Source organism: Halomarinibacterium sedimenti (genome assembly GCF_019312585.1).
Taxonomy (GTDB): Bacteria; Bacteroidota; Bacteroidia; order Flavobacteriales; family Flavobacteriaceae; genus Halomarinibacterium; species Halomarinibacterium sedimenti.
In genome coordinates, this window is sequence record NZ_JAHWDP010000005.1 from 1 (window position 1) to 115,343 (window position 115,343).

Genomic DNA, 115,343 nt, shown 5'->3' on the forward strand with positions numbered 1-115,343 from the left:
ATCGTCCCATGATAGGTCACTACCAAATCAGGATCACCACCCGTTAAATCATCATCCGCCATACTCAAATCAAACTCCATAAACCCATCATTGTCGTCGTCGCATAAAATTAAAGGAGCGGGGTTGGGGTTTGGCAAAGGCACTTCATGTACTATAATATCAACGGTAGTTGTATTGTAGCACGTATAAGCAGGACTATAACGTATATTTTCTAAACGTATATAAATAGTTTGACCTGGAACAGGAACAAAGTAAGGAGTTGGCAAGGGATTTATATCCGCATCCGCATCAGCTTGACTTGTGTGGTAAGTAATATCATAAAATGTCGCTGTTTCACCATTTAAAACAAAGTTGTCAAATTCAAAAGATAGATCTATAGGTTCATCTCCTGTTTGGTCTTGATCACAAACTTCAAAAGTAGGAACGCTCCCAGGCATAGCCATTGGGAAACGCAATTCGAATTGAGTAAGATCATAACAAATTCCTAACTGCCCTTCAATTCTAGCATAAATAGTTTGGGGTGCAGGAGGAATCATGACATAATTTGCAGGGTTGGCAATAGGATTTGCTCCAGTATCACTATCTAAAAAAGTTTCATGATACGTGATGCTAAATATTGTAGGGTCCTGTGCTCCCATAATATTTGGATCGTTCAACGTCAAGTCGAAAATTCCTGGATTGGTGCCATCATTACATTGGTAAAGATGTTCAGGTTCATTGGCAACAGGTTGAGGGTTAAAATTTACATTAACGTCATCTACAATGTGACAAATTCCTTCCACGCCATCTACACTATAATTGGCGCTAGTAGTAACCGATAATGTTGGTCCATTTTGACCTGGAATTAAAATTCCATTTCGATACCACGTCCAAGTAAAATCGGGGTTTGCAATTCCTGTATCAAGTACAACAACCATCCCCACACAACTTTCTATATCAGGACCAAATAAATCTACGGCTTCGGAAAGGTCTATTTGCACTGAAAATTCATTATTGCTTTCATTTGTCTCGGCTACTATACCAGTTCCATTACCAATATCATCAACTACTGCTGTTAGGGTAAATACAGCAGGTGTTCCTACAGGTATACTAATAATAAGGGAGCCACTTTCAGAACCATCAATAGGAATATCATTTACCGTTTGTGTTTGTCCCGCCAACACCCCGTTGGCATAAAAGGCGATAGGTGTATTTGCAGGAAGAATATCGGTACTATTAACATTATATACCGTATAGTCAACATTCATGTTATTCAGATTTTCACACAACACGCCTGTACCGTCAATCCCAATGGTTGCATCGGGCAATTCAGAATTAACACTAGTAATGACATTATTAATCATTACAAAATCTTGTTGAGATGTAATATCTATATTAATTGTTGTAGATCCAGGGGACACAATTCCAACCAACGAATAATAATCCAAATCCATATTGTAAAGTGTATTCGAATTTGTATAGGTATTCGTTCCATTAAATGCGTTATTACCAGGGTTTAAAGGAGGATTGTCAATTAATATCCCCTCAATTATTAAAGATTCACCATTGGCAATTGAAGCATCTCCCTCCCAAGCTAAAAATCCAATTTTTGAAAAAATATCCGAACTTACATCAATATCGGTTAGTTGAATATTAAGGGTTGTATTATTTGCTGAAATATATTCAAGACCATCGAACAAGCTAATTTGATTTTGTAGCAATGCAGGGTCTTCATAAATTATATACATGGCCCATCCTGCGAAATCAGTTCCATTACCACAAGCTCCTGTAGCTGCTAAATTGATGTCTAAATCGCTAAAAGTGTAAGTACCATTCCCATTAGCTGCCACAATACTCGTTACATCTGCGTAAGCAGCAAAATAATTAATACCCGTCCCTGCTGTTAAATGAAAATCCCTCGAAGCGGTTACGGCTGAACCATTCAGCGTAACATTATAATCACCCCCTAGAGCATTTTCCCAAGGCCCAGACCAGTATAAATGTGCAGATAAAAATGTTTGAGTAGGACCTAAATTTAAATCTTCAGAACTACTTGGCTGTAGTAAACACGGGTTAGGTGAAGCGTTTAAAGTATTCCCAACTGCCGTAAAGTCGTAGTGACCATTAAATTGTTGAAATAACTGTACATTTTGTGAAAATAAAGAAAATGGTAATATAAAAACCAGCGCAAGTAATGCTTTTTTCATAGTAAGTTGGTTATAAGTCTCTAAAAGTATTAAAAAATATGAAAAACAAGAACATATTTACCTAAAATGACCGTGGTTTTTTTCTTAGGTATGGTCTTATGCGTATCTTTGCATTTCATACTTTTTAAGTAGCCAATAAAATAATCTATGGATTTAGAAAAGCAATTAAAAGAAATAGAAGCTTTAGGAAATGATCATGTTGGAAGTTCGTCAGACACTCCATTACGAGCCGATGCATTTGAAATGAGTGATATAGAAAAAATCGCAGCCATAAAAAAGGATGTGGAGCATATTTTAGAAACATTAGGAATGGATCTAAAGGATGACAGTTTGAGAGGGACACCAACCCGCGTTGCAAAGATGTTTGTTCAGGAAATTTTTGGAGGATTACATCCAGACAAAAAACCAAAGGCTTCAACATTTTTAAATAAATACAAGTATGGTGAAATGCTTGTTGAAAAAAACATCACACTATACTCTACTTGCGAACACCATTTACTACCTATTGTAGGAAAAGCCCATATAGCGTACATCTCTAACGGTACCGTGGTAGGACTTTCAAAAATGAATCGCGTGGTAGATTATTATGCCAAACGCCCACAAGTTCAAGAACGTTTAACTATGCAAATTGTGAAAGAATTGCAAGATATTCTAGGCACCCAAGATGTTGCCTGTGTCATAGACGCGAAGCATTTATGTGTAAATTCTAGAGGAATTCGAGATATTGATAGTAGCACTGTTACAAGTGAATTTGGCGGTAAATTTAAAGACCCCCAAGTACGTCGTGAATTTCTTGATTATATTAAGTTTGAAACCGAATTTTAACCTTCATCTTAACCCTTTCTAATGCATCTATACAAACATCAAGAACTTACTGTTTATAATTCTCTGTCTAAACAAAAAGAAAAATTTGAACCCATTATCGAAGGCGCTGTTGGCATGTATGTTTGTGGACCTACAGTTTATAGCAATGTTCATTTAGGGAATTGTCGTACGTTTTTGTCATTCGATTTGGTGTTTCGATATCTTAAGCATTTAGGATATAAAGTTCGCTATGTACGCAATATTACCGATGTTGGTCATCTTGAAAATGATGGAGAAAGCGGCGAAGATCCTATATTGAAAAAAGCACGAATTGACCAAATAGAACCTATGGAAGTGGTACAACTTTATTCGGTAGATTTTCATCAAGTTATGAATGCCTTTAATGCATTACCTCCCAGTATCGAGCCAACCGCTACAGGACATATTATTGAGCAAATTCAACTCATTGAAAAAATCATCAATGAAGGCTATGGGTACGAAATAAACGGCTCGGTATATTTTGACGTTGTAAAATTTAATAAAGATCATGAATACGGTAAATTAAGCGGAAGAAATCTTGAAGATATGATTTCTAATACGCGCGAATTAGCCGCACAAAGTGAAAAGAAAAATCCGCAGGATTTTGCCCTTTGGAAAAAGGCAGAACCGCAACACATCATGCGTTGGCCTTCTCCTTGGAGTGACGGTTTTCCTGGCTGGCATCTTGAATGTACGGCCATGAGCACCAAATATCTTGGAAACAATTTTGATATTCATGGAGGCGGTATGGATTTAAAATTTCCACATCACGAGTGTGAAATTGCCCAAGCCGAAGCTTGTAATCATGAGAGTCCTGTAAATTATTGGTTACATACCAATATGCTTACCCTTAACGGTAAAAAAATGGCAAAATCTACGGGTAATAACATTTTACCAAACGAACTATTTAGTGGAGAAAATAACATCCTAAGCAAGCCTTTTGCCCCTACAGTAGCAAAGTTTTTTATGTTCCAAGCGCATTATCGAAGTATTTTAGACTTTTCGAATGATGCCTTGGAAGCTTCCGAAAAAGGCTTTTTTAGATTGATGGATGCCTACCGTAGTATTTCGGAAATTACACCTTCAAACAAAAGTGATTTCGATATTCCAAACTGGCGTCAATCCTGCTATGATGCTATGAACGATGACTTTAATAGTCCCATTCTTATTGCTCAATTATTTGAAGCAACAAAATTTATAAATTCTTTGAAAGAAGGAAAAGCCGAAATTACCGCTTCAGATCTAGAACTACTTCAAAAAACAATGCATGATTTTCTTTTTGAAGTGATGGGATTGGTAGATATTTCTGAAACTAGCTCGAATGATGGCAATAAACTTTCAGAAGCGGTAGAACTGTTAATTGAACTGAGAAATCAAGCCAGAGCAAACAAAGATTTTGCTACCAGCGACCAGATTAGAGACCAATTGCAAGAAGTGGGAATTCAGCTAAAAGACGGAAAAGAAGGAACCACTTTTTCATTAAATTAAAAATCACGTGAAAAAAGTATTGATATACCCTTTTTTGTTTTTGATTAAGGTGTATCAAAAAGTTATTTCGCCTATTTTCCCATCGACTTGTCGGTATTCACCAACATGCTCTCATTACGCAAAAGAAGCGCTAGAAGTTCACGGGTTTTTTAAAGGAAGTTGGTTGGCGATAAAAAGGATAAGCAGTTGTCACCCGTGGGGCGGTAGCGGTTACGACCCTGTCCCAAAAAAAGAAAAGGAATAAGTATCAATTAATTTTTAGGGTTTTCTATCTTTACCCTTCATTCTAGAATACTATGCACTACTTAAGTTTTACTTGGAATCCTTCAGAAGGGTTAGACCTTGGATTTTACACGCTTCATTATTACAGCCTTATGTTTGTAATATCCTTTGTTTTGGGTTGGTTTATTATGAAAGTCATTTACAAACGTGAAGGAATTCCTTTAGAAAAATTAGATAGTTTATTTATCTATATGGTACTTGCTATACTAATTGGTGCACGACTGGGTCATGTTATTTTTTATCAATCAGAACTATTTTTAGAAGACCCACTTTCGGTTTTTCTACCATTTGAAACCGTTCCAGAATTTAAGTTTACTGGCTTTAGAGGCTTAGCAAGCCACGGAGCCGCCATTGGTGTTATTATTGCCATGTTAATGTACAATAAAAAAGTACTTAAAAAGCCTATTCTATGGATTTTTGATCGCATAATCATCCCTGTAGCAGCCGGTGCTATTTTTGTTCGATTTGGGAACTTTTTAAATTCTGAAATTATTGGTCATCCCACTGGTACCGATTATGGTGTTGTGTTTGAAAAACTGGGAGAAGACTTCCCTCGTCACCCGGCACAATTGTATGAAGCATTTGGATATATTATTGTATTCATTATTCTTTGGTATGTGTATTGGAAAACTGAAAAAAGAAAGCAATTAGGCTATATATTTGGATTGTTTTTAATTTTACTTTGGACGGTCCGATTCATTGCAGAATTCTTTAAAACAAGTCAAGGTGGTTTTGAAGATTCTCTTGGAAATATACTTTCCACTGGGCAATGGTTAAGTATTCCTTTTATTATTGCTGGAGTATATTTAATGATGACCTCATCAAAAAAAATGACCGCTTAATATGAAAAGAAGAATTATAAGTATACTCGTTTTAGCTTCATTATTACAAGCCTATAGTTGTAAGGATACTTCAGAAAATAAAGTACTCACTAAAGAAATTACGTTTAAAAAGGAAGGTGAATTAATTCTGAAAAAGGCAGAAAATGATTCCGTTTTAGCGACTCTTGAAATTGAAATTTCTGAAACCGAATACGAAACTCAAACAGGTTTAATGTACCGTAAAAGCATGGAACAAAACAGAGGAATGCTTTTCATTTTTGAAAGAGAAGCGCGAAAATCTTTTTACATGAAAAATACTGAGTTTCCATTGGATATCATTTACGTAAATTCAGATTTGAAAGTGGTTAGCATTCAAAAAAACACCAAACCTTTTGACGAATCCTCAATTCCTTCACAAGTACCCGCAAAATATGCTCTTGAAGTGAATGCTGGACTAAGTGACCAATGGGGATTGGAGGTTGGAGACATTATCTCATTTAATAGAGATTAAACACAATATCTATTCATAAAAAAACCCGCTAAAAAGCGGGTTTTTATTTTTATAATTAAGCTGGTTTACTTTTCAGTTTCAGCCTCCTCCTTTTTATCACTTAAATCAATTCCTCTTTTTCTTACTGTATCATAGAAAATGGGTGTTGCAATAAACAATGATGAATAGGTACCAACAATAATACCCACCATAATGGCAAATAACAATCCTCTAATAGATTCAGCACCAAAAATAAACATACACAATAACACCAATAGTGTAGTTAATGAGGTATTTAAAGTACGGCTTAAAGTACTATTTAATGCCCCATTAATTAATTTAGGCATTTTCCATGTTGTGTGTTCGTTAAAAAATTCTCTAATACGGTCAAATACAACCACGGTATCGTTAAGTGAGTAACCAATTACCGTCAATATCGCAGCGATAAAGGATTGGTCAATTTCCATACTAAAAGGCATAAACTTATAGGTAAGCGAGAATACCCCCAATACAATAAGCACATCGTGGAACACCGCCGCAACAGCACCTAAACTAAACTGCCATCTTCTAAAACGCAATAGGATATAAAGGAATACGACAACTAGAGATCCCAATACAGCCCAGAAAGATGACTTTTTAATATCATCTGCAATGGTTGGGCTTACTTTATAATATTCCATTCGACCAGCTGTTTTTGCATCATCGTCTGCTATAAATGCTTCATAAGTCATTCCTGCAGGAAGGTTTGGTTGTAATGCCTCGTGAAGCATTTTTTCAACTTCAACATCTACATCACTTCCTGTTTGGTCAACTTTATACTTCGTAGAAATCTTTAATTGGTTATTTCCTCCGTAGGTTTTTGCTTCAGCACTACCAAAGGCAGCGATTAAATCGTTTTGAATTTCAAGAGCATTTACGTCTTTATCGAAACGCACTGTGTACGTTCTTCCTCCAACAAAATCAATCCCTTGATTTAAACCATTTGTAAATAATGAACCTAAACTTATTGCAATTAAAATACCCGAAATGATAAACGCCATTTTACGTTTTCCAAGGAAATTAATATTTACATTCTTGAATAAGTTTTTAGTTAACCCTGTTGAACAAGTTAAAGGCTTCCCATTTTTAGTATAACTATCAATAAACAATCTTGTAATAAAGATGGCTGTAAATAATGAAGTACATATACCGATTAATAATGTTGTAGCAAATCCTTGAATAGGTCCTGTTCCAAAAATAAGCAGGATTAAACCGGTAAGACCCGTAGTAATGTTAGCATCTAAAATAGAAGAAAGTGCATTGCTGAAACCATCATTAATAGAATCACGCTGAGACTTTCCTTTATCTAACTCTTCTCGTATCCTTTCAAAAATAAGTACGTTCGCATCTACAGACATACCAATAGTTAAAACAATACCGGCAATACCAGGAAGTGTTAATACCGCACCTAATCCTGCTAATATTCCGAAGATAAAAAGAATGTTTACTGCTAAGGCAACATCGGCAAAAGCTCCTGCTTTTCCGTAATAGAAAATCATCCACAGCAATACAATTACCAAAGCAATCATAAATGAAAGAACCCCACTGTTAATAGCTTCTTGGCCTAAAGTAGGACCAACAACTTCCGCTTGAATTATATCTGCTGAAGCTGGAAGCTTACCAGCACGAAGAACGTTTGCTAAATCCTGAGCTTCGGCAATAGTATAATCACCTGTAATTTCACTTCGTCCTCCAGAGATTTTACCGCTACTTACCCCAGGTGCAGAATACACAATATTATCAAGGACTACTGCAATTTGAGTACCATTTTGGTATGCATACTCTGTCATATCCTCCCAAATCTTCGCTCCTGTTCCATTCATTTGCATGGTCACAGAAACTCGACCGGCTTGGTTATAGGATTGTTGTGCATCTACAATAACACCACCACTTAATTGTGGGGTCATTTCTTTATTTCCTTTAATAGCATATAAGCTCGTAATTTCTTCACCAAGTGCATCACTAAACTCTGGAATACTCCATAAAAATTGAGTATTTCTTAAATCATTACTGAGCATAGAACGTACTTCTGGCATACGTAAATAGCTATTGATAACGGCAGTATCTTTAATGAAAAAACTAGCTATTCCTGGGTTACTAGCTCTTACTGGGAGTACTCTAGAAAGAATAGGGTTGGTTTCTTCGGCTGTAGCAGTTTCGTCCACCTCTTCACCTCCTAGTAATTCTTCAATATCATCTCCATCTTGGGTTTTCGTAGAATCAGCAACTACAGAAGTAGTGTCTTTTTTACCTGCTAAAAGTTCCTTTAATTTGGTATCTGCTTCCACAATAAAAGAGCTAATCTCTTCTTCTTTTACTACTTCCCAGAATTCTAATTGAGCGGTACTTTGTAATAACTTCTTAACACGTTCTACATCCTTTGCCCCTGGTAACTCTACCAAAATTCTTCCAGAACTACCTAAACGTTGAAGGTTAGGTTGTGTTACTCCAAATTTATCAATACGCTTACGTAGTACTTCAAAAGCAGAAGCAATAGACTCATCAATTTTTCTTGCAATAACCGGTTTTACTTGGTCATTGGTCATATTGCTTTCAATCTGCCCTTCCAGACTTTTGTTGAAGAAAATATCTGCCGAAGCCAATCTGTTTTCACCCGGTAAAGCTTCAAATGCCTCAAAGAATGACTCCAAATAGGTACTTTGTGAATTTTTCTGAAGTTCAGTGGCATCTGCCAATGCTTGGTTAAAAGCAGGGTCTTTGGTATTATTCGCTAATCCAGCCAAGATATCTTTTACAGAAACTTGAAGAATTACGTTAATACCTCCTTTTAGGTCAAGACCTTTGTTTAGCTCTTTCTCCTTAGCTGTTTTATAATCAATTCCTAAAAATTGAGTTTGTGTCGCTACAGAATCTAAATATTGCGCTTCTGCTGCAGCACGTTCTGCTGGTTGCGAAGCATCAAATTTACTTGTAGCAAATTCTTTTGCTCTGTCTTCTACTTTATTTGCAATAAATGTGAAGGATAATTGGTATAAACTCACCAATCCGAAAAGAATCGCAAATACGGTAACTAGTCCTTTATTTTGCATGTGTATATTTTTTTTGGTCAAATTTTTAAAACGGGCAAATATATTACTTACCGTTATATCTGACAATTATTATGAATGAATAAAATTAATTTGAAAAGGCTTCTAAATTTGAATTTAAAAGGCTTATTTGAAAGAGAGTAGTACTCCTGTAATACACTCACTTTTAAACTATGGTAATTTGGAAAGATATTCCTAGGATAGCGGCCCTGCCCTTACCTCTGGAATTTTATAAGAAGTATTTTCTTTAATAATTGTACCATCAAAGTACAAATTCTTATTTAATACTTCACTGTATTTTTTTAAAGTGAAATCTTTTTCAGAAGTACCGAAATACGCAATTGGATTTTCAAATTGGTCGCGCACAAATTTAACTTCAACAAGAACTCCGCTAAACCCTATATCACGATTAGAATTATCTGGAATTTCGTTTACGTTTAAATGAATATAATTATCATTTTCTGAAGAAGGGAAACTAGATGAAGAATCCGACTTCTCCTGTCCACCCGCATAAGCTAAGTAAAGATTTTCTTGATTCTTGAAAAGTACTTCAACAAACGAAACATCTATTGCACTATAGTATGTAATCTTAATAGAACCATCTTGAATTGTAACAACCTGAATCTCATTAACTCCAATTGACTGTAATTGCTTTTTTACAGTTTCAACGGCTGCTTCTGTTTCAGAAGTGCTTACAAAATCCTCATTAAACTGAACTAGAATTTCCTGGTTAGGTGCTTGTTTTTGCTCCAAGCTTTTTCCAAAAAAAGCAAGGGCAATGACCAATATACTCAAGTACCATTTCGAGTTCATGCGTCAAATATAAAAAATAAAGACTGTATTACTACAGTCTTTACGATTAATATAAGTAATTAACGTTTAGAATTCTAGTTCAAAGTATAGGCTACTTTCTAGATTATCTTCGGTGACATCTTCCCCTTTTAAAACTTCATTAGCCGCATTTAACAGTTTTAAATTTACTTTCCAGTACCCTGTCATGGTTAAAGACAGCTTTCCTTCGTACATTCCATTTTTAGCATTATAGGTTAAATCCTCATTATTAGGTGAAGAATGATTTCCCATTCCAGGCATTCTTGGATCTACTGTCACTTTATAGTTTTCTACATTGGTAAAGGTCATCATGTCTTCCATTTTGTATAATACCGCGGTAAAGTCATTTATTGCCACTTCTGGAGTAGTAGGAGCAACATAAGCCAAAATATAACGCGTATCATCACTTCCCATAAAAGAACTTACTTTGCTTAAAACATCTGCTGGACTTTGCACTTCAATTTGTTCCGTTTTCGAAATTTGCGCTCCCTTAAAGGTATAATTAAAAGTAATATCCCAATACTCGGTGGTATTTCCAGGCATTTGAAATACAATAAATCCATTGTAAATTGAAGGAGTTTCGGTAGCCGTAAGAACCGACTTTGGAGCTGAATGCATCATGGTTTCCATATGCATCATCGGCATCCAAGATAGGTTTACATTTTCAACAAACGTGTTGGTTGATATATCTTTTATTCTAACAAAAAATGAATTGTACCCTGTCGTTATAAGCGTTTTTTCAGAATATAACTCTACCGTATGATCGGTATAAACAAATTCTTTAAGTAAGTTATAGGCTTCCATGGGGTCTGTCTCTACAATAGTATCATCATAGTCATCTTTTGAACAAGAAGCTAAGGTAAATACTGCGATAAATAGTAGGGATAAATATTTTATTGTTTTCATGTGTTTTATTTTTTATGTTAAATTAATTTATTGAATATGAAACAGTTAAATAAATGTTTCTCCCCATACGCGGAATGTTATTCCAATCGGTATAGGTTGAATAGTTTGTGTCAAAAATGTTTTCAATACCTGCTTTTACAAAAAGATCGTTTTCTTTTAAAAAGAATCGCTTCCCAAAACTTGAAGAAATTGTCGCATAAGCTGCTGTCTTAGTTTCTCCATAAGCTGGATTATAATTTGTTTGCGCTCCAGCCCCAGATAAGGACAGGGAAGCAGAATATTGATTTTTATAAAAATTAAGTGCACTTCTATACGAAAGCGGACTAATAAGTGGCAAATTTTCATTTCTATGATCAACTCCTCGATGGTAAGAAATCTGTCCAGTCCATTTAAAGGCGTTTGAGATAGCATACTTTCCTGAAAGCGTAGTATTAAAAAGCCGCGCATAGTCCAGATTTGTATAAATTTTTACCCCTTCGGTACCAATGGTCATGGTGCTAAGAGTATTATCCACCTCTCCAATGATATAATTTGAGACATGAAAATAATTTGCACTTGCAGTAATTTCAAAAATTGGCTTTTTATAGGTTACAGAAAAACTCGTTTCTACAGAACTTTCGGTATTTAAATCTGGGTATCCTATATAATCGTGGTTATCAAAACTATTAAAGAGATAAAAGCCATATCCTTCCGAAACCGATGGCGCTCGCTCTCCGTAAGAAATACTTCCATTAATATGAAAATCATTCAGCATTTTATGATAAAGGACTGAAAGGCTTTTCAAAAAACGGGTATTAGATTCGTCCATCTCTGGATAGAAAATTTTTAAACTGTTCAGCCCAAATTCATCTGCCACAGAGCTGGAATGATATGCCAAACGTGTTGATAATTTAAGAGAAGACTTTTTAAATGAAATGTAATCTTCTGCATAGAATCCAACATCCTTAGTACGCACATCGGGCCAGGTAAGCATAAACATTAACGGCTCATCACTATTGGTTGGATACATCGTCATTTCTGCGTAAGACTTATTGTAAAAACCATCCAACTTCAAGAAAAAATGATGCTTTTCTTTCATCAAATTTGCCTGCGAATAGAACCCTGCTGTTTCACTCCAACCCGGCATATCCATATGTATGGGAACATCTGGGCGGTTAGTATCGTCCATCACATGTTTAATCGTATTGTAATACACTTTTGATTCCCAATTACTAAAACTAGAAAACAAAGAATCTTGATTAAAACTCACCGAACTAATTAAGGCTTGAGCTAAGGAAACATCCATAGGTAAAGCGGGATATCCCACATCTCTGGCTTCATCATAAATAAGGGTTGCCGAAATAGATTGATCTTCTGCCAACTTAAAACCAGAATTGATGGAGAAATTGTATTTTTCATATTGCGAAAAAGCGACCTCTTCATTTCCTCCAGCATAGTAATTTTCTGCTTTACGATAGATTCCATCGGTATTCACATAAAATTTTTCGGTAGCATAATTCAAATCTCCTCCTAAAACATACATGACATTATTGCCTTCAAAAGCACTTTCCAAAGAACCATTCCATCCCTTTGCACTAAAGTTACTTTTATCCAGTTTTAAGTTAATTCCGCCACCAATGGTATTTCCAAATACGGCCCCTTGCTGTCCAGATCCAATTTGTGCTTCCGCTAGATTTGACACATCCACATAGGAAGTAATTGGATCCATCTTATCGGTACAAGCACCAAAAATTTGCATCCCATCTATGGTTATAGCCAATCGTTCGGAAGCCATATTATTCATTGTTGGCTCCCACGCATAAGCTCCTCGTTTTACCATGTTGATACTACGCGATGATTCCAAAAACTCATCTAATGTTGACAATGGTTTTTGCTGCTTTTGATAGTCCAATTGCTTTCCTGCAGAAATCAACACGACCTCGTTGAGCTGTACCAATTTCAGACTGTCTGCTTGGACTTCTTGAGAATACAATTTTGGTATAAAAATTCCATAGAATATGGCACACCAAAAGTATTCCATACGCATTCCCTTTAAAGGAAATGCCTTTATAGTTAATTTCATTATGTATTTGTTTTGATAAATAAAAAAAGTAAGGCTGTACTGAGTTCATCCCAGTACCTTTTGGTAAGAACCGTTACTTAAAATATCAAACTCTAGGTGGGTGAAGGATTTTTGAAGTGAAAAGTGAAGTATTCAAATTTGGAACATAATTGATTTTTGTTTTGGAGCTCATTTCTTGTTCCGAAGCAAATGTAAACTCCTCTATATTTTCTGAGATTATAAATTGAGGTATCTCAATTTTTGAAGTTTTGCCTTTAAATGGATTTCTATCCTCTTCACTGGCTTGTTTAGCAAATTGTTTTGCCAAATAGCATTTTCCATTACATTTCATTTCGGGCTTATCCCTATTCTCGCAAAGTTTTTCAATAATGTAATTATAGTTTATTACATACTCTACCACGGGCCATAAAGGCCTTGTAAGGATAAAGACAGAAGCCACTATAATAATTACATTCTTCACCTAGCAAATATATTAAATAAACCTTCTCGTAAATAATGATTTTTATCACATTTTACAAAGAAAAATATTATGCCAGCAAAAAGCTTCTCAAATACAATTGGTTTTCAAAATTTGTAAACTTTTAATTGTTAATAAAATTTTATATTGCTCATTTTTAGTATTTTATGTAACATTATTTGTAAACTTTTATTTTTTTATTTTAAAATATATAGCGACAATTTCATTATATTTACCTATCAAAATAATTCCAAAAAAACATTTCAAAATAACCTCCCAATGCAAGTAAATAAAGTTGCCGAAATTCAAAAAACCTACACCCAAGAAGAAGCTTTTAACGCTTCTGTCGATTACTTTAAAGGAGACGATCTCGCTGCCCGTGTTTGGATTAACAAATACGCTATAAAGGACTCCGAAGGAAATCTCTACGAAAAAACGCCTAACGATATGCACAGGCGTATCGCTCGAGAAATTGCCCGAATTGAACAACGATACCCTAACCCATTAAGTGAAGAAGCTGTTTTTGAAGTTATTAAAGACTTTAAATACATTGTCCCACAAGGAAGTCCTATGGCGGGTATTGGCAACCCTTATCAAATTGCTTCCCTCTCCAATTGTTTTGTGATTGGAAATGAAGGGGATTCCGACTCCTATGGGGGCATTTTAAAAATAGACCAAGAACAAGTGCAATTAATGAAACGTCGTGGCGGAGTGGGTCACGATTTATCACACATTCGACCCAAGGGGTCTCCGGTTAAAAATTCGGCACTTACCTCAACGGGAATTGTTCCTTTTATGGAGCGCTATTCAAACTCTACCCGTGAAGTTGCTCAAGATGGGCGTCGCGGAGCCTTAATGCTTTCAGTTTCTATCAACCATCCAGATTCTGAAGATTTTATAGATGCTAAAATGGAACAAGGAAAAGTGACAGGTGCCAATGTTTCGGTACGTATTGATGATGCCTTTATGCAAGCTGTAAAAGATGGCAAAACCTATACCCAAAAATATCCCGTAAATAGTGATAACCCAAAGTTTTCAAAAGATATAGAAGCCGGAAGGCTATGGAATAAAATTGTACATAATGCGTGGAAATCTGCAGAGCCCGGCATCTTATTTTGGGACACTATTGTTAAAGAGTCTGTTCCAGATTGCTATTCAGATCTTGGCTTTAAGACCGTTTCCACCAACCCCTGTGGCGAAATTCCGCTATGTCCTTATGATTCTTGTCGTTTACTAGCCATTAATTTGTTTTCCTATGTGGAAGAGCCCTTCTCAAAGGATGCATTTTTTAATTTCCCACTGTTCAAAAAACACATTGCGTTGGCACAACGCATCATGGATGACATTATCGATTTGGAGCTGGAAAAAGTAGATGCCATTATCGCAAAAATTGATGCCGACCCACAGAGTGACGAGGTAAAAGCCGTTGAAAAAAACCTATGGTTAAACATTAAAAGAAAAGCTCAAGAAGGCCGAAGAACAGGAATTGGTATAACTGCAGAAGGTGATATGCTTGCCGCTTTAGGAATTAAATATGGAAGCCAACAAGGAATTGATTTTTCAGTTGAAATACATAAGACAGTTGCATTAGAAGCCTATCGCGCATCGGTATATGCCGCAAAAGAAAGAGGAGCTTTCAAAATATTTGATTCAGAAAGAGAAAAGAACAATCCGTTTATTCTTAGACTTAAAACAGCCGATGAAAAATTGTATTTTGATATGCTTGAATACGGACGCAGAAATATTGCGCTTCTTACCATTGCTCCAACCGGAACTACAAGTTTGATGACGCAAACCACTTCAGGTATTGAACCTGTTTTCCTTCCCGTATACAAAAGAAGAAGAAAGGTAAATCCCAACGATAAAAATGTACGGGTAGATTTTGTGGATGAAGTTGGAGACAGCTGGGAGGAATATGTGGTGTTTCATCACCGATTTAGGCAATGGATGGAGGTAAATGGAATTTCTACCGACAAAAATTACAGCCAACAAGAATTAAACAAAATTGTAAAAAAATCGCCTTACTATAAGGCTACTTCTAACGATGTAGATTGGTTAAGCAAAGTGAGAATGCAGGGCGCTGTACAAAAATGGGTAGATCATTCTATTTCGGTAACCATAAATTTACCTAACGAAGCAACCGAAGAATTGGTTGGAAAACTCTATCTAGAAGCTTGGCAAGCAGGCTGTAAAGGTGTTACTGTATATCGTGATGGCTCACGCTCTGGTGTATTAATTTCAAACGAAGAAAAGAACGAAGAAGAAGCTGACACCTTAACTTCATTCCCTACAAAACGCCCAGAAACATTGGTTGCAGATGTGGTACGCTTTCAGAATAACAAAGACAAATGGATTGCATTTATTGGCTTAATTGATGAAAAACCTTATGAAATTTTTACGGGTTTTGCCGATGACGAAGATGGAATTTTAATTCCGCGTTGGGTAAATGAAGGTGTAATTATTAAAAATAGAAACGAGGACGGATCGTCGCGTTACGATTTTCAGTACAAAAACAAAAGAGGCTATAAAACCACCATCGAAGGTCTTTCGCATAAATTTAATCCAGAATATTGGAACTATGCAAAATTGATAAGTAGTACCCTACGTCACGGAATGCCTATTGATAAAGTTGTAGAACTTATTAATAGTTTACAACTGGATAGCGAGAGTATTAATACCTGGAAAAATGGGGTTGCCCGTGCCCTAAAACGTTATATTGCCGATGGCACTGAAGCACACAAACAAAAATGTGAGAATTGTAACAGTACAGCACTTATTTACCAAGAGGGCTGTTTAACTTGCAAGGATTGTGGCTCTTCGAAGTGTGGGTAATACAATAACGCAAAATAAAAAAGCTGGCAAATGCCAGCTTTTTTATTTATTACAAGTACGGTTTAATTATACTTCAAGCAATGCGTTTGTTTTACTTACACCTTCAGCACTTTCTTTCATATGTGCTTTTTCGGTATCATTCAATTCTAACTCAACAAGACTTTCAATACCGTTTTTCCCTAAAATTACAGGAACACCAATACAAATGTCTTTCATTCCATATTCACCATTGAGCATTGTAGAACAAGGGAACATTTTCTTTTGATCACAAGCAATGGCCTGCACTAAGGCTGAAACGGCTGCTCCTGGAGCATACCAGGCTGAAGTTCCGAGTAACTTCGTAAGGGTTGCACCTCCTACTTTGGTATCTTCCATTACTTGTTGTAATCTTTCTTCTGAAATAAATTTTGATACTGGTACACTATTTCTAGTAGCTAAGCGTGTTAATGGAATCATTCCTGTATCACTATGGCCACCAATTACCATTCCGTCCACATCACTTAAAGGAGCTCCTAAAGCTTCAGCTAAACGATATTTAAAACGTGCGCTGTCTAAAGCCCCTCCCATTCCTATAATTCTATTTTTTGGCAATCCAGTTACTTTATGAGCCAAATAAGTCATGGTATCCATAGGATTACTCACCACAATCAAAATGGTATCTGGAGAATGCTTTACCAAACTTGTTGCTACTGTTTTTACAATGCCAGCGTTAATTCCAATTAATTCTTCACGAGTCATACCAGGCTTTCTAGGAATTCCTGAGGTAATAACACAAATTTGACTTCCTGCTGTTTTTGAATAATCATTGGTTGAACCCGTAATTTTGGTATCAAATCCATTTAAAGGAGCCGTTTGCATAAGGTCCATTGCCTTTCCTTCGGCATAGCCTTCTTTAATGTCTAACAATACTACTTCGCTTGCAAAATCTTTAATAGCAATGTACTCGGCGCAACTTGCACCCACAGCACCTGCTCCTACAACAGTAACTTTCATTATCTCTTTAATTTTAAGTTGAATATTTCTTTTAAAATCTGAATTTTCAGACGCTGCAAAAGTATCAATTTCTAGACAGTCATCCTACTAAAAACCAGAACAAAAATGGTTTTCAAATAAAATAAACTACTCAGTTACATGACGTTAACGAACACTTATTGCAATCCCCGCTGAAATATTGTTATACTCCTGAAGCGTATAAGAAGCAAATATTTTAAAGACACTTAAATTAATTCGTGTTCCCAAGCCTAGTCTAACACTATTTACATCGGCTTTAAAATTTAAGGGGTTTGAAATGGTTTCTTGAACCGTTCCAATATTATTTCCATCACTGTCTTCTAATTGATAGGTGAGTGTGTAATCTCCATTTAAAGCCAGTTTACTGCCACCTCTCCCAAAACCTATAGAACCAAAAAAATCAACAATCTTTAAATCTACAGACGCAATAGCTTGTAACGATAAAGTATTCAATTTAAACACGGCTTCTCCATTTACAACCGTCACATCATCTAGGGCATCTTCATCGTCAATTGCATAGGTTACTTTTGTATGTCCATACGCCACTAGGGCACTTAAGCTAAAAGGAGATTCGTCCATTGTAGGAATGTATTGTGAAATATTGTGTTGCAATCCCAACCCAATAACAAAGTTCTTTACTTTATCATCAATCCCAAGATTTGGCACAAAACGAAGTTTAAAATCGGTACTCTTAGGCAATCCAAATCCAACTTGTACTATAGGTGCAGGCACCCCTTTCAACGGAAAGTCTTCACCAATACCTCCGGGCATTTCAAATTCGGCTACCTTCACAGTGCCATCACCTACTGGTATTCTCACATCAAAAACAGTACTATTGGTATCATCCCCCAATACGGTTGAGACATTTTGCTGACTTCCTGCTTGTGATGTCACAAAATTATAGTCTGAAGATCGAAAAAGAAATTCTTTATTATCGTCTGGTACCAAAGCCAAATTTGCGCCTATGGTAATATCGAACCCAAAAAGTTCATGGGTTTTTCCAGTGGTATACCAACCATCATTCATACTGTAAACAATACCCTTTAATGCTGGATTTATATAGGCTTGAGTTAAACTTTCTGCGTCATCTGCCGCTAAAAGGATACTTTCGAGTTCTTGTGAAAAAGAAATATTCTGAAATAACAATACACAAAATGCTACTTTAATAATTTTCATACTTCGAAGTTTTGGTTAGTTATTGAATAAAGATAGCAACTTCAAAACAAAAAAAATACCCCATTAAGGGGTATTTTTAAAACATTGCTTTTTAAAAAAGTAGCTACGCATCAATATTTGCATAAACTGCATTCTTTTCTATAAATTCTCTTCGAGGTGGCACTTCATCACCCATTAGCATAGAGAAAATTCTATCGGCCTCTGTACCATTATCAATTGTTACTTGGCGTAATGTTCTAAAATCTGGATTCATAGTTGTATCCCAAAGTTGTTCAGCATTCATTTCTCCTAAACCTTTGTAGCGTTGGATACTAGCACTTCCTCCAAATTGTTCATTAAGAGCATCTCGTTCTTTGTCACTCCAAGCATATTCTTTTTTCTGCCCTTTTTTCACCAAATACAATGGTGGAGTAGCAATATAAACATACCCTGCCTCCACTAATTCTCTCATATAACGGAAGAAAAACGTTAAAATTAACGTAGAAATGTGACTACCATCTACATCGGCATCACACATAATCACTACTTTATGATAGCGAAGTTTTTCAAGATTCAGCGCCTTGCTATCATCTTCTGTTCCAATAGTAACCCCAAGTGCTGTGTATATATTTCGAATTTCTTCATTTTCAAAAACCTTGTGCTGCATGGCTTTTTCTACATTCAAAATCTTTCCTCGAAGCGGTAAAATAGCTTGGAAGTTACGATCTCGACCCTGTTTTGCTGTTCCCCCTGCAGAATCTCCCTCCACTAGGAATACTTCACACTTTGAAGGATCTTGTTCAGAGCAATCGGAAAGCTTTCCTGGCAAGCCTGCACCACCCATTACCGTTTTACGCTGCACCATTTCCCGGGCTTTACGAGCTGCATGACGAGCCGTTGCGGCTAAAATTACTTTTTGAACAATAGTTCGCGCATCATTTGGGTTTTCTTCCAAATAGTTTTCAAGCATCTCAGAAACAGCCTGACTTACAGCTGAAGTAACTTCTCGGTTTCCAAGTTTAGTTTTGGTTTGTCCCTCAAATTGAGGTTCAGCAACTTTTACCGAAATAATAGCAGTTAATCCTTCACGGAAATCATCTCCAGAAATTTCAAACTTGAGTTTATCGAGCATTCCTGAAGCATCGGCATATTTCTTTAAAGTACGTGTTAATCCAGCACGAAAACCACTTAAATGGGTACCACCTTCGTGGGTATTAATATTGTTTACGTAACTATGTAAGTTTTCATTATAGGAAGTGTTGTACACCATGGCCACTTCTACTGGAATATCGTTCTTTTCACCTTCCATGGAAATAACTTCAGCAATTAAAGGCTCGCGATTTCCATCTAAGAAACGGATGAATTCCTTTAAACCTTCATCACTATGAAAAGTTTCAGAGATAAATTCTCCCTTTTCATCTGTTTCGCGTCTATCGGTAAGTGTAATTGTAATCCCTTTATTTAAAAAAGAAAGTTCACGCATTCTACTTGCAAGAGTATCGTAATTATACTCTAAGGACTGCTGGAAAATCTTTCCATCAGGTTTAAATGTAACTACAGTTCCACGCTCAGTAGTTTCACCTACCGCTTTTACTGGATACATGGTTTTACCTCGCTCATACTCTTGCTCCCAAATTTTCCCGTCACGATAAACAGTGGCTTTTAAATGTTCTGAAAGAGCATTTACTACCGAAACACCTACCCCGTGTAATCCTCCTGAAACTTTATAAGAATCCTTATCAAACTTTCCTCCAGCTCCAATTTTGGTCATAACTACTTCTAGTGCTGAAACACCTTCTTTTTTGTGCATATCCACGGGAATACCACGACCATTATCTTTTACCGAAATAGAGTTATCTTCATTGATAATTACACCAATTGTATCACAATGTCCACCCATGGCTTCATCAATAGAGTTATCCACTACCTCATAAACCAAATGATGGAGTCCACGAACACCTACATCTCCAATATACATGGAGGGGCGCATGCGCACATGCTCCATTCCTTCTAACGCCTGAATACTATCGGCTCCGTAACTACCTTTTTTTTGTTCTTCGCTCATATAAAATTAGGTTGTTTACTACATATTTTTCACAACAAACAAATATAACCATATCACTAATAAAATCAATGGTTTTCGCTATTTTAAAGTAGGTAAGTTATTAACAAATGTTGTGGAAAAAATTAAGCCTTTTCAATCTTCAAAAAAACCTTTATTTGGTTAGAAAGTCAAAGGTCTGTAAAACACGATTTTAGTTTTAATGATTTTAAAAACTTTCACACAATTTTAGAGTTTTTCAATTCTAAAAAATATAATTTTAATCAAAATTTAAAACCATGAAAAAATATTCTATTATTACTGCACTATTGCTTTTTATAGCAATGTCTTTTACAACTGAGTCTATGGCTCAAAAATTTAGCAATCTCGATGTAAGCCCTATGGATGCGGCTTCGTATCCAAGCGACTACAAAATTTCTTTAAAAGAAGTTAAAGTGGTTTATAGTAGACCTCAATTAAAAGGAAGATCATTAAGTGAACTTGCTCCTAATGGAAAGGTTTGGAGAACTGGCGCCAATGAAGCATCAGAAATTACATTCTACAAGGACATGTTCCTTGGAGAAACTCCTATTAAAGCAGGAACCTATACACTTTACACCATTCCAGGAGAAAAGGCTTGGACTATCATTATTAATAAAGATATAAACGTATGGGGATCTTATTTTTACAACGAAAAGAACGATGTAGCAAGAATTAAAGTACCAGTAACAGTTAAAAAGGATTCGCTTGAAGCCTTCTCTATTGCTTTTGAAGGCAGCAAAGGCGGAGTTGACATGCATTTAGGATGGGATAACGTTCGAGTTATAGTCCCCTTTAAAGATAGATTCGCAAAATAAATTAAAAAAACCCGAAGCAAATGCTTCGGGTTTTTTTATGGAATATTTAAATACTTATGGGTTTGTAATGACACCACCCACTTAGGATTTTGCATTACATAATCTACTATTTCTGGAATCATCTTTTCTCTTTTGCTCCATTCGGGTTGCAAGTAAAGTTTACATCTTGAATTTACTTTTGTTGCTTGCGCTTCAGCAAAACGGAAATCATCTTTATTATAAACAATTACTTTGAGCTCATCTGCCTTTTGATAAATTTCTTTGGTAGGAAGTTTTAATTTCTTGGGTGAAAGACAAATCCAATCCCAAGTTCCCGACAAAGGATATGCCCCTGAAGTTTCAATATGTGTGTTTAACCCTTTTTCTTTAAGTAAAGTTGTAAGAGGTCCCATATCCCAAGTAAGGGGCTCCCCTCCCGTCACTACAATTGTTTTGGAAAATTTTGAAGCATTATCAGCAATTTTTTCGATTTCCGTAGGTGGATGAATGGCAGGATTCCAACTTTCTTTTACATCGCACCAATGGCATCCCACATCGCACCCTCCTACTCTAATGAAATAAGCTGCAGCACCTTTATGATAGCCCTCACCTTGGATGGTGTAAAACTCTTCCATTAAGGGTAGCATGATTCCTTTTTCAACCAAATCTTGTACTTGTGCTTCCATGAGGGCAAATTTACAGTAATTTGCTCTTAGCAACTACCTGTTATTCGAATTTTTACCCGCGATTTTATTCTGAAGGATCCTATTTTACAGCAACAACCTCTATCTCAATCTTTGCTCCTTTTGCCAGTGCCTTTGCAGCAAACGTAGTTCTGGCTGGTTTTTGAGGAAAATAGGTTTCATATATTTTATTAAACACCAGGAAATCTTCCATATTTTCGAGTATTACGGTTACTTTAACGACATCAGTTAAGCGCAACTCATGAACCGATAAAACATCCTTTATGTTTTCTATTGTTTGTAGTGTTTCGGCTTCAAACCCACCTGTGACTAATTCACGAGTGTCATGATTCATGCCAATCTGTCCAGACAGATAAAATGTATTTCCTATTTGAACAGCATCACTAAATGGAACATCCTGCTTCTTGGGCTCATGAGATTTATGAAAAATAGGAACCTCAAATGAATTTGTATCCTTGCTGCTTTTTATTTCATTTTTAGATTCCGAACAGCTAAAGAGAAAAGAAAAAATACCAATACCTAAAATTACTCGAATGAATTTCATGATTATATATTAAAGTTTCAATTAAAATACTGAATATTTTTAGTAGCTACCATACAATTGCTATTTTTACCTAAAATTTTGAAGATGGCAGACAAACAAGCTTTTTTTAACCACATTACCGAAGGTTATACCACTAAAGGAGATTCGATTACATTGGGAGCAGCAATGCTGGATGGAGAAACCCTAACCAATGCTTACGTAAAAGTTCCTTTAAAAACCTTAAACCGACACGGACTTATCGCTGGCGCCACTGGAACAGGAAAAACAAAAACCCTGCAAGTCTTGGCTGAAAATCTATCCGACAAAGGAATTCCTGTCTTATTAATGGATATGAAAGGTGACTTAAGTGGTATTGCCCAACCAAGCCCAGGACACCCAAAAATTGATGAGCGTCATGCCCAAATTGGCCTTCCCTTTGAAGCCAAAGGATTTCCTGTGGAAATTTTAACGCTCTCTGAACAAAACGGAGTGCGTTTAAGAGCCACGGTAAGTGAGTTTGGCCCTGTCCTAATTTCAAGAATATTAGACCTGTCTGAAGCCCAATCGGGAGTCATGTCCATTCTGTTTAAGTATTGTGACGACAATAAACTACCCCTTTTAGACCTTAAAGATTTAAAGAAAATTCTTCAATATGCCTCAGACGAAGGAAAGGATGAAATTGAAAAAGCCTACGGAAGAATATCCCCAGCTACATCGGGAGCCATTCTTCGTAAAATTGTAGAATTAGAACAGCAAGGCGGTGATCTTTTCTTTGGTGAAAAATCTTTTGACACGGACGATTTACTTAGGATTGATAAAAACGGAAGAGGCTATATAAACATTGTTCGGTTAACTGATATCCAAGATAGGCCAAAGTTATTCTCAACCTTTATGTTGTGTTTGTTAGCCGAAATTTATGCCACCTTCCCAGAGCAAGGAGACAGTGGCAGACCCGAACTTGTTATTTTTATTGATGAGGCTCATCTTATTTTTAAAGAAGCGAGTGATGCATTACTTGACCAAATTGAAAGTATTGTAAAATTAATTCGATCTAAAGGAGTTGGACTTTATTTTGTTACTCAAAATCCAACTGACGTACCTGATGCGGTACTGAGCCAATTAGGTTTAAAAATTCAGCATGCACTACGTGCGTTTACAGCTAAAGATAGAAAAGCCATTAAACTTACGGCAGAAAATTATCCTTTATCCGATTATTACAAAACCGATGAAGTTTTAACTTCCCTAGGAATTGGAGAAGCATTAGTTTCTGCTTTAAATGAAAAAGGAATTCCTACCCCTTTGGCGGCTACTATGCTACGGGCGCCTATGAGTAGAATGGATATTTTGGAAGATGACGAATTGAAAGACCTATTAGAAGCTTCAAAATTAATAAAAGAATATAACGAAGAAATAGACCGTGATAGTGCTTATGAAATGCTAAATAAAAAAATTGAAATAGCAAATCTCAAAGAAGCAAAAGAAAAAGCAGAAAAAGAAAAAGAGGAAGCCCAACGAACCACAACAAGAAGAACTACTTCTCGTAGAAGAGGCAAAAGCACTCTCGAAAAAGTAATCACAAGCCCCACAGTAATACGAAGTGTACTGGGAATATTAAGTAAAATGTTAAAATAAATAACCCCACAAAAACTATGAAAAAGACCCTATTAATTGTTGCCATTGCTGGAATATTATGTACCCAATGTGGAAAAGGAGAAGACCCATTTGCTATTGGAGAAGGTATCGTAGGTAAAGTGACACAAGATGTCCAAATGAGACAGATAGACTCTATTTTTGCAAACGATTCTATTGTAAAATTGAATCCAATTAAAGATGCTTTGGGAACCCAAGGCGAGGTAGAAATTTATGAAAAAGGCGGAAAGAAATTACTTTTAATTTCGCCAGAAGACGAAAGTGACCCAAACTCAATCATTAGTAATATACAGGTATTTGATGCAAGGTATAAAACCGAAAAAGGATTAAATTCTGCTAGCACCTTTGCCGATGTAAAAGCTAACTATGAAATAGCAGGAATTGAAAATGCAATAAATGCTGTAGTTGTGTTTTTAAAAAACAGTGATATTTATCTTACCATAGATAAAAAACAACTTCCTGAAAACATTAGGTACGATTACAGTGCAAGAATTGAGGCTTCACAAATTCCTGATACAGCTACCTTTAAGTATTTTATGATTGGTTGGGATACTGAAAAGGAATAACATTGATTTTTCATCTACAAATAAAAACCTTCAATTATTGAAGGTTTTTTTATTTCCTTAAATGCAGTATCTTACTCATAAGTACATTAAAAGATGAAATTTTTATTTACGTTTTTACTAGTACCCCTTTTTTGTTTTGGACAATTATCTTCAAAATATGAACCTTCTGCTCTCAATCCCTACGGACTTCCAAATCCAGATGCACCCAAAGAAATACTCGATTTTGATCCATTAATTGGAACATGCGATTGTATTTCGACCACCCGAAACGTAGACCAGTCTTGGGGAGACTCTCAAAAAATGACTTGGACTTTTAAATATATTATGAATGGTACGGGCATCCAAGACGAAACATTAAAAGAAGACGGTAGCCATTCTGGAAGCATAAGACAGTTTATTGCCGATAGTAGCAAATGGTATGTGCATTGGTATTCTAATACTACTCCTAGTACGTCCCTCCCAACCTGGGAAGGAGGAAAACGGGGTGATAGTATTGTGTTATATCGGGAACAGAAAGCCCCAAATGGCATGGATGGCTCCTATAGACTTACCTTTAGTAATATTTCTGAAAAAGGGTTTCACTGGATTGGAGAATGGGTAGATACTACTGAAAAATTTGTATTTCCCACTTGGAAAATCGAATGTGTAAAAAGAGATTCTAATTGGGATAAGGAAATAATCTTAAAAAACGTAGCTGCTTTTTCTAAGGCATATATGGATGGAAATATTGAAAAGTTATCTCAATTTTATACAGAAGATGGAAAAATATTTCCCAACAACACAGATATCATTTCTGGGAGAGATGCTATTAAAAAAAGATGGACACTCCCTGAAGGTGTTTCCATTAAATATCATAAAGTAACGCCTTTAGAAATTAAAATTATTGGTGATTTTGCCTATGATTTTGGCTATTATGAGGGCAGTTCTGTTTCTCAAAAAGGGGAATCCCCCTTTAAAGGAAAGTATGTAATTGTCTGGAAAAAATTGGATGGTGATTGGAAAATGTACCTTGATATTTGGAATAATATTTAGAGCCTTATCATAAAATTCATTTTTCAACACTAAAACGGAAGAAAAAATAGAAAACCTATATTTATAGTGTTAAACAATTTATATGCTATCACCTTTAGATAAAAGTCTTCTTCGTAGTGATCTGTTTCGGCATTTGGACGGAATTGTTTGTGCGCCCGTAATATATTCACTAAAAGAAAAAGGAGTACTTGATTATTTGCTAACAAAAACGTCTTTTTCAATTTCAGAGATTTCAGAAAAATTTGAAGCCAATGAAGGATACCTAAATGTTGCCTTACGAATGTTGGGTTCGCAAGGCTGGGTAAATTATAAAGTAGATGCTCAAACAAACCAAGTTACCATCTCAATAAACGATAAAAGTGAGAAGGCATTTCAATTTTCTGAAAGGTATCGCGAAGTGGTTCAGTATTTAAAGATTTCGGAAGGTTTTCACCCACGTAATTTCGACTTGGAACAGTTTACATCACTCAACAGAATTTTTACGAAATACAAGCAAGGAGACTTTAATCCAATATCCAAAAACGAGCAAGATCGTGAAATTGAATTGCAAATCCAGAAACATATTGAAGGTGTTTTGGTGGGACCCATTACTGTATATTTGGGGATGGACGGAATGTTTCATAAATATTTTATGGAAGCCTCCTTTAGTGCCGATGAGTTTCATGAAGACCCCGTGAGTTTTAGCAAAATATTAGATTTCTTTACTTTTTTAGGTTGGTTTAATAAGAAAAATGAGCACTATCGATTTACCGATAAAGGCTTGTTTTTTGCCCGTAGATCCTCGGCTTATGGGGTAACAGTTTCCTATTTACCTACTTTTAGAAGGGTAGATGAATTGTTATTTGGAAATGCTACCATTTTTAAGAGCAACGACCCAAATGCTACCGAAATGCACGTGGATAGAGAGATGAATGTTTGGGGAAGTGGAGGAGCCCATTCTGCTTATTTTAAAAAGATTGACGAAATAGTAATCGCACTTTTCAACAAACCCATCGAAGAACAACCTAAGGGGATTCTGGATATGGGATGTGGTAATGGCGCATTTCTTATCCATCTTTTTGAAGTGATAGAACAACGAACCAAACGAGGAACCATGCTCGAAGAATATCCCCTCTTTTTAGTAGGGGTAGATTATAATCGTGCCGCATTAAAAGTTACCCGAGCCAATCTGGTGAAAGCCGATATTTGGGCCAAGGTCATTTGGGGTGATATTGCCAATCCCTCCCAATTGGAGAATGATATTCAGGAAAGTTATGATATTGAATTGAGTGATTTGCTCAACGTGCGAACCTTTCTCGACCATAACCGCCCTTGGAAATTCCCCAATAATATCGAAACCAATAGAAAGAGCGATTCTAGGGGAGCTTTTGCCTCTTGCGGTGATAGATTACCCAATGCAATCGTAGAACAAAATTTAAAGGAACATCTCGAAAATTGGTTACCCTACATTAAAAAGTTTGGTCTTTTAATGATAGAATTACACACCATAGACCCTTCCATAGCTTCGAAAAATATTGGAAAAACGGCTTGCACAGCTTATGATGCTACCCATGGTTTTAGCGATCAGTATATTTTAGAATTAGATGTTTTTCTTAAGGTAATTGATGAATTAAACTTAAAAAGTGACCCAAAACATTTTTCAAAATTTCCAAATAACGAACTTGCTACCGTAAGTATAAACTATTTAAAACTCGCCTAACAATGTCACAAAATCTACGACCTTTTCATCTAGCCATTCCCGTAAATAACATTGAAATAAATCGAACCTTTTACAGAGACGTTTTAGGATGTAAAGAAGGACGAAGCAGCGACCATTGGGTCGATTTCGATTTTTTTGGACATCAATTGGTCATTCATTTAAAGGAAGAAAAAAATGAATCTGTTTCAAACCCAGTAGACGGAAAAGAGGTCCCCATTCCGCATTTTGGGGTGGTTTTGGATATGCAAACTTTTGAAACATTTGCTGAAGATTTAAAAAAGAAAGGCATTCAATTTATTATCGAACCTTATATTCGATTTAAAGGTGAAGTAGGTGAGCAAGCCACTATGTTTTTTAAAGACCCCTCGGGTAATGCTTTGGAGTTTAAAGCCTTCAGGAATTTGGATCAGCTTTTTGCGAAATAGCTTTTTTTCTAGTGAAATGAAAAGGCAAATAAATTAGGAAGAAATACGGAAACAAGATTAATTCTGCCACCAAAATATAATACGGCCAATCCCCTAAATAGTCTAACAATGATCCGTGGGGTGGCTTTTCTGAAATAAAGAAATAATTAGAGCCTAAGATTTTATTCACCAATAGCATGGCAACAAAGTACACTTGCAATGCTAAAAAGGACTTAAATATGCTTTTTACAGTGGGGCGCATTTTGTAAATAATAGTGGCGTAAAGAATAAAAACAACCAAGCCACAATGCACTACAAAATATTTGAGATAATCGTAATGTGGAAACCCATGGGCTAAATCAGGTGTAATAATAGCTTGAGAGGTGCCTGCCAAAATCCAAAAAAGCAATACTTCATACATCCACTTTTTACGAGTTACTGCAAAGATGGGCAGCAATAAAGAAATGATATTACAGAGATGTAACGGAAGATGTTCGGTAGCGTCAAATCCCTGAATGTATATCCTAGAAATAGTCCAAATAACCAAACTTGCACAAAGAAATATAGAGAATCCAACTCCTAATTGGCGCTGTCTTTTTTTAGATAATTTCTTTGCCCAAACAATAAACGTATATCCAAACAATGCAAAAAAAAGAATGGCAATAATATGCTGAAAGCCAAACATGGTGAAGGCATTATTATCTCTAAAAAATACAGACTCGGTCACGTTTTTTCAAAAATTAAAAAGGAAAGGTAGTAAAAGATTTTAATTTGAATCTTTTCTTAAAAGCATTGAAGGTTGATTGAAAACATGTAATTTTAAACTACAATTTTAAATTCATGAAGAACATTCCACAGCCTATCATCCGTCAAATATTTATTTTACTCATTATTATTATTATTGGCGGACTTATTTTTTGGGAATTACTCCCCTATCTTTCTGGTGTTTTGGGAGCCATCACTATTTATGTGCTAATGCGGGGATGGATGGTGAAACTAGTACGAAGAGGATGGAATAGAAATCTTGCCGCTGCCACACTTTGTATTCTTTCGTTCATTACTATTTTACTTCCAGTTTCTGGAGTTTTATTATTACTGGGAAATAAAATTGGTCACGCTGTTAAAAATTCTGAAAGAGTTGCGAGTGCCTTTAAAGAACAAATTGGCGTTTGGGAAAGTAGGTTAGGTTTCGATTTGGCTTCTCAAATAGATGTAGGAGCTATCTCTAATTGGCTTTCCAAAAATTTACAAAATATAGCTGGAAGCACTTTTGATGTATTTATTGCTATTGGACTAATGTACTTTATTTTATTCTATTTATTTACCGATCGTTCTTTGGCAAAGGATTCTGTGGGAAGCTACATCCCTGTGAATAAAACTAATTTAAAAGTGATCGGAAATCAAGTAAAAGCTATGGTGCGATCTAATGCTTTAGGAATACCCCTAGTTGCTGTAGCACAAGGAATTGTCGCTTTAATTGGTTTCTTAATTTTTGGTGTTCAAGATCCTTTCTTTTGGTTTGTTATAGTCACTATAGGCTCGATGATTCCTTTTGTAGGAACTTTATTAGGAATTTTACCCGTATTTATTCTTGAATTATCTACCGGAAATACATTTACGGCTTGGGGAATTCTTATCTATGGATTGGTAGTTGTAGGCTCCACAGATAATATTATAAGGCTTTATGTGTTAAAAAAACTAGACAACGTACATCCTTTAATAACTCTAGTGGGAGTAATTGTAGGGGTACCCCTTTTTGGATTTATCGGGCTCATTTTTGGCCCTTTACTAATCAGTTTATTTCTAGTACTACTTAGTATTTACAGAAAGGAATATCCTGAAAAAGAACACTCTTAAAGGCTTTTTCTTTGCTCTCTAGCCAATAAGGTATTTTTTAATAACATGGCAATGGTCATGGGTCCTACGCCCCCAGGAACAGGTGTTATAAATGAAGCTTTTTTACTTACATTTTCAAAATCAACATCGCCTTTTATTACATAACCCTTAGGATGGTTTTTATCCTCTACACGAGTGATTCCTACATCAATAATCACCACATCGTCCTTGACCATTTCAGCTTTTAGGAAATCGGGTACGCCTAATGCCGAAATAATAATATCTGCTTGGGTAGTAATTTGTGAAATATTTTTGGTACTACTGTGTGTAAGTGTCACAGTACTATTCCCTGGCCATCCTTTTCGGCTCATTAAAATACTCATGGGACGCCCCACAATATGGCTACGTCCAATAACGACAGTATGCTTCCCTTTGGTGTCTACTTTATATCGCTCTAATAGTTCTAATATTCCGAAGGGGGTTGCAGGAATAAAAGTGCTCATATCGAGTGCCATTTTGCCAAAGTTTTCTGGATGGAAACCATCTACATCCTTACTTGGATCCACAGCCATTAATACCTTTTGCTCATCGATTTGTGGAGGCAATGGTAATTGAATGATAAACCCATCAATGTCATCATTGTTGTTTAGCTCTTCAATTTTTTTAAGTAATTCTAACTCACTTGTAGTATTGGGCATTTTTACCAACGTACTTTCAAACCCAATGCGCTCACATGCTTTTACTTTACTCCCCACATAGGTTAAACTAGCACCATCATCACCTACTAAAACCGCTGCTAAATGAGGAACTTTCTCTCCTTTTGCCTTCATCTTGGCTACTTCTGCAGCAATTTCGTCTTTAATTTCGTTGCTTACTTTTCTTCCGTCTAATAATGTCATATCCTAGAGTAGGGATTTTAATTAAAATATTAACGCATCTTATTCATTGCCTGCATCATTTTTCGGCCGCCCCCTCCTTGCATCATCTTCATCATTTTGCTCATTTGGTCGAACTGCTTCAATAATTGATTTACTTGCTGAACTTCGGTTCCACTGCCTTTGGCAATACGTTTCTTTCTACTTCCGTTTATAATGCCTGGGGTACTCCTTTCCGCAGGAGTCATCGAATGAATAATCGCTTCAATTCCTTTAAATGCATCGTCATCAATATCAACATTTTTCAAAGCCTTTCCTGCGCCTGGTATCATTCCAACCAAATCCTTCATGCTACCCATTTTCTTAACTTGCTGAATCTGTTTCAGAAAATCATCAAATCCGAATTGGTTTTTTGCAATTTTTTTCTGCAGTTTTCTAGCCTCCTCTTCATCAAACTGTTCTTGCGCTCTTTCAACAAGGGAAACTACGTCCCCCATCCCTAGAATACGATCTGCCATACGTGAGGGGTGGAACACATCAATTGCATCCATCTTCTCTCCCGTTCCAATAAACTTGATTGGTTTATCAACAACACTTTTAATTGATATAGCCGCTCCACCGCGTGTATCACCATCAAGTTTTGTAAGAATAACACCTTCAAAATTAAGCCTATCATTAAAAGCTTTTGCTGTGTTTACTGCATCTTGTCCAGTCATGGCATCCACGACAAACAATGTTTCTTGGGGATTAATGGCTTTATGAACATTGGCAATTTCGGTCATCATTTCTTCATCCACCGCAAGACGACCTGCCGTATCCACAATTACCACATTGTGTCCATTTTTCTTAGCATGAGCAATGGCGTTTTGAGCAATCTCCACGGGATTCATATTTCCCTCTTCGCTATACACCTCAACACCTACTTGGTCTCCCACCACGTGCAACTGATTAATTGCCGCAGGACGATAGACATCACAAGCTACCAATAATGGTTTTTTGGTTTTTTTAGTCTTCAGGTAATTTGCCAATTTCCCTGAAAATGTCGTTTTACCACTCCCCTGTAAACCAGACATTAAAATAACACTTGGGTTGCCACTAAGATTCATACCCGCGGTTTCTCCTCCCATCAATTGGGTTAGTTCATCCTTTACCAATTTCACCATTAATTGGCCAGGTTGTAAAGTGGTAAGTACGTTTTGCCCTAATGCCTTTTCTTTAACAGTATTGGTAAAGTCTTTGGCTATTTTAAAGTTCACATCGGCATCTAGTAACGCGCGTCGAACTTCTTTTAAAGTTTCGGCAACATTTACTTCTGTAATACTTCCATGTCCCTTTAAGACATGAAGTGCTTTATCTAGTTTATCACTTAAATTATCGAACATAATACTACTTGCATTTTAAGAATGCCAAAGATACAAATTGAAGTGTGAGTGACAAAGTTACTCACAATGAAAGATGGTCCTAATAAAAGTCTTTCAAATAAGGTGACACCTTTTTGTAAACCACTATTATTTAATTAATTATATAATCAAAAATTTTAATTCAGTTAAAGAAGTGGAAACTTAACTATAAATGTTGTGCCATTCCCTATGCTACTTTCAACAATAATAATTCCTTGATGTTTTTTAACAAAATCTTTTGCTAGTTGCAGTCCCAATCCAGTACCCATCTCACCTTTTGTTCCCAACGTACTTGTTAAATTATCGAGTTTAAAAAGGGAATCGACTTGTTTTTGAGACATTCCCACTCCATAATCTTTGATCTTTAAAACCAACTCAGTTTTCTCCTTTAATAATATTACCTCTACAATACCTCCTTCATTAGAATATTTTATAGCATTTGAAACTAAGTTTCTAACCACAGTTTGTATCATATCGCCATCACAGTAAAATATTATATTTTCAACTAAAGAATCCTTTATGATTATTTGCTTTAAATCTGCTTGAAATTTTAATATTCTAAGGGATTCATTTATTAATTGAGTTAAATTTAGATTTGTAGGATTAAAGTTAATTTCTCCTGTTTGTGACAGTGCCCATCGTAATAAATTGTTAAGTAAATCCACTGTATTTCCAGTAGCCTGATTTAGGTTAACCAATATTTCTTTTAAATCTGGATCTTGTATTTCAGAATCTTCGAGCAAATGCAACAGACCTTCAATAGCATTCAAGGGTTGCTTTATATCGTGACCAATAATAGAGAAGAATTTATCCTTTGTTTTATTGAGTTGAATTAGTTCTTTGTTTTGTTGGTTTATTTTAATTTGACGCTCTTCCAGTAAATTGTTGGTAAAAGCCAATTTGTCATTAAGTCTTTTATAACGATCTACCTGTAACGTAATTACTAAACCTAAAATGACAAAGGCGAAATAACTAGTCCAGAGGATGATGTAAAATTTATTATCTGGTTTAAAATCATCTTTATAAGCAGTCCCTAGTGTTAAACTATATCCAAAATAGGTTTTTTTTGATATTAAAAAATTATTTGAGTTGATATGGAAGTTTTTATAATACTCAGTATCTTTTGAGGTATTATATACTTTTGTACCATCATAAACTTGTTGTCTATCAAAATCTTGTCCATCCTCATTTTTAAATAGAAATACAAATTCATCGTACTCAATATCATCATATATTGGCTGAATAATTGATTTAAAGTCAATAATAGGAGCTACATACCCTAAAACTTTTCCATCCCTATAAACCCTAAAGTTAAGAGGAAGTCCTGGCCATCCTTCAACTAAATTTATGGCAGGAAAAAGATGCAGACCATCTTTGGTTAATAGCCTATTCAAGTTTTTAATTTCTTTATCATCTCTAATTGAAGCTACTTTTTTTCCAATCAAGTTAGCAGGATCCATTTGATTGGGAGTAAAACTAAATTTAAAAACATGAGCAGTATCTATAAACGAAACGACTATTGAATCTTGACGATTTATATCTCTAAATTGAATCCGAACAAATTCCTGAAACTCTTCAGCAGAAGGCAACTCTTTTGATAAATTTACAAATGAATTCATCCCTGAAACGAGTCCTGCAAAATTATCTATAGAAAAAGAAAATTGATTTAACATGTGATTATGAACAGATTCTAAACGCTCTGCCCTTGCTATCTTTTCATTTTCTTTGAATTTGGTATCCAAAAAGAAAATAAAAAAGAGGACACCAAGGATAATAACCCCAAATTTTACCCAATGGGAACGATTTTTCGATGTGATCATTCTGATTTAATTATATAAATATGAATCCAATCTATATTTATATTAGAATTCTATTTAATCAATTATTTATAGATAAACGCAAAGTAGGGAATTCTATCTTAATGAATGGTGAGCAAAATCATCTTTATTATCCATCACGATTTAAATTTGATTTTATATCTAAAAAAATATAGCCCAAACAATAGTTTGGGCCATAATAGAGACAAAAAAAGGAGCGGTTTAGTTCTTTTCAAAAGTGAGATAATCGGTACCGCCGTTACCACCACTTATGTCAATTAATTCAATTTTGGAGCTAGATACTGAGATAAAATCCCAATCATCATTTAAGTCTTCAAATTTGCTGTCTTCAGAAACAGCAAAGAAAATGTTGAAATCATCATCGTCTGTTGAGTTTCCGTCATCATCACTAGACGAATTACTACTATCGTCTGAAACAGACCAAGCACCCGTAATAGTCTCATTCCCTTTAATGGCTAACAATACACCATCTGCTTTAAAGCTAAACGAATAGCCAGTAAAATCATTTGTTTCATCCTGTCCAGAGTCTATAAAACTTGTGATTCTCCATGTTCCACTTTCTGCAACTTGTGTGGTCTGATCTGCACTCGTTTCGTTGGGAGTAGAAGAGGCATTTGAGCTATCATCCTCACTACAGCTTGTGAAAGTAAGAACCATAGAGAATACAAGGGCTAATTTTAAAAAATTCGTTTTCATATTATTTACAATCAATTTATTTTAGGTTTATAATTTTTGAAGTATTAGGGTATCGGTTCCACCATTACCGCCACTCACGTCTTCCAGGTTAATCGTAGTTTCGGTATAGGAAAGCACATCCCAGTCATCATTAAATTCATCGAATGGAATTTGAGTGCCAAAATCTAAATTTAAATCTAAGGTTGAAGTGCCTGTTACACTCCAAGTTCCATTAAAGGTATTTGTGCCATTATCAGCAACCACAGTTCCACCGCTATTGAAAGTTAGGTTATACCCGTAGTAATCGTAAGTTTCATCAACACCATCATCGAGATAGGTAGCAACATACCAAGGACCATTTAAAAGGGTGTCTATAAGACCTTGACCTCCACCACCGCAACCTGTGTGAGGGTTTCTTCCGAAGTTAAGGTAGTCTGTACCACCATTTCCACCACTCACATCCATAAGTTGGATTAATTGAGTATCATAACCCGTTACATCCCAATCGTCGTTTAAATCTTCAAACGGATCGTCTTGACCATCAATGTCAAAGTTTAATACCAAATCTAGTCCGCTACCACTGTCTGTTACCGTCCAGAAACCATTTTTAGTATTTGATGGACTTGTTGCAGTTACCGAACCGTTGATGCTGTAAACAAATTCATAGTCTACATAATCGCATGTTTCATCATTTCCATCATCATCGAGTAAGTTTACGTACCAAGAACCGTTTACTAGATTATCTATAAAATCATTCGTATTTCCACCACCTCCACTATAAGGTGTTCTTTCGTAGGTTAGGAAATCTATACTTCCGTCTCCTCCACTTATGTGTTTTAAACGGATAATATCGTTAGTTGCTTCAAGAACTTCCCAGTCTTCGTCTATTTCGTCAAGTGGGCTTGCAGTACCAAAGAATAAATCTACTTTATCAACACCACTATCTACGTAAAAATCCCAAGTTCCTGGTGTGCTTCCACTTGTATTGGTTGCTTGGGCAGAACCATCTACTGCAAAACTAAATTCATAATCAGCAAAGTCACTGGTTTCATCGTAGTCATCAAAGAAGTAAGTTACATACCATGCTCCAGTGGTTAAATAATTTTCAAAATCTGTTGGATCTGTATTTCCACCTCCATCATTACTACAATCTGCTTGAGAAATAGCATCAATTAATTCTTGATTTGAATTTACACTCATCGTTTGACCATTAACAATAACCGACATAGGATAATCTATTGCAATGTATACTCCTTCTTGTAAATAAAGGAGATAGTCTAGCCATTCGTGTGCATTATTTAATGTGATACTTCCTGTTTGTTCATTATTGTCATTATAAATAAAACAATTAATAGGGTATACAAAATCTACACACGCATAGGTATCTATAATACTGTTTGTACAGTTTGAAATGAGTGAAGCAAAATCATTTTCATTAGCTACGTCTATAATAGTGAAATCCTCAGCAACCAATTGTATTGGGAACACTATATTTAAAACATCTGTATCACTTGGAAATTGATCAAATATTTCTTGAACCAATCTCAAATCATTTATTGATTCTAATGTTAGATTTTGACCATTGGCAAATACTTCAATGGGAAATACTACCGAAAAACAATCACTCCCATCAATAATATTATCCATGGTACCATTATTTTGAGAGGCACTTCGTAATAAATTGGTAATGGTTGAATTTGCAGTAAAGGTTTCTTCGTTATTGGTTTCGTCGATAAATTCTTTATCTTCTTTTTGGCAGGAGCCTAAGATTAGTATGAATCCTAAAAGAAGTAAAATCTGTAGGTTAATTAATTTTTTCATAGAAATTTTTGTTTGTTTATTGGTAAAACAGATAAAATAAACTTTACCCTACCCATCACTAACTTTTTTTATAAATTTGATGAATACCATTCTAACTTCATATGGCAGATAACGTTTGTTCGGAGAAAGTATACAATCAAATTTACTATAATTGGGGCAAACCTATATTCCATTTTATTTTTTTTAAATGTGGGGACGAAGCCCAAGCAAACGATTTAGTTCAGGAAGCATTTATAAAACTATGGCAAAACTGTGAGAAAGTTCCAGAAGAAAAAGCAAAATCCTTTTTATATACTGTAGCCAATAACATGTTTTTAAATGAAGTAGCTCATAAAAAAGTGGTGTTAAAACATGCGCAGCTTCAGCCCAACAAAGTGAACAAACAATCTCCAGAGTATTTGATGGAGGAAAAACAATTTGAAGAAAAATTACAAAATGCTATTGCCAACTTAACCGAAGCACAGCGAACTGCGTTTCTTTTAAACAGAATTGAAGGAAAAAAATATGCCGAGATTGCCGAGATTTTAGAAATTTCGGTGAAAGCAGTAGAAAAAAGAATGAGCCAAGCACTAGCTTCACTTAGAAAAGAAATTGATGAATTTTAAAATATTGAGGTAGGGTAAAATAATCGACAACTGTTTCAGTATTGATATTGGAAATGAAGGATATGGACAAAAACTACATATTACACAAATACCTTAATGGCGAAGCCACTATAGAAGAAATTGAATTATTAAAAAATGATTCAGAATATACTTCTTATGTAAAAATTGCTGAAGCCACCAAAGGTTTTGAAACTCCAGCTTTTAAAGCGGAAGAAACTTTTACTGCTATCAAATCCAAAAATGATATAAAAGAGGGGAAAGTAAGATCGTTATTTTCTTCAAAATATATTTTAAGAATCGCGGCCGTGTTGGCATTGATTGTAACAAGTTATCTATTCTTAGAAAATAGAGATACTTCCATTACTACAGACATTGCGCAAAAAGAAAATTTCTTGTTGCCAGACGAATCTGAAGTAACCCTAAACGCTATGTCGCAGCTAGTTTATAATAAAAAAGGATGGGACAAAGAACGAAAATTATCCTTGGAAGGGGAGGCTTATTTTAAGGTAAAGAAAGGATCCACTTTTAGTGTTGAGACACCTCAAGGCACCGTAACAGTTTTAGGAACTCAGTTTAATGTTTTTTCAAGGAAAAATCAATTTAATATTACCTGTTATGAAGGACTTGTAAGTGTTGCCTTTAGTGATACGATTGTAAAAATTCCAGCAGGAAATTATATTACAATTGAAAGCAATAAAATAATAAACAATGAAACTTTAGCGCTTAATGCCCCAACTTGGGTTAATAAAGAGAGTTCTTTTGAAAACGTTTTGGTTACCGATGTTTTAGCAGAATTAAAAAGACAATATCCCGTTACTATACATACAGAATTAAATTTAAATAAAAGATTTACAGGAAGCTTTACACATACCAATTTAACAGTAGCATTACGCTCCATTTGCGATCCATTACAGCTAGATTTTACTATCGCAAATAACGAAGTGACGCTTTATGCAAAGAACAGTAACTAAACAACAATCAACTTTCCTTTGCCTCTTTTTATTCTTTTTCCAAACCATTATGGTGGCTCAAGAAATGCTTCCATTATTGGAAATCATAACGGATTTAGAACAAAAGCACGAGGTACGATTTTCTTATGTGGAAGCTGAAATTACTGGAATACAAGTAGTTTCTCCTAACTCTACTTCTTCATTAGCAGAAAGTATTGAGCATCTCAACTCAAAAACTCCGTTTCAGTTTAATAAAATTAATGATAGGTATTATTCAATAACCAAAAGAGAAGTGGTTACTTCTAATTATTGTGGAAAAATTATTGATGGAAGTACAGGCCTACCCTTAGAAAATGCTTCCGTTTTAGTAGGAGTTAATAAATACACCACGGTTTCAAACAGCCAAGGCGTGTTTTATATTCCAAACAGTTATATTTCTGAATCTATTTCCATAAGCTATATTGGGTTCGAAACATTAAATCCCTACAGCTCCTCTATTTCTCCCAATTGTCCGGAAATTGTACTATTTCCATCCATTTCAAGATTAAATGAAGTACTTATAAGCAATGTTTTGGTTCGTGGTATTAGCCGAAACGTAAATGGCTCTACTAGTTTGCGCACTCAAAACTTCGGACTACTTCCAGGCCAAACCGAAAATGATGTATTGCAAATGGTGCAGGCTCTCCCAGGGATAGAAAGCAGCAATGAGACTATTTCTACCATTAATATTCGCGGGGGTGCCAACGATGAAAATTTAATTCTATGGGAGGGAATAAGAATGTACCAAACAGGGCACTTTTTTGGCCTTATTTCTGCTTTTAATCCAAGCCTTACTAAAGAAGTATCGGTTTATAAAAACGGAACCCCTGCTACCTTTGGGGAAAGTGTTTCGGGAGTAATTGATATGACTTCCAATAATAACATTGCTAGAAAATTTAATGGAGGCATTGGAACCAACCTTATTAACGCCAATGCTTTTTTAGAAATTCCTATCTCCAATACACTAGGGTTTCAAATTTCTGGAAGATCTTCTATTAATGAAATTTTTGAAACCCCTGCGTATAATAGTTTTTCAGACAGAATATTTCAGGAAACATTAATTACAAATTTGAATAACCCAGAGTTGGTTTCCAATCTACAAACCAATGAGTTTTTTCATTTTTTTGATGTAGGAGGAAAAATCCTTTGGGACCCAACCGAAAAGGATAAAATCCGACTTAATTTCCTAGCTCTTGAAAACCATTTTGAATACACAGAACGGCTTTTTACAGATGAAGAAACTAGTACTTTAAAACAAAAAAGTGAAGCCATAGGCCTTTCTTGGGAACGAAAATGGAATAATTCTTTTATCACCGAAGCATCCACGAATGTTTCCCACTATCTCTTATTTTCAAAAAAACAGGATATTTTAACCACTCAGGAAATTAATCAAGAAAATGAAGTTTTAGAGCTTTCAGCCAAGCTTGACACTCGCTTAAAATTGTCAGATAGAATACAACTTAACTCTGGATATCATTTTTCGGAAATAGGAGTTGCCAATACACAAGATGTTAATTTGCCACGTTTTCGAGATTACGAAAAAAACGTGCTCCGCTCACACATTACTTATGGAGAACTACAATACGCTTCTTCTAATAAAAAAACAAGGATTAACGGGGGCTTACGAGGCAACTATTTTGAAAAACTTGATGAAATTATAATAGAACCCCGTTTTAATTTATATCAAGAAATTTCAAATGGATTTGCCTTTGAATTGGCTGGAGAATTTAAAAGTCAGACCGTGACCCAACGAATTGACTTACAAAGTGATTTTCTGGGAGTTGAAAAAAGAAGATGGGTGTTGGCAGATAATGATGAAGTACCTATTAAAAAAAGCAAACAAGGTTCTGTTGGATTATTATATAATTATGAGGGTTGGTTTATTAATGCCGAAGGGTATTACAAAAATGTAGAGGGTATTACAAGTAAAAGTCAGGGGTTTCAAAATCAATTTCAGTTTTCGAATGAAATTGGAAACTATTCAGTAAAGGGGATTGAAGTAATTCTCAACAAAAAGTGGAGAAACTTTAGTGGATGGGCAAGCTATGGATACAGCAAAAATGATTATGATTTTGAAAATTTATCGCCTAGTCAATTTCCCAATAATATTGATATTACGCATACCGTAACCGTGGCGAGTACTTACCAATTAAAAAATTTAAAATTGGCAGCGGGACTTAATTGGCGTACAGGAAAACCGTATACTTTACCCAGTGAAGAACCACTTATTTTTGATGATGGCATACTTAGCATTCCGTATAATAATCCCAATGAAGAGCGTTTGCCAGACTATTTAAGATTAGATCTTTCTGCCGAATACCATTGGGATATTTCTGAAAGTGTTGATGCTAAATTCAATTTGGCATTACTCAATGTAACCAGCCAAGAAAGCATACTCAACCGAAGATTCGCTTTAGAAGATGATACTGCTTTTAATTCAGAAATAAATCGAATTGAAGAACGGTCTTTAGGTTTTACCCCCAATTTTTCAGTACAATTTCTTTTTTAGCTCTCTACCAGAATTCATACATTTTTTCTTTCTACCAGTTTTAAGGGATAATCATGAGTTTTATAGTAGCTACATTAGTTGTAACTAAAAAATAAAAAATATGAAAACAACTTGCCTCTTATCATTTTTCATATGTATATCCTTCTCTTTACAAGCACAATATGATGCAGAAATACTTTCCTTGGATTTTCCAGATGAAATGAATCCCTCCGAAAATTACCAATTAGACCTTACTTTTAAAAATACTGGGGAAAGTGAACTAAATAGAAGTACTTGCACCTTAAAGGTCACTTATATTAGTGGTCCCAATTCTGAAGCTGGAGAGGACCTAACTATTGAGAAAGATCTCACTGTAAATGTATCTTCTGGAGATCAATATACCTATAGATGGACTGTTGAAGCACCCATTATACCTGGTGATTACAAAATGAATGTAGCCCTTTTAAATGGCAGTAAAACCCTAGATGAAGAAGAGGTAACAACAACCGTAGAGGAGTCCTATAATTCTACCATTAAGTTTACCTATCCTAACCCAATCCAACCAGAGGTACGATATGCACCCCTAAATGCCACCGTTCGAAATTCTGGAAAAGCCCAATGGCCTGAAGGGAAATATGAATTAATAGGAAAAATGGTTACGTCCCCATCAGATGCCAGTATAGATGATATTACGGCTTTCGAATTTGAGGAAGAAATTGATCTTTCAAATTTAGAACCTGGCAACTCAAAGTTTCACCGTTTTGAAGATTATTTTGAAGCACCTTCAACTGGGGGAACCTATCATGTAAAGGTAACATTACATTTGGATGGAAAGCCCTTTAAGGTGGATAACGGAGAATTAAATTTAAACCCTTCTGTCCTATTGGAAGATCAAAAAGCCGATATTCAAGAAAAAGTGACAAAAAAAATCTATCCCAATGAAACGTATCCAGTAAGCTTTACCATAAAAAATTCCGGAAAAGTAAATTGGGATAAAGGTAATTATTCTCTTAAATCAACGGTAACCAAAAGATCCTCTTCCTATATTGACAAAAAACCTTTCGAAACTACAGTTAAAATTAATGCGGTCGAGATGGCGCCAGGAAAATCGGTATCCGTAAAATTCCCAGATATCAAAACACCAGAAATGGCGGGTACGGTCGAGGTGAAATACGAAATTTTATTGGGAGGTAAATCTACTGAAATAGAAGGAGCCGATAAGACCATCAAATACGAAATTGTAGAAGTAACTCCAGATCCCAAACAATTTGCTCAAAACGAAAAGGCACCAACCACGAATGAGAAACCCAAAACTACTATAAAGGAGAATGTGACCACCAAAATCTACCCAGAGAAATCTTATCCTATAAGTTTTACAATTAAAAATTCTGGAAAAATTAAATGGGAAAAAGGAGATTATTCTTTAAAGGCGACTGTCACTAGGAAACCCTCTTCAGTAGATGATAATATTTTTGAACACACCGTAAAATTTAATGGCAGTGAAATGAGTCCAGGAAAAGTGGTAACCCTAAAGTTTCCAGAAATAAATACCCCAGATGCTTCTGGGGTGGTGGAAGTCTCCTACGAAATACTGAAAAACAGTAAACCTACCCAAATTGAAGATGCGACAAGAAAAATTCGGTATGAAATTGTAGAATTATTACCTGAATTAAATATTGGAAGAATTACCCTAGAAGATGCCATGGTTTCTGGAAAAACCTATAAACTCAAGCTTGACATGAAAAACTATGGAGATATTAGTGCTTCAAAGGACGATTGGGAAGTAAAATGCAAAACCAGGACCATAAAGCCCTCAAATTATAGACCTCCTCGAGGCACGTTCGATTTTAGCTTGGACGGTATAGATATGAAGGCCAAGGAAACAAAATATATTAATGGTATCATTAAAGCTCCAAAAGTGGATCAAGAAACCTCTATTCGATTAGAATTTGAAGTTTACTATAAAGGAGATAAAATGGGGGGGCCTAAAACATTCGATATAAAAATTAAATCTTAACATTATGAAAAGAATATTTCTTATTTGTCTAATAGTACCAAGTATCGTTCTTTCCCAAGAAAGAACCGTTACCGAAATTGAACTAATTCCCAATGAAACCATTAGTGTAGAGGGAAGCCTTTCAGAAGGTGAAAAAATGGAAGACCTTTCGTGGGCTTGGCAAAGCAACAATGCTTGTTTTCCTGCCACCCAATATCATAAATTTACAGGAAATCATGTGCTTTACACTGGAATTATCCCTACCTATAGTGAGTTATTTATTAAAGTAATTCCAAAGGATGAAGATGCAAACTTTAGTGTTTATGCCTACCAAGTAGGTGTCGATAATAATGCCCTACCCCCAAATTTACAATCTTGTGTTCGATGTGAAGTAGATCATAAATGGGACAGAAAGTGGAAAGGAAAAACACAAGACCATACCAGAAATGTAAAGTATATTCTAGCACTTAATAGGTCTTATAGGTTTGTAATAGGCATTACAGGAGCCAATGAATTAACCGAAGGTGACTTTACACTTGAAATCTTTACCAAATCAAATTAAATATATCCCCTATATTTACTATACAAAACTCACGAATTGTTGATATTTTATAAATTAAAAAATGTCTCATTAATACTATGTACTGCGATATGTATCAACATACCGCAGTACCTATGTTCACAAGAAATCGTTAAAAAACGTATTGATAGTGTCTTGGGTAGTATTAATAGTAAATCATATGAAGAAAAAAAAGAGGCCTATTCCCATTTAAATACCATAATAGCCAAAACCCAAAGTCAAGCGCAATCACTTTTTGAATATGCCCTTTCTAAAGATAGTACCGACTTAGGAAAAATGATCCTTTACAAACGGTATAGCCAAAAATTATCTCAACAAGGTTTAACAGATGATGCTCTAAAATATAAGCTTTTAGGCTTAGAGCTTGCCAAAAAGTTAAAAGACGAAAGAGCCATAACCGAGTATAACCTTTCTGTTGGCAATACCTATTTATACCAAAACAAAGTTGACAAAGCCTTGTATCATTTTAACGTGGCTGAAGCTCTTGCCGAAAAACCAGATTACCACGACTTCCTTTGGAATGTCTATTACCACAAAGGATTATTACAAGGTGTCTTAGGCGATCTTGAGGGACATACCGAATTTTATAGAAAAATGTGGGATGCAATTAAAGAATACGAAAACACTCCTCAAAAACGATTCGCTTTATACATAATCGTAGAGCATTTTTCACAATTAGACAAGCCTATTGAACTAGCCAAATACACCGAAATACTTTCTGAATTGTACGAAGATGCTCATCCCAACACCCCTGCGGGGCATATGCCCATTAAAAATATTTTTGAAAAACGTGAGGACCCTTCCAATATTCCACAACTTAAAGAATCTATAAGAATTAGTGATAGTTTAAACAGTATCAATTCGCAAAGTTATTCTACCATTGCGCTGGCCAATACGTACTCAAAAATGAATTCACCAGAAAAGGCCATTCCCTATTTGGAGAAAGCCTTGGCAAAGCTAGAGACAGTGAAAAAACCACAGGTAAAACTCGATGTTTTACTGAAAATGGCCACGATACAATTTGAAGCAAAAAATTACAAAGACGCATATACTTATAAAACCAAGGAAACCACTCTAAGAGACAGCGTGAATTCTGAAAGGATGCAAAGAAATATTGCAGAACTCGAAGTAAAATTTGATACCGAAAAAAAGGAACGAAAAATCTTAGAACAAAATCTCACCATTGAAAAAGAAACTCGGGAAAAGAATCAAATTTTGTATTTACTTATTGGTCTAGGTATATTGCTTCTATTATCCTTTTTCTTCTTTCAAAAAAGGTTGAAAGATCAAAAAACTATTGCCACACAAAAACAAGCATTAAAAGACCAAGAAATAAAAGAACTTCAACAAAAAAATAAACTATTAGCACTTAACAGTATGATTGAAGGACAAGAAGCGGAACGGTTGCGTATTGCAAAAGACCTTCACGATAGCCTTGGAGGATTATTGAGTACCGTTAAAGCACATTTTACAACCATTCAAAAAGAAATCGAACAAATTGAGAAACTAAATATTACCGAAAAAACCAATAATCTTATTGATGAAGCCTGCATAGAGGTGCGACGTATCTCTCATAATATGATGCCCCACGCATTAAGCATTTCTGGACTACAAGGTGCTGTGGAAGACATCACAGAAAATTTAAGAGAGGAAGGGTATGAAACAACCCTTGAGATAAAACAAGTACCCGAAAAAATTGAACCTACAAAAGAGGTGATGATTTATAGATTGGTGCAAGAAATTATATCGAATATTCGTAAACATGCCGAAGCCAAGTCTGTTTTAATTCAAATATTAGGATATAAAAAAGAACTCAATCTCATTATTGAAGATGATGGCAAAGGGTTTATTTATGATGAGGCGATGGAAAAAGGAGGACTAGGCCTTAAAAGTATTAATAGTCGGGTGCAATTTCTCGACGGAACCATATCGTGGGACAGTCAACCAAGCAAAGGAACTTCAGTAACCATTAATATCCCCATACTATGATAAAAGTACTTATTGTAGATGATCATAAAATGGTAATCGACGGGATGACACTTCTACTTGAAAACCATCCCGAAATCGAAGTTATTGGTACGGCCCTGGATGGTGAAGAGGGTATTGAAAAATTAAATATACTTAATCCAGATGTTGTTTTACTCGATATCAATATGCCAGGCATTAATGGTATTGATACTTGTAAAGAGATGATTAAAATTTCACCTGAAATTAAAATCGTAGCTATTTCTATGCATAAGGAAAGCAGTCTAATTAAATTAATGCTTAAAAACGGTGCAAAAGGTTATGTTTTAAAAAATGCTGGGCAAGATGAAATTATTGAAGCCATTCAAGACGTTTATATCGGGAAAACCTATCTTGATGAAACTGTTAACGAAATTATTGTAAATAGTGTTACTAAAAGCTCGCAACAAATTGCTCAAAGTCCTTTTCCAAGTTTATCAAGACGCGAAAAAGAAATTTTAGAACTTATTCTTGAAGAATGTACCACGCAAGAAATTGCCGAAAAACTCTTTATTAGCTTTGGTACTGTAGAAACTCACCGTAGAAATATGCTGATAAAAACAGGAGCTCGAAACACCGCAGGATTGGTACGTATTGCTTTAGAATACGAGCTTCATAAATAAATTACATTCGTTCTGGAACTCCAATTCCTAACAGCCCAAAAGCCGATTTAATCACCTCTCCCACTGCTTTGGAAAGCGCTACACGGAAATTCTTTTCAGCTTCCGTATTTGCTCCAAATATTGAGATATTTTGAAAGAACGAATTGTACAGTTTTACTAAATCATAGGTATAATTAGCAATTAACGCTGGGCTATAATTGGAAGCCGCCTCTTGCACTTTTTCTGGAAATAACTGAAGTTGTTTCAGCAACTCTTTCTCTTTATCTTCAAGCTTTAGATTAGAATCACTAAACGAAGCGGAGGTACCCGCTTTTCTTAATATCGATTGAATTCGCGCATAAGTATACTGAATAAAAGGCCCCGTATTTCCTTGAAAATCAACACTTTCTTTGGGATCGAAGAGAATTCGTTTTTTGGGATCTACTTTTAAGATATAATACTTTAACGCCCCTAACCCAATAATTTTGTACAACTCTTCTTTTTCTTCTGTTGAAAGATCATCAATCTTTCCTAATTCTTCCGAAATTGCTCTCGCGGTATCTACCATTTCATCCACCAAATCATCTGCATCTACTACCGTTCCTTCTCTACTTTTCATCTTTCCAGAAGGTAAATCGACCATCCCGTAACTTAAATGGTATAGATTTTCTGCCCAGCTATAGCCTAGTTTTTTCAGGATAAGAAACAATACTTTAAAATGATAATCCTGTTCGTTTCCAACGGTGTAAATCATTCCGTTTACATCGGGATGATCCTTTACTCGCTGTATGGCTGTACCAATATCCTGAGTCATATACACTGCGGTACCATCGCTTCGCAACACAATTTTTTCATCAAGACCGTCTGCAGTTAAATCGCACCAAACAGAGCCATCTTCTTTTCTATAAAAAACTCCTTTTTTAAGTCCCTCCTCAATATTATCTTTTCCTAACAAGTAGGTATCGCTTTCGTAATAATAACTGTCAAAATCAACTCCTATTTTTTTGTAAGTTTCTTCAAAACCTTCATATACCCAACCATTCATTTTTTTCCATAAGGCAACGGTTTCCTCATCCCCAGCCTCCCACTTACGGAGCATTTCCTGAGCTTCATTTATGAGTGGTGCTTGTGCCTTGGCTTCCTCCTCAGTGTTGCCTTTAGCCTTTAATACTTCAATTTCCTTTTTGTATTCTTTATCAAATGTTACGTAATAATTTCCAACTAACTTGTCTCCTTTTAGGCCTGTAGATTCAGGTGTTTCACCATTTCCATATTTTTTCCAAGCCAACATACTTTTACAAATATGTATCCCTCGATCGTTAATGATTTGGGTTTTATAGACTTTTTTTCCTGAAGCTTTTAAAATTTCAGCGACCGAATACCCCAACAACACATTTCGAATATGTCCTAAATGAAGCGGTTTGTTGGTGTTAGGTGAGGAATATTCCACCATCATGGCTTCGGTGCCTTGTGGAAGGATTCCAAAGGTTGAAAAGTCGGAAACAGTTTTGAAGAAATCTAAGTAATAAGCATCACTTAATACAATATTCAAAAACCCCTGTACCACATTAAATTTGGAAACTTCAGGAACATTTTCAATTAAGTAATTCCCAATAGCCTCACCAATTTGGACAGGATTTCCTTTTACAACACGAAGCATGGGGAAAATAACCACTGTGATATCCCCTTCAAAATCTTTACGTGTCGCTTGAAATTCAATAGTCTCTAAACTAGCGCTATATAAATTTTGAACAGCCGTTTTAATTTTTTCAGAAAGTGTTTCCTGTAAAGTCATATTCCCATTTTTGAAGGGGCAAAGATACAAGAATTTTCAAGGATTAGTGCTCCTTAGCACTTGTGTTACTTTCTATTTTTCAAAAAAGCACCTGCAATTAATGCCACAACACCAAGACCAATCATACCAAGTGTTTGGTTACTTAATCCTTCTTTAGCGCTAACCTCTAGGGGGCCCACATCCAAAACTTCTTGGGGGACAAATGCATTGTACAAGCCAAAGGCAATTAAAACAATACCAACAACTAGGAGAGCCGTTTTTAAGATTTTCATACTTGAATATTTTAGGTTTTCTTAAAGGTAGTTAATTATGAGTAGTATTTCATTAAAAATAATCTACAATAAAACGTTTAATTATTTTTAAGAATTTTTAAACAAATAATTCTTACATTCACTTGGTATTACAATGGAGGGTATGAATTAGTCTAGAAAAAAGCAGTAAAATGATATTAAATGTGTCCTATAATAACAGAGAGGTTATCAAAAAAATAGATACTATACTAGGAAAACCTTTTTCATTTAAAGAGCGTTTTAAAATGGGAGGCATAGGCTCACCAAAATTAATTATTAAAGAGACGAGTACTCATATCCATAACTTGCTTATCTTGGATAATAATCGAAATGTATGTAATATAGAATTACGCCCAATGGGAATACTTGTGGGTTTTCGGTCTTTATTAGAATCGTATGCATTAGTAATACCATATTATAAACTCAGTCTTTACAAAGGAAAAGCAGATGAATACTCCATTTATAGAGATAATTATTTTGTAAAAATTGAAGCCAAGGCAAAAGATAAAAGCATTCATAAGTTTATGACTCGAATATTAGAATATAAAAGTGATACTTCAACCACACGAATAGAAGATCTTTAATTTGAAAATATTACTCACAGGAGCCAATGGATATATTGGCATGCGTTTATTACCTGCTCTATTAGAGAAAGGGTTCGACGTTATTTGTTGTGTTAGAGATAAAAATAGAATTCCCTTAGATTCAGAAACCCAAAAAAGGGTCACTTTTTACGAAGTAGACTTTTTGAAAGAACCCCATATAAAAGACTTCCCTAAAGATATTGACATTGCATATTATTTAATTCATTCAATGAGTGTTTCCACGACAGATTTTGAAGCTCTTGAAGCGAAGGCTGCTTATCATTTTAACGAATATATGGAGCAAACTTCTGTCAAACAAGTGATCTATTTAAGCGGCATTATAAACGAGGATAATTTATCAAAGCATTTATCCTCAAGAAAAAAAGTAGAAGAAATTTTATACGAGGGAAATTACAACCTTACCGTTTTAAGAGCAGGAATTGTGGTTGGAAGCGGAAGTTCCTCTTTTGAAATTATTCGAGATTTATGTGAAAAGCTACCCGTAATGGTTGCTCCTAAATGGTTAAAAACAAAGATTCAGCCTATAGCTATAAGGGATGTTATTGCTTTTCTTTCAGGAGTTATTTTAAATGAAAAATGTTATAATCAATCCTTTGATGTTGGAGGACCAGACGTATTAACCTACAAGCAAATGCTTATGATTTATGCAAAAGTGAGAAAATTAAGATTGTGGATTATTTCGGTTCCCGTAATGTCACCAAGACTATCCTCCTATTGGTTATATTTTGTTACCTCAACAAGTTATAAACTTGCGGTAAATCTTGTGGATAGTATGAAAATGGAAGTGGTTGCTAAGGATAATAAATTACAAAAAATACTAGGTATTACTCCCATTTCTTATGAAGAAGCCATCAAAAAAGCTTTTATAAAAATTGAACAAAATTTAGTTATTTCCAGTTGGAAGGACTCTCTTGTTGCTGGACGATTTAGCAATTTAAAAGGGTATATCCAAATACCAAAATACGGTTGTTTAAAAGATGAAAAGAAGATCAAAGTTTCTAATCCAGATAAAGTTTTAGAAAATATTTGGTCTATTGGTGGTACAAAAGGCTGGTATTATGGGAATAGACTATGGAAAATAAGAGGATTTATGGATCAGTTGGTTGGCGGTGTGGGTTTACGCAGAGGTAGAACACATCCTAATAAAATATACGCAGGCGATGCTTTAGATTTTTGGCGAGTATTGTATGCCGATAAAGATGAAAAAAGATTACTCCTTTTTGCCGAAATGAAACTCCCAGGCGAGGCCTGGTTAGAGTTTAAAATAGACGATAAAAATGTGTTACATCAAATTGCCACCTTTAGGCCTAAAGGTTTATGGGGTAGATTATATTGGTATAGTGTACTACCCTTTCACTATTTCATTTTTGGAGGGATGATTCGGAATATAGCAAAGAGCTAATCTTCAGCTTTAGGCAAAAAAACTTCTGCCATCATACATCGTGCACTTCCTCCACCACAAGTTTCAATAGTTTCTAATTCACTACTTAAAATGGAACAATGCTTTTCAATGGCTCTCATCTGTTCTGGAGTTAAACTTTTATGGGCAGCTGTACTCATAACAAGGTAGCGCTTATCATTTGCTCCCAAAACCTGAAGCATATTTCCCGCAAATTGATACATCTGCGCTTCGGTAATTTTAATAATTTCCTTATTACTTTCTCGAAGTTGTTTCACTACTTCTTTTCGCTCCTTGGGATCATCTATGGTGTCTAAGCAAATCACACAAAAATTTTCTGCCAAACACATCATGACATTGGTATGGTAAATAGGTAATCGTTCCCCATTGACTGTTTGGTAGGCATTAAAAATAACGGGGTCGTATTCAAAATCTTCACAAAATTCTATAAATAAATCTTCATCGGCACGTGGTGATAATGCACAGTAGGCTTTTCCGTTAACTCTATCCATTAAAATACTGCCGGTTCCTTCTAAGAATAATCCTTCTTCTTCGGCAGTAGTATAATCCATAAATCCTTCAATAAGGAAACCCTCAGCTTCTAATCTATCCATAACCTCTTCTCTTCGTTCGCGTCGTCTATTTTCAGCAAACATAGGATATAATGCTACTATTCCATTTTCATGAAAACTTACCCAGTTATTCGGAAAAATAGAGTCTGGTGTGTCCATTAACAAGTCATCATTTTCAACGATCACATTTACCCCAACGGCCCTTAATTTTTCTACAAATGCGTCAAATTCTGCTTGAGCTTTTGCATTAATTTCAGCATTTTTAATGTCGATATCTTCTTGAAAATAGTTATTTACCGCTGTTTCTTCATTCATTCTGAAAGCCACAGGGCGAATCATTAAAAGGGTGTTGGTGATTTGACTCATTAAAATTTGTTTTACAGACTGTAAAAATAGCTGTTTTTGCAATTGAATTTACCAATTCTTATAGGTAACTTAGTATTTAATTCACAATAATAGTATGACCGAAAAACAAAAAATGCTAGCTGGCGAAATGTATGACCCCTTGGACAATGTACTATTTAATGAGCGTGAACAAGCTAAGCTACTTTTTCAGGAAATCAATAGCCTAAACGAAACCCAAAAAGAGAGACGCGCTAAATTGATTTATAAACTGTTTGGGAAAGCAGGTAAAAATCTTTGGGTAGAGCCTCCATTTTATTGTGATTATGGATATAATATCACTGTGGGGAATCATGTTTTTTTTAACTACAACTGTTGTATTCTTGACGTAATGCCTGTAAGTATTGGTAATAATGTAATGATTGCTCCCAATGTGCAAATCTATACAGCTACACATCCTTTAGAAGCCAAGGCAAGAAATTCAGGGAAAGAATTTGCAAAACCTATCTCAATTGGAAATGACGTTTGGATAGGAGGTGGTGCTATTATTTGTCCTGGAGTATCGATTGGAAATCGGGGGGTGATAGCTGCAGGTGCCGTGGTGACAAAAAATATTCCCGATGATGTTTTAGTGGGTGGAAATCCTGCAATAGTAATTAAGACAATTGAAAACTAATTCCTTCTATTTATCATTTCTGAAATTATAAACGAAACCTAACCCATAAGCTGGCCCTTGAAATACGTTGCGTCCTGAGAGCACATAGGATAGAGAAACATAGGCTCCAATATTATTTGAAAAAGGCTTAAAAACAGTCCCTCCAACTTTTTGGTAATCAACACCAAATGCTTTAAAATTTTGAGGACGTGGCGTCCCTAAATAATCAATCCCACCAAATGAGTGCTGAAAATCATAATAAATATCATAATACCATGTTGATGAAGCCCGACCGGCTTTTATAACAAATGGGATACTATTGGGAACTTCTTCAAGTTTAAACGAATAGCCACTTTGTAAACTTGTAAACCAACCTGAATGGCATTGATAGTGAAATACACCTCTCACTTCAAAAATTGTTGCCTGTTGTCCAATATCATTTAATCCTCCAATACTATAATCACTTATTGGAGTTGAAAGCCCTCCTGCAAGACTAATTTCAAACTTTCCTTTTTCAAATTCTTTCTGAAAAACTTTATACTTTAAGAAAATTGAAATATCCTGAAAATCACTATTGTCATCACTCACAAGATATGGAATAGATACAGAGACATCAATGGTGTTTGTAATTCCATAGGCTCCATATAAATTTCCATAAAAAAGACTTCTTGACAAGTCTATTTTTTCTCTTCGGGCAAAATAAGATTTCGTGTCTTCAAAGCCAAAACCCAAAACTGCAGAGGCATTGCCCTTCCCTTTATAAAAACCATCTATAACGCCCTGTGAGAACACTTGGAAGGTGACAAAGAATATTGAAAATGTAAATATCAACTTTCTCATAAGATGTAATTTATGAGGTAAGTCGGATGTTTTTAAAAAAATTACATCAATCTCTTATTAAGGGCATGGTTGAGCAACGAAGTAACCCCTCTTGTTTGGCAATTTCGGCATAGGGAACTTCTTCAACTGTAAACCCTTCTTTACGAAGCCACGTATTTAAACGTGTGAAGTTTTTTTCTGAAATAACCACTTCAGGAGAAATAGAGAAAATATTGCTATTCATATCGTACATTTCGTCCTTGGTGATATGAAAACAATTTTCTTTTCCGAAGAAATTCACCAACCATTCATATTCTTCCTCAATTAAAAAACCTTCTTTATGAATGATTGCCTTTCCTTTTCCAAGAGGCTGAAAACAACAATCTAGATGTAATGCATTTTCACGAGGGTCGAAATTAGATTTTTTTAAAGAAAACGACACCACTTTTTTATGCGGAAATATTTCTTGAAGGTAAACTACGGCCTCCATATTCGTTCTAGCTGTAATATATTTTCGGTAATCTTTATCTTTAAAAGTACCCACAAAAATATAGTCTCCCCAAGGCATCACATCACCTCCTTCAATATGGGCATCTTCTGGAAACTCTATAATTTTTGAATCATCTATCTGGTCAATAACGTAATCCAAAGCGTCTATTTCCTTAGATCGATCTTCCAAAATATTTCCATAAATAAATTTATCCTCAATCACAAAAGCAATGTCTCGTGCAAAGATTTGATTGTAATCTTTTATAACGTCTGGACGATACACCGTAACTCCGTATTTTTTAAAAACCGCAGCCACGGCTTCCATTTCCTTCACCATATCTGCTTCTACAGGATAGGTTCCTGCTTTTATATGCTCTGCCGATTTTGGGTCATAAGCATCTTGAAGCTTTGGGGTAGGACCATTACTTACCGCAGTTCCTAAAACAACCGCCCTAAGCCTTGATATTTCATTGTTTATATTCAATTTAATCATACCCTAAATATAAAAAAAGCATCCGTTTTTTGCGGATGCTTAATATCTTTTAGCAATTAACTATCTGTAATCAATATCTTTAAAAGCTCTTAATGTTTCTCCAATATAAATTTGTCTTGGACGACCAATAGGCTCCTTACGCAAACGCATTTCTCTCCATTGAGCAATCCATCCCGGAAGTCTTCCCAAAGCAAACATCGGTGTAAACATTTCAACAGGGATACCCATGGCTCTGTATATAATACCCGAATAAAAATCGACATTTGGATATAATTTTCTATCCACAAAATACTTGTCTTCCAAAGCTTCTTTTTCCAATCCTTTTGCAATATCTAATACAGTGTCTTCAACTCCTAAATCATCCAATAAAGAATCTGCTGCTTTTTTAATGATTTTTGCACGAGGGTCAAAATTCTTATATACTCTGTGTCCAAATCCCATTAAACGGAAAGGATCTTCTTTGTCTTTGGCTTTTGCCATATATTTTTTGGTGTCCCCATCATCTGCTTTAATAGCTTCCAGCATTTCTATAACCGCTTGGTTAGCTCCTCCATGAAGTGGCCCCCATAGTGCATTAATACCTGCTGAAAGTGAAGCAAACAATCCTGCATGCGAAGATCCAACTATTCGCACTGTGGAAGTAGAACAGTTTTGCTCGTGATCAGCGTGTAATATTAAAAGTTTATCTAAGGCGTCTACCACTATTTTATTTTGAGCATATTCTCCATGAGGTTTTTTGAACATCATTTTTAGGAAATTTTCTACATACCCCAAAGAATCATCTCCATAATCTAAGGGTAATCCTGCTCTTTTTCTATATGCCCAAGCGGTTAACACTGGAAATTTTGCCATAATTTTTACGATGGCACGGTACATATCTTCTTCACTATCCACATTTACCGAAGAAGGATTAAATGCTATTAATGCATTGGTAAGGGATGATAAAACTCCCATTGGGTGTGCAGATGATGGAAAACCGTCTAAGATTTTCTTCATATCCTCTGCAACAATAGATTGCTCCCTAATATCTTTATGAAACTTTTCAAGTTGTTCTCTCGATGGTAATTCTCCAAAAATAAGTAGGTATGCTACTTCGAGGAAATCTGCTTTTTCGGCCAGTTCTTCGATAGCATATCCTCGATATCTTAGAATCCCTTTTTCACCATCCAAAAAAGTAATGGCACTTTCGCAAGCACCCGTATTTTTATATCCAGGATCATAGGTTATAACCCCTCCCGTATTACTACGGAAACTGCTTATATCCACAGCTACTTCATTTTCTGTACCTTCTGTAATAGGGAATTCATACTTTTTCCCATCAATTTCAAGCGTTGCAATCCTTGGCATAAATATATTTTGATTTATTAGGGTTATACTAGAAATGCTAAATTACGAAATATTACACGATTTTTTAACATCTAGCGCCACTAGAAGTGGTTAAATAAAACTTAAATTAATGAGAAAGCAATTAAAATTAAAAAACCTGCGCTTATGCAGGTTTTTTAATTTTCGAAAATTTTCAAATTTTATATTTTGAAGGCTTTATTCTGGGGGTAATATGCTACCTCACATAACTCTTCTTCAATACGAAGCAATTGATTGTATTTTGCCATTCGGTCACTTCGTGAAACTGATCCAGTTTTAATTTGTCCTGTATTTAATCCTACTGCAAGATCCGCAATAGTATTATCCTCAGTCTCTCCACTTCTATGCGACATCACACAGGTATAACCAGCATTATGTGCCATATTTACTGCTGCAATGGTTTCACTTAGGGTTCCTATTTGATTTACCTTAATCAAAATGGAATTGGCTATGCCTTCGTTTATTCCTTTGGATAATCTTTCAACATTCGTTACAAACAAATCATCTCCCACCAATTGCACCTTATCTCCTACTTTTTCAGTTAAATATTTCCAACCTTCCCAGTCGTTTTCATCCATTCCATCTTCAATAGAAATAATCGGATATTTTTGGGTTAATTCAGCCAAATAATCTGCTTGTTCTTTTGAGGAGCGTACTTTTCCTTTATCACCTTCAAATTTGGTATAATCATATTTCCCATTTACATAAAACTCAGCCGAAGCACAATCCAAAGCTATCATCACTTCATCTCCTAATTTGTACCCAGCATTTTTTGATGCAAGAGCGATGGTTTCTAAAGCATCTTCTGTCCCACCAAGTGTAGGAGCAAAACCACCTTCGTCACCTACAGCCGTACTTAGGTGTCTATCGTGAAGTACCTTTTTTAAGTTGTGAAAAATTTCAGATCCCATTTGCATCGCATGAGTAAAACTCTTTGCTTTTACGGGCATCACCATAAATTCCTGAAAGGCAATAGGAGCATCACTATGCGATCCTCCATTGATGATATTCATCATTGGCACAGGAAGTGTTTTAGCACTCACTCCTCCCACATAACGGTATAAAGGCATTCCTAATTCGTTTGCGGCAGCTTTAGCTACGGCTAAAGAAACACCAAGAATAGCATTGGCTCCTAACTTCGATTTGTTTTTAGTCCCGTCCAATTCAATCATGATTTGGTCGATAGCTTCTTGCTCAAACACAGAAATACCTAACAAAGTACCTGCAATTTTTCCATTTACATTTTCCACTGCTTTTAAAACGCCTTTCCCCATATAGGCTTTGCCTCCGTCGCGTAATTCTACGGCTTCATGTTCTCCTGTTGAGGCCCCAGAAGGTACAGCAGCTCTACCCATATACCCATTTTCGGTAATAACATCTACCTCAATGGTAGGATTCCCTCTGGAATCGAATATTTGTCTTGCGTGAATTTCAATGATAATACTCATTAGATTGCATTTATTTAATAATTATTTTTTTTGTTATAAAATTCTCGTCGATAAGGTTAATTTTTAAAATATAGAATCCTGTTTCCAAATCAGAAAAATTTATTTTAATTCTTCCTTGTTGCCTTTCAATCGACAGTTCTCTAATCTTACCTCCTGCAAAGTCATATAATTCAAGATAATCTATAAAGTTTAAGCTATTTGATTCTAACCAGACCAAACCTTCTCCTGGATTTGGGTAAATATTAAATCTTTCCTTACCAATATTAAAATTTTCAATTCCTAAACTATTTATATCATATTTAATTATTTTTCCCCAATTACCTCCGGCATATAGTACTTCTTCAGTAAAATTCATGTCCAAAATTGTATGAGTCCCCCCCACTACTCCTCCATCCAATGATTCTTCCCAGTTTTCACCACCATCTAAGGTTATATATATTTTACCATAAGAATCAACTACAAAACCATAACTTTCAGAATAAAATTCAACAATATCATAGTATTCATGAGGTATGTTTAATTGACTCCAATTTTCCCCACCATCAACAGTTTTTTCAACCATACCATTATATCCTACTAGAAATCCTATTTGCTCGTTAACGAAATGAAATGAATTGATCTCATGAGCTGCTTCGTATAATGTAAACCAATTATATCCTCCATCAAGGGTTTTGTATAATTTTCGATGATTAAAAAACTGCTCATGTGCAAAACCAACGTTTGAATTTAACATCTGTAGATTATAGAAATCATATTTTGCTATTTCCTCCCAATTTTCGCCTCCATCTAAAGTTTTAAATAATCCACTCGCTCCACTATTCAAACTCCCACAAACAAATCCTACATTGTGGTCAATAAATTTTACTTCGTAAGAACCTGGATAATTATTATTAATACCAAAAGTACCCGTAATAAGTTCCCAGTTTTCACCACCGTCAATTGTTTTATATATAGAAGATCTATAACTTGATGCAAAACCAATATTTTCATCAATAAAATCAAAACCTGAAAGGTTTACTATAGTACTTGGTAATTCAGTATCATTCCAAGTATTACCACCATCTATAGTTTTATAAATTTTATTGTCCATTTTAACATAACCGACTTCAGAATTAATAAAATCAACTATTTCTACATGTTCATAATTAAAACTATAAAGATTCCAAGAATTACCCGCATTATTTGTCTTTGCAATTCTTCCTCTTTCCCCAGTAACGAAACCATTATTTTCATCCACAAAATAAATACCTGTCATATTAGAATAGCTTATTAAATAAACAAAGCTTATGTCTTCCCAAGTATTGCCACCATCAATTGTTTTAATTATCAATCCATCTTCTCCTGAGAAATAACCGATATTTTCGTCAATAAAATGCAAAGAATATATTTCTTCAAATGTTTCTAAAAAAAGAAACCAAGAAGAACCTCCATCTAAAGTTTTATAAATACCACCATACTGTCTTAATGCATATCCAATCGATTCTGAATAAAAATAGAGGTTTGTAAAATCGTAAGTTGTAGTACCTTGTTCTGACAGAAACCAATTATTTCCACCATCAGTTGTTTTCAAAATTCTACCATCAGAGCAAGCTGCATGACCAACCAAATTTGATGAAAAGAAAATACTATGTACAGGTGTATTACTAGGGAAATTCATTGTTTCCCAAGAATTACCACCATCAAAACTTCTTATAAGCAATGAATTATTACTGTTTATAAATCCTGAAATAAATACAGTATCCGCATCTACAATACTTACTGAATTAAAAGTGTTATTATAAACGGTCTGGATTTCAGACCAATTATCTCCATAATCTATTGATTTTAAAATGTACCCATTTTTACCAACTATATATGAATATGAGTTATAAAAATCAAAATCATTCCCCGATAATATTCTTAACTTTATTTGCCAATTAGCACCCGAATCAGAAGTAGACAATAATTCCTTATCGTTTAATATAAAGCCGTTACTATTATCAACGAAATAAATATCTGTAGGAGTGTTATAAGAAGGTTTTGGATTAATAACATCCCAATTTTGGGACAATAATCCAAAAGAAAAGAAGAAGAGGAATATGAAGTAATAATTTTTATTCAAAATATCAATTTTTATTATTCTTAACATTCTCAATAAACTCATCAAACAAGTAAGATGCATCATTTGGCCCTGGACTCGCTTCAGGATGATACTGAACTGAAAATACGGGTTTGTCTTTTAATCTTATTCCTGCAACCGTATGATCGTTTAAATGTACGTGCGTGATTTCCACATTTTTATGCGCTTCGGTTTCTTCTCTATTAATAGCAAATCCGTGATTTTGAGAAGTTATTTCTCCCTTCCCAGTTAAAAGGTTTTTAATTGGGTGATTAATTCCGCGGTGTCCGTGGTGCATTTTATAGGTAGAAATACCATTGGCAAGGGCCAAAACTTGATGTCCTAAACAGATTCCAAAGAGTGGTTTGTCTGTTTTTAAAATTTCTTTGGTGGTAGCAATTGCTTCATTTAATGGCTCAGGGTCTCCAGGGCCATTGCTTAAGAAATATCCATCAGGTTCAAACGATTGTAATTCTGAAAAAGAGGCGTTGTATGGAAACACTTTTATGTAGCAATCTCGGCTGGCAAGATTTCGTAAAATGTTTTTCTTGATTCCAATATCAAGTGCCGAAATCTTAAATTGAGCATTTTCATCACCAAAGAAATAGGGTTCTTTTGTAGAAACTTTAGAAGCCAATTCTAATCCTTTCATATCTGGAAAGTCGGCTAATTTTTTCTTTAAATTATCGAGGTTGTCTACTTCGGTAGTAATCACTGCATTCATCGCACCATGATCGCGAATGTAACTTACAAGTGCTCTAGTATCTACATCACTAATGGCTAACAGATTGTTACTATTTAAAAATTCTTCCAAAGAACTATCTGCATCTGGTCTAGAATAATGATAACTAAAATTTCTACAAATTAACCCGGCAATTTTAATTCCCTCAGACTCTACTTCTTCTTTTTTAGTTCCATAATTTCCAATATGTGCATTGGTGGTAACCATCAATTGCCCAAAATAAGATGGGTCTGTAAAAATTTCTTGATAGCCCGTCATCCCAGTGTTAAAACATACTTCTCCAAAGGCGGAACCTTCTTTACCAGCTACTGCTTTGCCGTAGAAAATAGTTCCATCGGCTAATAAAATAAGTGCTTTTTTTCGTGTTTGGTATTTCATATTCAATTTAGAATTTTACAAAAATAACATAAAAAAAGGGACTAACTTTAATGGTTAGTCCCTTACTTATTTACAAATGGTTGTTCATTTTATTCTTCTTCTTTTTTAGCTTCTGTTTTTGCAGCAGGTGCTACAGCAGCAGGAGCTGAACTTCCTCCTCTACGACTTCTACGTGTAGATTTCTTTTTAGTTGCTTTACCAGCGTTGTAGACCTCATTATAATCTACTAACTCAATCATTGCCATATCTGCGTTATCTCCTAAACGATTACCCAATTTAATAATACGAGTATATCCTCCTGGTCGATCTCCCACCTTTACAGCTACTTCTCTAAAAAGTTCGGTAACAGCATCCTTTTGACGCAATCTTGACATTACAATACGACGATTGTGCGTTGTATCTTCTTTCGATTTTGTCACTAAAGGCTCAACAAACTGCTTTAAAGCTTTAGCTTTTGCAACTGTAGTGTTAATTCTTTTGTGTTCAATTAGTGAACAAGCCATATTAGCCAACATAGACCTTCTATGTGCTGTTTTTCTACCTAAGTGATTGAATTTTTTTCCGTGTCTCATGACGTTTTGTTTTAATCATCATCTTGCTACAACTCTTTTTGAGGAGCAAAATATGATGGATTAGTCTTTATCTAATTTGTATTTTGAAAGATCCATTCCAAAATTAAGGCCTTTTACATTTACCAACTCTTCAAGTTCGGTTAATGATTTTTTACCAAAATTTCTGAATTTCATCAAATCGTTTTTGTTGAATGAAACCAAGTCTCCAAGCGTATCCACTTCGGCTGCTTTTAAACAGTTTAATGCTCTTACTGAAAGATCCATGTCTATTAACTTGGTCTTTAGTAATTGACGCATATGAAGTGACTCTTCATCATAAGTTTCAGTCTGTGCAATTTCGTCTGCTTCTAAAGTAATACGCTCATCACTAAATAACATAAAGTGGTGAATTAAGGTTTTAGCAGCTTCGGTAAGTGCATCTTTTGGATGAATAGAACCATCTGTAATGATTTCAAAAACTAATTTTTCATAGTCAGTCTTTTGCTCAACACGATAGTTTTCTATGCTATACTTTACATTTTTAATAGGAGTATAGATAGAATCTGTAAAGATGATACCAAGAGGCGCATTTGCTTTCTTGTTCTCTTCTGCAGGAACATATCCTCTACCTTTTTCGATAGTAATTTCGAAATTAAGGTTCACTTTAGGATCCATATTACAGATAACCAATTCTGGGTTTAGCACTTGGAAACCTGAGATAAATTTTTGAAAATCACCTGCAGTTAACTGCTCTGAACCAGAAACAGAAATTGTAACGGTTTCGTTATCTATTTCATCAATTTGTCTTTTAAGACGAACCTGTTTTAGATTTAATACTATTTCGGTTACATCCTCAACAACACCAGCAATCGTAGAAAATTCGTGATCTACTCCTTCGATGCGTACGGAAGTAATTGCAAAACCTTCCAATGAGGAAAGTAGCACTCGTCTTAATGCATTACCTACAGTCAATCCGTAACCTGGTTCCAAAGGGCGAAATTCAAATTTCCCTTCGAAATCGGTTGAATTAATCATAATAACTTTATCAGGCTTCTGAAAACTAAATACTGCCATAATTTTTCTTCGTTTTAATTGTTATTTAGTTGCGCGGTTTATTAGTTTGAAGAATACTACAAACCCTTTGGCTAAATACCAATATCATTAATTTATTATTTAGAATATAATTCAACGATAAATTGCTCGTTGATGTTTTCTGGAATTTGGATTCTTTGAGGAATAGAAACATACGTTCCTTCCTTCTTTTCAGGATTCCAAGTAATCCATTCATACACATGGCTAGCATTAGCCAGTGAATTTTGAACAGCTTCCAAAGATTTTGATTTTTCTCTTACCGCAACTACATCACCAGGTTTTAATTGATAGGAAGGAATATTTACCTTCTCACCATTTACCGTGATGTGACGGTGTGATACTAATTGTCTAGCAGCGCTTCGGCTTGGTGCAATTCCCATTCTGTAGACCACGTTGTCTAAACGAGACTCACATAATTGAAGTAATACCTCACCAGTAATGCCCTGTGCAGCAGTTGCTTTTTTGAATAAATTACGGAATTGACGCTCCAATATACCATAGGTATATTTTGCTTTTTGCTTTTCGGCTAATTGAATAGCGTACTCAGATTTTTTTCCTCTTCTACGGTTTTGCCCGTGTTGTCCTGGAGGGTAATTTCTTTTTTCGAAAGATTTGTCTTCTCCGAAAATAGCTTCGCCAAATTTACGTGCTATTTTAGTTTTGGGACCAGTATATCTTGCCATTTTTAAAATTGAATTTTGAAGGGAAAACTAAATTAAGGTCATCCTCTAGTTTTCGTTTTCCTTCAGGGTTTATACTAAATTATTAATTATACTCTTCTTCGTTTTGGAGGACGACATCCGTTATGTGGCATTGGTGTAACATCGATAATTTCGGTTACTTCAATTCCAGCATTGTGGATAGAACGAATAGCAGATTCTCTACCATTCCCTGGTCCTTTAACGTAAACTTTTACTTTTCGTAAACCAGCTTCGTGAGCAACTTTTGCACAATCCTCTGATGCTAATTGAGCAGCATAAGGAGTATTTTTCTTAGATCCTCTAAAGCCCATTTTACCGGCTGAAGACCAAGAAATAACATCGCCATTCTTGTTGGTTAATGAAATAATAATATTGTTGAAGGAAGCAGTAATGTGTGCTTCGCCCGTAGACTCAACAATAACTTTACGCTTCTTTGTACTTTTTGAACTAGACTTTGCCATATCTCTAAGGGTTATTTAGTTGCTTTTTTCTTGTTAGCAACTGTTTTACGTTTTCCTTTTCTTGTTCTTGAGTTATTCTTGGTGCGTTGTCCTCTTAAAGGAAGACCAACTCTGTGTCGAATACCTCTGTAACAACCAATATCCATTAAGCGTTTAATGCTTAATTGAATTTCGCTACGTAATTCACCTTCAATCTTGAAAGACCCAACAGCGTCACGAATGGCACCAATTTCATCATCGGTCCAATCGTTTACTTTTTTGTCTTCGCTAACTCCGGCTTTTTCTAGGATATCTTGGGCACGGCTTCTACCAATACCAAAGATATACGTTAACGCGATTACACCCCTTTTATTCTTAGGGATATCTACACCTGCGATTCTTGCCATAATTTATCCTTGTCTTTGTTTAAACCTTGGGTTCTTTTTGTTAATAACATACAAGCGTCCGTTTCTGCGAACTATCTTACAGTCGGCGCTTCTTTTTTTAATGGATGCTCTTACTTTCATCTCAATTAGTATCTATAGGTTATGCGAGCTTTACTTAAATCGTATGGGCTCATTTCTAATTTAACTTTATCTCCAGGTAATAATTTAATATAGTGCATACGCATTTTCCCGGAAATATGCGCTGTAACAATGTGACCATTTTCCAATTCTACCCGAAACATAGCATTAGATAATGCTTCTACTATGGTTCCGTCTTGTTCTATTGCCGCTTGTTTTGCCATAATTATGCTACTGCTTTTCTATTTTTTCCACTCTTCATTAAACCATCATAATGACGATTTAACAAGTATGAATTAATTTGTTGCATGGTGTCAATAGCCACCCCTACCATAATTAGTAGTGAAGTACCACCATAAAATAATGCCCATCCTTGTTGGATACCCATAATCTTAACAACAATAGCGGGGAAAATTGCTATAAGTGCTAAAAATATAGATCCTGGGAAGGTAATTTGAGACATAATTCTATCTAAAAACTCAGCTGTATCTGTACCTGGTTTAATTCCAGGAATAAATCCTCCGCTTCGTTTTAAATCGTCGGCCATTTTATTAGTAGGAACAGTGATAGCCGTATAGAAATATGTAAATATGATAATAAGTATTGCAAAAACAACATTATACCATAACCCAAATATATCACTAAATGTAGCTCTAATAGATTGCGCTAATTCACTTTCAGATAAACTAGCTACAGCCGATGGAACAAACATTATTGCTTGAGCAAAGATAATTGGCATTACCCCAGAAGCATTCAACTTTAATGGGATAAACTGTCTTGCTCCAAAAATATTCTTCTCATATCCTCCACTTGCAGTTCTTCGTGCATACTGAACAGGAATCTTTCTAACCGCCATAACAAGCATGATGGATAATAGAATAATGACAAACCAAATTACTAATTCGATAAGAATCATAATTAAACCTCCATTAGATTCAAATACTCTAGAAGCAAATTCTTGAGCAAATGATTGCGGTAATGTTGCAATAATACCTACCATAATAAGTATTGAGATACCATTTCCAACTCCTTTATCTGTAATCTTTTCTCCTAGCCACATTGCAAAAATACACCCTGTAACTAAAATTACTATTGAAGAAACATAGAATAAAGCAGATTGTCCCATTACAAAAGCCTCTGGAGGAACACCTAGTGCCGGTAATCCTGCTAAGTAACTTGGTGCCTGCACCAAACAAATACCAATAGTTAACCAACGTGTTATCTGGGTAATCTTCTTCCTTCCACTTTCACCTTCTTTTTGAAGTTTCTGTAAATAAGGAATAGCAATTTGCATTAATTGAACCACAATCGAAGCAGAGATATAAGGCATAATCCCAAGTGCAAAAACCGATGCATTGGCAAAAGCCCCACCTGTAAATGCATTCAGTAATCCGCCAATTCCGCCAGCATCAAAATTACCAGCAAACTCACTTAATTTAGCGGCATCAATACCTGGTAAAACTACTTGTGCTCCAAAACGGTACACTAATAAAAGACCTAACGTAAGCATGATTCTGTTACGAAGCTCTTCTATCTTATAAATATTTTTTATGGTTTCAATAAATTTCATCCTATCAAATAAATTATAATGTTACAGCCTCTCCACCAGCTCCTTCAATAGCAGCTTTTGCAGTTGCGGTAAATTTATGAGCAGATACTTTTAACTTAGATTTCAATTCTCCTCTTCCTAATATCTTCACCATTTCATTCTTACCTGCAAGTCCTAAACCAACAAGTGTATCAAAATCTACTGTATCCTTTATTTTCTTATTGTCTACCAAATCCTGAAGGGTATCAAGGTTGATACCTTGGTACTCTTTACGGTTCACATTAGTGAAGCCAAACTTAGGAACACGACGTTGTAATGGCATCTGTCCACCTTCAAATCCTAATTTCTTAGAATATCCCGAACGTGACTTTGCTCCTTTATGTCCACGAGTAGCAGTTCCGCCTTTTCCTGAGCCTTGCCCACGTCCTACGCGCTTTGCTTCTTTCTTTACTGAACCTTCAGCTGGTTTTAAATTACTTAAATCCATTTCTGTATATCTTATTTAGTTTCAACTGAAACTAGGTGACTAACTTTTTTTACCATACCAAGAATAGTTGGCGTATCTTCATGTTCTACTGTCTGACCCATTTTTCTCAAGCCTAATGACGCTAGAGTCCTTTTTTGGGTAGCTGTACGATTAATATCACTTCGTACTTTCGTTATTTTAATTTTTGCCATGTCTTTTGGTATTTTATCCTTTAAACAATTTCTCTAATGAAATTCCTCTTTGCTTAGCAACAGTTTCAGCACTTCGTAACTGTAATAATGCATCAAAAGTAGCTTTTACAACGTTGTGAGGATTTGATGATCCTTGAGACTTTGATAATACATCGTGTACTCCTACGGCTTCCAATACAGCACGTACAGCACCACCAGCAATAACTCCCGTACCAGGCGCTGCAGGTAATAATGTTACTCTTGCTCCACCATACTTTCCTTTTTGTTCGTGAGGAAGTGTAACTTTATTTAATGGAATACGCACCAAGTTTTTCTTTGCATCCTCAATAGCTTTTGCAATAGCACTAGCTACATCTTTAGACTTTCCAAGCCCTTGCCCTACTACTCCTTTTTCATCACCTACAACTACAATAGCAGAAAATCCAAATGCTCTACCTCCTTTGGTAACTTTAGTAACACGTTGTACTCCTACCAAACGATCTTTTAATTCAAGACCTCCAGGTTTTACAATCTCTACGTTTTTATAATCTTGATACATATCTTAAAATTTTAATCCGCCCTCACGAGCTCCTTCTGCTAATGATTTAACTCTTCCGTGATATAGATAACCTCCTCTATCAAAAGTAACTGCTTCAACACCTGCTTTTACAGCTTTTTCAGCAATTGCTTTACCTACCATTTTGGCAGCTTCGCTCTTATTTACTTTTGAAACATCGATACCTTTATCTCTTGACGATGCCGCAGTAATTGTCTTACCACTTACATCATCAATAAGTTGCGCATAAATTTCTTTATTGCTTCTGAAAACAGCCAAACGCGGACGTTGCTCTGTTCCCGAAACGGTTTTTCTAATTCTGAAGCGAATTCTTTCTCTTCTTTCTTGTTTAGATAATGCCATAACTTATATGCTTATGCAGATTTACCTGCTTTTCTTCTTAATATTTCTCCAACAAACTTGATTCCTTTTCCTTTGTAAGGCTCTGGCTTACGGAAGGCTCTTATCTTAGCAGCAACTTGTCCTACTAATTGTTTATCGTGAGAGGTTAATTTTACAATAGGATTCTTACCTTTTTCGGTTACAGTTTCTACTTTCACCTCTGGAGCAACGTCCAACACTATATTGTGTGAAAATCCAACAGCTAAATCCAATTTTTGACCTTGGTTAGAAGCACGGTAACCCACACCTACTAATTCAAGTTCTTTGGTCCAACCAGTGGAAACACCTTTTATCATGTTATTCACTAACGATCTATATAAACCGTGTTTTGCTCTATGATCTTTCGCATCAGAAGGACGTTCTACATAAACATTTCCTTCCTCTACTTTTACGCTAACCGCTTCAAATTCTTGGGTTAACTCGCCTAATTTTCCTTTAACAATGATTGTACTGTCTTTTACATCGACAGTTACACCACTTGGAATCGCTACGGGGTTATTACCTATTCTTGACATTTCTTGGTTATTTTAGTAAACGTAACACAATACTTCACCACCTACATTTTGAGCCTTAGCCTGCTTGCCTGTCATCACTCCAGCTGAAGTTGAAACAACGGCAATACCTAAACCATTCAAAACTCTTGGCATTTCATCAGCACCTGCATACTTACGTAAACCTGGTTTACTTATTCTTTGAATTTTTTTGATAACAGGGTCTTTAGTAAGCTTATCATACTTTAAAGCTATTTTAATAGTCCCTTGAGGATTTTTTCCTTCCTCAAATTTGTAACTTAAAATATACCCTTGTTCAAAAAGAATCTTAGTGATTTCCTTTTTTAAATTGGAAGCAGGCACCTCTACAACGCGATGACCAGCTTTAACTGCATTTCTAACTCTAGTTAGAAAATCTGAAATTGGATCTGTGTTCATTTATATAAATTAGCGGATGTGGTTTTCCAGTTTATTCTGAAACCTTCACCCCATTAAACTCTATTTTTTTACCAGCTAGCTTTTCTTACTCCTGGAATAAGTCCTTGATTGGCCATCTCACGAAACATTACACGTGAAATCCCAAAAGTTCTCATATAGCCTTTAGGTCTTCCTGTAAGTTTGCAACGATTGTGCATACGAATAGGAGAAGCATTTTTAGGTAACTTTTGTAATGCTTCATAATCACCAGCTTCTTTTAAAGCTTTGCGTTTTTCAGCATATTTTGCTACAGTTTTTGCTCTTTTTACCTCACGGGCTTTCATTGATTCTTTAGCCATCTCTTAGTTCTTTTTAAAGGGTAAACCTAGTTCGGTTAATAATGATTTTGCTTCTTGGTCTGTCTTAGCTGAAGTTACAAATGTGATATTCATACCTTCAATTTTCTTTACTTTATCGATATCGATTTCAGGAAAGATAATCTGCTCAGTAATACCTAATGAATAGTTTCCTCTACCATCGAAGCCTGTAGCTTTAATTCCACCAAAATCACGTACTCGAGGTAAAGCAGAAGTAATAAGTCTATCTAAAAACTCATACATTCTTTCTCCACGTAGCGTTACACGAGTTCCAATTGGCATTCCTTTACGCAACTTAAATGTTGCTACGTCTTTTTTGGAAAGTGTTGGAACTGCTTTTTGCCCTGTTATTTTGGTTAATTCTTCTACAGAATATTCAATTAACTTTTTATCGGCCACAGCACTTCCAACTCCTTGAGACACAACAATGCGTTCTAGTTTTGGAACTTGCATTACATTTTTGTAGCCAAATTCGTCTGTAAGAGCATTAATTACTCTACTCTTATATTCTTCCTTAAGTCTTGGTGTATATGCCATAACTATAATACTTGATTCGATTTTTTAGCAAATCGTACTTTTTTATCGCCTTCCATTTTATATCCTACTCGAGTGGCTTCACCAGATTTAGGATCTTTTAATGAAAGGTTTGAAATATGAATAGGAGCTTCTTTTTCGGAAATTCCACCTTGAGGACTCGCCGCACTTGGCTTCTCATGTTTCTTAACCAGATTAACTCCTTCAACTATTGCTTTGTTCTTCTCACGGATGATACGCATAACTTTACCTTCTGAACCTTTATGGTCTCCAGAAGTAACAAGTACAGTATCTCCGGTTTTAATTTTAAGCTTTCCCATCGTTTGTTTTCGTATTAAAGCACTTCTGGTGCTAATGATACTATTTTCATAAATTGCTTATCACGAAGTTCACGTGCTACGGGTCCAAAAACACGAGTTCCTCTCATCTCACCTTGTGGGTTAAGAAGCACACATGCATTATCATCGAAACGAATGTAAGAACCATCTGGTCTTCTTACTTCTTTAACAGTACGTACCACAACTGCAGTTGAAACGCTTCCCTTTTTAATGTTTCCATTAGGAGTCGCTTCTTTAACAGTCACAACAATTTTGTCTCCAATTGAAGCATACCTTCTTTTGGTACCTCCCAGAACACGGATACAAAGTACTTCTTTGGCTCCTGTGTTATCTGCTACTTTAAGTCTTGATTCTTGTTGTATCATGATTACTTCGCTCTTTCAATTATTTCTACTAATCGCCAGCACTTGGTTTTACTTAAAGGTCTAGTTTCCATGATCTTTACAGTATCGCCTTCGTTACAGTCGTTCTTTTCGTCGTGCGCAACGTATTTTTTCGTTTTTAACACGAACTTTCCGTACATAGGGTGTTTTACTTTCTTTACTTCACTAACTACAATGGATTTTTCCATTTTGTTGCTAGTTACAATCCCAATACGTTCTTTTCTTAAATTTCTTTTAGTTTCTTCCATCTTTCAGCTGTACAATTATTGCACTTCTCTTTTAGTTAGTTCTGTCGCAATTCTAGCTATAGCTCTTCTTTGAGTTTTTAACTGAATTGGATTTTCCAACGGTGATATAGCGTGAGCAATTTTAAGATCTGTATTAGCTTTTTTAATTTCGGCTAATTTTTCCTGTAGCTCTACTGTTGATGCCTCTTTTATTTCTGATTGTTTCATAGTGACAATTTCAAAAAATTAAGCTTGATAATCTCTAGACATGATAAACTTGGTCTTTACAGGTAGCTTTTGAGCAGCCAATCGTAATGCTTCTTTAGCAGTCTCTAATGTAACACCAGATACTTCAAACAATACTCTTCCAGGTTTAACGACAGCTACCCAATATTCTACAGCTCCTTTTCCTTTACCCATACGTACCTCAAGAGGCTTCTTAGTGATTGGTTTATCTGGAAAAATCATTATCCAGAGAGACCCTTCTCTTTTCATATAACGGGTAGCAGCAATACGAGCAGCTTCTATTTGACGTGCTGTCAAGAAATTTTGATCTAAAGATTTGATACCAAAGGTTCCGTAAGATAGCTGGTTTCCTCTTCCAGCAACACCTTTCATACGGCCTTTTTGGGTTTTACGGTATTTTGTTCTTTTAGGTTGTAACATTTTTTCTTTTCTTTAAAAAATTACTTTCTGTTACGACGTGATTTGTTACCACCTCGACCAGCATTTCCTTTTCCAGATTTCTTGTTGGACATTCCAACTAATGGTGAAAGTTCTCTTTTACCATATACTTCGCCTTTCATAATCCATACTTTCACACCCAATCTACCATAAGTAGTGTGAGCTTCTGCTAAAGCATAGTCTATATCGGCTCTAAAGGTTGATAAAGGGATACGTCCTTCCTTGTAGCCTTCTGAACGTGCCATTTCCGCACCATTCAAACGGCCTGAGATTTGCACCTTAATACCTTCGGCATTCATACGCATGGTAGCAGCAATAGCCATTTTTATAGCACGACGATATGAGATACGATTCTCAATTTGTCTTGCGATGCTTGCAGCCACTAGAAATGCATCTAGTTCAGGTCTTTTAATCTCATGGATGTTTATTTGTACATCTTTACCTGTAATTTTCTTAAGCTCTTCTTTTAACTTGTCTACCTCTTGCCCACCTTTTCCGATAATGATACCAGGTCTAGCAGTAGTGATAGTAACGGTTACAAGTTTAAGCGTACGCTCGATAATTACCCTTGACACACTAGCTTTACTTAAACGAGCGTGAACATATTTTCTAATCTTGTCGTCTTCGGCTAATTTATCGCCGTAGTCGTTGCCTCCATACCAGTTGGATTCCCATCCTCTAATGATACCTAAGCGATTCCCGATTGGATTTGTCTTCTGTCCCATTTAATTACTTGCTTTGTGTGTTATCGTTAGCTCCTAAAACCAGTGTTACGTGGTTGGAACGTTTTCTAATTCTATGTGCGCGTCCTTGTGGAGCAGTACGAAGTCTTTTTAACATTGTACCTCCATCAACACGAATTTCTTTAACAAAAAGATCTGCATCTTCTACCGAAGCATCTTCATTCTTAGATTGCCAATTAGCAATAGCAGAAAGAAGTAATTTCTCCAATCGTCGAGATGATTCTTTTTGACTAAACTTTAAAATACTAAGCGCTTTATCTACTTTTTCTCCACGAATTAGGTCTGCCATTAGACGCATCTTTCTTGGTGATGTAGGGCAATTATTCAACTTCGCGAAATACTGTGTCTTCTTCGCTTCCTTGATTTGTTCTGCTCTTTCTCTTTTACGAACTCCCATGGCTTATTATTTTTTTCCTTTGTTTTTAGCACCTGCGTGACCACGGAATGATCTTGTAGGTGAAAATTCTCCTAATTTATGTCCTACCATGTTTTCAGTTACATATACTGGAACAAATTGTTTCCCATTATGCACCGCTATGGTTTGCCCAACAAAGTCTGGTGTAATCATAGAAGCGCGTGACCAAGTTTTGATAACGGTTTTCTTGTTAGACTCAACATTTTGTTGAACTTTTTGGTCTAATTTGTAGTGAACGTAAGGTCCCTTTTTTAATGATCTTGCCATAACTTATTTCTTTCTACGTTCTATAATGTATTTGTTACTAGCTTTAGTTTTAGAACGGGTTCTATATCCTTTTGCAGGAATACCGTTTCTAGAACGTGGATGTCCACCTGAAGATTTTCCTTCACCACCTCCCATTGGGTGATCAACAGGGTTCATTACCACAGGTCTTGTACGAGGACGTCTACCTAACCATCTAGATCTACCGGCTTTACCAGAAACCATTAATTGATGATCACTGTTTGAAACAGCACCAATAGTTGCCATACAAGTTGAAAGAATCATTCTAGTCTCACCAGAAGGAAGTTTCACTGTTGCATATTTTCCATCACGAGCCATTAGCTGTGCAAACGCACCAGCACTACGCGCCATTACAGCACCTTGACCAGGATGAAGTTCTATACAAGAGATAATTGTACCTAATGGAATATTCTCTAAGACCATACTGTTTCCAATTTCTGGAGCTACGCTCTCACCTGAAACAATATTTTGTCCTACTTGAAGACCATTTTGAGCAATGATATAGCGTTTTTCACCGTCTTGATAATTTACCAAAGCAATAAACGCTGTACGATTTGGATCGTATTCTATTGAAGCGACGGTTGCGGGAATACCGTGCTTATCACGTTTAAAATCTATGATTCTATAACGTTTTTTATGACCACCACCTACGTAGCGCATGGTCATTTTTCCTTGACTATTTCTACCACCAGAACGTTTTTTCGGAGCGAGCAAGCTCTTCTCCGGCTTATCAGTTGTTATGGCGTCAAAACCATTTACAACTCTAAAACGCTGTCCCGGGGTGATAGGTTTTAATTTTCTTACTGACATTGTTGTCTTTCTTTAAATCTAAAAATTAGATATTAGCGTAAAAATCTATTGTATCACCTTCCGCCACCTGTACAACTGCTTTTTTATAAGCGGTTGTTTTACCAGTTTGGACACCCGTTTTCGTATAACGAACACGTCTGTCTGGGCGGACATTCATTGTGCGAACTGAAGTAACAGAAACTCCATATGCAGCTTCCACTGCATTTTTGATTTCAATCTTGTTCGCCTTAGGGTTTACTACAAACGTAAAACGGTTATTTTCTTCCGCTCCTCTTGTAGCTTTTTCTGTAATAATAGGTTTAATTAAGATATTCATCTTGCTTCTATTTACTTAAGTTTTGTTCAATTTCTTCCAAAGAACCTTCAAATAACACGAGGCTATTTGCATTCATAATTTTGTAAGTACTTAATTCTGAGTTAGTTACAACTTCAGTTCCTTTCAAATTACGAGACGACAAATATACATTATTATTTGAGTCTCCCAACACAAACAAAGATTTTTTGTTTTCAAGTCCTAACGACTTTAAAACTGAAGTAAATTCTTTGGTCTTAGGAGTGTCTATTGTAAAATCCTCTAGTACCACGATAGCATTGTCATTTGCCTTCATTGTTAAGGCCGAACGACGTGCTAAACGCTTTAAGTTTTTATTCAATTTGAATGAATAATTTCTAGGTCTTGGACCAAACATACGTCCACCACCTTTAAAAACTCCAGATTTGATACTTCCCGCACGGGCAGTACCAGTTCCTTTTTGTTTTTTAATCTTTCTAGTTGAACCAGCGATCTCTGCACGCTCTTTTGCTTTATGCGTTCCTTGTCTTTGATTGGCAAGAAACTGCTTTACATCAAGATATACTGCGTGATTGTTTGGCTCTATACCGAATACGTCTTTAGAAAGGTCTACCTTTCTTCCCGTATCTTTTCCGTTTTTATCTAAAACTGCTACCTTCATTACTTTGTAATCGTTACGTAAGCGTTTTTGTGTCCAGGAACGCATCCTTTAACAACAAGTAAATTCTTTTCAGAAACTACTTTTAACACTCTTAGGTTTTCAACTTTTACTGTTTCATTTCCCATTTGCCCAGCCATACGCATTCCTTTAAATACTCTTGCAGGATACGATGCAGCTCCAATGGAACCTGGCGCTCTTAAACGGTTATGCTGACCGTGCGTAGCTTGACCTACACCACCGAAACCATGACGCTTAACAACTCCTTGAAATCCTTTACCTTTAGAAATACCCGCGATATCCACGAACTCTCCTTCGATAAAATGCTCTACGGTGATAGTATCACCTAATTTGTACTCTTCTTCGAAATCTTGGAATTCAACGACTTTACGTTTTGCAACGGTTCCTGCTTTTTTCGCGTGGCCTTCGGCAGCTTTATTGGCAGTCTTTTTGTCATCGAAACCAAGTTGAAGAGCTTCATACCCGTCAACCTCTTTGGTTCTGACTTGGGTAACAACACAGGGGCCACACTCGATAACGGTACAAGGAATATTCTTCCCTTTCTCGTCAAAGATGCTGGTCATCCCTATCTTTTTTCCAATTAACCCAGACATAGTTATTATTTATTTGTTAGTAATTATTTACTTATTTAAATTAAAACAGGGCCAAAATAAATTCAGCCCTGAATTTTATTTTGTTTCCGTTTTTCCTTCGCTCGCAGCTTAGGACATGTACACACTTTTTAAGTGCTTAGCAACTACACTTTAATCTCTACTTCCACTCCACTTGGCAACTCTAATTTCATGAGTGCATCAATGGTTTTGGATGAAGAACTGTAGATATCCAATAATCTCTTATAAGAACTTAATTGGAATTGCTCTCTACTTTTCTTATTAACGTGAGGCGAACGCAACACGGTAAAGATTTTTTTGTGAGTTGGTAACGGGATGGGTCCTGTTACTACGGCACCTGTACTTTTTACTGTCTTAACGATTTTTTCAGCAGATTTGTCCACTAAATTATGATCGTAAGATTTTAATTTAATTCTAATTTTTTGACTCATTGCTGAAATATTATACGTTAGCGGTTCCTCTTGCTGCAGCTATTACCTCTTCAGAAATATTTGAAGGAGTTTCTGCATAATGTGAAAATTCCATTGTTGAAGTTGCACGACCTGATGATAATGTTCTTAATGTGGTAACATATCCAAACATTTCAGAAAGTGGCACTTCAGCTTTTATAACTTTTGCTCCGGCGCGATCACTCATGTTATTAACCTGACCACGACGACGGTTAAGATCTCCTACAATATCTCCCATATTCTCTTCTGGAGTCAATACTTCCAGCTTCATAATAGGCTCTAAGATTACCGCTCCAGCAGCTTTTGCAGAAGCTTTAAATCCTAGTTTTGCAGCTAACTCAAAAGACAACTGATCAGAATCCACCGCGTGGAATGAACCATCTTTTAAAGTAACTTTCATACTATCCACTTCGAAACCTGCAAGTGGTCCATTTTGCATTGCTTGTTTAAAACCTTTTTCTACTGAAGGAATAAATTCTTTAGGAATGTTACCTCCTTTAATTTCATTTACAAATTGTAATCCTTCCACTTTATCATCGTCCGCTGGACCAATGGTAAATACAATATCTGCAAACTTACCACGACCACCCGATTGCTTCTTGTAAACTTCTCTGTGATCTGCACTACGAGTAATAGCCTCTTTGTACTCAACTTGAGGTTTTCCTTGATTTACTTCAACCTTAAACTCACGTCTTAATCGGTCTACAATAATATCTAAGTGAAGCTCTCCCATACCAGAAATTACAGTTTGCCCTGATGCTTCATCGGTACGCACTTGGAAAGTTGGATCCTCTTCAGCAAGTTTTGCTAAGGCCATACCTAACTTATCCACATCTGCCTTTGTTTTAGGCTCAACAGCAATACCAATTACAGGATCTGGGAAATTCATACTTTCTAACACAATTGGGTGCTTTTCAGCAGTAAGTGTATCTCCAGTCTTAATATCCTTAAATCCTACAGCAGCTCCAATATCTCCAGCCTCGATATAATCGATAGCATTTTGTTTGTTAGCATGCATTTGGTAAATACGTGATATACGCTCTTTATTTCCTGAACGGTTGTTTAAAATATAAGAACCTGCATCCAAACGACCTGAGTATGCACGGAAGAAAGCCAAACGTCCAACGAAAGGATCTGTAGCAATCTTAAATGCCAAAGCAGCGAAAGGCTCTTTTACATCTGGTCTTCTTATTTCTTCTTTTTCTGTATCTGGGTTTATTCCTTTAATACCTTCCTTATCTACTGGAGAAGGTAAGTAACGGCAAACTGCATCAAGAAGGAATTGAACTCCTTTGTTTTTGAATGCAGAACCACAAATCATTGGGATGATGGACATGTCCATTACCGCAGCACGCAACGCAGCGTGAACTTCATCTTCGGTAATAGATTCTTCATCTTCCATATATTTTTCCAAAAGATTTTCGTCATAAGCCGCCACCTCTTCAATTAGTTTTCCGCGATATAAACGTGCTTCTTCTTTTAAATCTTCAGGAATATCAATAACATCAAATGTAGCACCCATTGATTCTTCGTGCCAAACAATAGCACGGTTTTTCACTAAGTCTACAACTCCTTTAAAGTCTATTTCGTCACCAATAGGAAGTACAATTGGCACGGCATTAGACCCTAACATATCCTTAACTTGCTGACAAACCATCATAAAGTTAGATCCTTGACGGTCCATTTTATTCACAAACCCCATACGAGGCACCTTGTAGTTATCTGCTAATCTCCAATTAGTTTCAGATTGAGGCTCAACACCATCAACCGCGCTAAAAAGAAATACTAAGCCATCCAATACACGTAGTGATCTATTTACCTCGACGGTAAAGTCAACGTGACCAGGAGTGTCAATAATATTAAAGTGGTATGGTTTAGTATCTTCAACAGGCTGTCCATTTTTTAATGGGAAATTCCAGGTACAAGTGGTTGCAGCAGAAGTAATTGTAATACCTCTTTCTTGCTCTTGTTCCATCCAGTCCATCGTAGCAGCACCATCGTGAACTTCTCCAATTTTATGACTTACACCTGTATAATAAAGTATACGCTCTGTAGTTGTTGTTTTACCGGCATCAATATGCGCAGCAATCCCTATATTTCTTGTAAATTTTAAATCTCTTTGTGCCATTTTCTTAGAATCTAAAGTGTGAGAATGCTTTGTTTGCTTCAGCCATTTTATGGGTATCCATACGTTTTTTAACTGCAGCACCTTCTTCTTTAGCAGCTGCTAAAATTTCGGCAGCTAATTTTTGCGGCATAGACTTTTCATTACGCTTTCTTGAGTAGCTAATAAGCCACTTCATAGCAGTAGAAATCTTACGATCTGGTCTAATTTGCATTGGAATTTGGAAGGTAGCCCCTCCAACTCTTCGGCTACGTACTTCTACGTGAGGCATAACATTGGAAAGTGCATCTTTCCAAATCTCTAAAGCCGTTTTTTCTTCGTCTTGTTTTTTTGATTCTACAATATCAATTGCATCGTAGAATACTTTGAAAGCAGTCGACTTTTTTCCATCCCACATTAAGTTATTCACAAAACGCGTTACCAACTGGTCGTTAAACCTTGGATCTGGTAAAAGTGGTCTTTTTTTCGCTTGTCTTTTTCTCATTACTTCTCTTTAAAAGTTGTTTGAATTACTTTTTAGGGCGTTTTGCACCGTACTTAGACCTACGTTGTAATCTTCCTTGAACACCTGCGGTATCCAAAGCTCCTCTTACAATGTGGTAACGTACCCCTGGCAAATCTTTAACCCTTCCACCTCTAACCAATACTATCGAGTGCTCCTGAAGATTGTGTCCTTCGCCACCGATGTACGCGTTTACTTCCTTTCCATTTGTTAACCTTACCCTTGCTACTTTACGCATTGCAGAGTTTGGTTTCTTAGGAGTGGTAGTATATACACGAGTACACACACCGCGGCGTTGCGGGCACGAATCTAGGGCAGCCGATTTACTCTTCTTGGTTATTTTGGCTCTTCCTTTTCGTACTAATTGTGAAATAGTTGGCATATAAAATCCTTGTTATACTTAATTAAATGATATAATTATCCCTTTAAAGGGGCGCAAATGTAGAAATAAAAATGCATTAATCCAACACAGTTTTATTAATTTTTGTTGGATTTACTTTTATTTATGCAGGAGATATGAAAAACCCTTCAATAACGTTAGATTTACAATATAAACTTTCAAGCTTTTGAGGCAGTTTTTTTTCTATTTTTTATACCTATATATATATACAAATTTTTTGGGGCCGGTTGCCGCTCAAAATATTACGCTTAAAATTGAAGCAGAAAAGGAAGTGACTTCATCATTTTTAGACTCCCTAGATATTGCTTTAAAATTTGAAGATTATTTAAGTTTAAAATCTGAAGTCGATACTCTTTCTCAAAAATTTCAAAAAAGCGGTTTTATTGATTCAAGGCTAATATCACTAGAAAAACAAAATGATTCAATATTTGTGGCCGATTACTATTTAGGAAATAGATGGCGTGATATTGAGATTCGTTATTCGGAAAAAGACTTTGCATATTCAGAACTAAAAAAAATTAGCAATGAAGTTACTGATTCTGTTTTTAAAATTCCAATTCAATTCGCAGATGTTGCACTTTTAAAACTAACAAGAATAAAAGCTGAAAAAGGAGATCCCTTTTCAAGAATACAGCTTTCAGAAATTGAAAGAAAAGACAATAACACTTTAAAAGCAAATCTTATTTTTAGGTCCTCTAGCCAAAGAAAAATTGATGGAATTGTAGTAAAAGGGTATGAAAAATTTCCAAAGTCCTTTATAAAGTATTATGCCGGAATTAAAAAGGGAAAGGTTTTTAACCAAAAAAAAATAATTGAACAAAACAACACTTTAAACAATTTAGGTTTTATTACTTCAATTAAATCTCCAGAAGCATTATTCAAAAAAGATTCTACAATAGTTTATTTATATTTTCAGAAAACAAACAACAACCTCTTTGATGGTATTTTAGGTTTTGCCACAAATGAAGACACCCAAAAGCTAGAATTTAATGGGTATTTAAATCTAGAACTTAATAATAATCTGAACTACGGCGAGCAATTGATTATAAATTATAAAGCCGATGGACGGGAGCAACAAAACCTGAGAGTGTTTACAAAGCTACCTTATTTATTTAAAACCCCTTTAGGTGTAAGCTTGGAATTAGAAATATTTAAAAGAGACAGTACTTTTTCCACAACCCACCAGCAAGCAAGGCTCTACTATCAAGCCTCCCCAAAAATCGATTTTTATGTAGGGTATAAATCTTATGAATCTAACCACCTGCTTGATGAAGTAAATGCTTCGGCGTTTATTGAAGATTACAACTCTAAGTTTTTTTTAGCGGGGGCTCACTTTTCAAAATTTCAGAATGAAAAACTATTCCCCATAAAAACTTTCGCGGGACTAGAAACAGAAATTGGAAAAAGAAACACTTTATCAAAGGAAGCAGATCAAGTAAGAGTCTCCGGTATTTTTTCGCATATATTTAATCTCAATGAAACCAGTTCCTTTTACATCAAAAACTCGACAAGCTTTTTAAGCAGTCCCAATTATCTAACTAATGAGCTTTTTAGGTTTGGTGGTATTAATAGTATTAGAGGGTTTAGAGAAAATAGTATTGACGCCTCACTCTTTTCCGTGTTAAATACTGAATATCGTTATTTGCTTGACAGAAATACCTATGTACATTCTATAATAGATATTGCCTATTTTGAAAATAAAATAATTACTATTCAAGAAGAGCTTTTTGGGTTTGGAGTTGGTTTTGCTTTAAACACCAAGGCGGGACTTTTTAAGTTTAACATTGCAAATGGTATTTCTAAAAATCAGAATATTGAATTCGCAAATACAAAGATTCACATTCTTTATCTTGCTAGGTTTTAGTAAAACAATATATAAATTTACCTTTGTTTCATATAAATACGTGAATTAAAAATTGGTTATATAATTATTTATATTGAACTTTGTTTTTTACTAATTCCAAAAAAATATGAAACAAAAACTACAATTATTATTGATGTTCCTTTTTCTATTTATTGTGCAAAATGCTTTTGCACAAGACAAGGTAGTAACTGGAACCGTGACAGACGACCTTGGAGTTCCACTCCCGGGGGCCAACATTATTGTCAAAAATACATCCAATGGAACCCAATCAGATTTTGATGGGAATTATTCCATAACGACTGGTGTTGGAGAGGTACTACAATTTAGCTACGTTGGTTTTCAAAACCAGGAAATAGCAGTTGGAGCCTCAAATACTATTAACGTTCAAATGGTTGCAGGCGCACAACTTGAAGAAGTTGTTATTACTGGATATTCCAGAAGAAGCCAGACGGTGCAGACTTCTGCAGTGGTATCCATAGGAGCTTCAGAAATTGCCGAACTTAGCCCAGTTACCAGTATTGACAACTTGTTACAGGGAAAAGCTGCTGGTGTACAAGTAACTGCGGCAAATGGTAAACCAGGTCAAGGAGCCTTTGTTAGAATTAGAGGTATTGGATCTTTAACCGCAGGAGCCTCTTCACCATTATATGTTGTGGACGGTGCAATTATTAGAGAGGAAGACTTGAATAGCATCCCTAATGATGACATTGAAAACATTACAATACTAAAAGATGCTTCAACTACAGCCCGATATGGTTCTAGAGGGGCAAGTGGTGTTGTTGTAATAACTACAAAATCTGGTAAGCGTTCTGGTGATGCTAAAATTAAGTTTAGCTCACGTTTTGGTGTTACTTCAAGAATTAATCCAAATTTTGATGTAATGGATGCTGAACAAAAAATGCAATATGAAGCCGAGCTTTATGCATTAGGTGTTTCTGCTGCAGGTAGCTCCCCAGGGGTTACTACTTTGCCAGGAAGTGAAGAAAGGCAATTCTTATTAGACAATGAGGTTGATTGGCAAGATTTAATTCTGAAAGAAGGAATTATTCAAAACAATAATGTTTCGATTTCGGGTGGATCTGAAAAAATGGATTACTATTTTTCAGTAGGACATGATAGAAATACTGGTATTATTGATGATTTAGATGGTTTTGAAAGAGTAAGCTCAAGGCTTAACTTAAACATGGACCCAAAAGAATGGCTATCACTATCAGTTAATGTTGGTTATTCAAGATCTACAAGCGATGAGCCAAGGGATAGAAATAACGTACAAAACCCTTTTAGAGCGATGTACGATTACAATCCTTATGAGACAGAATTTGTACTAGATGAAGACGGAAATATTGTTGTTGATGAAAATGGAAATCCAGTTTATAATCCTACACATACTACATTTAATGTTAGAGGAGCTATTTTATCTGAACCAGCTATAGCCATTCAAAATAACCTATTAGGAAGTGTTAGTGCTGAAGTTAGTCTCTTCAAAAATGTTAGTTATACCTTTGGTTTCGCTGCGAATAGTATTAATGAGCGTACCGAAAGTTATTCTAAACCAGGAGGAATTCTAGACGCTATTATAGGTGACCCTAATAATCCAGGAAATAAATTAGATACTGGAACTTACAGATTTGATATGACTATAAGTAACAGGCTTAATTATAGATTAAATAAAAACAAGCACAACTTAGATTTAGTAGGTTTATTTGAATTTAACCATAACGAAAATAATGGATATCGGGTAAGAAGTATTGGATTTGCTTCGGCAGAATTAAACACCCAAATAAACGCATCTCAAGTTACACTTGGTGAAACTACTAGAAATATTTTAACATTAGTTTCTTATGGTGCATTTGCAGATTATGATTATGATGAAAGGTATTTGGCTTCAGCTTCTGCAAGGTATGATGGGTCATCTAATTTTGGACGCGATAACAGATTTGGACTTTTCTACAGTGGAAGTTTAGGGTGGAACATTGCAAAAGAAAAGTTCTTTAACGTGGATGCAATAAACGATTTAAAGTTTAGAGTATCTTATGGTACTACTGGTAACAGAGAAGGTATAAGTAGATATGCTGCACAAGACAACGTTGCTTTTGATTCCTATCCAGGAGGCTCGGCAACAAGACCGTCTAATATTGGAAACCCCGAATTAAAATGGGAAACTACAACTACTCAAAACGCAGGTTTAGAGTTCAATTTATTCAATAGAAGAATTCGTGGTGTTGCTGACTATTTTATTAGAACCACCGAAGATTTATTGTTTTCAATTCCAAAAGCCGATGAATCTGGAGTAGGATTTATTTTTGGTAACTTAGGTAAAATTGAGAATAAAGGTCTTGAACTTTCCTTACAAGGAGATGTTTTTCGCAATGATAATTTAACTTGGACTTTAGGTGGTAATATCGTTTTCTTAGACAACGAAATTCTAGAATTACCTGAAGGCGAAGATGTTACACCCGGTAACGCTTTTAATATCTTATTTAGAGAAGGTGCTAAAATTAATGAGCATTTCTTAGTACGTTATGCCGGAGTTGATCCTGCAACTGGAGCGCCTCTTTATTATGGAGCTGACGGAAATACTTATCGTGGACTTGACCTTCCAGAAGATGAAGATGAAAACAGAGTGCTTCAAGGTAAGTCAACCATTGCCGATCGAGAAGGAGGTTTTTTCTCCAACATAAGATATAAAGGTTTTGGACTACGTGCAGATTTCGTCTTTAAAGCTGGAAACTGGATTAACAATTTTGTAAAGTCCAATCTAATTTCCGATGGCGTAAATATTGCAGATAATCAAGCAATTGATGCATTTAATTACTGGAAAAATCCTGGAGACACCAATGTTTATCCAAGCCCTTTAATTTCTCAAGAAGAATTACTAGCAGTAAATTCGGATAGATTCTTAGAAAAGGGAGATTATATCCGAATGAGAAACATTACTCTTTCCTACGATTTACCTAGTAAATTTACAGATAGAGTGCCATTTGAAAGCTTAAGAATTTATGTGCAAGGTCAAAACTTATTGACTTTCTCAAAATTCTTTGGAGATCCTGAGGTAGGTATCTCATCTGGGGAAACTATTAATTTTGCTAATAGTGTTGCTCCGGGGGAAGCTACTTTATATAGTTATCCTAACACAAAATCAGTTCAAATAGGAGTTGATGTAAGTTTCTAAAAAAAATAATTATGAAAAACACTATATATAAATTAACAATCGTACTCTTTATCGCAGGCTTTTTAAGCTCTTGCGAACAAGATTTAGAACAGCTACCATTTGATGAATTTGCTACAGAAAATGCTTTTAAAACAGCGGCAGATTTTGAAAATGGAATACGCGGAGTTTATTTGCAACTTATTGCTGGAGGACTTTATGGAGGGAATATGTTGAGTACACCAGATGTAATGTCTGATAATACTACCCTTTCTCAATATGGTAGATTTACCCAAAGAGCTTCTCACAATTTTCAAAATTCAGCGAATAATACCTTGCGAGGAACATATCAAAATGCCTATTCTTTAATTTACAGAGCAAATCAAATTTTGTTTTACGCAGAAGGATTTGAAGGTGAAAACAAGAATAATATTATTGCAGAAGCAAAAGCCCTTAGAGCGTTAGCGCATCTTAATTTAGTTTCCTTTTTTGGGAAGATTCCAACACAATCTGGTGATGCAAACTCAAGTTTAGGAGTAGCATATCTTTTGGAAGCAGATCCAAATATTGAACCAGCTAGGTTAACAGTCCAGGAAACCTATAGTTTTATACTTGATGATTTACTTGATGCAAAATCTAAAATCAATTCAACAAATCCCGAAGGACGAATGGGTAAAGATGCCGTTAATCTTTTACTTTCAAGGGTATACCTATATATGGGGCAATGGCAAAATGCTGTTGATGCGGCAAATGCAGTTACTACCCCTTTAGCATCGAGAGACGATGTAGTTGGAATTTGGGAAGACACAAATAAGGAAGGGGTTATTTTCTATATTCCAAATGAACAGCCAGTTTTAGGTAACAACATTGGTGTTACTTGGAGTCAAGGTGGTGTTACGAGTCTAATACCAGAGTATGTAGCTTCTTTTCAGTTAAATAACCTGTATGACTTAGGTAATGACATTAGAAGGGATGCTTATATATTTGATGGCTCTGTCAATAACAGCGGTCAGGTTGTTAACTTCAATGGAATTAAAAAATTATATGCTAGACCCGGGGGTCAACCAGGAACTGTAGATTATAAAATTTTAAGAGCTGAAGAAGCTATGCTTAATAAAGCTGAAGCCTATTTTAAACTTGGAAATGAAACTGCTGCAAGACAAGCATTAGACCAAATTAGAACTAGAAGGTACTTAACTCCTCCTACCGGGGAAACTGGTAGTTCGTTATTAAGTGCTATTATGCTAGAAAGAAGATTGGAGTTTGCCTTTGAATATCAAAGACTTTTTGATTTAAAAAGATGGGGATTACCTCTTCAAAGAGGTGGTGCTGGTGACCTTGCAGATGGTAGTGGAACACCATCAGACGTACAAAATATTGCTGCTGGTGACAATAAATTTCAATTACCTATAGCACAAGAGTCTTTAGATGCTAATCCTAACTTAGTGCAAAATCCAGGTTACTAATTTTAAAAATCAAAACAATGAAAAAATCATATATGCTATTAACGTTATTTGTTGCTGTAATATTTGCTACATCATGTAGGGAAACCTATGACGATTATGACTCAGGTGGTTCTCCACTAATTGGTTTTACTCTAGGAGTTGAAGCAGAAATAGGACTATCAAATAATCCAGTTAATCTCCCTATTTCATACTTTGTTACGGATGTTTCTAGTTCAGATCGTACTTTTCAAATTATTGTAGATCCTGCAACTACTGTGACATCAGATAATTTTTCGTTTGAGAGTTCAGTAACGATCCCTGCAAATGAAAGAATAGGTCAATTAATTTTAACAATTTCGAACGTTTCATTATCTCAAGAATTTGAACCCATTGTCCTAAGCTTTGAATCTACATCGAGTGTTGTTTCAGGAGATAAGGCAACTGTCTTTGTAAAATCCAACAATTAAATATAAGTTTTTTACACATTCTAATTAATAAAAAAAACCATATGGAAATCCATATGGTTTTTTTTATTTCGGTTTTGTTTTAAATTAGTTGTTGTTAATTTTAAGAATTTCAAGTATATATTAGGGAACACTAGAGTAACAATCTATTCAAAAAAAAGAAAATTTAAGTTTAAAAAGTTGTGTATTTAACTTTTTATTGTGATTTTTGGCGTTGGCTAATTCAAATAAATTATAAAATGAGAACAAAGTTTAGTGGAATTTTAACGCTATTGCTAGCGTTTGTAGTGCAACTCACGTTCGCACAAGAAAAAACAATCTCAGGAACTATAACTGACGAAAGCAGTTTACCGCTCCCAGGGGTTAATGTTATTGTAAAAGGGACATCTAATGGAACCCAAACAGATTTTGATGGTAATTACTCAATTACTGCAAATGTTGGGCAAACTTTAGTGTACAGTTATTTAAGCTACAAAACTCAAGAAAAAACAATTGGCGCAGCTACTTCTAGCATATCTTTTGCTATGGAGCCTGATGCCTCTGTACTTAATGAGGTTGTGGTAACTGGTTTTGCAGTAAAAAAGGAAAAGAAGGCCTTAGGTTATTCTGTTTCTTCAATCCAGCAAGAGTCAATAAAGGAGAGTCCTCAAACTGACTTAACGCGTGTTTTGAGTGGAAAAGCTGCGGGTATTAATATTACTACCCAGAATGGTCTTTCTGGTTCTGCGAATAAAGTAATTATTAGAGGTATGACATCATTCTCTGGCGACAATAACGCGCTATATGTGATAGATGGTGTGCCAATTAGTAATGATACTAACGAAGCAGGTGCCTTTACCGACGGTAATATGGGATCTAGCCGTTCTTTTGATATTGACCCGAACAACATTGAGCGTGTGGATATTCTAAAAGGATTAGCTGCAACTACTTTATACGGTACTGAAGGTAGAAACGGGGTAATACTTATTACAACGAAAGCTGGAAGTTCAAGCCAACAAAATGCAAAACAAGAAATTGAAGTTTCTTCATCTGTATTTGTAAATGAGGTTTCTATTCTTCCAGATTACCAAAACTCCTATGGTGGTGGTTTTGACCAAGCTTTTGGTTGGTTCTACAGTAACTGGGGACCAGGTTTCTATAAAGATGGCTTAGGAGGCTGGGCTAATGATGCTGCCTTTGATGCAGACGGAACTGTGGAACACCCATATTCATCTTCAGCTTATCTAGCAACTAACTACCCTAATTTTCAAGAACAATACGCTGGCCAGAGATATGACTGGAAGCCAAGAAATAGTGTTAAAGACTTTTTCCAAAAAGGTCTTGCTCAAAACCTTTCTGTTAGTGCGCGTGGAAGAAGCGAAAATGGAAAGTTTGGTTATGGTACTATTTTTAGTCACTTAGATGAGGATGGATTTACTCCTGGTAACAACGTAAAAAGAAATAACTTAACAATTTCTGGAGACGCAAAATTAACTAATAAAGTAAGTATTAGAGGGTCTATGACTTACACTAAGACTGACTTAAAGACCCCTCCAGTTTCAACTAGTTTTGGTAGTAGTACTCCTTATTCAGGATCATCAATCTTTGGAGATTTATTCTATACCCCTAGAAGTATTGATTTCTTCGAGCTGCCTTATCAATTACCTGATGGAAGTAGCATTTACTATCGTGATGATAACGCTATCCAACACCCATTATGGACTGTGAACAATGCGAGATTCTCTCAGTTAGTAAATCGTGTTAATGGTTTTGCTGCAATTGATTATAATATTACAGATAATTTTAACATACTTTATCAAGGTAGTGTTGATACATACTCAGAAGATAGTGTAAACAGACAAAACAAGGGTGGTGTAAATGACGACGTTAATGTACAAAGAGGTTTCTATGAAACTGTAAATACATCTAACACCATTTATGATCACAGGATTGTACTTTCTGGAAACAACTTTAGTTTCTTTAATGATAATGTGAATCTAGGTTTCTCACTTGGAGCAACGTCAAAAAGTGTGGATTATAATAGATATGGTATCAGAAGTACAGATCAGCAAGTATTTGGTTTCTTTGATCATTCTGGATTTGTTGAGCGTAATCAAATTGAATACCGTCAAAAAAGAAACATTATTGGAGTATTTGGTCAGGTTCTGTTAGACTACAGTAACTTTGTTTTCCTTAACTTATCTGGAAGAAATGACTGGGTTTCCAACTCAGTAAATAACTCATTATTCTATCCATCAGCAAGTATTTCTTTTGTGCCAACAAGTGCATTTAAAGGCATCCAATCTGATAATGGACTAAACTTCTTAAAATTAAGAGCTGGTTATGGTACTTCTGCAAACTTTTCTACTGGATATCCGACAGTTACTTTGGTAAATCTAGATACTCAAGCTTGGCAATCAGATGGTCAATTAATTACTTCTAACACAACAGATAGTAGTATTGGTAACCCTGCAATTAAGCCTGAATTATTTGAAGAATTAGAATTTGGAGCTGAAGGTAAAATCTTTAACAGACTTACTTTTGACTTCTCTTATTTCACCAGAACAACCAATGACTTAATTGTTCAAGATCAACCAATTCCAGCTAGTACTGGTGCAACTTTTATCGATAACAACATTGGTAAAATTGAATCTTGGGGTATTGAAGCAGACCTTGGTCTTAATATCTTTAAGAGTAACACAGGTGGATTCGATTGGAAAGTAAATGTTAACTATACTTCTTTCGAGAGTGAAGTAGTTGACTTAGGTCAAGATACAGATCAAGTTGTATATGCAGGATTTACCAACTTAGGTAACTTTGCAACTGTAGGAGATCCACTTGGAGCTCTTTATGGTGCAAGAATCGCTAGAGATGAAAATGGTAATCTTTTAGTAGATGCAGCGGGTAACTATGTTGCCGAAAGTGTTACTGAAGATGGCTTGGTTCCAAAAATTGGTGATGCTAACCCAGACTTTATAATGAACTATATCAGTACAATGTCTTGGAGAGGTTTATCTCTTAATGTAGCCGTTAACCACGTTTCTGGTGGAGATATCTACTCTACTTATATAGCAACATTACTTGGACGTGGATTAACTACAGATACTGAAGATCGTCTTGGAACTTATATTCTTGATGGTATTAACCAGTCTACTGGACTACCAAACGAAGTTCAAATAAACAATTCACAGTTTTATTTTGATAATGGATTTGCTAGTGCAGCTGATGAGCTAAATGTATATGATGCTTCTGTACTTCGTCTACAAGAAGTTACTCTTGGTTATTCATTACCATCTAAGTTCTTAGATAGAACTCCTTTTGGAAGTGTTACTTTTAAAGTAAGTGGATTTAACCTTTGGTATGATGCTTATAACACCCCTGATGGTATAAACTTTGATCCAAACACCACTGGTTTAGGTGCAGGAAATGGTCAAGGATTTGAATTCTTAACAGGACCAAGTAGCAAAAGATATGGTTTCACCGTAAATGCTACATTCTAATAAATAAAAAAATTAAGAGATGAAAAAAATACAAAAAATATCAATATTTGTTTTTCTACTTCTAGGTCTTGCTTTTACCTCTTGTGAGACTACAGAACTAGACTTACTAGATGATCCTAATGATGTAACTTTAGACAAAGCTAATTTAGATAGATTTTTAAATGAAATTCAGCTGAATTTTGCAAGCTTTATGCGTCAAATTGGAAACAATGATGCACAATTAGTGCGCGTTAACTATATGTTTGGAAGAACATATAGAGATAATTTTGAGCCAGCTGTACTAGACGGCGAATGGGCATTAGCGTATCAGGGAATGTTTTCCGATATGGCTGCTGCGGAGCCACTTGCGGTAGATGCAGGAGCTAATAAGCATTTAGGTGTTATGAAAATCCTAAAAGCTTATACTTTAATAACGCTTGTAGATAATTTTGGAGATGTTCCTTTTAGTCAAGCGACTAATCCAACTGAGTTCCCTGCTCCAGTAGCAGACCCAGGAGCTTCGGTATATGCAGGTGCTTTAGCTATGCTTGACGAGGGAATGGTACTTATAAGCTCAGAAGGTGATAACTTAGAAAATGATTTTTACTATGATAATGACTTCAGTAAGTGGAGAAGACTTGCAAATAGTGTAAAAATGCTAGCTTACCTAAATACAGGTGACTTAGCTAGTTTTAATTCTGTTTCTGGTTCTGCAATTGTTAATTCTGCAGATGATTTCCAATTCCAATATGGAAGTAACGAAACTAATCCAGATACAAGACACCCATCGTATAGTACAGATTACACTACAAGTGGTGCTGGTTCTTATGAATCAAACTGGTTAATGGAGACTATGTTAGAATCTAATGACCCTAGAATCAGATATTACTTTTACAGACAATTTGATTGTACTCCAGGTGCCGCTGATGCTGATGGTAATGAATGTGGTGTGGATACGGTAAGAATGACTTGTTCTGGTGCTCCTAGACCAAATCACTATACTGCTAGCATGACATATTGTAGTGTAGATAGCGGATATTGGGGACGTGATCATGGTAATGCAGAGGGTATTCCACCAGATGGATTAAGAAGAACTGTGAATGGTGTGTATCCTGCAGGAGGTAAATTTGATGGAGATGAATATTCGCCAGTTGTAGTTGGTGATGGTGGTGGTGGTGCCGGAATATTACCTATTATGTTAGCATCATATACAGACTTTATGAGAGCAGAAGCTGCATTAGCTTCTAACAATACTAGTGGAGCTGCTTCAGCATTGAACTCTGCATTGACAAAGAGTATTGCAAAAACTCAAGGTTTCATTTCATTAGACCCAAGTGCAGATTCAACATTCGCTCCTACTTCTGGTGAAGTTAGTAGTTTCATTTCAGGTGTTGTTAATAGTTTCAATAGTGGAAATGCTAATGATAAATGGGAAATCTTAGCTACACAACAATTTATTGGTAATTTTGGTAGTGGTATTGGAGCTTACAATCTTTATAGAAGAACTGGGTATCCAAAATTGATTCAGTTTAATATCGATCCAAACCCAGGTGCATTCGTTCGATCATTCTTTTACCCATCAAATGAGGCAAACGTAAATAGTAATATTACACAAAAGCCAAATGTTGATGTTCAAGTATTCTGGGACACTAACCCAGCTTCACCTGGATTCCCATCTGCTAACTAATTAAAAAAACAATAATTATGAAAAACATATTTAAATTATTAATGGTAACCCTACTGGTTGGAACAGCTGTTTCTTGTTCAGACTCAGAAGCGGTTATAGATCAAGTATTAGATAATGTGGATTCAGAAAGTGGTGCAGTCATTAGAACCGTTGTGGCTCCACCAGAATTAGTATCACTTACTAACGAAACTAATAATGTATTAAGATATACATTAGAAGTTCAACAAGGTAATGGTACTTTTGTTCCAGATTTTAAAGAAGTAAGAACTTATATGGCTATTTTCCAAGATCAAGATTTATTAGAACCAATAGTTGATGGCTCTGGAAATCCTATTGGAGAAGTTCTTTTTGTTACAAATGCTGCGTCAGAATTCGCTATTGGACCTAATGGTTTACCTAGAATTTCAGCAGAGACTCCAACTCAAGCCATTTTGGATGCTTTTCCTGGAGATGCCGTTTTAACAACACCCTCTTTTATTTCTATGAGATTAGAACTTGAAATGACCGATGGTACTGTTTTTACAAATACTAATCTAGGAGCGAGTGTTTCTGGAGGGCCTTATTTTGGGGCGTCATTCTTGTATAAAATTATATTCTTACCAATATAATAATTAGAAAGTTTAAGGCAGAAATTAACCTCTGCCTTAAACTTTATTAAAAATTTTCTTTTTTTTGTTAAAAAGAATTTTATTATTTAAAAATTTGTATATTTGAAATTATTAAACTTTAAATTTATTATTATGAAAAAAAATTATTTCTTAGTTGCTTTATTAGCACTTGCATTTACTAGTGTTAATGCACAGTTTACAGATGATATGGAAAGCTATACTGCTGGTCAACCTATTTACCAAGATTGGTGGACAGATTGGGGTTGTGGTGGTACTTGTGCTATCTTATCTAGTGCTGACCAAGCTTATGACGGTGCACAATCAGGTTATGTATCTGATGACAACGCCATGGATGCCGTATTAGATTTAGGAAACAAAATCTTTGGTGAGTGGGGATTAGATTTCTGGATGTATGTTCCAGCTGGTAAAGAAGCTTATATGAACTTTCAAGGAACTGTGCCAATTGGTTCAGGAACTTTCCCTGTTGGTAACATCTTCTTTAACGAAGCTAGTGGAGATCCAGGAAATGGATATGTTGACTTTGGAACTGGAGATACTTCAGTACATAGAACTTTCTCTTACCCAGAAGGTGAGTGGTTCCGTGTTACTACAAACTTCGACTTCACTAGTGGAGCAGGAAGTTCTACTTTCCACATGTACATAAATGGTGGTACGCCATTTGTTGAAGAAGGTCATCCATTTGCTAGCTGGGATGGAACTGCTTGGGACTATTCTGACACTCAAAGTTTAGGTGGAGTAGATTTCTATAGTATTTCTACCAACAACCAATATTATGTAGATGCTTTTACTTATCAAGATTCATTTATTGATCCTAATGCATCTGTAAGTGATTTCGCAGCAAAAGGATTTTCTGCATATCCTAACCCAGTAAGTGATAAATTAAACATTCAAGCTAAAGAGAGAATTAACTCTGTTGTAATCTACAATGTTTTAGGACAGCAAGTTTACAATGCTAAAGTTGATGCTTTATCTTCTACTATCGATATGTCTAGAATGGCAAGTGGTGCTTACTTTGTAAATGTAAACATCAATGGTACTGAAGGTACTGTAAAAGTTATCAAGTAATTATATTACTATAATATTTTTAAGAGGCTGTCTAATTAGACAGCCTCTTTTTTAATATATAATTTCTAAGAATGAACAAAGAAACTATCATATTTGGAATCTACCCTGTATTAGAAGCTATTAAGTCTAATAAATACATAGACAAACTATTTATCCAAAAAGGAATAGAAAGCCAAAAGATTGAAGAAATTATCTCCCTTTCGCAACCCAACGGGGTTTCAATTAACTTTGTTCCTATTGAAAAGCTTGACCAATTATCCCGTGCAAACCATCAAGGGATTGTAGCAATCATTTCTCCAATTGGTTTTAGTAATTTTGAAAACCTGGTGGAAGAAACTTTATCCAAAGATAAAAGCCCCCTATTCCTTGTTTTAGACCAAATAAGTGACGTACGGAATTTTGGAGCTATTATTAGAACAGCTGAATGTACAGGTGTAGATGCCATTATCATTCAGAAAAAAGGAGGCGCCCCTGTGAGCGGAGATACCGTTAAAACATCGGCAGGAGCTATTTTTAAGGTACCTATTTGCAAAGTAGACCATATTAAAGATGCTATCTTTTATTTAAAGGGATCAGGAGTTAATGTTATAGGTGCTACGGAAAAAGCTTCAAAAAGCTTATTTGAGGTGGATTTTAAAGCTCCAACAGCCATTGTTTTAGGTTCTGAAGGAAAAGGGATCACAAAATCTCTATTTAATCTATTAGATGAACAAGCTGCCTTACCAATGCTTGGAGAAATTAACTCATTAAATGTTTCAGTTGCTTGTGGTGCCTTTTTATATGAAGTTATAAGACAAAGAAGATAGAGCCTACTCCCCTTCTTTTTCTTTTCTTTTAAATCTATAAATAATCTTAATATCCTGCTTCGTTTCGGTCTGCTCGGGTTCTGTTTCAGGTTCCTTAGGTACAATTTCAATAAAATTTCCGTTTTCATCAAAGTGCTTTAAAAAGGGATCCTCTTCTGGGTTATAATCTTCCTTTTCCCAATCGTATTTTTTTTCCTCAATGGGATTTTTCCTAAACACTAGAGACAGAGCAACTCCTACTATAAAACCAGATAAGTGCCCCTCCCAAGATATTTCTGGATCTATGGGAAAAAGATACCACAATAAGCTTCCATAGAGGAAAACAACCATAAGCGCCAAGGCAGTTAATTGATATTGTTTTGAGAAGATTCCTTTAAAAAAAAGAAAAGCAGCCAACATATAAATAATGCCACTAGCACCTATATGCCAAGCCGGTCGTCCTATAAACCAAGTCAACAACCCTGTTAGAAGTAATCCCCACAAAAGTACCTTCCACCGGATACTCCTATAAAAATAAAATAAAGAGACACTAAGCACCAACAGTGGAATTGAGTTATTAAATAAATGTTTTAAACTACTATGAATAAATGGAGAAAAAAGAATTCCTTTAAGTCCTTCAATTTTTTGAGGGAATACACCCCATTTTGTAAAACGTAATCCGTAACTTATCTCTAACCAAAAAACTATCCAAATGGCTAAAACAAATATTACTGGGTATACTAATACCTCGAAGGTAAATTGAAGCTGTTTATCTGAATTCATAAATGTATTTATAGCAAAAAATAATCCCAACTCTAAATTTATGCTATTTTGACAGTAAACACAGTTTTTTAAAATTGTAAATTTACCGCTATATGAATACACCGTTAGCAGAAAGAATTCGTCCCAAAACTTTAAAGGACTATCTAAGTCAACAACACTTAGTCGGCTCTAGTGGTGCATTAGTACCCCAAATGAAATCTGGAATGATTTCTTCCATGATATTTTGGGGACCACCCGGCACAGGAAAAACAACTTTAGCTACTATTATTGCTGAAGAATCTAAACGCCCCTTTTATACCCTTAGTGCTATTGATAGTGGCGTTGCAGCAGTGCGAGAGGTTATTGAAAAAGCTAAAAAAGGCGAAGGACTATTTACCACCAAAAACCCAATACTTTTTATAGACGAAATTCACCGGTTTAGTAAATCGCAACAAGATTCGCTTTTAGGTGCTGTAGAAAAAGGATGGATCACTTTAATTGGTGCCTCCACCGAAAATCCAAGTTTTGAAGTCATCCCCGCTTTATTATCTCGTTGTCAGGTGTATGTCTTAAAGGCATTTAGTAAGACCGATTTAGAAGATTTATTAAAAAGAGCTATTAAAAAGGACGAACTCCTTCAGAAAAAGAAAATTAAATTAAAGGAAACTGAAGCTATTATAAGGCTATCTGGAGGTGACGCTAGGAAACTACTAAACATACTTGAACTTATTGTACTTTCAGAAAAAGAAGAAAATGTTACCATCACCAATGAGATGGTGCTTCAGAAAGTACAGAAGAATACGGTACTGTACGATAAAACTGGGGAGCAACATTACGATATTATTTCGGCATTTATAAAATCCATACGCGGAAGTGATCCAAATGCCGCGGTATATTGGTTGGCAAGGATGATTGAAGGCGGCGAAGATGTAAAATTTATTGCAAGACGTTTGCTCATTTCTGCTTCTGAAGATATTGGGTTAGCAAACCCGACAGCTTTGGTACTTGCAAATGCTACTTTTCAAGCAGTAAATACCATAGGAAATCCCGAAGCGAGAATTATTTTAAGCGAATGCACTGTGTATTTGGCCACATCGCCTAAGAGTAACGCATCCTATAAAGCTATTAAAGACGCTCAGCAGCTCGTAAAGCAAACTGGAGACCTATCTGTGCCTTTGTCTATAAGAAATGCTCCTACAAAGCTTATGAAGGAGTTGGGGTATGGAGAAAATTATCAATATGCCCATGACTTTGAAGGAAATTTTGTCCCACACGAGTTTTTACCCGAAGAAATAAAAGGGACTACTTTATATAGCCCAGGAAATAATGCAAGGGAAAACTCTCTAAAAAGTTATTTAAAACAACTTTGGAAAGACAAATACAATTTTTAGTTACTTTTAGAATAAGTAACTTTTCCGCCTTCTTTTTCCACCGTTAAATTTCCAGAAGTATCAAAATTGGCAATATATCGTTGCTCCTTTTCGTCTTCAAAAAATACCACACCTTCAACCACAAATACTTTTCCGGTATATTTTAATCCATCACTAGCTTCTGCTGTTTCTTCATACAGGCTAAAGCCTTCGTTTGTTTTTCGTAATAAAAAAGATTTACCGGCATTTGTATAGTTTGCATATTTTGAAACTGGGAGATGGAGTGGATTATCTTTTTGGGAAACTACTTCTGCTTCCACTTTCTTTTCTTCCTTTCTTTCTGAAGAATCCTCAAAATCTTTTAATACCCGTACTTCCTTTTGCTGCACAAATAAGGCCTCAATACTCTCAAATGCTCTTCTCATGGCCTGATTATAAGTTTTACTATACTCCTTTAGCTTACTTTTTCCTTCTTCACTAGTGTAAATCACATTTCCTTCACAATCTTTAATATAAATAGTCACTCTTGTCCAAACAAAATTTGGATCTCCTGTTACCTCGGCTCGTAATCCGTCACAACGTCTTACATCGGGTAACTCGTCATCAAAATACGCATGAAATCCATGTTTATTAAAAAGAAACTTTAATAGGGAATTAAGCTGATATTGATCATCACTAAACTGAAAATCAAATTTCTTGGGAACCACTATAAAACTGTAATTACTTAATTTTTCTTTTTGTGAATACCCACTAAACACAAAAGCTAAAGAAAACACGAATGCAATTATAAGTTTATTCATTGGTCATAAATTTTTATATTGAAACCTAATTGCAAAGATATACTTTTTGATTTTGCAAGGTTCCCATATTGAAGCATATTATCTGCCGCAAGGTAAAAATTAAACTTACCAAAATCTCCAACAATACCAGCTCCTACATTTGAATAGGAATATGAATCCACTGTATATGTAACTTTTGCCGCTAGAAAATTAAAAAGCTTTCGATAATAAAAAAGCGTTCCTGCCATTTGAGGCCCTTTGGGACGCATAATACTGTAGTATTGTACTCCTAGGGCTTGCTCCCGCTCAACGCCTCCCCCTTTATTTAGACAATCGCATACATCACCCCCTCCTGTAATTTTTCCAAAACTATATTGCAAACTGGCATTCATTTTTAAAGGTCTTAGTTGCGAATATTTGTCATAGAGAGTGTCAATAGGTATTTCTCTTTCAATTTCATCTTCTAAATCATCGTAATATGGAAAGGTTTCTTCTCCTTCGCTTAAAGGAGGAAAAATTAATTCAATTCCGTTTAACACATAATCGCCACTGGCTCGATAACTCTCTACATCTTTAGAATGAAAAATAACACCTATGTCCAAAAGGCTTGCACTAGCCGTCCAATGACTATTTATAGTATACGTAGCACCTACATCCACACCAACTCCTAAATTACCTCCTAAAAGTGCCTTTCCTAGTAACTTTCCTCCTGTTGCATCTCCATCTAAAGATGCAATACCCGAAGTTTCTACCATCACATTGGCATCTTCAACGATATGTTCATAGATATTAGGAGCATCAGCTTCAGCCAAACGGGTTACAAAAGTTCCGCGGTTATTGGTACTTCTAAAACTCATAATGCTAGAATATACTTTTGCTCTTGCTCCTACAGTAAGTTTACTTGAAATGGCTTTATTAGCACCAAAGTGATACACGGTAAGTAAATCCCCTGTGGTACTTATTTCACCTAAATCGAAAGGATAGTCTAGATAGTTTGCATTACCTTCCCAAGCTAGAATAGCCAAATCTCTTGGGAAATAACTTATAAAATCGAATTCTTCGTAAATACCTGCAGAAAAATAAATGTCTTTCTTTGAGCGCCACCCAAAACTAATAAGTTCCAATTGCTGCGTGGCCGTGAAAAAGTCGGTGTTTTTCATTTCAATGATTTTACGTTCAATCTTTGCATTAATGTCTTCTCCTGTCTCGCCAAAAATATCATACACACTTACTCCGGACGAACCTCCATTAATATGAAACTGTGAAAAAAAGGGAATACCAAAGTGCTTTTTTTGCGGTATTATAGTTCCAGGGTTTAACAATAAACTTTGTGGCACCTCATTAAAACCATAAAGTACTTGCTTGTTTTGGGCAAAACCCATCGTGAGCCCGAAGGCTAAGAAAAAAACTAGTATAACTCTCATAGTATTAGTCTCTCTCCTTAATCTCTAAATAATATGTGGTTTTGGACTTGAGGTTAAGCTCTCCTTCCAAGGTAGCATCTGAGGATGGAATGGTAACAGAAACCACGACTTTATCAGATTGTGTAAGTTGTAAAATCTCCTCTCCTTCAACGGATTCGGTAAATTCGGTAATTACAGGACTTGAGGGAGTTCCCATTTCTACAAAAGTGGAAGTGAAATATTTTTCAACATTGAGGGAATCTAAAAACTGAAAATCGGCTTGAAAACTTCGTGGTATGCTATTATTAAATATGAAAAGAAAATCGGCTTTCAGCAAGCTTTCTTGAGTATCTGTATCGTCCAAAAATCGTATATCTGTTGTGTCTCTAACCGTTAATCGCGGTGTATTGCTTACGTCATCAAAAAAATCGTTTGCTACTAAATTGAAATAAATTAAATCTAATTCTACTATAGGCGTTATTGTAACATCTTGTGCTTGATTAAAATCGGTATCCTTAACACAGGAAAAAAATAATAAAGTAAAAAGCACACCCAAAACTGGGAATTGCAGGTTCTTTTTCATGTTGGGGGTTTTAAAGGTTAACGTAGTTTTGTACGCAAATAGTATAGTTATAGATGTTTCTTGATTTCCAAAATACTGTCAATCACTCTATATTGCGATGGAATTGTCTCTTTACGATAGTTGTAAAATAGGGTTTCCATTCCTACAGCTTCCGCTCCTAAAATATCTGCTTCAAAAGTATCTCCTACCATAAGGCTCACTTTGGGAACTGTCACTGCTTTTTCGAGTGCCTTTTCAAATATAACAGGATTGGGCTTCTTTAACCCTACCTCTTCGGAAGTGGTTACGGTTTTAAAAAAAGGAGAAATGCCACTATTTTTTAGTTTTAAATGCTGTACTTCCTCAAAACCATTGGTAATTATATGCAGTAAATATTTTTCAGAAAGGTATTGCAAAACATCTATGACACCTTCAAAAAGATAATTGTTTTTAGGAAGTTCGTCTATGTAGGAAGTGGCTAATTCATCTAAATCTGTATCACTATAATGAATTCCAAAAGGTTGAAAGGCTTCAAAAAAACGTCCTCGTCTTAGTTCTTGTTTGGTGACTCTTTCTTCTCGATAACGTTTCCAATATTCAAAATTAATGGGCTCATAAATTTTCATAAACTCGTCCAAATCAATAGAAATGGAGTGAATCTGAAACAACTGTTCAAATGCCATCCTAGAATTTCTATCAAAATCCCAAAGGGTATGATCTAAGTCGAAAAATATATGTTGAATACGGTCACGCATGTGGGTTCAATTTTTCTGAAAATAAATAACGCCACGTTTTGTTTTCACGCCTTTGTTCAAAATCTCTATTCGAAAAGAAAAATATAAAAGTTCCGTTTACTTGTTTCACCCAATTGTACACTTGCATAATGGTTCCTTCGGTATCTTTTTCTTTTCCAAGGGTAAGCGCCAAAGATTTCCCAATTACGGGTTGTAATACTAATGGAGTTTTCACTTCGTAATCTAGATCATAAAACAAAAAAGGCGTGCACGTTCCTGCTCTAAAACCTATTTCATTGTAATAAAACATGGTAAAATCATTTTTTACCTCAAGCTCTACCAAGTTTCTATATACCAACGGCAAATTGACAAGTTGTCTATCGTTAGTAGAACTTTGAAGCGTTCTGTGGGTAATTTCTTCGAGTTGAAATCGTTCAACTTTTAATTTTTCGTACTCTTCTACCGAGTAAAACGAAAACATAAGGCCTACTTCGCAATAATCTGCAACATATTTCACCAAGCTTTTAAAAGTTTGTCTTTTGGTGTTAAAATCCTCTCGATAGGAAAAAGCTTCCCCCAATAAAAAGAAAATAGTAAGTTTGGAGGCACTATTGCGAACATTATTTAACATCCATGAAAAAGTATCATACGGGTCTTTTCTGAGATGTAACAAAACACGTATTCTTAAAAAGAAACGGCCTAATTTAAGTTTCCAAAGGTCTCCACCAAAACCTAAAATATTGCGCAAGACACCGCGTTGTAAAAACTCGAAAGGGCGCTTGGCTTCTATAACATTATGAATCGTTAATTGTTTATTAGGAAACTCCATTTGTGGAAAAGCTTCCAAAAGAATTTCTTTAAACCGATGTCCCCATAAATCTACCACAGGTTGTTTTAAGAAACCTTCCTTATAGGCTAGACTTTCGGTTGCAGGGAATCTGCCTAATTCATCTTTTACGTGTGGTAAATATTCTTCGTATCGACTTAGTAAATAAAAGGCAGCAGCAAAAATATCGAAGGGTAATGAACTTTTTTCAGTAGCTTGAAAAAAGCCAACCGTTTCGCCCCAAGGACGAACTGAAATCTCGACATCCTCAAATCCTTGTTGATTTAATAACCCATGAGCATAGATAAAAACTTCATTTCCTAAGGGTTGTTTTCCATAGGATATTTTAGGCCCTTGGTAGGCGATAAATTCTTCAATAGTGGTTGTAAAGTCGACAGGAATTTTTAAAATTCTAGTACAAATATGCTTAAAGCTATAATCGATACGGGGAGTAACTTTTTGAGTGTAAATAAGAAGCATATAGGACTACAGCATTTGTTCGTCGGCAAAGCTAAAATACGCTTTTTCGGTTACAATAAGATGGTCCAAAACTTTAATATCAAGGCTTTCTCCTGCAGTTTTTAATTTTTTGGTTAACTGAATATCTGCTTGACTGGGTTTTAATGTCCCGGAAGGATGATTATGAGCCAAAATGACGGCAACGGCTCCTAATTGAATGGCGTTTTTAAATACCAACCGAACATCCACTACGGTACCTGTCATACCTCCTTTACTAAGTTGTGTAGTTTGTAATACTTTGTTTGAATTGTTTAAATAGACAATCCAAAACTCTTCGTGAGCCAAATCGCCAATGATAGGCTGCATCAATTCAAACACCGAAAGACTTGAGGTAATTTTCTTTTTCTGAAGTGCTTCTTCTCCCCTTCTTCTTCGACCCAATTCTAAAGCGGCTGCTATGGTAATGGCCTTTGCTTCTCCTATCCCTTTAAACTGCATTAAATCCTGAATGGAAAGTTTACCAAGTTCACTTAAATTGTTATCTGCTGAAGCCAAAATCCGCTGACTTAAACTCACGGCACTTTCATCGCGACTCCCAGAACCAATTAAAATAGCAACCAGCTCTGCATCGCTTAAAGCAGCCCGTCCTTTGAGTAGTAACTTTTCACGCGGACGGTCGTCCTCGTTCCAACTTTTAATGGAAAAAGATGTTGTATTGCTCCCCACAATATTACTTTTCAATAAAGATAATAATGTATCTTTAAACTGAAAAATCATGCTAAAATTAATACCATGAAAAATCTTTTTGAAGAATCTGTGTATAACGAGATACGAGAAAGACTTAACAACCTCAACGAAAATAGTGAACGACAATGGGGCAAGATGACCCACGGGCAAATGATGCATCATTGTCAAGGCCCATTTAATATTATGTTAGGCAAAAATGACTACGGAATGAAGCCCAATTGGCTTGCTAAAGTGTTTTTTAAAAAATCACTTTACAATGACAAACTTTGGCGTAAAAATTTGCCAACAGCATCATTTTTAAAGGAAACCGAACCGCGTGATTTCCAGGTAGAAAAAAAGAATCTTGAAGGGTTATTAGATGAGTTTAACTCACAAAGAGACCGAGATCATTGGCCAGAGCATCCAGGATTTGGGTATTTTACTAAAGAACAATATGGGCAAATGCAGTACAAGCATCTAGACCATCATTTAAGACAATTTGGTGTTTAAATATGTATCCTCCCCCACATCATCAGTCTAACGACATTCAAAAAATGATTGCTGTTATAAAGCAGTTTCCACTTGGGATGCTGGTTTCGGCAAAAGATGGACAACCCTTTATTACGCATATTCCAATAATCTATAATGAGGCTTCAGGGAAACTGGTAGCACACATTGATAGGCAAAATCCGCAGGTGGAGACTTTGACAAATGGCGCTGAAGTCACTGTAATTTTTAGAGGGCCAGACACGTATATTTCTCCTTCGATATATAGTACTGAACAATTGCCCACTTGGAATTATATTTATGTGCATATCACTGGAAACATTACGCTTATCCACGAGGCTGAAGCTGTGAAACAAACTATGATTGATATGACTCGCTTTTTGGAGGGAGATAAACCAAAATTTAAATTGAAAAAAGACGACCCACGAATGAACCGCCTTTTACCCTATATTCAAGCTTTTACTATTGAAATTACCAATTGGGAAGGAAAATTTAAACTCTCGCAAGACAAAAACCCAACAGATTATGAATTGGCTAAAGCAGAATTAATTAAAAATTCTAAGCCAAGTGATAAAGTGTTTATTGAAGGGATTTATAAAAACTAAATTTTAATCTTCAATAATTGAAAGTGATTTTAAACTAATTTTATACAGTGGGATGGGATTAGTAACTCCTGATAACGTAATGTAGACTAGCCCATTTTCCGGAGCATAATTAATGACATCTCTACTATCTGCCAATTCTCCGTCTGGAAATACAGCATATCTATCGTTTTGAAACGTTTCAAAATTACCTGCGGGCGTTGAAATAAATTCTGGTTCTTCCTTTAAAACTCCGTACACACTTCCCCACTGCGCCGAGTTCACCAAATAATCTTCCAAATTTTCACTTGAGAAGAGATACTTCCCAGTATCATTAATAAGGTATCCTAAGGAATCCCTTTTTAATTCATTATTGCCCAAACAATCTATACAAGGTTGACAAGTATCTGTGCCTGTAGAAGTTGTTTGAAACCTAAAATAGGTATTGTTATTAACTACTTGACTTTCGGTAATTTCCACCTTTAAAAGCATATCAAGTAATTCATACTCTTCAGAAATAGAATTATACCTAGAAACCTCATATTCCCAAGTATTGCCCACAGTGAGTGCATAAAAATTTTCTTCCTCAATATTTTGAGTTGAAGCATCGTCTTTTTTACAGGAAGAAAATAACAGAAAGCTTAGCGAAAAACAAAAAAACAATCTAAACATAATTACAAAATTTGAAGTTAATAAGTAATTGTTTAGTATAGAGTAATTGGATTGGTTAGTCTTTTGAAAACGGAATAATTCTCCCTTTATTATTTAATCAATGTTTTCACCTCATTAAAATCCAACCCCCCATAATTTCCGCTACTCATTAATAGCAAAGAAGAATCTTCAAAATTTTGAGAAAATAAATAGTCTTTAAAACTCTTGGGGTCTGTATAGATAATTAAATCTTCACGTTTAAAAGCACCCTCAATCTGTTCATGCGAAATAGCTTCTAATTTTTTAATTTCAACCGCATGGGGAGAGTAAAATACTACGGCTTCATCGGCTGCATCTAGAGCCCCCTGATATTCGGTTAAAAATTCCGGATTTAAACTGCTGTAAGTATGTAATTCTAAACAAGCTATAAGCTTTCTATCGGGATACTGATTTTTTAAGGCTTCCGTTGTAGCTTTTACTTTACTTGGTGAATGTGCGAAGTCCTTATAGGCAATAGAATTTGGAGTTTCAGCGATTTTTTCCAATCGTTTACTCGCTCCTTTAAAACTAGCGATTGCTTCATAAAAATCCTCTACATCTACGCCCATTAATTGGCAAATCCATCGAGCCCCTTCTAAGTTGTTTAAATTATGCTTTCCAAAGACTTCTATAGGCATGGGGCCTTCGGGAGTTTCCAACAGTGTTTCTCCGTCCACCACTTCATAGTCAGGCGTTTTATAAGGATATTTTTTAATAGTATTTGTAGAGGCTTCCACTACCTTTTTAACCTCTTCATCTTCTTCATTGTAAATAATGGCACCCCCTTCGGTAATTTCATCCAAGAAAATAGAGAACTGTTCTACATAGTTTTCAAACGTTGGAAACACATTAATATGATCCCAAGCAATTCCGCTAAGCAATGCAATATTGGGTTTGTATAAATGAAATTTGGGGCGTCTATCGATGGGAGAAGAAAGGTATTCATCTCCCTCCAACACCATAAAATCATTGGTTTCGGTAAGATGTACCATGGTATCAAAGCCTTCCAATTGGGCTCCCACCATATAATCTACTTCTTTGTTGTGATAGTGCATGACATGCAAAATCATGGAGGTAATGGTGGTTTTTCCGTGAGAACCCCCAATGACTACACGGGTTTTAGTTTTGGATTGTTCGTATAGAAATTCGGGATAACTATAAATAGTGATGCCCAATTCTTTTGCTTTTAATAATTCGGGATTATCTGCTTTTGCGTGCATTCCTAAAATAACGGCATCCAATGTTGAAGTAACTTTTTCAGGAAACCAGCCATAGTCTTGAGGCAATAAACCTTTGGCTGCTAATCGACCTTTGGAAGGTTCAAAAATCTCATCATCACTTCCTGTAACTTGATACCCTTTATTATGGAGAGCCAAAGCCAAGTTGTGCATTGCACTACCTCCAATGGCTATAAAATGTACTTTCATAAATGTATTTGAAATAGAAATGTAAAGATAGGAAGTAGCTTATAAAGCTTCTATCAATTTCTTTTCTTTTTGAGCTTCTTCAAAACTAGGCCTTACAGAAATTGCCTTATCTATCCATTGAAGCGCCGTGTTTTTTTGACCTAAATTCTTATAAATTTGAGCCAAACGATAATACGCCCAATCTTTAGGCACCCCATCCTTTGCCGAATGATTTTTAATATACGCATGTAGACAATTAATCCCTAATTCCGCATCTAGATTATACTGAGCAGCGATTTTACCAATTTGATAATTTAATTGATTACGCTGATGGATTCTAAGGGATTTTGAAGCCGTTTCAATAGCTTCCTTTGGTTGATTGTTACTTTCGTAAAGATTGGTCAATTTTTCATAGGTATGAGGCGACCCTCCTACTTCAATCGCTTTTTTATAGAATTTTTCGGCATCATCAGGTCTTTCAGAATACTCGGCAATATACCCGTTAGCCAAATAACCATCAACAGGTGAAATCTTACTTAATTCGTTGGCATATGTAATCGCCTTTTTTTCACTTCCACCAATAATTCCTGGCAATTGGATGTAATACTCAACCAACGCCCAGCGTACCTCTATATGATTGGGGTCTAGTTTAGCAGCTGTTTCAAAATGATCTCTTATATCACCTACATAACCCAGTGCACGAATTCTGCTGATTTCTAACGCTTTCATCCCCAGAGCGCCGCCATATTTAAAATGAAAATTAGCATTGCTATCATCGCTTTCCAAAAGGGTTTCGTAGTACTCTATAGCCGTATCCCAGTCCTTTGCATAACCAGCGATATCTCCTAAGTATTCAATAGTTTTTAAATCGTTAGGATTTCCTTTTAAATGCTGAATAAACAAAGGTTTTGCTTTACCGAATTCTTCTTTCTTAAAATAGGATTCAGCCCGCTCAAAGGTGTTTTGAGCAAATAGTCCTAGCGGAAACAAAAGAAAGATAAAAAACTTATTCATAGTATAGATTCGGGATTCAAATTTAGTAAACTTTCATTTGAGATCGTTATTTTGAAGCGGGCGGATATTTTTTTAGAATTTTTTGAATTATGGCTTCATAATATCGCTCTTTTTGCAAAGGGGTTGATTTCTCTTTGTATCGACCATCCAAAATGCCTTGCCAAACCAATGCATCATTATTAACATCTATTAAATCTAACGTAAATTGCTGTTCAATTTCTCTTCCGCCAATGGGGATTCCACCACTTACTCCAATGCCTACATTTCCACCTCCACCACCAATTCCTATCCCCAAGGTATTACGGGAGTTTGTGACGAATTCCTTTACAAAAAAGTTCACCAGAAGTTGTGGATTTTTAGACTTTTGAAATCCTTTTTGAGCCATTAAACTATCAATAGCAAACATAATTCGTTTATCATCCAGATCGTTTAGCCCAGATTCAATAGTAGGATAAAAATTATAGCTCGAAAATGAGGTAAAATTGGTTTGATCATCGAAATCAACGGCAACAGTACTGCCACACGAAACGAGTATAGGTATTAGCAAAAAGAATAGATACTTCATACTTGCAATGTTACTAATATATACTGAAAAAAGTGTCCTTTGGATTTTGCTTTGACTAATTTTTAACAACTTTCTTACTTAAAGTTCCTTGACTTGTAGCAACTTCAACTAAGTATACCCCAGATGCGAAATCTGAAAAATCGACCACGCTTTGATTGGTTTCAGATAGCTTTTGGCCTAACATACTATAGATTGTAACCGAATGCAGTTCTAATTCATGGGTAAAATGTAATTGAAGCGTTTCTGAAACAGGATTAGGATATAAAAATACAGCATTTGAAATAGTCACATCTTCACTTCCTAACAGACACTCCTTTTGGATTTCTTCAACAGAACTGCACCCCACTGCGTTATCATTTATAATTTTGGCAATAGAACCATCATTAACCACAGCGCACATAAAGTCGGTTGTACAAACCGAGAGACTCGTATTATAACTCATCACTACTTCTGCAATCTCGCTTGTAGAAACACCATCTAGGGCTTCAATATTTACTAACGCAGGATTATTAAGTAGATGAAGTGTTTGATCGATTTCCTGAAGAGTTTCAAAACCAGCTAATGATTGCAAACTATTGTTTTGGTAAATATCCAAATTACCAGCGTACAGTAGATTAGAAAATATGGATAAATCGGTTAATTGATCCATTAATCCAATTCGTAATGTACCTCCTACAATTTGTATGTTTTCAAGTCCAGAAAGATTTGATAAATTTGGACAACCTAGTAGGTATAAATCTTGCAAAATATTAATCTCACTAAAGACAGATATATCTTGGATAGCAGAATTATTAAGAATATAAAGTGAGCCATTAATATCCTCTAAACCATCTAACTCATTGAAATCTTCCAACTGTAAATTTGAAAGAACCAAGTCCCCATCGATGGTTTGTAAATTTTCTAAACCCGAAAGTGATATTAATTCATTCCCTCCTCCTATATTTAAATCTTTGAGGGATGTGATAAAATTAAAAGCAGACAGATCACTTAAATTGTTATTATAAAATATGCTAAGATTCTCAATAAAATTGAGATTAGGCATTCCCGAAACATCTATAATGCCATTATTAATAAATAATTCAAGAAATGCAATAGATTGAGCAGCAGATAATCCTTCTAAGTTTTGAATATTGTGATTCCCCCAAATGGAAAGATGCGCTGCAGTTTCTAAATTATGTAACCCTGTAAAATCTGTAATTTCAGTATTATGAACATAAATATCATTGGCATTGATAATTCCAGACAACCCATTTAAATTGGTTATTGAATTATTTACTCCATTTATTCGTAGTTCCTCAGTAAGGACTGAACAATTAGGGTAATTGGAAGCAAAATTGTCAATCTCTTCTTGTGTTTCAATTAAAATAGGCGTTGTAGGACACTGTGCTAGACTATTAAATACTATTAAAATACTAGCAATTAAAAATAGTTTTGTCTTCATAGCAATTAGTTTTGCTACAAGATAAAAAATAAAACAAGTGAAATAACGTAACCTACTGAAAATTATATAAATGAAGAGATATTATTGCTCTTGCTTTTCAAAATTCAACATCTCCCATCCTTCGACGCCGCTCAGGAACCATTTTCCTTATTGAGCATTTTCCACAAAACATCTTTTAATTCTTGAAGTCCTTGCTGCGCCACAGACGAAATGAACAAATACGGAATACCTTTAAATTCTTTATCCAACTCTTGCTTCATTTCTACTTTTAGTTCCGCATCCAGCATATCACTTTTTGAAATAGCAACAAGTCGGTCCTTATCAAGCAATTCTGGATTGTATCGACGCAATTCGTCCAGTAATATATCATACTGCTCTCGAATGTCTTTTGCATCGGCAGGAATTAAAAACAGCAGGGTAGAATTACGTTCAATATGTCGTAAGAAGTAGTGACCTAATCCTTTTCCTTCGGCTGCACCTTCAATAATTCCAGGGATATCAGCCATGACAAAGGTTTGAAAATCGCGATGGGTGACAATGCCTAAATTAGGCTTTAGCGTAGTAAATTCATAATCGGCTATTTTGGGATTTGCGGCTGAAACGACAGAAAGTAAGGTAGATTTTCCGGCATTAGGAAATCCAACCAAACCAACATCTGCCAACACTTTCATCTCAAGTGTGATGTTGTATTCTTCCCCTTCTAATCCTGGCTGAGCATATCGCGGAGTTTGATTTGTAGACGTTTTGAAATGAGCATTCCCCATACCCCCTTTTCCACCTTGAGCGATAATTAATTCTTCACCATCTTCGGTAAGTTCCTTATAGGTTTCGCCCGTATCTGTATTTTTAATGACCGTACCTAAGGGTACTTCAATATACACATCGGCACCATCGGCACCTGTACTCGTTTGTTTCCCTCCAGCACCACCTCCTTCGGCTTTAAAATGTCGCTTAAATTTTAAATGGTATAAGGTCCAAAGGTTTTTGTTGGCTTTCACAATAATATGACCTCCACGACCTCCATCACCCCCATCGGGACCTCCTTTAGGGATGTATTTTTCCCTTCTAAGGTGTCTACTCCCTTGCCCGCCTTTTCCAGAAGACACGTGAATTTTTACATAATCAACAAAATTTCCTTCGGTCATAACATCCCCCTTTATCCCCCTTGAAAGGGGGAATTATACTGTTTATAATTTATCTATTACCTTACTTAAACGCTCTGTAATTTCTTCAATACTTCCCACACCATCTACCCCAAAATACTTATTTTGTTTTTGGTAATAGCCCTTCAAAATATCTGTTTTTCGGTAGTACTCCGCAATACGCTCTCTTATTACTTCCTCGTTGGCATCATCGGCACGACCGCTTACTTTTCCGCGTTCCAAAAGACGCCCCACCAAAACTTCATCATCTACTTCCAATGCCACCATCGCATTTATCTGGCTGTCTTTTTCTTCCATTAAATTTGACAATGCTTCGGCCTGAGCTTCAGTCCTCGGAAAGCCATCAAAAATAAATCCGTTGGCTTTTGCATTTTTTTCCACTTCGGCTTTTAGCATATTAATGGTTACTTCATCAGGCACCAAATGTCCTTTGTCCATATACGATTTTGCCAAGGTCCCTAAGTCGGTATTGTTTTTAATGTTATATCGAAACACATCCCCTGTAGAAATGTGAACTAATTGGTATTTTTCCTTTAAAAACTCGGCTTGGGTACCTTTTCCTGCCCCTGGAGGGCCAAATAAAACGATGTTTTTCATCTGTTTGAGATTCTTACTAAATAATATTTTAAAAAATTTCCACATATTGCGGGTGCAAAGATACCCAATTCAAAGAAGATTGTACCTTTGTGGCATGGTAAATTATTTTTCTTCTGATTTCACCCTCGGAATTTTAGGCGGCGGCCAATTAGGAAAAATGCTGCTCTACGAAACCCGTAAATTCGATATTAAAACTCATGTTCTTGACCCCAGTGCCGAAGCGCCATGCCGTATCGCTTGCGATGTCTTTCAGCAAGGTAATTTAATGGATTTTGACACCGTGTACAAATTCGGAAAAAAAGTAGATGTGATCACGTTTGAAATTGAAGGCGTGAATGTGGATGCACTAGAAAAGTTAGAAGCTGAAGGGAAAAAAGTATATCCTTCTGCAAAAACCCTTAGGAATATTCAAGACAAGGGGGTACAGAAGCAGTTTTACAAAAACCATCGAATTCCAACCTCCCCTTTCAAAATATTTGAAAGTAAAGACAAGCTTAACGAAGCCATCGTTCGTAAAGAATTGCATTTCCCCTTTGTTTGGAAAAGCTGTACGGGTGGTTACGACGGAAAAGGTGTTTCCATTGTTAGAACAGCTGAAGACGTCATTCCACTGTCTGAAGGTGCTTGCATTGCTGAAAAATTGATCCCTTTTAAAAATGAATTAGCGGTTATTGTAGCGAGAACTCCATCTGGTAACGTTACCACCTATCCTGTGGTGGAAATGGAATTCCATCCTGAAGCCAATCAAGTAGAATATGTGATTTGCCCAGCCAGAATTAATGATAGTGTGGCCGAAAAAGCACGTGCCGTGGCCGAAAAAGTTTCCAAAGCTTTTGAACATGTGGGGTTATTGGCTGTGGAAATGTTTCAGACAGAAGATGATGAAATTCTCGTAAATGAAGTAGCTCCAAGGCCTCACAATAGTGGTCATTATAGCATTGAGGCAAGTTTTACCAACCAATTTGAACAACATGTACGAGCTATTTTGGATTTACCTTTAGGGAATACCAATAGTAAGGTTGGCGGAATTATGGTAAATTTGGTAGGCGCCGAAGGACACAACGGTGAAGTGGTGTATGAAAATATTGAAAAAATATTGGCGATGGAAGGTGTCACCCCTCATATTTACGGAAAGAAAGAAACACGACCCTTCCGAAAAATGGGGCATGTGACCATTGTTAATAAAGACATTTCGGAAGCTAGAAAAATAGCCGAAGAAGTAAAAAATACAATTCAAGTAATAAGTAAATAATTATGAGTAAAGTAGGAATCATTATGGGAAGCACAAGCGACCTGCCCGTTATGCAGGAAGCTATCGATATTTTAAAAGGATTTGATATTGAAGTGGAAGTGGATATTGTTTCGGCTCATCGCACTCCTGATAAGCTTTTTGACTACGGAAAGAATGCTCACACGCGAGGTATATCTGTGATCATCGCTGGGGCTGGCGGTGCCGCCCATCTTCCTGGCATGGTGGCTTCTCTTTCTCCATTACCTGTGATTGGCGTACCTGTAAAATCAAGCAATTCTATAGATGGGTGGGATAGCGTTTTAAGCATCTTACAGATGCCTGGTGGCGTCCCTGTTGCCACCGTAGCACTTAATGGCGCTAAAAACGCGGGCATTCTTGCTGCTCAAATTATTGGCTCTAATGACAAGTGCGTTCTCGACAAAATTGTAGCCTATAAAGAGGGCTTAAAATTAAAAGTAGAAGAAGGCGCAAAAAATTTAAAAAAATAATGAACAACCCCTTATTAGTACCTTTTGATACAGCCCCCTTTTCAAAAATAAAAAATGAACATTTCCTCCCCGCAATTACTGACTTAATTACGAAAACTAAAGAGGAAATTAATAGAATAACTTCCAATGCCGAAAAACCTACATTTCAAAATACAGTAGTGGCATTAGAAAGAACAGGCGTACAACTGGACCGAGTGACCAGTATTTTTTTCAATTTGAATAGCGCCGAAACGGATGATGAAATTCAGAAAATAGCACAAGAGGTTTCTCCTTTACTTTCAGAATTTAAAAATGATTTATTACTGAACGAAGCCCTTTTTAAAAGAGTAAAAGCAGTATTCGACACAAAAGAGAGTCTTGCGTTGAATCCTGAACAGCACATGCTCTTGGAAAAGCAATACAAAGGTTTCGCCAGAAATGGTGCCAATCTTTCCGAAGAAAAAAAAGCAACCCTTCGAAAAATTGACACCGAATTATCAAAGCTCTCGCTCACATTTGGCGAAAATGTATTGGCCGAAACAAATGCTTTCGAAATGCACCTCACCAAGGAAGAAGATCTTGCAGGATTACCAGAAGGTGCCATTGAAGCAGCTGCGCAAACGGCTTCAGAAAAAGGAAAAGACGGCTGGGTAATAACCCTTGACTATCCTAGTTATATTCCATTTATGAAATATGCCGAAAACAGGGAGCTTCGTAAAAAATTATCTTTGGCATTTGGCGCAAGAGCCTTTCAGAAAAATAAATTCAATAACGAATTAAACGTGCTCGAAATTGTTAATCTTCGTTATCAAAGAGCGCAGTTATTGGGGTATGATTCCCACGCACATTTTGTGCTTGAAGAGCGTATGGCAGAAACACCACAAAAAGTAATTTCATTTCTAAACGAATTACTTGAAAAAGCAAAACCAGCTGCTCAAAAGGAATTTGACGAATTGGATGCCTATGCAAAGCAATTGGACGGTATTGACCGTCTGGAAAAATGGGATAGTGCCTATTACGCCGAAAAATTAAAGCAAGAACGATTTAATCTCGATGACGAAAAACTAAAACCCTATTTCCCATTACAACAAGTGATTGATGGGGTTTTTAGGGTTGCTACAAGATTATTTGGACTTCAATTTAAAGAAGTTGAAACCATTGACAAATACCATCAGGATGTAAAAACTTACGAAGTGTTGGACGCAGAAGGCGAATTGGTTTCTATTTTTTATGCCGATTTCCACCCACGTCCAGGAAAGCGTGATGGGGCTTGGATGACAAGTTTTAAACCGCAACAAATTAAGGATGGTAAAAACGACCGCCCTCATGTTTCCATTGTATGTAATTTTACCAAACCTACTTCAAAAAAACCCTCTTTACTTACATTTAATGAAGTGACTACGCTATTTCACGAATTTGGTCATGCGCTTCACGGAATGCTAGCCAATACAACCTATGCAGGCCTTTCGGGAACCAATGTGTATTGGGATTTTGTAGAATTGCCCAGCCAGGTGTTGGAAAATTGGTGCTACGAAAAGGAAACATTGGAGCTTTTTGCCATGCATTTTGAAACCCATGAGGTAATCCCAATGGAGTTGGTTGAAAAGATTAAAGAATCGGCTACGTTTCACGAAGGTATGCAAACCCTTAGACAAATAAGTTTTGGAATACTGGATATGGCATGGCATGGTGGAAATCCTTCAAAAATTGCTTCCGTAAAAGAATTCGAAGAAAAGGCTTTTGAAAATACAAAGCTTTACCCCGACACACCAGAAACCTGTATGAGTACTTCTTTTTCACATATTTTTCAAGGGGGATATTCGGCAGGATATTACAGTTATAAATGGGCAGAAGTATTGGATGCCGATGCATTTGAGTATTTCAAGCAAGAAGGAATTTTCAATAAAAAAGTGGCTACCAAGTTTAAGGAGTTTGTGCTTTCACAAGGCGGGACACAAGACCCTATGGAATTATACGTAAAATTCCGTGGACAAAAACCCAATCCAGAGGCATTGTTAAAAAGAGCGGGGTTGATTAAATAAGGGACTTGTAAATACTATGACAAACTTTCCTATTTTTACATGGCTATGAGTAAGGTGATGTTACATCCAGAAACATGGGTAGATCGATATTCGGACTACCTCTATAATTACACTATTGTAAGGGTGAATGACCATGAGGTGGCTCAGGATATTATTTCAGACACTTTTTTGGCTGGATTAAAGTCGAAAGATAATTTTAAAGGAGAGGCCACCGAAAGAACCTGGTTAATCTCTATTCTTAAAAGGAAAATTATAGATCATTACCGAAAAATTAATAGCAATAAAGGAAAAGCCGAGGTTCGTATAAACTACAACGACACTGATAACGAGGGTGATTGGCTTGAAGAACAAGTGGAGGATTTTTCAGAAATGAATGCACAAGAATCGATGGAAAATGAAGAATTAGGGTTGGCCATTTTAGGATGTCTAGAATCAATCAACGAAAAGCAAGCTGAGATTTTTAAATTAAAAACTATAGATGGGGTTGATACGGAAACCATCTGTAATGAATATAATATCACACCGTCTAACCTTTGGGTTATCATTCACCGTGCAAGAAAAGCATTGGCAGATTGCCTAGAATCTAATTGGTTTAAGTAATGAAGTTTAAAAACCCTTGTGAAAAAGCAAATCATATTTGTGATAAATCACAATACAACGAAGCTTCCTTTTGGGAAAAAGTAAGGCTGAATTTACACCTTATTTATTGTAAGTTTTGTAGAGAATATTCTGCTAATAACCAGAAACTTACAAAATCGATTAAAGACTCCAAAATAAAAACACTTTGCAATGAAGACAAAGGTGCTATTAAAGAGAAACTCTATCAAGAAATGAAAAAGTAATTCTTCAGAATCATCAAAAAACAAGCCCAATAAATAGGAATTCCCTCCACCCAAAATGAAGTATATATAGCAGGTTGATTTTTTCTAGATAACTTCACAAAAATTCCAGTTATCATTAACATCACAGTTAAACTAAATAAGAATTCGCTACTAATATCGTCTTTAAATCCTTCTAGTAGTAATATAAGGGCAAGTAAAAAATATCCTAATTTTTTTGATTTTTGAATCCCGAACTTTTGGGGCAAAGTGCCTAAGGAAACACTATCATATTGCAAATCGCGTATTTCAAATGGGATAATGAGCACCAAGACCCATAAAAACCGTTGTAAAAAGGAAATCCAAATATCTGCACTAAAGGTAGGCTCAAAATGTACCCAAGGCAGTAAAACAGTTACACCCGCCCAAACAAGCGCTACAATAAATACTTTAAGTCCATACAAGTTTCGTAAATTCTTTTGATTATAAAAAGGAACCACATACAAGAGTGTTAGAACTCCCAGAATGGTACTTGTAACAATCACAGGTTTTGATACTTGAAAAAGGTAAAAAAGAAAAAAACCAAAACTCAATAAGGAAAATAATTGAATGAGTTTTAAATTTTTTGCTAAGCTTCTGTGGTGCAAGCCTGCAATTCCCGCATATTTAACAAAATTATAACCCGTAATTGTAGCAAAAAAAATAAAGCCTAAAAGTGATTTTTCAAGAGCAAAATTAAATTCATACAAAGTGGCTAAAGTAAATGCTAAAACTGCCAATGAAACATGAATACTACTATCCAAATAAAAATTAAAAATGCTTTTTACAGGCTTCATAAAACAAAAATAGCCAAAGTGTTAGTAAGTCTCCATTTTGGTTGAAAAATAATGTGTTTTCAAAAAGTTAAAAGCTATTTAAAATAGTTTAAAATCGTAATTTTGACAAAATTTTAATTCACATTAAATGAACACCGATTCTTTTGCATTAAGACACATTGGACCTAGAAGAAATGACCTTCCAGAAATGCTCAAAACTATTGGAGCTTCCAGTATGGAACAACTTGTTAATGAAACTATTCCAAGCGATATTCGTTTAAAGGAAGACTTGTCATTAGCTCCTGCCCTGAGCGAACAAGAATTTCTAGAACACATCAATGATTTAGCAGCAAAGAATTTGGTTTTTAAAACATACATTGGCCTAGGATATCACCAAGCCAATATTCCAGCGGTAATTCAAAGAAATATTTTAGAAAATCCAGGTTGGTATACGGCATATACTCCTTATCAAGCGGAAATTGCACAAGGTAGACTCGAAGCTTTGCTTAATTATCAAACAATGGTCACCGACCTTACGGGTATGGAATTAGCAAATGCTTCCTTACTTGATGAAGCAACCGCTGCGGCCGAGGCGATGGCACTTTTATTTGCCACACGAGATAGAGATCAAAAGAAAAATGAAGTGGTAAAGTTTTTTGTTTCTGAAGAAATACTTCCTCAAAACTTATCACTTTTACAAACCAGATCAAACCCACTTGGAATAGAAATTGTGGTTGGGAACCATGAAGCTTTTGATTTTTCTTCAGACTTTTTTGGTGTATTACTTCAATATCCGGGAAAAAGCGGAACCGTTTACAACTTTAAAGCTTTTGTTAACCAAGCGAAAGAGTCAAACATAAAAGTAGCATTTGCAGCCGATATTTTAAGCTTGGTCATGTTAGAATCGCCTGGGAATTTTGGAGCCGATGTCGTTGTGGGAACAACCCAACGTTTTGGTATTCCTTTGGGTTATGGAGGCCCTCACGCGGCCTTTTTTGCCACCAAAGAAGAGTACAAAAGATTTATTCCTGGACGAATTATTGGAGTTACCAAAGACACCAATGGTAACCGTGCTTTACGCATGGCATTACAAACTCGAGAACAACACATTAAGCGTGATAAAGCCACCTCCAATATTTGTACAGCCCAAGTTTTACTGGCTGTAATGGCAGGGATGTATGCAGTTTATCATGGCCCTGAAGGGCTAAAGCATATAGCCAAAAAAGTACATCATGCAGCTGTGGCACTTTCTGAAGGTTTAAAAGCTCTTGGTTATGAACTCACTAACGATATGTTTTTTGACACTGTTGCTGTAAAGGCTGATATGACGAAGGTGAAGGCTATTTCAGAACAAAAAAATATCAACTTCTATTATCCTGAAGAGAAATTGGTGTCGATTTCTTTAAATGAAACCATTAATGTAAAAGACTTAAATAATATACTTTCGGTATTTAGTGAGTTAAAAGGCTTAGACCCCATTGTACTTTCCGAAATCAAAGAAGGCAATGCAATACCAAAAGATGTTGCTCGTAAAACCGAATTTCTTCAGCAAGAAGTATTTAATCGCTATCATAGTGAAACCGAATTAATGCGCTACATAAAAAAGTTGGAACGTAAGGATCTGGCATTGAACCATTCCATGATCTCATTAGGTTCTTGTACTATGAAGCTTAACGCTGCTGCAGAAATGCTTCCGTTAAGCGATCCTAATTGGGGAAATATACATCCTTTTGCACCATTGTATCAAGCCGAAGGATACCAAATCATGCTTCGAAATCTTGAAAATCAGCTTACTGAAATTACAGGATTTGCAGGCACTTCCTTACAACCCAATTCTGGTGCACAAGGAGAGTATGCAGGTCTCATGGTAATTAGGGCATATCACGAATCGCGTGGGGACCACAATCGTACTATTTGTTTAATTCCTTCTTCAGCACATGGAACCAACCCAGCAAGTGCCGTTATGGCGGGCATGCAGGTGGTTGTGACAAAAGCTACCGAAGACGGTAATATTGATGTGGACGATCTTCGCCAAAAAGCAGAAGAACACAAAGAAAACCTTTCTTGTTTAATGGTAACGTATCCATCTACTCACGGGGTTTATGAAAGTGCGATTAAAGAAATAACCAGTATCATACACGAAAATGGTGGGCAAGTGTATATGGACGGAGCCAATATGAACGCCCAAGTCGCTTTAACAAATCCTGGCGCTATTGGAGCCGATGTTTGTCACTTAAACCTACATAAGACCTTTGCCATCCCACATGGAGGAGGAGGCCCAGGCGTGGGGCCTATTTGTGTTGCGAAGCAATTGGTTCCTTTCTTGCCAACCAATCCAATCATCAAAACAGGAGGAGACAAAGCCATTACGGCCATATCGGCCGCCCCATGGGGAAGTGCATTGGCTTGTCTTATTTCGTACGGATACATTTGTATGCTTGGAGAAAATGGATTGAAAAAATCAACACAATACGCCATTTTAAATGCAAATTATATAAAAGAAAGACTTCACGGATATTACGAAACCCTTTACACCGGTGAAAAAGGTCGTGCCGCCCACGAAATGATTTTGGACTGTCGTCCGTTTAAAGAACACGGCATCGAGGTAACCGATATAGCAAAACGCTTAATGGACTATGGTTTTCATGCACCAACAGTGTCCTTTCCTGTTGCAGGAACCATTATGGTGGAGCCAACCGAAAGCGAAAGTAAAGAAGAGTTAGATCGCTTTTGTGATGCTATGATATCAATTCGTAAAGAAATAGATTTGGCAGATAAAGACAATCCAAATAACCCTTTGAAAAATGCTCCACATACGCAAGCGATGCTAACTGCCGACGACTGGGATTTTCCTTATTCGAGACAGCAAGCTGCTTTCCCGTTGGAGTATGTTTCAGAAAATAAATTTTGGCCATCTGTACGTAGAGTAGATGATGCCTATGGAGATCGAAACCTTATTTGTACATGTACTCCCATTGAGGAGTTTATGGAGGCGTAAGCTACTTTTTTTGAAAAACATTGCTGTTTTATTAATTAAGAGGCCTTATAAATGTGAATTTTTCAATTTTGAATCATTATTTTATGAATCCTGCAAAAGAATTAGGTTTCAATTTAAAAACTTCGGTAAGTATATTCGTTTTACCTACCTTTATTTAAAATATTAATGTCATATGAAGTGTGTTATAACAGGAACAGGAAGCTACATCCCCAGCAAAGTAGCAACCAATGAAGGATTTGAACAACATAGTTTTTATAATGAAGACGGTTCTCCTTTATCTCACGAAAATACCGTCATTATTGAAAAATTTAAAGCCATAACTGGCATTTCAGAAAGACGATATATTGACAATAAATTAGTGACCTCAGAAATTGCAGCCTTCGCTTCAGAAAAAGCAATTAAGGATGCAAATCTTGATCGAGAAACGCTGGATTACATTATAGTAGCGCATAATTACGGCGATGTGAAGCATGGAACCCATCA

At 35.8% G+C, this 115,343-nt stretch carries 114 protein-coding genes and 1 pseudogene (1 of these 115 running past the window's edge); 42 read left to right on the forward strand and 73 right to left on the reverse strand.

Going from position 1 to position 115,343, the window contains the following annotated elements; translation table 11 throughout:
• A partial coding sequence (locus tag KXJ69_RS11120) for an FIDD domain-containing protein (protein ID WP_219053192.1) occupies positions 1-2,186 on the reverse strand: 2,186 nt, incomplete at its 3' end.
• Between the two features lie 147 nt (positions 2,187-2,333).
• Here KXJ69_RS11120 and folE point away from each other — a divergent pair.
• The 5 genes from folE to KXJ69_RS11145 are packed head-to-tail and all read left to right on the forward strand — an operon-like array spanning position 2,334 to position 6,131.
• Positions 2,334-3,011, forward strand: coding sequence for a GTP cyclohydrolase I FolE (gene folE / locus KXJ69_RS11125; protein ID WP_219053193.1), 678 nt, complete (start codon positions 2,334-2,336; stop codon positions 3,009-3,011).
• 21 nt (positions 3,012-3,032) lie between these two features.
• The gene (cysS, locus tag KXJ69_RS11130) at positions 3,033-4,517 is read left to right on the forward strand and encodes a cysteine--tRNA ligase (protein WP_219053194.1); all 1,485 of its coding nucleotides are present in this window, start codon (positions 3,033-3,035) and stop codon (positions 4,515-4,517) included.
• Positions 4,518-4,524: 7 nt separating this feature from the next.
• Positions 4,525-4,761 (forward strand): membrane protein insertion efficiency factor YidD, encoded by a 237-nt coding sequence (gene yidD, locus KXJ69_RS11135; RefSeq protein ID WP_219053195.1) that lies wholly within the window; start codon positions 4,525-4,527, stop codon positions 4,759-4,761.
• A gap of 52 nt (positions 4,762-4,813) precedes the next feature.
• Positions 4,814-5,641, forward strand: a complete 828-nt coding sequence (gene lgt / locus KXJ69_RS11140) for a prolipoprotein diacylglyceryl transferase (protein WP_219053196.1) — start codon at positions 4,814-4,816, stop codon at positions 5,639-5,641.
• A 1-nt stretch (position 5,642) separates the two neighbouring features.
• Positions 5,643-6,131: a DUF192 domain-containing protein gene (locus KXJ69_RS11145; protein ID WP_219053197.1), complete on the forward strand. Its 489-nt coding sequence runs from the start codon at positions 5,643-5,645 to the stop codon at positions 6,129-6,131.
• A 65-nt stretch (positions 6,132-6,196) separates the two neighbouring features.
• Here the strand turns inward: KXJ69_RS11145 and secDF are convergent, their stop codons facing one another.
• The 5 genes from secDF to KXJ69_RS11170 all read right to left on the reverse strand — a co-directional run bounded on the left by secDF (position 6,197) and on the right by KXJ69_RS11170 (position 13,455).
• Positions 6,197-9,199: a protein translocase subunit SecDF gene (secDF, locus tag KXJ69_RS11150; protein ID WP_219053198.1), complete on the reverse strand. Its 3,003-nt coding sequence runs from the start codon at positions 9,197-9,199 to the stop codon at positions 6,197-6,199.
• A 192-nt stretch (positions 9,200-9,391) separates the two neighbouring features.
• The gene (locus KXJ69_RS11155) at positions 9,392-10,009 is read right to left on the reverse strand and encodes a hypothetical protein (RefSeq protein ID WP_219053199.1); all 618 of its coding nucleotides are present in this window, start codon (positions 10,007-10,009) and stop codon (positions 9,392-9,394) included.
• A 66-nt stretch (positions 10,010-10,075) separates the two neighbouring features.
• Positions 10,076-10,933, reverse strand: coding sequence for a hypothetical protein (locus KXJ69_RS11160; protein WP_219053200.1), 858 nt, complete (start codon positions 10,931-10,933; stop codon positions 10,076-10,078).
• Positions 10,934-10,955: 22 nt separating this feature from the next.
• Positions 10,956-12,995 (reverse strand): TonB-dependent receptor plug domain-containing protein, encoded by a 2,040-nt coding sequence (locus KXJ69_RS11165; RefSeq protein WP_255571328.1) that lies wholly within the window; start codon positions 12,993-12,995, stop codon positions 10,956-10,958.
• Positions 12,996-13,080: 85 nt separating this feature from the next.
• Positions 13,081-13,455 (reverse strand): hypothetical protein, encoded by a 375-nt coding sequence (locus tag KXJ69_RS11170; protein WP_219053201.1) that lies wholly within the window; start codon positions 13,453-13,455, stop codon positions 13,081-13,083.
• A 276-nt stretch (positions 13,456-13,731) separates the two neighbouring features.
• Between KXJ69_RS11170 and KXJ69_RS11175 the strand changes: the two genes are divergently transcribed.
• Positions 13,732-16,284 (forward strand): adenosylcobalamin-dependent ribonucleoside-diphosphate reductase, encoded by a 2,553-nt coding sequence (locus KXJ69_RS11175; RefSeq protein ID WP_219053202.1) that lies wholly within the window; start codon positions 13,732-13,734, stop codon positions 16,282-16,284.
• 66 nt (positions 16,285-16,350) lie between these two features.
• Here KXJ69_RS11175 and mdh read toward each other — a convergent pair whose 3' ends face one another.
• The 3 genes from mdh to gyrB form a co-directional block, all read right to left on the reverse strand.
• A complete protein-coding gene (gene mdh, locus KXJ69_RS11180; RefSeq protein WP_219053203.1) occupies positions 16,351-17,277 on the reverse strand; it encodes a malate dehydrogenase in 927 nt (308 codons plus the stop codon).
• A gap of 144 nt (positions 17,278-17,421) precedes the next feature.
• Positions 17,422-18,471, reverse strand: a complete 1,050-nt coding sequence (locus tag KXJ69_RS11185) for a DUF6588 family protein (RefSeq protein WP_219053204.1) — start codon at positions 18,469-18,471, stop codon at positions 17,422-17,424.
• A 103-nt stretch (positions 18,472-18,574) separates the two neighbouring features.
• Complete coding sequence (gyrB, locus tag KXJ69_RS11190; RefSeq protein WP_219053205.1) at positions 18,575-20,515, reverse strand: DNA topoisomerase (ATP-hydrolyzing) subunit B; 1,941 nt, start codon at positions 20,513-20,515, stop codon at positions 18,575-18,577.
• Between the two features lie 275 nt (positions 20,516-20,790).
• On the opposite strand from gyrB, the gene KXJ69_RS11195 reads away from it, so the two are divergent.
• Complete coding sequence (locus tag KXJ69_RS11195) at positions 20,791-21,348, forward strand: DUF2911 domain-containing protein (RefSeq protein WP_219053206.1); 558 nt, start codon at positions 20,791-20,793, stop codon at positions 21,346-21,348.
• A 35-nt stretch (positions 21,349-21,383) separates the two neighbouring features.
• Here KXJ69_RS11195 and KXJ69_RS11200 read toward each other — a convergent pair whose 3' ends face one another.
• Both KXJ69_RS11200 and KXJ69_RS11205 read right to left on the reverse strand, forming a co-directional pair.
• Complete coding sequence (locus tag KXJ69_RS11200; protein WP_219053207.1) at positions 21,384-22,013, reverse strand: 7-carboxy-7-deazaguanine synthase QueE; 630 nt, start codon at positions 22,011-22,013, stop codon at positions 21,384-21,386.
• Positions 22,014-22,092: 79 nt separating this feature from the next.
• Positions 22,093-22,575, reverse strand: a complete 483-nt coding sequence (locus tag KXJ69_RS11205; RefSeq protein WP_219053208.1) for a Rid family detoxifying hydrolase — start codon at positions 22,573-22,575, stop codon at positions 22,093-22,095.
• A gap of 84 nt (positions 22,576-22,659) precedes the next feature.
• Here KXJ69_RS11205 and KXJ69_RS11210 point away from each other — a divergent pair, with 84 nt between their 5' ends.
• The 5 genes from KXJ69_RS11210 (at position 22,660) to KXJ69_RS11230 (ending at position 27,926) form a co-directional block, all read left to right on the forward strand.
• On the forward strand, positions 22,660-24,186 hold the full coding sequence (locus KXJ69_RS11210) for a helicase HerA-like domain-containing protein (protein ID WP_219053209.1): 1,527 nt from the start codon (positions 22,660-22,662) through the stop codon (positions 24,184-24,186).
• 17 nt (positions 24,187-24,203) lie between these two features.
• Positions 24,204-24,770 carry a hypothetical protein gene (locus tag KXJ69_RS11215; protein WP_219053210.1) on the forward strand — a complete coding sequence of 189 codons (567 nt, stop codon included), beginning with the start codon at positions 24,204-24,206 and terminating at the stop codon, positions 24,768-24,770.
• Between the two features lie 93 nt (positions 24,771-24,863).
• On the forward strand, positions 24,864-25,802 hold the full coding sequence (locus KXJ69_RS11220) for a YybH family protein (RefSeq protein WP_219053211.1): 939 nt from the start codon (positions 24,864-24,866) through the stop codon (positions 25,800-25,802).
• An 82-nt stretch (positions 25,803-25,884) separates the two neighbouring features.
• On the forward strand, positions 25,885-27,501 hold the full coding sequence (locus KXJ69_RS11225; RefSeq protein ID WP_219053212.1) for a class I SAM-dependent methyltransferase: 1,617 nt from the start codon (positions 25,885-25,887) through the stop codon (positions 27,499-27,501).
• Positions 27,502-27,503: 2 nt separating this feature from the next.
• Positions 27,504-27,926, forward strand: coding sequence for a VOC family protein (locus KXJ69_RS11230; RefSeq protein ID WP_219053213.1), 423 nt, complete (start codon positions 27,504-27,506; stop codon positions 27,924-27,926).
• Here KXJ69_RS11230 and KXJ69_RS11235 read toward each other — a convergent pair.
• Entirely contained in the window at positions 27,895-28,632 is a 738-nt protein-coding gene (locus KXJ69_RS11235; RefSeq protein ID WP_308701043.1) for a YwaF family protein, read from the reverse strand. The two genes, KXJ69_RS11230 and KXJ69_RS11235, sit on opposite strands and share 32 nt — an antisense overlap.
• Positions 28,633-28,745: 113 nt before the next feature.
• Here KXJ69_RS11235 and KXJ69_RS11240 point away from each other — a divergent pair, with 113 nt between their 5' ends.
• Positions 28,746-29,762, forward strand: coding sequence for an AI-2E family transporter (locus tag KXJ69_RS11240; RefSeq protein WP_219053214.1), 1,017 nt, complete (start codon positions 28,746-28,748; stop codon positions 29,760-29,762).
• Here KXJ69_RS11240 and KXJ69_RS11245 read toward each other — a convergent pair.
• The 5 genes from KXJ69_RS11245 to KXJ69_RS11265 form a co-directional block, all read right to left on the reverse strand.
• Positions 29,759-30,640, reverse strand: a complete 882-nt coding sequence (locus tag KXJ69_RS11245) for a bifunctional 5,10-methylenetetrahydrofolate dehydrogenase/5,10-methenyltetrahydrofolate cyclohydrolase (RefSeq protein ID WP_219053215.1) — start codon at positions 30,638-30,640, stop codon at positions 29,759-29,761. The genes KXJ69_RS11240 and KXJ69_RS11245 overlap by 4 nt on opposite strands.
• Positions 30,641-30,669: 29 nt before the next feature.
• Positions 30,670-31,998: a signal recognition particle protein gene (gene ffh / locus KXJ69_RS11250; RefSeq protein ID WP_219053216.1), complete on the reverse strand. Its 1,329-nt coding sequence runs from the start codon at positions 31,996-31,998 to the stop codon at positions 30,670-30,672.
• A 164-nt stretch (positions 31,999-32,162) separates the two neighbouring features.
• On the reverse strand, positions 32,163-33,836 hold the full coding sequence (locus KXJ69_RS11255; protein ID WP_219053217.1) for a sensor histidine kinase: 1,674 nt from the start codon (positions 33,834-33,836) through the stop codon (positions 32,163-32,165).
• A gap of 219 nt (positions 33,837-34,055) precedes the next feature.
• The gene (locus KXJ69_RS11260; protein WP_219053218.1) at positions 34,056-34,550 is read right to left on the reverse strand and encodes a hypothetical protein; all 495 of its coding nucleotides are present in this window, start codon (positions 34,548-34,550) and stop codon (positions 34,056-34,058) included.
• Between the two features lie 27 nt (positions 34,551-34,577).
• Complete coding sequence (locus KXJ69_RS11265; protein ID WP_219053219.1) at positions 34,578-36,350, reverse strand: hypothetical protein; 1,773 nt, start codon at positions 36,348-36,350, stop codon at positions 34,578-34,580.
• Positions 36,351-36,451: 101 nt separating this feature from the next.
• On the opposite strand from KXJ69_RS11265, the gene KXJ69_RS11270 reads away from it, so the two are divergent.
• The 7 genes from KXJ69_RS11270 to KXJ69_RS11300 all read left to right on the forward strand — a co-directional run bounded on the left by KXJ69_RS11270 (position 36,452) and on the right by KXJ69_RS11300 (position 45,635).
• Positions 36,452-36,955, forward strand: a complete 504-nt coding sequence (locus KXJ69_RS11270) for an RNA polymerase sigma factor (protein ID WP_219053220.1) — start codon at positions 36,452-36,454, stop codon at positions 36,953-36,955.
• A gap of 62 nt (positions 36,956-37,017) precedes the next feature.
• On the forward strand, positions 37,018-37,926 hold the full coding sequence (locus KXJ69_RS11275) for a FecR family protein (protein WP_219053221.1): 909 nt from the start codon (positions 37,018-37,020) through the stop codon (positions 37,924-37,926).
• Entirely contained in the window at positions 37,907-40,453 is a 2,547-nt protein-coding gene (locus KXJ69_RS11280) for a TonB-dependent receptor plug domain-containing protein (protein ID WP_219053222.1), read from the forward strand. The genes KXJ69_RS11275 and KXJ69_RS11280 overlap by 20 nt, the downstream gene beginning before the upstream one ends.
• Positions 40,454-40,553: 100 nt before the next feature.
• Positions 40,554-42,449: a COG1361 family protein gene (locus KXJ69_RS11285; RefSeq protein WP_219053223.1), complete on the forward strand. Its 1,896-nt coding sequence runs from the start codon at positions 40,554-40,556 to the stop codon at positions 42,447-42,449.
• 4 nt (positions 42,450-42,453) lie between these two features.
• Entirely contained in the window at positions 42,454-42,990 is a 537-nt protein-coding gene (locus KXJ69_RS11290; RefSeq protein ID WP_219053224.1) for a hypothetical protein, read from the forward strand.
• A gap of 153 nt (positions 42,991-43,143) precedes the next feature.
• Positions 43,144-44,997 (forward strand): ATP-binding protein, encoded by a 1,854-nt coding sequence (locus KXJ69_RS11295; protein ID WP_219053225.1) that lies wholly within the window; start codon positions 43,144-43,146, stop codon positions 44,995-44,997.
• Positions 44,994-45,635, forward strand: a complete 642-nt coding sequence (locus KXJ69_RS11300) for a response regulator (RefSeq protein ID WP_219053226.1) — start codon at positions 44,994-44,996, stop codon at positions 45,633-45,635. Before KXJ69_RS11295 ends, KXJ69_RS11300 begins: the two co-directional genes overlap by 4 nt.
• 1 nt (position 45,636) lies before the next feature.
• Here KXJ69_RS11300 and argS read toward each other — a convergent pair whose 3' ends face one another.
• Both argS and KXJ69_RS11310 read right to left on the reverse strand, forming a co-directional pair.
• Positions 45,637-47,409: an arginine--tRNA ligase gene (argS, locus tag KXJ69_RS11305; RefSeq protein ID WP_219053227.1), complete on the reverse strand. Its 1,773-nt coding sequence runs from the start codon at positions 47,407-47,409 to the stop codon at positions 45,637-45,639.
• Between the two features lie 65 nt (positions 47,410-47,474).
• Positions 47,475-47,681, reverse strand: coding sequence for a hypothetical protein (locus tag KXJ69_RS11310; RefSeq protein WP_219053228.1), 207 nt, complete (start codon positions 47,679-47,681; stop codon positions 47,475-47,477).
• A 170-nt stretch (positions 47,682-47,851) separates the two neighbouring features.
• On the opposite strand from KXJ69_RS11310, the gene KXJ69_RS11315 reads away from it, so the two are divergent.
• Both KXJ69_RS11315 and KXJ69_RS11320 read left to right on the forward strand, forming a co-directional pair.
• Entirely contained in the window at positions 47,852-48,283 is a 432-nt protein-coding gene (locus tag KXJ69_RS11315; RefSeq protein ID WP_219053229.1) for a hypothetical protein, read from the forward strand.
• A gap of 1 nt (position 48,284) precedes the next feature.
• Positions 48,285-49,706, forward strand: a complete 1,422-nt coding sequence (locus KXJ69_RS11320; protein WP_219053230.1) for an SDR family oxidoreductase — start codon at positions 48,285-48,287, stop codon at positions 49,704-49,706.
• On the opposite strand, the gene ctlX is transcribed toward KXJ69_RS11320, so the two are convergent.
• Positions 49,703-50,641, reverse strand: coding sequence for a citrulline utilization hydrolase CtlX (ctlX, locus tag KXJ69_RS11325; protein WP_219053231.1), 939 nt, complete (start codon positions 50,639-50,641; stop codon positions 49,703-49,705). The genes KXJ69_RS11320 and ctlX overlap by 4 nt on opposite strands.
• Before the next feature lie 94 nt (positions 50,642-50,735).
• On the opposite strand from ctlX, the gene KXJ69_RS11330 reads away from it, so the two are divergent.
• Positions 50,736-51,293, forward strand: a complete 558-nt coding sequence (locus tag KXJ69_RS11330; protein ID WP_219053232.1) for a sugar O-acetyltransferase — start codon at positions 50,736-50,738, stop codon at positions 51,291-51,293.
• A gap of 6 nt (positions 51,294-51,299) precedes the next feature.
• On the opposite strand, the gene KXJ69_RS11335 is transcribed toward KXJ69_RS11330, so the two are convergent.
• From KXJ69_RS11335 to rpsL, 38 genes are all read right to left on the reverse strand, one after another.
• Positions 51,300-52,112, reverse strand: coding sequence for a transporter (locus KXJ69_RS11335; protein WP_219053233.1), 813 nt, complete (start codon positions 52,110-52,112; stop codon positions 51,300-51,302).
• 46 nt (positions 52,113-52,158) lie between these two features.
• Positions 52,159-53,073: a dimethylarginine dimethylaminohydrolase family protein gene (locus tag KXJ69_RS11340; RefSeq protein ID WP_219053234.1), complete on the reverse strand. Its 915-nt coding sequence runs from the start codon at positions 53,071-53,073 to the stop codon at positions 52,159-52,161.
• Positions 53,074-53,133: 60 nt separating this feature from the next.
• The gene (locus KXJ69_RS11345) at positions 53,134-54,420 is read right to left on the reverse strand and encodes a citrate synthase (protein WP_219053235.1); all 1,287 of its coding nucleotides are present in this window, start codon (positions 54,418-54,420) and stop codon (positions 53,134-53,136) included.
• Between the two features lie 179 nt (positions 54,421-54,599).
• The gene (gene eno / locus KXJ69_RS11350) at positions 54,600-55,886 is read right to left on the reverse strand and encodes a phosphopyruvate hydratase (RefSeq protein WP_219053236.1); all 1,287 of its coding nucleotides are present in this window, start codon (positions 55,884-55,886) and stop codon (positions 54,600-54,602) included.
• A gap of 10 nt (positions 55,887-55,896) precedes the next feature.
• A complete protein-coding gene (locus tag KXJ69_RS11355) occupies positions 55,897-57,987 on the reverse strand; it encodes a YCF48-related protein (protein WP_219053237.1) in 2,091 nt (696 codons plus the stop codon).
• 4 nt (positions 57,988-57,991) lie between these two features.
• The gene (gene carA / locus KXJ69_RS11360) at positions 57,992-59,104 is read right to left on the reverse strand and encodes a glutamine-hydrolyzing carbamoyl-phosphate synthase small subunit (protein ID WP_219053238.1); all 1,113 of its coding nucleotides are present in this window, start codon (positions 59,102-59,104) and stop codon (positions 57,992-57,994) included.
• Positions 59,105-59,193: 89 nt separating this feature from the next.
• Complete coding sequence (gene rplQ, locus KXJ69_RS11365) at positions 59,194-59,676, reverse strand: 50S ribosomal protein L17 (RefSeq protein WP_219053239.1); 483 nt, start codon at positions 59,674-59,676, stop codon at positions 59,194-59,196.
• A 60-nt stretch (positions 59,677-59,736) separates the two neighbouring features.
• On the reverse strand, positions 59,737-60,729 hold the full coding sequence (locus tag KXJ69_RS11370) for a DNA-directed RNA polymerase subunit alpha (RefSeq protein WP_219053240.1): 993 nt from the start codon (positions 60,727-60,729) through the stop codon (positions 59,737-59,739).
• 95 nt (positions 60,730-60,824) lie between these two features.
• A complete protein-coding gene (gene rpsD, locus KXJ69_RS11375; RefSeq protein ID WP_219053241.1) occupies positions 60,825-61,430 on the reverse strand; it encodes a 30S ribosomal protein S4 in 606 nt (201 codons plus the stop codon).
• Between the two features lie 86 nt (positions 61,431-61,516).
• Positions 61,517-61,909, reverse strand: coding sequence for a 30S ribosomal protein S11 (gene rpsK, locus KXJ69_RS11380; protein WP_219053242.1), 393 nt, complete (start codon positions 61,907-61,909; stop codon positions 61,517-61,519).
• A gap of 11 nt (positions 61,910-61,920) precedes the next feature.
• Complete coding sequence (rpsM, locus tag KXJ69_RS11385; protein WP_219053243.1) at positions 61,921-62,295, reverse strand: 30S ribosomal protein S13; 375 nt, start codon at positions 62,293-62,295, stop codon at positions 61,921-61,923.
• A gap of 3 nt (positions 62,296-62,298) precedes the next feature.
• On the reverse strand, positions 62,299-62,415 hold the full coding sequence (gene ykgO / locus KXJ69_RS11390; RefSeq protein ID WP_219053244.1) for a type B 50S ribosomal protein L36: 117 nt from the start codon (positions 62,413-62,415) through the stop codon (positions 62,299-62,301).
• Positions 62,416-62,420: 5 nt separating this feature from the next.
• Positions 62,421-62,636, reverse strand: a complete 216-nt coding sequence (gene infA / locus KXJ69_RS11395) for a translation initiation factor IF-1 (RefSeq protein ID WP_219053245.1) — start codon at positions 62,634-62,636, stop codon at positions 62,421-62,423.
• Positions 62,637-62,638: 2 nt separating this feature from the next.
• On the reverse strand, positions 62,639-63,982 hold the full coding sequence (secY, locus tag KXJ69_RS11400) for a preprotein translocase subunit SecY (RefSeq protein ID WP_219053246.1): 1,344 nt from the start codon (positions 63,980-63,982) through the stop codon (positions 62,639-62,641).
• 13 nt (positions 63,983-63,995) lie between these two features.
• Entirely contained in the window at positions 63,996-64,448 is a 453-nt protein-coding gene (gene rplO, locus KXJ69_RS11405; protein ID WP_219053247.1) for a 50S ribosomal protein L15, read from the reverse strand.
• Between the two features lie 11 nt (positions 64,449-64,459).
• Complete coding sequence (rpmD, locus tag KXJ69_RS11410) at positions 64,460-64,639, reverse strand: 50S ribosomal protein L30 (RefSeq protein ID WP_219053248.1); 180 nt, start codon at positions 64,637-64,639, stop codon at positions 64,460-64,462.
• Between the two features lie 13 nt (positions 64,640-64,652).
• Positions 64,653-65,177, reverse strand: a complete 525-nt coding sequence (gene rpsE / locus KXJ69_RS11415; protein WP_219053249.1) for a 30S ribosomal protein S5 — start codon at positions 65,175-65,177, stop codon at positions 64,653-64,655.
• A 3-nt stretch (positions 65,178-65,180) separates the two neighbouring features.
• On the reverse strand, positions 65,181-65,537 hold the full coding sequence (rplR, locus tag KXJ69_RS11420; RefSeq protein ID WP_219053250.1) for a 50S ribosomal protein L18: 357 nt from the start codon (positions 65,535-65,537) through the stop codon (positions 65,181-65,183).
• Positions 65,538-65,548: 11 nt separating this feature from the next.
• Positions 65,549-66,091, reverse strand: a complete 543-nt coding sequence (gene rplF, locus KXJ69_RS11425) for a 50S ribosomal protein L6 (protein WP_219053251.1) — start codon at positions 66,089-66,091, stop codon at positions 65,549-65,551.
• Positions 66,092-66,103: 12 nt separating this feature from the next.
• The gene (gene rpsH, locus KXJ69_RS11430; RefSeq protein ID WP_219053252.1) at positions 66,104-66,505 is read right to left on the reverse strand and encodes a 30S ribosomal protein S8; all 402 of its coding nucleotides are present in this window, start codon (positions 66,503-66,505) and stop codon (positions 66,104-66,106) included.
• Positions 66,506-66,573: 68 nt separating this feature from the next.
• Positions 66,574-66,843, reverse strand: a complete 270-nt coding sequence (rpsN, locus tag KXJ69_RS11435) for a 30S ribosomal protein S14 (protein WP_219053253.1) — start codon at positions 66,841-66,843, stop codon at positions 66,574-66,576.
• Between the two features lie 3 nt (positions 66,844-66,846).
• Entirely contained in the window at positions 66,847-67,398 is a 552-nt protein-coding gene (gene rplE / locus KXJ69_RS11440) for a 50S ribosomal protein L5 (RefSeq protein ID WP_219053254.1), read from the reverse strand.
• Positions 67,399-67,400: 2 nt separating this feature from the next.
• Positions 67,401-67,715, reverse strand: a complete 315-nt coding sequence (gene rplX / locus KXJ69_RS11445; RefSeq protein WP_219053255.1) for a 50S ribosomal protein L24 — start codon at positions 67,713-67,715, stop codon at positions 67,401-67,403.
• A 14-nt stretch (positions 67,716-67,729) separates the two neighbouring features.
• Complete coding sequence (gene rplN / locus KXJ69_RS11450; RefSeq protein ID WP_219053256.1) at positions 67,730-68,098, reverse strand: 50S ribosomal protein L14; 369 nt, start codon at positions 68,096-68,098, stop codon at positions 67,730-67,732.
• A 2-nt stretch (positions 68,099-68,100) separates the two neighbouring features.
• On the reverse strand, positions 68,101-68,364 hold the full coding sequence (rpsQ, locus tag KXJ69_RS11455; protein ID WP_219053257.1) for a 30S ribosomal protein S17: 264 nt from the start codon (positions 68,362-68,364) through the stop codon (positions 68,101-68,103).
• A 15-nt stretch (positions 68,365-68,379) separates the two neighbouring features.
• Entirely contained in the window at positions 68,380-68,571 is a 192-nt protein-coding gene (gene rpmC, locus KXJ69_RS11460; protein WP_219053258.1) for a 50S ribosomal protein L29, read from the reverse strand.
• An 18-nt stretch (positions 68,572-68,589) separates the two neighbouring features.
• A complete protein-coding gene (rplP, locus tag KXJ69_RS11465; RefSeq protein WP_219053259.1) occupies positions 68,590-69,009 on the reverse strand; it encodes a 50S ribosomal protein L16 in 420 nt (139 codons plus the stop codon).
• 20 nt (positions 69,010-69,029) lie between these two features.
• Complete coding sequence (rpsC, locus tag KXJ69_RS11470) at positions 69,030-69,752, reverse strand: 30S ribosomal protein S3 (RefSeq protein WP_219053260.1); 723 nt, start codon at positions 69,750-69,752, stop codon at positions 69,030-69,032.
• 4 nt (positions 69,753-69,756) lie between these two features.
• Entirely contained in the window at positions 69,757-70,167 is a 411-nt protein-coding gene (rplV, locus tag KXJ69_RS11475; protein ID WP_219053261.1) for a 50S ribosomal protein L22, read from the reverse strand.
• Between the two features lie 6 nt (positions 70,168-70,173).
• The gene (gene rpsS / locus KXJ69_RS11480; RefSeq protein WP_219053262.1) at positions 70,174-70,452 is read right to left on the reverse strand and encodes a 30S ribosomal protein S19; all 279 of its coding nucleotides are present in this window, start codon (positions 70,450-70,452) and stop codon (positions 70,174-70,176) included.
• A 3-nt stretch (positions 70,453-70,455) separates the two neighbouring features.
• Positions 70,456-71,280, reverse strand: coding sequence for a 50S ribosomal protein L2 (gene rplB, locus KXJ69_RS11485; RefSeq protein WP_219053263.1), 825 nt, complete (start codon positions 71,278-71,280; stop codon positions 70,456-70,458).
• Between the two features lie 25 nt (positions 71,281-71,305).
• Positions 71,306-71,596 (reverse strand): 50S ribosomal protein L23, encoded by a 291-nt coding sequence (rplW, locus tag KXJ69_RS11490; protein ID WP_219053264.1) that lies wholly within the window; start codon positions 71,594-71,596, stop codon positions 71,306-71,308.
• 7 nt (positions 71,597-71,603) lie between these two features.
• Complete coding sequence (gene rplD / locus KXJ69_RS11495; protein ID WP_219053265.1) at positions 71,604-72,233, reverse strand: 50S ribosomal protein L4; 630 nt, start codon at positions 72,231-72,233, stop codon at positions 71,604-71,606.
• Positions 72,233-72,844 (reverse strand): 50S ribosomal protein L3, encoded by a 612-nt coding sequence (gene rplC / locus KXJ69_RS11500; protein ID WP_219053266.1) that lies wholly within the window; start codon positions 72,842-72,844, stop codon positions 72,233-72,235. The genes rplD and rplC overlap by 1 nt, the downstream gene beginning before the upstream one ends.
• Before the next feature lie 143 nt (positions 72,845-72,987).
• On the reverse strand, positions 72,988-73,293 hold the full coding sequence (gene rpsJ, locus KXJ69_RS11505) for a 30S ribosomal protein S10 (RefSeq protein ID WP_010181931.1): 306 nt from the start codon (positions 73,291-73,293) through the stop codon (positions 72,988-72,990).
• A gap of 10 nt (positions 73,294-73,303) precedes the next feature.
• A complete protein-coding gene (gene fusA, locus KXJ69_RS11510) occupies positions 73,304-75,439 on the reverse strand; it encodes an elongation factor G (protein WP_219053267.1) in 2,136 nt (711 codons plus the stop codon).
• Positions 75,440-75,443: 4 nt separating this feature from the next.
• Positions 75,444-75,920, reverse strand: coding sequence for a 30S ribosomal protein S7 (gene rpsG, locus KXJ69_RS11515; RefSeq protein ID WP_219053268.1), 477 nt, complete (start codon positions 75,918-75,920; stop codon positions 75,444-75,446).
• Positions 75,921-75,945: 25 nt separating this feature from the next.
• On the reverse strand, positions 75,946-76,320 hold the full coding sequence (gene rpsL, locus KXJ69_RS11520; RefSeq protein ID WP_009779177.1) for a 30S ribosomal protein S12: 375 nt from the start codon (positions 76,318-76,320) through the stop codon (positions 75,946-75,948).
• A gap of 235 nt (positions 76,321-76,555) precedes the next feature.
• Between rpsL and KXJ69_RS11525 the strand changes: the two genes are divergently transcribed.
• From KXJ69_RS11525 to rlmB, 9 genes are all read left to right on the forward strand, one after another.
• Positions 76,556-78,202, forward strand: a complete 1,647-nt coding sequence (locus tag KXJ69_RS11525) for a POTRA domain-containing protein (RefSeq protein WP_219053269.1) — start codon at positions 76,556-76,558, stop codon at positions 78,200-78,202.
• A gap of 106 nt (positions 78,203-78,308) precedes the next feature.
• Entirely contained in the window at positions 78,309-81,374 is a 3,066-nt protein-coding gene (locus KXJ69_RS11530) for a SusC/RagA family TonB-linked outer membrane protein (RefSeq protein WP_219053270.1), read from the forward strand.
• An 11-nt stretch (positions 81,375-81,385) separates the two neighbouring features.
• Positions 81,386-82,816, forward strand: coding sequence for a RagB/SusD family nutrient uptake outer membrane protein (locus KXJ69_RS11535; protein WP_219053271.1), 1,431 nt, complete (start codon positions 81,386-81,388; stop codon positions 82,814-82,816).
• Positions 82,817-82,833: 17 nt separating this feature from the next.
• Entirely contained in the window at positions 82,834-83,262 is a 429-nt protein-coding gene (locus KXJ69_RS11540) for a hypothetical protein (RefSeq protein ID WP_219053272.1), read from the forward strand.
• Positions 83,263-83,498: 236 nt separating this feature from the next.
• The gene (locus tag KXJ69_RS11545) at positions 83,499-86,738 is read left to right on the forward strand and encodes a SusC/RagA family TonB-linked outer membrane protein (RefSeq protein ID WP_219053273.1); all 3,240 of its coding nucleotides are present in this window, start codon (positions 83,499-83,501) and stop codon (positions 86,736-86,738) included.
• A 19-nt stretch (positions 86,739-86,757) separates the two neighbouring features.
• Positions 86,758-88,404, forward strand: a complete 1,647-nt coding sequence (locus KXJ69_RS11550; protein WP_219053274.1) for a SusD/RagB family nutrient-binding outer membrane lipoprotein — start codon at positions 86,758-86,760, stop codon at positions 88,402-88,404.
• A gap of 17 nt (positions 88,405-88,421) precedes the next feature.
• A complete protein-coding gene (locus tag KXJ69_RS11555) occupies positions 88,422-89,012 on the forward strand; it encodes a hypothetical protein (protein WP_219053275.1) in 591 nt (196 codons plus the stop codon).
• Positions 89,013-89,219: 207 nt separating this feature from the next.
• A complete protein-coding gene (locus KXJ69_RS11560) occupies positions 89,220-90,098 on the forward strand; it encodes a T9SS type A sorting domain-containing protein (protein ID WP_219053276.1) in 879 nt (292 codons plus the stop codon).
• 71 nt (positions 90,099-90,169) lie between these two features.
• Positions 90,170-90,904 (forward strand): 23S rRNA (guanosine(2251)-2'-O)-methyltransferase RlmB, encoded by a 735-nt coding sequence (rlmB, locus tag KXJ69_RS11565; protein ID WP_219053277.1) that lies wholly within the window; start codon positions 90,170-90,172, stop codon positions 90,902-90,904.
• 3 nt (positions 90,905-90,907) lie between these two features.
• Here the strand turns inward: rlmB and KXJ69_RS11570 are convergent, their stop codons facing one another.
• The gene (locus KXJ69_RS11570; RefSeq protein ID WP_219053278.1) at positions 90,908-91,666 is read right to left on the reverse strand and encodes a rhomboid family intramembrane serine protease; all 759 of its coding nucleotides are present in this window, start codon (positions 91,664-91,666) and stop codon (positions 90,908-90,910) included.
• Positions 91,667-91,758: 92 nt separating this feature from the next.
• Between KXJ69_RS11570 and KXJ69_RS11575 the strand changes: the two genes are divergently transcribed.
• Positions 91,759-93,036 (forward strand): replication-associated recombination protein A, encoded by a 1,278-nt coding sequence (locus KXJ69_RS11575; protein ID WP_219053279.1) that lies wholly within the window; start codon positions 91,759-91,761, stop codon positions 93,034-93,036.
• Here the strand turns inward: KXJ69_RS11575 and KXJ69_RS11580 are convergent.
• The 6 genes from KXJ69_RS11580 to radC are packed head-to-tail and all read right to left on the reverse strand — an operon-like array spanning position 93,033 to position 98,555.
• Entirely contained in the window at positions 93,033-93,815 is a 783-nt protein-coding gene (locus KXJ69_RS11580; protein WP_219053280.1) for a hypothetical protein, read from the reverse strand. The two genes, KXJ69_RS11575 and KXJ69_RS11580, sit on opposite strands and share 4 nt — an antisense overlap.
• Positions 93,812-95,218, reverse strand: a complete 1,407-nt coding sequence (locus tag KXJ69_RS11585) for a DUF5723 family protein (protein WP_219053281.1) — start codon at positions 95,216-95,218, stop codon at positions 93,812-93,814. The genes KXJ69_RS11580 and KXJ69_RS11585 overlap by 4 nt, the downstream gene beginning before the upstream one ends.
• A 4-nt stretch (positions 95,219-95,222) precedes the next feature.
• Positions 95,223-95,780 carry a hypothetical protein gene (locus tag KXJ69_RS11590; protein WP_219053282.1) on the reverse strand — a complete coding sequence of 186 codons (558 nt, stop codon included), beginning with the start codon at positions 95,778-95,780 and terminating at the stop codon, positions 95,223-95,225.
• Between the two features lie 47 nt (positions 95,781-95,827).
• Entirely contained in the window at positions 95,828-96,514 is a 687-nt protein-coding gene (locus KXJ69_RS11595; protein WP_219053283.1) for a YjjG family noncanonical pyrimidine nucleotidase, read from the reverse strand.
• A complete protein-coding gene (locus KXJ69_RS11600) occupies positions 96,507-97,799 on the reverse strand; it encodes a DUF7033 domain-containing protein (RefSeq protein ID WP_219053284.1) in 1,293 nt (430 codons plus the stop codon). The genes KXJ69_RS11595 and KXJ69_RS11600 overlap by 8 nt, the downstream gene beginning before the upstream one ends.
• A gap of 6 nt (positions 97,800-97,805) precedes the next feature.
• Positions 97,806-98,555: a RadC family protein gene (radC, locus tag KXJ69_RS11605; RefSeq protein WP_219053285.1), complete on the reverse strand. Its 750-nt coding sequence runs from the start codon at positions 98,553-98,555 to the stop codon at positions 97,806-97,808.
• 15 nt (positions 98,556-98,570) lie between these two features.
• On the opposite strand from radC, the gene KXJ69_RS11610 reads away from it, so the two are divergent.
• A complete protein-coding gene (locus tag KXJ69_RS11610; RefSeq protein WP_219053286.1) occupies positions 98,571-99,014 on the forward strand; it encodes a DUF1569 domain-containing protein in 444 nt (147 codons plus the stop codon).
• A gap of 2 nt (positions 99,015-99,016) precedes the next feature.
• Positions 99,017-99,616, forward strand: coding sequence for an FMN-binding negative transcriptional regulator (locus tag KXJ69_RS11615; protein WP_219053287.1), 600 nt, complete (start codon positions 99,017-99,019; stop codon positions 99,614-99,616).
• 3 nt (positions 99,617-99,619) lie between these two features.
• Here the strand turns inward: KXJ69_RS11615 and KXJ69_RS11620 are convergent, their stop codons facing one another.
• The 7 genes and pseudogenes from KXJ69_RS11620 to KXJ69_RS11650 form a co-directional block, all read right to left on the reverse strand.
• The gene (locus KXJ69_RS11620) at positions 99,620-100,264 is read right to left on the reverse strand and encodes a hypothetical protein (RefSeq protein ID WP_219053288.1); all 645 of its coding nucleotides are present in this window, start codon (positions 100,262-100,264) and stop codon (positions 99,620-99,622) included.
• 89 nt (positions 100,265-100,353) lie between these two features.
• Positions 100,354-101,709: a UDP-N-acetylmuramate--L-alanine ligase gene (locus tag KXJ69_RS11625; RefSeq protein ID WP_219053289.1), complete on the reverse strand. Its 1,356-nt coding sequence runs from the start codon at positions 101,707-101,709 to the stop codon at positions 100,354-100,356.
• Between the two features lie 39 nt (positions 101,710-101,748).
• A complete protein-coding gene (locus KXJ69_RS11630) occupies positions 101,749-102,702 on the reverse strand; it encodes a tetratricopeptide repeat protein (RefSeq protein ID WP_219053290.1) in 954 nt (317 codons plus the stop codon).
• Between the two features lie 46 nt (positions 102,703-102,748).
• Positions 102,749-103,267, reverse strand: a complete 519-nt coding sequence (locus KXJ69_RS11635) for a DUF4136 domain-containing protein (RefSeq protein ID WP_219053291.1) — start codon at positions 103,265-103,267, stop codon at positions 102,749-102,751.
• 55 nt (positions 103,268-103,322) lie between these two features.
• Positions 103,323-104,708, reverse strand: coding sequence for a T9SS type A sorting domain-containing protein (locus KXJ69_RS11640; RefSeq protein ID WP_219053292.1), 1,386 nt, complete (start codon positions 104,706-104,708; stop codon positions 103,323-103,325).
• A 131-nt stretch (positions 104,709-104,839) separates the two neighbouring features.
• Positions 104,840-105,853 (reverse strand): GTPase ObgE, encoded by a 1,014-nt coding sequence (gene obgE, locus KXJ69_RS11645; protein ID WP_219053293.1) that lies wholly within the window; start codon positions 105,851-105,853, stop codon positions 104,840-104,842.
• Between the two features lie 42 nt (positions 105,854-105,895).
• Positions 105,896-106,468, reverse strand: a pseudogene (locus tag KXJ69_RS11650) (adenylate kinase); the annotation flags it as partial.
• Between the two features lie 94 nt (positions 106,469-106,562).
• On the opposite strand from KXJ69_RS11650, the gene purK reads away from it, so the two are divergent.
• From purK to KXJ69_RS11675, 5 genes are read left to right on the forward strand one after another with little or no spacing between them, the layout of a single operon-like run.
• The gene (gene purK, locus KXJ69_RS11655; protein WP_219053295.1) at positions 106,563-107,720 is read left to right on the forward strand and encodes a 5-(carboxyamino)imidazole ribonucleotide synthase; all 1,158 of its coding nucleotides are present in this window, start codon (positions 106,563-106,565) and stop codon (positions 107,718-107,720) included.
• A gap of 2 nt (positions 107,721-107,722) precedes the next feature.
• A complete protein-coding gene (gene purE / locus KXJ69_RS11660) occupies positions 107,723-108,208 on the forward strand; it encodes a 5-(carboxyamino)imidazole ribonucleotide mutase (RefSeq protein ID WP_219053296.1) in 486 nt (161 codons plus the stop codon).
• Positions 108,208-110,229: a M3 family metallopeptidase gene (locus KXJ69_RS11665; protein WP_219053297.1), complete on the forward strand. Its 2,022-nt coding sequence runs from the start codon at positions 108,208-108,210 to the stop codon at positions 110,227-110,229. The genes purE and KXJ69_RS11665 overlap by 1 nt, the downstream gene beginning before the upstream one ends.
• Positions 110,230-110,274: 45 nt before the next feature.
• A complete protein-coding gene (locus KXJ69_RS11670) occupies positions 110,275-110,829 on the forward strand; it encodes a sigma-70 family RNA polymerase sigma factor (RefSeq protein WP_219053386.1) in 555 nt (184 codons plus the stop codon).
• The gene (locus KXJ69_RS11675) at positions 110,829-111,071 is read left to right on the forward strand and encodes a hypothetical protein (RefSeq protein ID WP_219053298.1); all 243 of its coding nucleotides are present in this window, start codon (positions 110,829-110,831) and stop codon (positions 111,069-111,071) included. The genes KXJ69_RS11670 and KXJ69_RS11675 overlap by 1 nt, the downstream gene beginning before the upstream one ends.
• Here the strand turns inward: KXJ69_RS11675 and KXJ69_RS11680 are convergent.
• Positions 111,053-111,883 carry a UbiA prenyltransferase family protein gene (locus KXJ69_RS11680; RefSeq protein WP_255571331.1) on the reverse strand — a complete coding sequence of 277 codons (831 nt, stop codon included), beginning with the start codon at positions 111,881-111,883 and terminating at the stop codon, positions 111,053-111,055. The genes KXJ69_RS11675 and KXJ69_RS11680 overlap by 19 nt on opposite strands.
• Before the next feature lie 127 nt (positions 111,884-112,010).
• Between KXJ69_RS11680 and gcvP the strand changes: the two genes are divergently transcribed.
• Together gcvP and KXJ69_RS11690 are read left to right on the forward strand one after the other, a co-directional pair.
• Positions 112,011-114,860, forward strand: coding sequence for an aminomethyl-transferring glycine dehydrogenase (gene gcvP / locus KXJ69_RS11685; RefSeq protein WP_219053299.1), 2,850 nt, complete (start codon positions 112,011-112,013; stop codon positions 114,858-114,860).
• 172 nt (positions 114,861-115,032) lie between these two features.
• Positions 115,033-115,343 carry the beginning of a 3-oxoacyl-ACP synthase III family protein gene (locus KXJ69_RS11690; protein WP_219053300.1) on the forward strand. Its footprint extends 751 nt past the window's final position, so 311 of the gene's 1,062 nt are visible here — the first part of the coding sequence; the start codon lies at positions 115,033-115,035; the stop codon falls past the right edge of the window.

Coding starts and splice junctions, on each gene's coding strand:
- KXJ69_RS11220 (WP_219053211.1), top strand. CDS start 24,864: ATGAAATTTTTATTTACGTTTTTACTAGTACCCCTTTTTTGTTTTGGA.
- KXJ69_RS11635 (WP_219053291.1), bottom strand. CDS start 103,267: ATGAAGTATCTATTCTTTTTGCTAATACCTATACTCGTTTCGTGTGGC.
- KXJ69_RS11175 (WP_219053202.1), top strand. CDS start 13,732: ATGCAAGTAAATAAAGTTGCCGAAATTCAAAAAACCTACACCCAAGAA.
- KXJ69_RS11535 (WP_219053271.1), top strand. CDS start 81,386: ATGAAAAACACTATATATAAATTAACAATCGTACTCTTTATCGCAGGC.
- rpsK (WP_219053242.1), bottom strand. CDS start 61,909: ATGGCAAAGTCTAGTTCAAAAAGTACAAAGAAGCGTAAAGTTATTGTT.
- KXJ69_RS11640 (WP_219053292.1), bottom strand. CDS start 104,708: ATGAAGACAAAACTATTTTTAATTGCTAGTATTTTAATAGTATTTAAT.
- rplX (WP_219053255.1), bottom strand. CDS start 67,715: ATGGGAAAGCTTAAAATTAAAACCGGAGATACTGTACTTGTTACTTCT.
- rpsH (WP_219053252.1), bottom strand. CDS start 66,505: ATGAACACAGATCCAATTTCAGATTTTCTAACTAGAGTTAGAAATGCA.
- KXJ69_RS11370 (WP_219053240.1), bottom strand. CDS start 60,729: ATGGCAGTATTTAGTTTTCAGAAGCCTGATAAAGTTATTATGATTAAT.
- rpsN (WP_219053253.1), bottom strand. CDS start 66,843: ATGGCTAAAGAATCAATGAAAGCCCGTGAGGTAAAAAGAGCAAAAACT.
- KXJ69_RS11260 (WP_219053218.1), bottom strand. CDS start 34,550: ATGAAAACGAATTTTTTAAAATTAGCCCTTGTATTCTCTATGGTTCTT.
- rplQ (WP_219053239.1), bottom strand. CDS start 59,676: ATGAGACACGGAAAAAAATTCAATCACTTAGGTAGAAAAACAGCACAT.
- KXJ69_RS11340 (WP_219053234.1), bottom strand. CDS start 53,073: ATGATTAAATTGAATATAAACAATGAAATATCAAGGCTTAGGGCGGTT.
- KXJ69_RS11265 (WP_219053219.1), bottom strand. CDS start 36,350: ATGAAAAAATTAATTAACCTACAGATTTTACTTCTTTTAGGATTCATA.
- rpsG (WP_219053268.1), bottom strand. CDS start 75,920: ATGAGAAAAAGACAAGCGAAAAAAAGACCACTTTTACCAGATCCAAGG.
- KXJ69_RS11610 (WP_219053286.1), top strand. CDS start 98,571: ATGAAAAATCTTTTTGAAGAATCTGTGTATAACGAGATACGAGAAAGA.
- KXJ69_RS11185 (WP_219053204.1), bottom strand. CDS start 18,471: ATGAAAATTATTAAAGTAGCATTTTGTGTATTGTTATTTCAGAATATT.
- ctlX (WP_219053231.1), bottom strand. CDS start 50,641: ATGAGTCAAATCACCAACACCCTTTTAATGATTCGCCCTGTGGCTTTC.
- radC (WP_219053285.1), bottom strand. CDS start 98,555: ATGATTTTTCAGTTTAAAGATACATTATTATCTTTATTGAAAAGTAAT.
- KXJ69_RS11240 (WP_219053214.1), top strand. CDS start 28,746: ATGAAGAACATTCCACAGCCTATCATCCGTCAAATATTTATTTTACTC.
- infA (WP_219053245.1), bottom strand. CDS start 62,636: ATGGCAAAACAAGCGGCAATAGAACAAGACGGAACCATAGTAGAAGCA.
- rplP (WP_219053259.1), bottom strand. CDS start 69,009: ATGTTACAACCTAAAAGAACAAAATACCGTAAAACCCAAAAAGGCCGT.
- folE (WP_219053193.1), top strand. CDS start 2,334: ATGGATTTAGAAAAGCAATTAAAAGAAATAGAAGCTTTAGGAAATGAT.
- rpsQ (WP_219053257.1), bottom strand. CDS start 68,364: ATGGAAGAAACTAAAAGAAATTTAAGAAAAGAACGTATTGGGATTGTA.
- KXJ69_RS11275 (WP_219053221.1), top strand. CDS start 37,018: ATGGACAAAAACTACATATTACACAAATACCTTAATGGCGAAGCCACT.
- gcvP (WP_219053299.1), top strand. CDS start 112,011: ATGAACACCGATTCTTTTGCATTAAGACACATTGGACCTAGAAGAAAT.
- ffh (WP_219053216.1), bottom strand. CDS start 31,998: ATGTTCGATAATTTAAGTGATAAACTAGATAAAGCACTTCATGTCTTA.
- KXJ69_RS11270 (WP_219053220.1), top strand. CDS start 36,452: ATGGCAGATAACGTTTGTTCGGAGAAAGTATACAATCAAATTTACTAT.
- KXJ69_RS11280 (WP_219053222.1), top strand. CDS start 37,907: ATGCAAAGAACAGTAACTAAACAACAATCAACTTTCCTTTGCCTCTTT.
- KXJ69_RS11200 (WP_219053207.1), bottom strand. CDS start 22,013: ATGGAAGCACAAGTACAAGATTTGGTTGAAAAAGGAATCATGCTACCC.
- ykgO (WP_219053244.1), bottom strand. CDS start 62,415: ATGAAAGTAAGAGCATCCATTAAAAAAAGAAGCGCCGACTGTAAGATA.
- rpsJ (WP_010181931.1), bottom strand. CDS start 73,293: ATGAGTCAAAAAATTAGAATTAAATTAAAATCTTACGATCATAATTTA.
- KXJ69_RS11145 (WP_219053197.1), top strand. CDS start 5,643: ATGAAAAGAAGAATTATAAGTATACTCGTTTTAGCTTCATTATTACAA.
- rpmC (WP_219053258.1), bottom strand. CDS start 68,571: ATGAAACAATCAGAAATAAAAGAGGCATCAACAGTAGAGCTACAGGAA.
- rpsS (WP_219053262.1), bottom strand. CDS start 70,452: ATGGCAAGATCATTAAAAAAGGGACCTTACGTTCACTACAAATTAGAC.
- fusA (WP_219053267.1), bottom strand. CDS start 75,439: ATGGCACAAAGAGATTTAAAATTTACAAGAAATATAGGGATTGCTGCG.
- KXJ69_RS11560 (WP_219053276.1), top strand. CDS start 89,220: ATGGAAAGCTATACTGCTGGTCAACCTATTTACCAAGATTGGTGGACA.
- KXJ69_RS11585 (WP_219053281.1), bottom strand. CDS start 95,218: ATGAGAGTTATACTAGTTTTTTTCTTAGCCTTCGGGCTCACGATGGGT.
- obgE (WP_219053293.1), bottom strand. CDS start 105,853: ATGACCGAAGGAAATTTTGTTGATTATGTAAAAATTCACGTGTCTTCT.
- rpsD (WP_219053241.1), bottom strand. CDS start 61,430: ATGGCAAGATATACTGGTCCCAAAACTAAAATAGCACGTAAATTTGGC.
- KXJ69_RS11675 (WP_219053298.1), top strand. CDS start 110,829: ATGAAGTTTAAAAACCCTTGTGAAAAAGCAAATCATATTTGTGATAAA.
- secY (WP_219053246.1), bottom strand. CDS start 63,982: ATGAAATTTATTGAAACCATAAAAAATATTTATAAGATAGAAGAGCTT.
- KXJ69_RS11615 (WP_219053287.1), top strand. CDS start 99,017: ATGTATCCTCCCCCACATCATCAGTCTAACGACATTCAAAAAATGATT.
- KXJ69_RS11215 (WP_219053210.1), top strand. CDS start 24,204: ATGAAAAAGACCCTATTAATTGTTGCCATTGCTGGAATATTATGTACC.
- rpsM (WP_219053243.1), bottom strand. CDS start 62,295: ATGGCAAGAATCGCAGGTGTAGATATCCCTAAGAATAAAAGGGGTGTA.
- rlmB (WP_219053277.1), top strand. CDS start 90,170: ATGAACAAAGAAACTATCATATTTGGAATCTACCCTGTATTAGAAGCT.
- KXJ69_RS11345 (WP_219053235.1), bottom strand. CDS start 54,420: ATGCCAAGGATTGCAACGCTTGAAATTGATGGGAAAAAGTATGAATTC.
- mdh (WP_219053203.1), bottom strand. CDS start 17,277: ATGAAAGTTACTGTTGTAGGAGCAGGTGCTGTGGGTGCAAGTTGCGCC.
- KXJ69_RS11580 (WP_219053280.1), bottom strand. CDS start 93,815: ATGAATAAACTTATAATTGCATTCGTGTTTTCTTTAGCTTTTGTGTTT.
- secDF (WP_219053198.1), bottom strand. CDS start 9,199: ATGCAAAATAAAGGACTAGTTACCGTATTTGCGATTCTTTTCGGATTG.
- purK (WP_219053295.1), top strand. CDS start 106,563: ATGGTAAATTATTTTTCTTCTGATTTCACCCTCGGAATTTTAGGCGGC.
- rplF (WP_219053251.1), bottom strand. CDS start 66,091: ATGTCAAGAATAGGTAATAACCCCGTAGCGATTCCAAGTGGTGTAACT.
- eno (WP_219053236.1), bottom strand. CDS start 55,886: ATGAGTATTATCATTGAAATTCACGCAAGACAAATATTCGATTCCAGA.
- purE (WP_219053296.1), top strand. CDS start 107,723: ATGAGTAAAGTAGGAATCATTATGGGAAGCACAAGCGACCTGCCCGTT.
- rplW (WP_219053264.1), bottom strand. CDS start 71,596: ATGAATATCTTAATTAAACCTATTATTACAGAAAAAGCTACAAGAGGA.
- KXJ69_RS11625 (WP_219053289.1), bottom strand. CDS start 101,709: ATGAAAGTACATTTTATAGCCATTGGAGGTAGTGCAATGCACAACTTG.
- KXJ69_RS11575 (WP_219053279.1), top strand. CDS start 91,759: ATGAATACACCGTTAGCAGAAAGAATTCGTCCCAAAACTTTAAAGGAC.
- gyrB (WP_219053205.1), bottom strand. CDS start 20,515: ATGAGCGAAGAACAAAAAAAAGGTAGTTACGGAGCCGATAGTATTCAG.
- KXJ69_RS11245 (WP_219053215.1), bottom strand. CDS start 30,640: ATGACATTATTAGACGGAAGAAAAGTAAGCAACGAAATTAAAGACGAA.
- KXJ69_RS11205 (WP_219053208.1), bottom strand. CDS start 22,575: ATGAAATTCATTCGAGTAATTTTAGGTATTGGTATTTTTTCTTTTCTC.
- KXJ69_RS11160 (WP_219053200.1), bottom strand. CDS start 10,933: ATGAAAACAATAAAATATTTATCCCTACTATTTATCGCAGTATTTACC.
- rpsC (WP_219053260.1), bottom strand. CDS start 69,752: ATGGGACAGAAGACAAATCCAATCGGGAATCGCTTAGGTATCATTAGA.
- KXJ69_RS11680 (WP_255571331.1), bottom strand. CDS start 111,883: ATGAAGCCTGTAAAAAGCATTTTTAATTTTTATTTGGATAGTAGTATT.
- rplR (WP_219053250.1), bottom strand. CDS start 65,537: ATGGCATTATCTAAACAAGAAAGAAGAGAAAGAATTCGCTTCAGAATT.
- rplD (WP_219053265.1), bottom strand. CDS start 72,233: ATGAAGGTAGCAGTTTTAGATAAAAACGGAAAAGATACGGGAAGAAAG.
- KXJ69_RS11530 (WP_219053270.1), top strand. CDS start 78,309: ATGAAACAAAAACTACAATTATTATTGATGTTCCTTTTTCTATTTATT.
- rpmD (WP_219053248.1), bottom strand. CDS start 64,639: ATGGCAAAAATTAAAATAACGAAAGTACGAAGTGATATTAATCGTACA.
- KXJ69_RS11665 (WP_219053297.1), top strand. CDS start 108,208: ATGAACAACCCCTTATTAGTACCTTTTGATACAGCCCCCTTTTCAAAA.
- KXJ69_RS11315 (WP_219053229.1), top strand. CDS start 47,852: ATGATATTAAATGTGTCCTATAATAACAGAGAGGTTATCAAAAAAATA.
- KXJ69_RS11545 (WP_219053273.1), top strand. CDS start 83,499: ATGAGAACAAAGTTTAGTGGAATTTTAACGCTATTGCTAGCGTTTGTA.
- rplO (WP_219053247.1), bottom strand. CDS start 64,448: ATGGATTTAAGTAATTTAAAACCAGCTGAAGGTTCAGTAAAGAAAGAA.
- KXJ69_RS11195 (WP_219053206.1), top strand. CDS start 20,791: ATGAAAAAATATTCTATTATTACTGCACTATTGCTTTTTATAGCAATG.
- KXJ69_RS11230 (WP_219053213.1), top strand. CDS start 27,504: ATGTCACAAAATCTACGACCTTTTCATCTAGCCATTCCCGTAAATAAC.
- KXJ69_RS11285 (WP_219053223.1), top strand. CDS start 40,554: ATGAAAACAACTTGCCTCTTATCATTTTTCATATGTATATCCTTCTCT.
- KXJ69_RS11630 (WP_219053290.1), bottom strand. CDS start 102,702: ATGAATAAGTTTTTTATCTTTCTTTTGTTTCCGCTAGGACTATTTGCT.
- KXJ69_RS11165 (WP_255571328.1), bottom strand. CDS start 12,995: ATGAAATTAACTATAAAGGCATTTCCTTTAAAGGGAATGCGTATGGAA.
- KXJ69_RS11225 (WP_219053212.1), top strand. CDS start 25,885: ATGCTATCACCTTTAGATAAAAGTCTTCTTCGTAGTGATCTGTTTCGG.
- KXJ69_RS11155 (WP_219053199.1), bottom strand. CDS start 10,009: ATGAACTCGAAATGGTACTTGAGTATATTGGTCATTGCCCTTGCTTTT.
- carA (WP_219053238.1), bottom strand. CDS start 59,104: ATGAAATACCAAACACGAAAAAAAGCACTTATTTTATTAGCCGATGGA.
- KXJ69_RS11600 (WP_219053284.1), bottom strand. CDS start 97,799: ATGCTTCTTATTTACACTCAAAAAGTTACTCCCCGTATCGATTATAGC.
- KXJ69_RS11310 (WP_219053228.1), bottom strand. CDS start 47,681: ATGAAAATCTTAAAAACGGCTCTCCTAGTTGTTGGTATTGTTTTAATT.
- KXJ69_RS11570 (WP_219053278.1), bottom strand. CDS start 91,666: ATGAATTCAGATAAACAGCTTCAATTTACCTTCGAGGTATTAGTATAC.
- rplV (WP_219053261.1), bottom strand. CDS start 70,167: ATGGGAGTTCGTAAAAGAGAAAGAGCAGAACAAATCAAGGAAGCGAAG.
- rplC (WP_219053266.1), bottom strand. CDS start 72,844: ATGTCTGGGTTAATTGGAAAAAAGATAGGGATGACCAGCATCTTTGAC.
- KXJ69_RS11595 (WP_219053283.1), bottom strand. CDS start 96,514: ATGCGTGACCGTATTCAACATATATTTTTCGACTTAGATCATACCCTT.
- rplB (WP_219053263.1), bottom strand. CDS start 71,280: ATGTCAGTAAGAAAATTAAAACCTATCACCCCGGGACAGCGTTTTAGA.
- argS (WP_219053227.1), bottom strand. CDS start 47,409: ATGACTTTACAGGAAACACTTTCTGAAAAAATTAAAACGGCTGTTCAA.
- KXJ69_RS11290 (WP_219053224.1), top strand. CDS start 42,454: ATGAAAAGAATATTTCTTATTTGTCTAATAGTACCAAGTATCGTTCTT.
- KXJ69_RS11555 (WP_219053275.1), top strand. CDS start 88,422: ATGAAAAACATATTTAAATTATTAATGGTAACCCTACTGGTTGGAACA.
- rplE (WP_219053254.1), bottom strand. CDS start 67,398: ATGGCATATACACCAAGACTTAAGGAAGAATATAAGAGTAGAGTAATT.
- KXJ69_RS11210 (WP_219053209.1), top strand. CDS start 22,660: ATGGCAGACAAACAAGCTTTTTTTAACCACATTACCGAAGGTTATACC.
- cysS (WP_219053194.1), top strand. CDS start 3,033: ATGCATCTATACAAACATCAAGAACTTACTGTTTATAATTCTCTGTCT.
- KXJ69_RS11255 (WP_219053217.1), bottom strand. CDS start 33,836: ATGATCACATCGAAAAATCGTTCCCATTGGGTAAAATTTGGGGTTATT.
- KXJ69_RS11335 (WP_219053233.1), bottom strand. CDS start 52,112: ATGAGAAAGTTGATATTTACATTTTCAATATTCTTTGTCACCTTCCAA.
- KXJ69_RS11330 (WP_219053232.1), top strand. CDS start 50,736: ATGACCGAAAAACAAAAAATGCTAGCTGGCGAAATGTATGACCCCTTG.
- KXJ69_RS11670 (WP_219053386.1), top strand. CDS start 110,275: ATGAGTAAGGTGATGTTACATCCAGAAACATGGGTAGATCGATATTCG.
- rpsE (WP_219053249.1), bottom strand. CDS start 65,177: ATGTATCAAGATTATAAAAACGTAGAGATTGTAAAACCTGGAGGTCTT.
- KXJ69_RS11550 (WP_219053274.1), top strand. CDS start 86,758: ATGAAAAAAATACAAAAAATATCAATATTTGTTTTTCTACTTCTAGGT.
- rplN (WP_219053256.1), bottom strand. CDS start 68,098: ATGATACAACAAGAATCAAGACTTAAAGTAGCAGATAACACAGGAGCC.
- KXJ69_RS11620 (WP_219053288.1), bottom strand. CDS start 100,264: ATGTTTAGATTGTTTTTTTGTTTTTCGCTAAGCTTTCTGTTATTTTCT.
- KXJ69_RS11540 (WP_219053272.1), top strand. CDS start 82,834: ATGAAAAAATCATATATGCTATTAACGTTATTTGTTGCTGTAATATTT.
- KXJ69_RS11590 (WP_219053282.1), bottom strand. CDS start 95,780: ATGAAAAAGAACCTGCAATTCCCAGTTTTGGGTGTGCTTTTTACTTTA.
- lgt (WP_219053196.1), top strand. CDS start 4,814: ATGCACTACTTAAGTTTTACTTGGAATCCTTCAGAAGGGTTAGACCTT.
- KXJ69_RS11300 (WP_219053226.1), top strand. CDS start 44,994: ATGATAAAAGTACTTATTGTAGATGATCATAAAATGGTAATCGACGGG.
- rpsL (WP_009779177.1), bottom strand. CDS start 76,320: ATGCCAACTATTTCACAATTAGTACGAAAAGGAAGAGCCAAAATAACC.